This is a genomic window from Streptomyces sp. NPDC057617 (assembly GCF_042800555.1).
GTDB lineage: Bacteria > Actinomycetota > Actinomycetes > Streptomycetales > Streptomycetaceae > Streptomyces.
The window spans coordinates 5454-91751 of the sequence record NZ_JBHVGV010000011.1; the positions used below are offsets into that span (position 1 = coordinate 5454).

68 protein-coding genes and 2 pseudogenes are annotated in these 86298 nt (G+C 71.5%); 34 read left to right on the forward strand and 36 right to left on the reverse strand.

Annotation, left to right across the window (positions count from 1 at the left end; all coding sequences use genetic code 11):
• Window positions 1-176: 176 nt before the first annotated feature.
• A complete protein-coding gene (locus ACFU9P_RS25460; RefSeq protein ID WP_376377507.1) occupies window positions 177-725 on the reverse strand; it encodes a hypothetical protein in 549 nt (182 codons plus the stop codon).
• Between the two features lie 157 nt (window positions 726-882).
• Here ACFU9P_RS25460 and ACFU9P_RS25465 point away from each other — a divergent pair, with 157 nt between their 5' ends.
• Window positions 883-1611 carry a hypothetical protein gene (locus ACFU9P_RS25465; protein ID WP_384084846.1) on the forward strand — a complete coding sequence of 243 codons (729 nt, stop codon included), beginning with the start codon at window positions 883-885 and terminating at the stop codon, window positions 1609-1611.
• 37 nt (window positions 1612-1648) lie between these two features.
• Here ACFU9P_RS25465 and ACFU9P_RS25470 read toward each other — a convergent pair whose 3' ends face one another.
• Together ACFU9P_RS25470 and ACFU9P_RS25475 are read right to left on the reverse strand one after the other, a co-directional pair.
• Entirely contained in the window at window positions 1649-4228 is a 2580-nt protein-coding gene (locus tag ACFU9P_RS25470) for a PQQ-binding-like beta-propeller repeat protein (protein ID WP_384084849.1), read from the reverse strand.
• 387 nt (window positions 4229-4615) lie between these two features.
• Window positions 4616-5401: pseudogene (locus ACFU9P_RS25475) on the reverse strand (VOC family protein); the annotation flags it as partial.
• A gap of 327 nt (window positions 5402-5728) precedes the next feature.
• Here ACFU9P_RS25475 and ACFU9P_RS25480 point away from each other — a divergent pair.
• The 3 genes from ACFU9P_RS25480 to ACFU9P_RS25490 all read left to right on the forward strand — a co-directional run bounded on the left by ACFU9P_RS25480 (window position 5729) and on the right by ACFU9P_RS25490 (window position 8635).
• Window positions 5729-6376, forward strand: a complete 648-nt coding sequence (locus ACFU9P_RS25480; RefSeq protein WP_376377501.1) for a TetR family transcriptional regulator — start codon at window positions 5729-5731, stop codon at window positions 6374-6376.
• Window positions 6377-6619: 243 nt separating this feature from the next.
• The gene (locus tag ACFU9P_RS25485; protein WP_384084852.1) at window positions 6620-7336 is read left to right on the forward strand and encodes a pyridoxal 5'-phosphate synthase; all 717 of its coding nucleotides are present in this window, start codon (window positions 6620-6622) and stop codon (window positions 7334-7336) included.
• Between the two features lie 150 nt (window positions 7337-7486).
• Window positions 7487-8635 (forward strand): flavin-containing monooxygenase, encoded by a 1149-nt coding sequence (locus ACFU9P_RS25490; protein WP_384084855.1) that lies wholly within the window; start codon window positions 7487-7489, stop codon window positions 8633-8635.
• A gap of 105 nt (window positions 8636-8740) precedes the next feature.
• On the opposite strand, the gene ACFU9P_RS25495 is transcribed toward ACFU9P_RS25490, so the two are convergent.
• Together ACFU9P_RS25495 and ACFU9P_RS25500 are read right to left on the reverse strand one after the other, a co-directional pair.
• Window positions 8741-10090 (reverse strand): MFS transporter, encoded by a 1350-nt coding sequence (locus tag ACFU9P_RS25495; protein ID WP_376377495.1) that lies wholly within the window; start codon window positions 10088-10090, stop codon window positions 8741-8743.
• Window positions 10091-10202: 112 nt separating this feature from the next.
• A complete protein-coding gene (locus tag ACFU9P_RS25500) occupies window positions 10203-11462 on the reverse strand; it encodes an MFS transporter (RefSeq protein ID WP_376377494.1) in 1260 nt (419 codons plus the stop codon).
• Window positions 11463-11564: 102 nt separating this feature from the next.
• Here ACFU9P_RS25500 and ACFU9P_RS25505 point away from each other — a divergent pair, with 102 nt between their 5' ends.
• A complete protein-coding gene (locus ACFU9P_RS25505) occupies window positions 11565-12752 on the forward strand; it encodes a GlxA family transcriptional regulator (RefSeq protein WP_384084859.1) in 1188 nt (395 codons plus the stop codon).
• Here ACFU9P_RS25505 and ACFU9P_RS25510 read toward each other — a convergent pair.
• Both ACFU9P_RS25510 and ACFU9P_RS25515 read right to left on the reverse strand, forming a co-directional pair.
• Complete coding sequence (locus ACFU9P_RS25510; protein ID WP_376377489.1) at window positions 12713-13273, reverse strand: ATP-binding protein; 561 nt, start codon at window positions 13271-13273, stop codon at window positions 12713-12715. The genes ACFU9P_RS25505 and ACFU9P_RS25510 overlap by 40 nt on opposite strands.
• A gap of 596 nt (window positions 13274-13869) precedes the next feature.
• Complete coding sequence (locus ACFU9P_RS25515) at window positions 13870-14382, reverse strand: EF-hand domain-containing protein (RefSeq protein ID WP_376377487.1); 513 nt, start codon at window positions 14380-14382, stop codon at window positions 13870-13872.
• Window positions 14383-14685: 303 nt separating this feature from the next.
• Between ACFU9P_RS25515 and ACFU9P_RS25520 the strand changes: the two genes are divergently transcribed.
• Window positions 14686-15276, forward strand: a complete 591-nt coding sequence (locus ACFU9P_RS25520; RefSeq protein WP_376377485.1) for an RNA polymerase sigma factor — start codon at window positions 14686-14688, stop codon at window positions 15274-15276.
• Window positions 15273-16718, forward strand: a complete 1446-nt coding sequence (locus tag ACFU9P_RS25525) for a zf-HC2 domain-containing protein (protein WP_384084864.1) — start codon at window positions 15273-15275, stop codon at window positions 16716-16718. Before ACFU9P_RS25520 ends, ACFU9P_RS25525 begins: the two co-directional genes overlap by 4 nt.
• 39 nt (window positions 16719-16757) lie before the next feature.
• Here the strand turns inward: ACFU9P_RS25525 and purU are convergent, their stop codons facing one another.
• Together purU and ACFU9P_RS25535 are read right to left on the reverse strand one after the other, a co-directional pair.
• The gene (purU, locus tag ACFU9P_RS25530; RefSeq protein ID WP_384084867.1) at window positions 16758-17687 is read right to left on the reverse strand and encodes a formyltetrahydrofolate deformylase; all 930 of its coding nucleotides are present in this window, start codon (window positions 17685-17687) and stop codon (window positions 16758-16760) included.
• 41 nt (window positions 17688-17728) lie between these two features.
• Entirely contained in the window at window positions 17729-18175 is a 447-nt protein-coding gene (locus ACFU9P_RS25535; protein ID WP_046500344.1) for a hypothetical protein, read from the reverse strand.
• 173 nt (window positions 18176-18348) lie between these two features.
• On the opposite strand from ACFU9P_RS25535, the gene ACFU9P_RS25540 reads away from it, so the two are divergent.
• The gene (locus ACFU9P_RS25540; protein WP_376377479.1) at window positions 18349-19617 is read left to right on the forward strand and encodes an ABC transporter substrate-binding protein; all 1269 of its coding nucleotides are present in this window, start codon (window positions 18349-18351) and stop codon (window positions 19615-19617) included.
• Window positions 19618-19838: 221 nt separating this feature from the next.
• Here the strand turns inward: ACFU9P_RS25540 and ACFU9P_RS25545 are convergent, their stop codons facing one another.
• Complete coding sequence (locus tag ACFU9P_RS25545; protein ID WP_384084871.1) at window positions 19839-21581, reverse strand: hypothetical protein; 1743 nt, start codon at window positions 21579-21581, stop codon at window positions 19839-19841.
• A gap of 436 nt (window positions 21582-22017) precedes the next feature.
• Window positions 22018-23400: a transcriptional regulator gene (locus ACFU9P_RS25550; RefSeq protein ID WP_376377475.1), complete on the reverse strand. Its 1383-nt coding sequence runs from the start codon at window positions 23398-23400 to the stop codon at window positions 22018-22020.
• A 315-nt stretch (window positions 23401-23715) separates the two neighbouring features.
• Here ACFU9P_RS25550 and ACFU9P_RS25555 point away from each other — a divergent pair, with 315 nt between their 5' ends.
• The 3 genes from ACFU9P_RS25555 (at window position 23716) to ACFU9P_RS25565 (ending at window position 27012) form a co-directional block, all read left to right on the forward strand.
• Entirely contained in the window at window positions 23716-24414 is a 699-nt protein-coding gene (locus tag ACFU9P_RS25555) for a bifunctional DNA primase/polymerase (protein ID WP_376377473.1), read from the forward strand.
• A 91-nt stretch (window positions 24415-24505) separates the two neighbouring features.
• Window positions 24506-25360: an ABC transporter ATP-binding protein gene (locus ACFU9P_RS25560; RefSeq protein WP_376377471.1), complete on the forward strand. Its 855-nt coding sequence runs from the start codon at window positions 24506-24508 to the stop codon at window positions 25358-25360.
• Entirely contained in the window at window positions 25357-27012 is a 1656-nt protein-coding gene (locus ACFU9P_RS25565; RefSeq protein WP_384084875.1) for a transporter, read from the forward strand. The genes ACFU9P_RS25560 and ACFU9P_RS25565 overlap by 4 nt, the downstream gene beginning before the upstream one ends.
• A gap of 225 nt (window positions 27013-27237) precedes the next feature.
• On the opposite strand, the gene ACFU9P_RS25570 is transcribed toward ACFU9P_RS25565, so the two are convergent.
• Together ACFU9P_RS25570 and ACFU9P_RS25575 are read right to left on the reverse strand one after the other, a co-directional pair.
• On the reverse strand, window positions 27238-28215 hold the full coding sequence (locus ACFU9P_RS25570; RefSeq protein WP_384084878.1) for an alpha/beta fold hydrolase: 978 nt from the start codon (window positions 28213-28215) through the stop codon (window positions 27238-27240).
• A 745-nt stretch (window positions 28216-28960) separates the two neighbouring features.
• Window positions 28961-29653, reverse strand: a complete 693-nt coding sequence (locus ACFU9P_RS25575) for a metal-dependent transcriptional regulator (protein ID WP_376377465.1) — start codon at window positions 29651-29653, stop codon at window positions 28961-28963.
• Between the two features lie 334 nt (window positions 29654-29987).
• Here ACFU9P_RS25575 and ACFU9P_RS25580 point away from each other — a divergent pair, with 334 nt between their 5' ends.
• The 3 genes from ACFU9P_RS25580 to ACFU9P_RS25590 all read left to right on the forward strand — a co-directional run bounded on the left by ACFU9P_RS25580 (window position 29988) and on the right by ACFU9P_RS25590 (window position 33362).
• Window positions 29988-30743 carry an SIS domain-containing protein gene (locus ACFU9P_RS25580; RefSeq protein ID WP_376377463.1) on the forward strand — a complete coding sequence of 252 codons (756 nt, stop codon included), beginning with the start codon at window positions 29988-29990 and terminating at the stop codon, window positions 30741-30743.
• A 460-nt stretch (window positions 30744-31203) separates the two neighbouring features.
• Window positions 31204-31788, forward strand: coding sequence for a carbonic anhydrase (locus ACFU9P_RS25585; RefSeq protein ID WP_376377461.1), 585 nt, complete (start codon window positions 31204-31206; stop codon window positions 31786-31788).
• Window positions 31789-31877: 89 nt separating this feature from the next.
• Window positions 31878-33362, forward strand: a complete 1485-nt coding sequence (locus ACFU9P_RS25590; protein ID WP_384084883.1) for a SulP family inorganic anion transporter — start codon at window positions 31878-31880, stop codon at window positions 33360-33362.
• A gap of 253 nt (window positions 33363-33615) precedes the next feature.
• Here the strand turns inward: ACFU9P_RS25590 and ACFU9P_RS25595 are convergent, their stop codons facing one another.
• Window positions 33616-35067, reverse strand: coding sequence for a PAS domain-containing protein (locus ACFU9P_RS25595; protein WP_376377457.1), 1452 nt, complete (start codon window positions 35065-35067; stop codon window positions 33616-33618).
• Between the two features lie 641 nt (window positions 35068-35708).
• Between ACFU9P_RS25595 and ACFU9P_RS25600 the strand changes: the two genes are divergently transcribed.
• Window positions 35709-36797 (forward strand): hypothetical protein, encoded by a 1089-nt coding sequence (locus ACFU9P_RS25600; RefSeq protein WP_384084886.1) that lies wholly within the window; start codon window positions 35709-35711, stop codon window positions 36795-36797.
• Here ACFU9P_RS25600 and pdxH read toward each other — a convergent pair.
• Complete coding sequence (gene pdxH, locus ACFU9P_RS25605; RefSeq protein ID WP_376377453.1) at window positions 36794-37429, reverse strand: pyridoxamine 5'-phosphate oxidase; 636 nt, start codon at window positions 37427-37429, stop codon at window positions 36794-36796. The genes ACFU9P_RS25600 and pdxH overlap by 4 nt on opposite strands.
• A gap of 364 nt (window positions 37430-37793) precedes the next feature.
• Between pdxH and ACFU9P_RS25610 the strand changes: the two genes are divergently transcribed.
• The gene (locus ACFU9P_RS25610; protein WP_376377451.1) at window positions 37794-38906 is read left to right on the forward strand and encodes a citrate synthase 2; all 1113 of its coding nucleotides are present in this window, start codon (window positions 37794-37796) and stop codon (window positions 38904-38906) included.
• An 83-nt stretch (window positions 38907-38989) separates the two neighbouring features.
• Here ACFU9P_RS25610 and ACFU9P_RS25615 read toward each other — a convergent pair whose 3' ends face one another.
• The 3 genes from ACFU9P_RS25615 to ACFU9P_RS25625 all read right to left on the reverse strand — a co-directional run bounded on the left by ACFU9P_RS25615 (window position 38990) and on the right by ACFU9P_RS25625 (window position 42371).
• Window positions 38990-39628 carry a TetR/AcrR family transcriptional regulator gene (locus ACFU9P_RS25615; protein WP_384084890.1) on the reverse strand — a complete coding sequence of 213 codons (639 nt, stop codon included), beginning with the start codon at window positions 39626-39628 and terminating at the stop codon, window positions 38990-38992.
• A 134-nt stretch (window positions 39629-39762) separates the two neighbouring features.
• On the reverse strand, window positions 39763-40521 hold the full coding sequence (locus ACFU9P_RS25620) for an enoyl-CoA hydratase family protein (RefSeq protein ID WP_384084893.1): 759 nt from the start codon (window positions 40519-40521) through the stop codon (window positions 39763-39765).
• Window positions 40518-42371: a 4-coumarate--CoA ligase family protein gene (locus ACFU9P_RS25625; RefSeq protein ID WP_384084896.1), complete on the reverse strand. Its 1854-nt coding sequence runs from the start codon at window positions 42369-42371 to the stop codon at window positions 40518-40520. Before ACFU9P_RS25625 ends, ACFU9P_RS25620 begins: the two co-directional genes overlap by 4 nt.
• Window positions 42372-42546: 175 nt before the next feature.
• Between ACFU9P_RS25625 and ACFU9P_RS25630 the strand changes: the two genes are divergently transcribed.
• Together ACFU9P_RS25630 and ACFU9P_RS25635 are read left to right on the forward strand one after the other, a co-directional pair.
• Window positions 42547-43038 carry a DUF2975 domain-containing protein gene (locus tag ACFU9P_RS25630; protein WP_384084899.1) on the forward strand — a complete coding sequence of 164 codons (492 nt, stop codon included), beginning with the start codon at window positions 42547-42549 and terminating at the stop codon, window positions 43036-43038.
• On the forward strand, window positions 43038-43259 hold the full coding sequence (locus ACFU9P_RS25635) for a helix-turn-helix domain-containing protein (RefSeq protein ID WP_376377441.1): 222 nt from the start codon (window positions 43038-43040) through the stop codon (window positions 43257-43259). The genes ACFU9P_RS25630 and ACFU9P_RS25635 overlap by 1 nt, the downstream gene beginning before the upstream one ends.
• Before the next feature lie 106 nt (window positions 43260-43365).
• Here the strand turns inward: ACFU9P_RS25635 and ACFU9P_RS25640 are convergent, their stop codons facing one another.
• Both ACFU9P_RS25640 and ACFU9P_RS25645 read right to left on the reverse strand, forming a co-directional pair.
• Entirely contained in the window at window positions 43366-44043 is a 678-nt protein-coding gene (locus ACFU9P_RS25640; RefSeq protein WP_384084902.1) for a hypothetical protein, read from the reverse strand.
• Complete coding sequence (locus tag ACFU9P_RS25645) at window positions 44040-44513, reverse strand: ATP-binding protein (protein WP_376377437.1); 474 nt, start codon at window positions 44511-44513, stop codon at window positions 44040-44042. The genes ACFU9P_RS25640 and ACFU9P_RS25645 overlap by 4 nt, the downstream gene beginning before the upstream one ends.
• A gap of 191 nt (window positions 44514-44704) precedes the next feature.
• On the opposite strand from ACFU9P_RS25645, the gene ACFU9P_RS25650 reads away from it, so the two are divergent.
• The 4 genes from ACFU9P_RS25650 (at window position 44705) to ACFU9P_RS25665 (ending at window position 46430) form a co-directional block, all read left to right on the forward strand.
• Window positions 44705-45535, forward strand: coding sequence for a Scr1 family TA system antitoxin-like transcriptional regulator (locus ACFU9P_RS25650; protein WP_384084905.1), 831 nt, complete (start codon window positions 44705-44707; stop codon window positions 45533-45535).
• Window positions 45532-45750 (forward strand): DUF397 domain-containing protein, encoded by a 219-nt coding sequence (locus tag ACFU9P_RS25655; protein WP_384084908.1) that lies wholly within the window; start codon window positions 45532-45534, stop codon window positions 45748-45750. Before ACFU9P_RS25650 ends, ACFU9P_RS25655 begins: the two co-directional genes overlap by 4 nt.
• A gap of 11 nt (window positions 45751-45761) precedes the next feature.
• On the forward strand, window positions 45762-45971 hold the full coding sequence (locus ACFU9P_RS25660) for a DUF397 domain-containing protein (protein ID WP_384084911.1): 210 nt from the start codon (window positions 45762-45764) through the stop codon (window positions 45969-45971).
• 135 nt (window positions 45972-46106) lie between these two features.
• Window positions 46107-46430 carry a hypothetical protein gene (locus tag ACFU9P_RS25665; RefSeq protein ID WP_384084914.1) on the forward strand — a complete coding sequence of 108 codons (324 nt, stop codon included), beginning with the start codon at window positions 46107-46109 and terminating at the stop codon, window positions 46428-46430.
• A gap of 149 nt (window positions 46431-46579) precedes the next feature.
• Here the strand turns inward: ACFU9P_RS25665 and ACFU9P_RS25670 are convergent, their stop codons facing one another.
• Both ACFU9P_RS25670 and ACFU9P_RS25675 read right to left on the reverse strand, forming a co-directional pair.
• Window positions 46580-47659, reverse strand: a complete 1080-nt coding sequence (locus ACFU9P_RS25670; RefSeq protein WP_384084917.1) for a trypsin-like serine peptidase — start codon at window positions 47657-47659, stop codon at window positions 46580-46582.
• 373 nt (window positions 47660-48032) lie between these two features.
• Window positions 48033-48653 carry a hypothetical protein gene (locus ACFU9P_RS25675; RefSeq protein ID WP_384084920.1) on the reverse strand — a complete coding sequence of 207 codons (621 nt, stop codon included), beginning with the start codon at window positions 48651-48653 and terminating at the stop codon, window positions 48033-48035.
• 917 nt (window positions 48654-49570) lie between these two features.
• On the opposite strand from ACFU9P_RS25675, the pseudogene ACFU9P_RS25680 reads away from it, so the two are divergent.
• Window positions 49571-50001, forward strand: a pseudogene (locus ACFU9P_RS25680) (hypothetical protein).
• 1970 nt (window positions 50002-51971) lie between these two features.
• Here the strand turns inward: ACFU9P_RS25680 and ACFU9P_RS25685 are convergent.
• The 6 genes from ACFU9P_RS25685 to ACFU9P_RS25710 all read right to left on the reverse strand — a co-directional run bounded on the left by ACFU9P_RS25685 (window position 51972) and on the right by ACFU9P_RS25710 (window position 60724).
• Window positions 51972-53129 carry an acyl-CoA dehydrogenase family protein gene (locus tag ACFU9P_RS25685; protein WP_384084923.1) on the reverse strand — a complete coding sequence of 386 codons (1158 nt, stop codon included), beginning with the start codon at window positions 53127-53129 and terminating at the stop codon, window positions 51972-51974.
• Window positions 53126-55147 carry an acetyl/propionyl/methylcrotonyl-CoA carboxylase subunit alpha gene (locus ACFU9P_RS25690; RefSeq protein WP_384085407.1) on the reverse strand — a complete coding sequence of 674 codons (2022 nt, stop codon included), beginning with the start codon at window positions 55145-55147 and terminating at the stop codon, window positions 53126-53128. The genes ACFU9P_RS25685 and ACFU9P_RS25690 overlap by 4 nt, the downstream gene beginning before the upstream one ends.
• A gap of 24 nt (window positions 55148-55171) precedes the next feature.
• A complete protein-coding gene (locus tag ACFU9P_RS25695; RefSeq protein WP_384084925.1) occupies window positions 55172-56770 on the reverse strand; it encodes an acyl-CoA carboxylase subunit beta in 1599 nt (532 codons plus the stop codon).
• Window positions 56767-58725 (reverse strand): acyclic terpene utilization AtuA family protein, encoded by a 1959-nt coding sequence (locus ACFU9P_RS25700; protein WP_384085410.1) that lies wholly within the window; start codon window positions 58723-58725, stop codon window positions 56767-56769. Before ACFU9P_RS25700 ends, ACFU9P_RS25695 begins: the two co-directional genes overlap by 4 nt.
• A gap of 89 nt (window positions 58726-58814) precedes the next feature.
• Entirely contained in the window at window positions 58815-59618 is an 804-nt protein-coding gene (locus ACFU9P_RS25705) for a TIGR03084 family metal-binding protein (protein WP_384084928.1), read from the reverse strand.
• 80 nt (window positions 59619-59698) lie between these two features.
• Entirely contained in the window at window positions 59699-60724 is a 1026-nt protein-coding gene (locus tag ACFU9P_RS25710) for a DMT family transporter (protein WP_384085413.1), read from the reverse strand.
• Window positions 60725-60901: 177 nt separating this feature from the next.
• Here ACFU9P_RS25710 and ACFU9P_RS25715 point away from each other — a divergent pair, with 177 nt between their 5' ends.
• On the forward strand, window positions 60902-62029 hold the full coding sequence (locus ACFU9P_RS25715) for an alpha/beta fold hydrolase (RefSeq protein WP_384084931.1): 1128 nt from the start codon (window positions 60902-60904) through the stop codon (window positions 62027-62029).
• 109 nt (window positions 62030-62138) lie between these two features.
• Here the strand turns inward: ACFU9P_RS25715 and ACFU9P_RS25720 are convergent, their stop codons facing one another.
• Window positions 62139-65099: an FAD-binding and (Fe-S)-binding domain-containing protein gene (locus tag ACFU9P_RS25720; protein ID WP_384084934.1), complete on the reverse strand. Its 2961-nt coding sequence runs from the start codon at window positions 65097-65099 to the stop codon at window positions 62139-62141.
• Between the two features lie 301 nt (window positions 65100-65400).
• Here ACFU9P_RS25720 and ACFU9P_RS25725 point away from each other — a divergent pair, with 301 nt between their 5' ends.
• Together ACFU9P_RS25725 and serC are read left to right on the forward strand one after the other, a co-directional pair.
• Window positions 65401-66069, forward strand: coding sequence for an ATP/GTP-binding protein (locus tag ACFU9P_RS25725; protein ID WP_376377414.1), 669 nt, complete (start codon window positions 65401-65403; stop codon window positions 66067-66069).
• Window positions 66070-66297: 228 nt separating this feature from the next.
• A complete protein-coding gene (gene serC / locus ACFU9P_RS25730) occupies window positions 66298-67416 on the forward strand; it encodes a phosphoserine transaminase (protein ID WP_384084937.1) in 1119 nt (372 codons plus the stop codon).
• A gap of 78 nt (window positions 67417-67494) precedes the next feature.
• Here the strand turns inward: serC and ACFU9P_RS25735 are convergent, their stop codons facing one another.
• Entirely contained in the window at window positions 67495-68571 is a 1077-nt protein-coding gene (locus tag ACFU9P_RS25735; protein ID WP_384084940.1) for a WD40 repeat domain-containing protein, read from the reverse strand.
• A 120-nt stretch (window positions 68572-68691) separates the two neighbouring features.
• Here ACFU9P_RS25735 and ACFU9P_RS25740 point away from each other — a divergent pair, with 120 nt between their 5' ends.
• The 4 genes from ACFU9P_RS25740 to ACFU9P_RS25755 all read left to right on the forward strand — a co-directional run bounded on the left by ACFU9P_RS25740 (window position 68692) and on the right by ACFU9P_RS25755 (window position 73090).
• Entirely contained in the window at window positions 68692-69378 is a 687-nt protein-coding gene (locus ACFU9P_RS25740; RefSeq protein WP_384085415.1) for a GDSL-type esterase/lipase family protein, read from the forward strand.
• Between the two features lie 97 nt (window positions 69379-69475).
• A complete protein-coding gene (locus ACFU9P_RS25745; protein ID WP_384084943.1) occupies window positions 69476-70843 on the forward strand; it encodes a carotenoid oxygenase family protein in 1368 nt (455 codons plus the stop codon).
• Between the two features lie 93 nt (window positions 70844-70936).
• Window positions 70937-71983, forward strand: coding sequence for a prolyl aminopeptidase (gene pip, locus ACFU9P_RS25750; RefSeq protein WP_384084946.1), 1047 nt, complete (start codon window positions 70937-70939; stop codon window positions 71981-71983).
• A 123-nt stretch (window positions 71984-72106) separates the two neighbouring features.
• Entirely contained in the window at window positions 72107-73090 is a 984-nt protein-coding gene (locus tag ACFU9P_RS25755) for an aldo/keto reductase (RefSeq protein ID WP_384084949.1), read from the forward strand.
• 162 nt (window positions 73091-73252) lie between these two features.
• On the opposite strand, the gene thpR is transcribed toward ACFU9P_RS25755, so the two are convergent.
• The 3 genes from thpR to ACFU9P_RS25770 form a co-directional block, all read right to left on the reverse strand.
• Entirely contained in the window at window positions 73253-73903 is a 651-nt protein-coding gene (thpR, locus tag ACFU9P_RS25760; RefSeq protein WP_384084951.1) for an RNA 2',3'-cyclic phosphodiesterase, read from the reverse strand.
• A gap of 113 nt (window positions 73904-74016) precedes the next feature.
• On the reverse strand, window positions 74017-75375 hold the full coding sequence (locus ACFU9P_RS25765) for an MFS transporter (protein ID WP_384084954.1): 1359 nt from the start codon (window positions 75373-75375) through the stop codon (window positions 74017-74019).
• A 29-nt stretch (window positions 75376-75404) separates the two neighbouring features.
• A complete protein-coding gene (locus ACFU9P_RS25770; protein ID WP_376381501.1) occupies window positions 75405-75860 on the reverse strand; it encodes a MarR family winged helix-turn-helix transcriptional regulator in 456 nt (151 codons plus the stop codon).
• A 163-nt stretch (window positions 75861-76023) separates the two neighbouring features.
• On the opposite strand from ACFU9P_RS25770, the gene ACFU9P_RS25775 reads away from it, so the two are divergent.
• The 3 genes from ACFU9P_RS25775 (at window position 76024) to ACFU9P_RS25785 (ending at window position 79374) form a co-directional block, all read left to right on the forward strand.
• Window positions 76024-76314, forward strand: coding sequence for a hypothetical protein (locus tag ACFU9P_RS25775; RefSeq protein WP_384084957.1), 291 nt, complete (start codon window positions 76024-76026; stop codon window positions 76312-76314).
• Window positions 76315-76324: 10 nt separating this feature from the next.
• A complete protein-coding gene (locus ACFU9P_RS25780) occupies window positions 76325-76636 on the forward strand; it encodes a DUF2530 domain-containing protein (protein ID WP_384084960.1) in 312 nt (103 codons plus the stop codon).
• 227 nt (window positions 76637-76863) lie between these two features.
• Entirely contained in the window at window positions 76864-79374 is a 2511-nt protein-coding gene (locus tag ACFU9P_RS25785; RefSeq protein ID WP_384084963.1) for a cation-translocating P-type ATPase, read from the forward strand.
• Window positions 79375-79484: 110 nt separating this feature from the next.
• Here ACFU9P_RS25785 and ACFU9P_RS25790 read toward each other — a convergent pair whose 3' ends face one another.
• On the reverse strand, window positions 79485-80357 hold the full coding sequence (locus ACFU9P_RS25790) for a DUF5707 domain-containing protein (RefSeq protein WP_384084966.1): 873 nt from the start codon (window positions 80355-80357) through the stop codon (window positions 79485-79487).
• A 255-nt stretch (window positions 80358-80612) separates the two neighbouring features.
• Window positions 80613-83846 carry a sacsin N-terminal ATP-binding-like domain-containing protein gene (locus tag ACFU9P_RS25795; RefSeq protein ID WP_384084969.1) on the reverse strand — a complete coding sequence of 1078 codons (3234 nt, stop codon included), beginning with the start codon at window positions 83844-83846 and terminating at the stop codon, window positions 80613-80615.
• A gap of 460 nt (window positions 83847-84306) precedes the next feature.
• Here ACFU9P_RS25795 and ACFU9P_RS25800 point away from each other — a divergent pair, with 460 nt between their 5' ends.
• Window positions 84307-84717 carry a hypothetical protein gene (locus ACFU9P_RS25800; RefSeq protein ID WP_384084972.1) on the forward strand — a complete coding sequence of 137 codons (411 nt, stop codon included), beginning with the start codon at window positions 84307-84309 and terminating at the stop codon, window positions 84715-84717.
• 168 nt (window positions 84718-84885) lie between these two features.
• Here the strand turns inward: ACFU9P_RS25800 and ACFU9P_RS25805 are convergent, their stop codons facing one another.
• Window positions 84886-85893 (reverse strand): DUF3027 domain-containing protein, encoded by a 1008-nt coding sequence (locus ACFU9P_RS25805; protein WP_384084975.1) that lies wholly within the window; start codon window positions 85891-85893, stop codon window positions 84886-84888.
• Window positions 85894-86298 lie beyond the last annotated feature (405 nt).

The following is an 86298-nucleotide window of genomic DNA, read 5'->3' on the forward strand; positions in this document are numbered from 1 at the left end:
CAGTCCCGGGGGGGGAGTGACTGCGGGGATGTGGAGGGGGACCCGCCGCGACCGCGATACATCCGGGGGAAAGCCGCAGCACGGGGGAAAGCCGCAGGGGGCCAAGCGCGTCGCTTGGCCCCCTGCGGGTGTTCGCGGGCCGGGTGGGCCCGGTGGGCCGGGCCGGCCGGGAAGGGTCAGATCGCCGGGGTTGCCCGGGGTTCGCAGGTGCGGACTTTGGACACCTCGTTCGGGAAGTCCATCGGGACGCGGAGCGTCTGCGTGTCGCCGCTCGTCAGGGTCACTTCCGTGTCGGCGTTGTCGACGACCCGGCCCGACGCGTCCTTGAAGTCGACGTCGACCTCGTAGGTGCCCGAGACGCCCGGGTCCGTCGTCACCATGACGCTCGCGTACGTGACGGCCCTCCGTTTGCCGCTCGCCTTGCGGGCGCACGTGATCATCGTGACCCGGACGCCGTCCGAGGACGACGCCGTGGAGCCGGACGTGGACGAGCCGCCGGACGAGGTGGAGTAGTCGTCGTCGTAGTCGTAGTCCGACCCCGCGCCCGCGCCCACGTACCCGTTGTTCTTCTTCTTGGAGCTGGAGCAGCCACCGCCGCTACTGCTAGAACCCTTGCTCTTCCCCGACCTCGACCCGGACCCCTTGCCCGACCCCGACGAGAAACCCGTCAGGGCCAGCACCACCACGACCAGCACGGCCGTCAATTTCGCATGTCGACGCAGCAAGACCGAAGTCCTTCCCCCGTTGTCCCCATGGCCCCCACAGCCTCCATGGACCTGTCAATCGCGACACCCTAACAGCGCCCGCCGTCGCGTGGCGCGCCCCGGGGACCCGGCGTAGCGTCGTGCACCGGAGCGGGATGTCCGGGGTCAGGAGGCGGCGATGGTCCGTAACGCCATCGGTTCGATCCTCGCCCTGGCCGGAGCGGCGGCCGCCGTACTGAGCGTCTTCCTCGACTGGTTCGACGGGCGCCAGGGCCAGGACTACCGCGTCGCCGACCTGTTCAACGGCATCACCGCCACCGGCTCCGCCCTCGCGACCTCCCTGCTGCTGCCCTTCGCCTTCGCCGCCCTGCTCACCCTGATCGCCCTGGCACTGCGCCCGCGGCTGCTGACGGCGCTGGCCGGGCTGGTCGTCCTCGGCTTCACCGTGCTGTGGATGGTGCGCCAGGGCCAGGCGTCGGGCGGGCTCAGCGTCGGCGGGAACGGTTCCGGGCTGGACATCGGCCTCGCGTACGCACTCGGCGGCGGCGTGCTGCTCCTGCTCGCCTCGCTGGTGATGAGCGGCCGCCACGCACGGTCCCCGGAGCCGCACACCCCGTACTCGGCCCTCGCCCCGCCGGAGCCCGGGCCGCCCGTCGCGCAGGAGGACGACTGGGGACCGTACGGCTCGCATCCGTACGGCTCGCAACCGTACGACCCGGACCCGAGGCAGCAGTACGGACAGTACGAGCAGCAGTACGGAGAGCAGTACCACCCCCCGGGGTACAGGCATCCCTGGGAGGGACCCCACAAGTACGGACCTCCGCAGCCGCCCGAGCCCTCGCAGGACGGCGACACCCAGTCACTGCCCGTGCAGGAACCCCGGAACGACGACCCCCCGCACCGCTGAGCCGCGCTACCGCTGAGCCGCCGTACCCGAAGCCGCGCTACCGCGCCCCTCGCCCCGTCGCCGTCCCCTTCACCGCGTCCAGCGCGTACACACACCGGTCCTTGCTGCACGCGTACACCACACCCCGCCGCGCCACCGGCGACCCCGTGATCTCGCCGCCCGTCGCCAGCTTCCAGCGCAACTGCCCGCCGCTCGCGTCCAGCGTGTACAGCACATGGTCCGCCGAGCCGAAGTGCAGCCTGCCGTCCGCGACCACCGGAGCGCCGATGACCTCGCCGCCCGCCGCGAAGCGCCACTTCGGCGTGCCCGTCACCGCGTCCAGCGTGTAGAGCGCGCTGCCGCTGCCGACATGCACATTCCCGTCGGCGACCAGCACCGGTTCGATCGACTGCCGCGACTCCGTCGCGATACGCCAGCGGTCCTTGCCCGTCGTGGCGTCGAGGGCGTACACCGTACCGAGGTAGTCGGCCAGATAGACCCCGCCGCCCGTGACCGCGGGCCCCGGCGCGAAGGCCGGCGGGGAGAGGAAGACCGCGGGCGCCTCGAAGTGCCAGCGCACCCGCCCGGTGGAGATGTCGACCGACAGCACGCGCGTACCGGCCGAGACATAGAGCTGCCCGTCCTGCGCGGGCCTCACCCGTACGGGAACGCCCCCGCAGGAGGCCGCGTCGCCGATGGGATACGACCAGACCTCGGCGCCCGAGCGCGCGTCCAGCGCCTGGAGCCGGGCGTCCTTCCACACATAGACCATGCCGTCCGAGATCGCGGGCCCGGCCTCCGGGGTCTCGAAGTCGGTCTGCGCCCCGCCGGTCTCCCACAGCTTCTCGCCGCTGGACGCCTCCCAGGCCTGGACGCCGCCGCCGCGGGTCCCGGTGACGACCGTGCCGCGGTCGACCTTGAGCGAGTACACCCACGCGTCGGTCCTGAGCCGCCACCGCTCACTGCCGTCCTTGCCGTCCAGCGCGTACAGCGTCGGGCCGTCGGAGGCGTGGATCCGGCCCCCGGCGACGGCCATCGCCCAGGCCACGTCCCGGGTCTTGAACTGGCGGCGGCCGGAGCCCACGTCCAGCGCGTGCACCTCGAAGGAGGTGACATAGAGCAGATCGCCGTCGACGACCGGGGTCCCCCAGACGTCGTTGGACATCCGGAACCGCCAGGGCCGCCAGCGGGCCGAAGCCGCCGCCGTGTCGGGCGGCTGCGTGGGCGGCGGTACGGCGGGAGGCCCGGGGGGCGGTACTGGGCCGGCGAGCGCCTCCGTACCGTTCAGCCCGGCCGGCGGGCGGATCCAGCCGGTGGCCGGGCCCGCTCCGGCGTCCATACCCCCCGCCATACCGCCGCCGGCGGCGCGGGTGTCCGCGACCCGGGGTCCAGGACCGATCGGCACCGGCGAGCCGGACAGCTGTACCGGACCGGCGGCCCCGGGCGGCCGGTCCGGAGCGGCGGGCGGGGCAGCAGCGGAGGCCGCCGCGGCAAGCGCCTCGGGCCGCCCGCCGTGCCGGCCACCGCCCGCATGCGCGCCGTCCCGGTGGCCCGCCCCCTGATGCCCGCCCTCGCGCTCGGCGCCCCGCGGCCCGCCGTGCCGGCCGCCGCCCCCTTCCGGGCGCCACGCGGAGTCCCAGTCCGGGGCCTGCGCGGGCGGCGCGGGCCGGTGCGCGGGCGGCGGCGGTACGGGAGCCGGTACGGCCGCGGGCTCGGCGGGCCGTACCGCCCCCGCGGGCACCCGTCCCCCGGCCCTGCGCCGCTCGATCATCGCGGTGGCGAGATCCGGCAGCCACGCCGAGGCCGTACCGCTGTCGTCACTGCCCGACGCGAAGAGATGCGGGGCGAGCTGGGCCTGGAGATCGGCGGGCGAGGGCCGGCGCGTGGCGTCCATCTGCATGCACGACTCGATCAGGGGCCGCAGCTCCTCCGGCAGCCCCTCCAGATCGGGCCCCTCACGCAGCAGCATGAAGACCGTCTCGACCGGGTTCGCACCGTGGAACGGCGCGTGCCCGGTGGCGGCGAAGACCAGGGTCGAACCGAGCGAGAAGACATCGCTCGCGCCCGTCACACTGCGCGAGTCCCGCGCCTGCTCCGGCGACATGTACGCGGGCGTGCCGACGGCCACATTGGTCATCGTCAGCCGGGTGTTTGAGACCCCGGAGGCGATCCCGAAGTCGATGACCCGCGGCCCGTCCTCCACCACCAGCACATTGGACGGCTTCAGATCGCGGTGGACGAGATTGGCGCCATGGATCGACTGGAGCGCCTCGGCGATCCCCGCCGCCAGCCAGCGCACGCCCTGGGCGGGCATCGGGCCGCACTCGTTGACCATCTCTTCGAGCGAGGGGGCGGGTACGTACGCCGTCGCCAGCCAGGGCACCGCGGCCCGCGGGTCGGCGTCCACGACCGCCGCGGTGTAGAACCCGCTGACGGCCCGCGCGGCCTCCACTTCCCGGGTGAAGCGGACCCGGAACAACTGGTCCTCGGCCAGCTCGGTCCGTACGGTCTTGATCGCCACCCGGCGCCCCGACGCCGAGCGCGCGAGATAGACCAGCCCCATGCCGCCGGCCCCGAGCCGCCCCAGCACCTCGAAAGGGCCGATGCGTCTCGGATCGTGCTGCGTAAGCTGCTCCACTTGCCTGCCACCTCCCCGTACGGGCCACCAAGGTACGGCCCCGTGCCCCCTGATTCTTCCTGTCTGAGGCACCGGTTGCGAACCCGGGGGCGGATCGGGGTGTCTCACCTCGATCCGGACACCACATGTGTCACACCTTTGCCGCTGATCGCCCGTTTACCGCCGTTCTCCCGCTCTTCCGCGGCCGATCCAAGCCCGGCCGCGGGTCCGCCCGGCGTCCTGTCCGGGCTCCGTTTCCGGCTCCTGACGCCCCGGCTCCTGACGTTCTGCTTCCTGACGCTCCGGCTCCTGACGTTCCGGCTCCTGACGCCCTGTGGAACCGGCCTCGGGCGCGCTCTGCTGTCCGTACCGTTGTCCGTACTGCCGTCCGTACGGATCAGACTCTGCCAGTACGGCGAACGCGGCGCCCTGGTTGTCCATCAGCGCGGCCATCCGGCCCGACTCGATGTCGAACGGCGGTGTGGTGACCCGGCCGCCGAGCCGGACGACCGCCTCCGCGGTCTCGTCGCAGTCCGCCACGGCGAAGTAGATGAGGAAATGGCCCGGCATCTCCGCGGGAAAAGCGTCCGTGATGACACTGCGTCCGCCGATCGCGCCGGCGGCCCCGACCGCGCCCGGCTCCGTACCCGTACCGGCCGGGAACCACAGACGGAAGTCGACGGCCCCGTCGGGCACATCCGCGCCCAGGAAGCCGAAGACTCTTTCGTAGAAGGGATCGACGCGCTCCTTGTCCCGTGTGTAGACCTCGGTCCAGCAGAACGATCCGGGGAGGCCGCGCTTCTCGAAGCCCGCTTCGTCCCCGGCCTGCCAGAGGCCGAAGACCGCGCCGGCCGGGTCGGCGGCCTGGGCGAGCACGCCGAGGTGCCCGACGGGGGTCGGGGGCCGTACGAGCCGGCCGCCCGCGCGGATGATCCGGTCGGTGAGCGCGGCGGCGTCGGCGGCGGCGAAGTAGACACCCCAGACAGTGGGCATCCGGCCGTCCCGCTTGGCGACGAGACCGGCGACCCGCTTGCCGTCGCTGAAGGCGGTCACGCAGTGGCCGTGCCCGGGGGCTCCGGGGTCCCCCGCTTCGAAGGTCCAGCCGAACAGCTCCCCGTAGAATCGCTTGCCCGCCGCGAGATCGGGAAGCGCCGCATCCACCCAGCAGGGTGTGCCCTCCGCGAACTCGGCCATGGCCGGATCCGTCCTTCCCTGTGCGTGCCCTGTGCGTGCCCTGTGCATGCCGGTGCGTGCCCTGTGGCGCCCGTCACAGCCAAGCTAATGGGCCTGGGCCGGGAGCGCACAGGAGAAATTAGAACAATTGCTCAAGTATCGCAGCGTGAGCCCCTCGCCACCGCGAGTTGTCCACCGAAGTTATCCACAGGCTGTTGATAACACTATTCACTCGTGAGTGGTGCCTGGGGATAACCGACCGCACGCACAGCCGGTGCGCGGAGTGGCCGGTTCCCCATTTGCACTCGGCCAAATCGCGCTGGGATCACCCCTCGGTAAGCTGACGGCATGACAGGACAAGTGCGCACCGTCGACGGCCGGGTGGCTGGTCGGCGCGGGCAGGCGACGCGGCAGAAGCTGCTCGACTGCCTCGGCGAGATGCTCAGCTCCTCGCCGTACCGGGACGTCAAGGTCATCGACGTCGCCCGCCGGGCGGGCACGTCACCCGCGACCTTCTACCAGTACTTTCCGGACGTCGAGGGCGCCGTCCTGGAGATCGCCGAGGAAATGGCCAAGGAAGGCGCCGGGTTGACGGCGCTGGTTTCCGGCCGCTCCTGGGCGGGCAAGGCGGGCTGGCAGACCTCTGAGGAACTGGTCGAGGGGTTCCTCGACTTCTGGCGTAGACACGACGCGATCCTCCGTGTGGTCGATCTGGGCGCGGCGGAGGGCGACAAGCGGTTCAACCGCATCCGGCTGCGGATCCTCAACTCGGTCACCAACTCCCTCACGGAGTCCGTGAAGGAGCTTCAGGCCAAGGGCCGGGTCGACAAGGACGTGAACCCGGCGGCGCTGGCGGGCTCGCTGGTCGTGATGCTCTCGTCGGTGGCCTCGCACCAGAAGAACTTCCAGAGCTGGGGCGTCAAGCAGGCCGAGCTGAAGCCGAATCTCGCGCTGCTGGTCCATCTCGGCATCACCGGAAGGAAGCCCACGAAGTAGCGTCCGAACGCGCCGGCGCACCGGCCGGCGGGCACGGTACGGGCGTGCCCCTCACTGTCCTGTCACGCACTGCCCTGTCATGCACTGCCCTGTCACGCCGACGGTGGATCACACAGACGATCCCTGTCGGCGCTCCCGTGTCCGGACCACGTTTCACACCACGTCCCACAAGGAACCGGCCGCGCCTCCCCACGGACAGCAGCACCTCCCCATGAACCTCCCCATGAACAGCAGCGCCTTCCTATGAACAACAGCGACGAGAACGGCACCGAAGCCTCCGAAGCAGCCTCCGAAGCCAGCCGGCAGGACGCCTTCCGGACCCTGCTGCGCGCCCAGCCCGTCTGGGACACCGGCGAGCTGCCCGTATTCGACCCGGCCACCGCGCCCGCCGGGCCGCTGCCGCTGTTCCGGCGCTGGTTCGCCGAGGCCGTGGCGGCCGGCCAGCCCGAGCCGCACACCATGACGCTGGCGACCGCCGACGAGCGGGGGCGGCCGGACGTACGGACCCTGATGCTGCACGACGCGGACGCCCGCGGCTGGCACTTCGCCTCGCACGCGACCAGCCGCAAGGGCCGGCAGCTCGCCGCACACCCCGAAGCCGCGCTCGGCTTCTACTGGCCGGCGCAGGGGCGTGCCGTACGGATCCGGGGAGCCGTCCGTACCGCCGGGCCCGAGGAGAGCAGCGCCGATCTGCACGCCCGCTCGACGGGCGCGCTGGCCGCGGCGCTGGTGGGGCGGCAGAGCGAAGTGCTGGGCTCGGCCCGGGAGTTGGCGGAGGCGAGCGAGGCGGCCTGGCAGCGGGCACGGCGCGAGCCGGACGCGGAGGCGGCGTCGTGGACGGCGTACGTACTGGTGCCGGACGAGGTGGAGTTCTTCCAGGGCGAAGCCCAACGGCGGCATGTACGGCTGCGCTACCGGCGCGAAGGGGACGCGTGGGTACGGGAGTTGCTCTGGCCGTAGCGGCTGGTGCACTATTCACCGGCTCGCCGGGATGATGTTCACCGGCTCCGCACCACATGCTCACCGTACGGCCGGGGCGTGATCGATTTGCAACCGTATTCCGGTCCGACCGAGACCCATCACGTGATGGTTCGATTACGCTCAGCTCTCATGCCCGACGATTTCGACCGCACCGACGACCGCCCCGTATATGTCATCGGCGGTGGCCCAGGCGGGCTCGCCGTCGCCGTCATGCTGCGCCGGCGGGGCGCGCGGGCCGTCGTCCTGGAGAAGTCCGGCGCGGTCGGGGCCTCCTGGCGCGGCCACTACGACCGGCTGCGGCTGCACACCACCCGCCGCGGTTCGGCGCTGCCGGGGCTGAAGATGCCGCGGTCGTTCGGACGGTGGGTGTCGCGCGCGGACATGGTCCGCTATCTGGAGAAGTACGCGGAGCTCCACAAGCTGGAGATCGTCACCGGGGTGGAGGTCAGCCGGATCGAGCCCGCCCCCGACGGCACGGGCTGGCTGCTGCACGCCACGGGCGGGCGGGAGCTGACCGGCCGGGCGGTCGTGGTGGCCACCGGCTACAACCACACGCCGCGGATACCGTCCTGGCCGGGCGTCGAGTCGTACGACGGCGAGCTGCTGCACGCGAGCGCGTACCGCAATGCCGGGCCGTACGCGGGCAAGGACGTGCTGGTCGTCGGCGTCGGCAATACGGGCGCGGAGATCGCGGTCGATCTGGCCGAGGGCGGCGCGGCGCGGGTACGGCTGGCGGTCCGTACCGCCCCGCACATCGTGCGCCGCTCCACGGCGGGCTGGCCGGCCCAGCGGACGGGGATCCTGGTACGGCGGCTGCCGGCCTGGTTCGTGAACATCGCGGCGGCGGGCATGGCGCGGCTCTCCGTCCCCGACCTGTCGTCGTACGGCCTGCCGCGCCCGGACACGGGCCTGTACACCCGCGTCCGCCAGGGCGCGATCCCAGTGCAGGACGTGGGCCTGATCGACGCGGTACGGACGGGCCGGGTCGAGCCGGTGGCGGCGGTCGAGTCCTTCGACCAGAACAAGGTGGTCCTGGCGGACGGCACCCGCATCACCCCCGAGGCGGTCATAGCCGCGACGGGCTACGACCGGGCCCTGGAACCCCTGCTCGGCCCCCTCGACGTCCTCACCCCCGCCGGCCGCCCCCGATCCCACGGCCCGCACACCTCGCCCGATGCCCCGGGCCTCTACTTCACCGGCTTCACCAACCCCATCAGCGGCATGCTCCGAGAACTGGCAAGGGACGCCCACCGCATAGCCAAGGCCCTGACCCGCTGAGACCGGAAATGAGCCCGTCCGGCCTGAGACCGGAAACAAGCCCGTCCGGCGATTGAGGACACGGCCCTCAGCCGGGACTCGCGCCCTCAGGCCCGACGCGCGCCCTCAGGCCGGAACCGGCAGCGCCTTCGGTACCCCCGGCCGCCGGATGACCAGCGCCATCAGCGCCGCCGCCGCGCACAGCGCGCCCGAGGCGTACCAGACCATGTCGTACGAGCCGAAGACGTCCCGGGCCAGCCCGCCCGCGAAGGCGATCACCGCCGCGCCCACCTGGTGGGACGCGAGGACCCAGCCGAAGACGATCGCGCTGTCCTCGCCGTAGTGCTCGCGGCACAGGGCGATCGTCGGCGGCACCGTCGCCACCCAGTCCAGGCCGTAGAAGACGATGAAGAAGAGCATCGGCGGGTGCACCGAGGGGGCCAGCAGCATCGGCAGGAACAGCAGCGAGATCCCGCGCAGCGCGTAGTACACCGCCAGCAGCCGCCGCGCCTCGAAGCGGTCCGTGAACCAGCCCGACGCGACCGTCCCCACCACATCGAACACACCGATCACCGCCAGCAGCGAAGCCGCCGCCGTAATCGGCATGCCATGGTCATGCGCGGCCGGTACGAAATGGGTCTTGACCAGGCCGTTCGTGGACGCGCCGCAGATCGCGAACGTACCGGCCAGCAGCCAGAACGGCCCCGTACGCGCCGCCGACAGCAGCACCGAGACCGCCCGCCGTGCCGCGCCCGGCACCGGCGCCGGCTTGGGTACGAACTCTTCCGCCCCGTACGCCGGCAGCCCCACGTCCGCCGGGTGGTCCCGCAGCAGCAGCCAGACGAACGGGACCACCGCCAGCGCCGCCAGCGCGACCGTCACCGCGGCTGGCCGCCAGCCGTGGTGCTCCACCAGCCAGGACAGCAGCGGCAGGAACACCAACTGCCCGGACGCGCCCGCCGCCGTGAGGATCCCCGTGACCAGCCCGCGCCGCGCCACGAACCAGCGGTTGGTCACCGTCGCCGCGAAGGCCAGCGCCATCGAGCCGCTGCCCAGGCCGACCAGAACCCCCCAGTACAGCACCAGTTGCCAGGCCGCGGTCATCCACACCGTCAGCACCGACCCGACCGCGATGACCGTCAGCGCGACGGCCACCACCCGGCGGATGCCGAACCGGTCCATCAGCGCCGCGGCGAACGGTGCCGTCAGCCCGTACAGCGCCAGATTGACCGAGACCGCGAAGCCGATCGTGCCGCGCGACCACTCGAACTCCTGGTGCAGCGGGTCGATCAGCAGACCGGGGAGCGAGGCGAAGGCCGCGGCGCCGATGATCGTCACAAAGGTGACGACGGCGACGAACCACGCCCGGTGGATACGTCCGGGGGTACGAGGTGCCCCAGGCGTACGGGAAGTGCCGGAGGCGGCCGGGGTACGGCCCGCGTCGTCCTGAGCGGGAAGTTCGGTTGACTGTGTCACGTCAGACAGGATCGATGGACGGAACAGTCCTTACGAGTGGCCCGAAGGACAGCATTCGCTAGGATCGGGCCATGCGCCGCCCCAGGCCCGCCGGCCCCGCCGCAGACCGCCCCTACTCCGCCCGCCGCAGACACCGGATCGCCGGCACCGCGAGCAGCACCCCGCACACCCCCACATTGATCACCGCCCCCGCCACCAGCACCTCGCGCACCCCCACCGCCTCCGCCACCGGGCCCGCCAGCGCCCGCCCCACCGCGAGCATGATCAGCGAGCCCGCCACGTCATACGCGTGCAGCCGGTTCAGCGCCTCCGCCGGGACCTGCGTCTGGACCGTCGTGGACCACATCACCAGCCAGAACGCCAGCGCCACACCCCCCAGGAAGAACCCCGCCGCCAGCACCGGCACCGGCACGTCGTACGCCAGCACCAGTACGTTCGCGACCACCGCGAACAGCGCGAACGTCCCCGCGAACAGCGGTCTGCGCGGTCTTACCCGCATCGCCAGCAGCCCGCCCGCCGCGTTGCCCGCGCCGGTGACCGCCATCATCAGGCCGAACATCGCCGAGCCGTGCCGCTCGGTGACGACCACCGCCTCCAGCGGAGTGATCGGGCCGAGCACGGTGATCCCGTACACCGACCAGACCGCGATCACCCCCCACAGCCAGGACCGCGCCCTGAACTCCCGCCAGCCGCCCAGCAGTTCGGCGAGCATCGACTCCCCGACGACCGGCGCCACGGACGGCATCCGGATCAGGAACAGACACACCGCGGAGACCGCGAAGGTCGCCGCGTTGACCCCGAAGATCAGCCCGGGACCGCCGAACCCGACCAGTCCGCCCGCGACCGCCGGCCCCGCCATCGTGGTCAGCGACTCGGCGACCCGCAGGACCGCGTTCCCGCGCTGTACGTCGGGCGCCATCAGCGGCAGCATGCTGGCCACGCCCGGCTGGAAGATCGCCGCGCCGAGCCCGCTGAGCGCGCTCAGCGCGTACACCAGCCACAGCGAGGGCGGCCCCAGGACGAACGCGCAGGCCAGCACCACGGTGCCCACCACCCGTACCACGTCGGCCAGCACCATCATCCGGCGCGGGGTGAACCGGTCGGCCAGTACCCCGCCCATGATCACAAAGCCCGCGAAGCACGCCATCCACGCGCCGAGCGCGAAGCTCACGGAGGAGGCGCCGTACCCCGCGTCGAGCAGCCCGGCGGCGAGCGCGACCGGCACCATCCCGTCACCGAAGCGCGCGACGGTACGGGCGAGGAAGAAGAGCCGGAAGTTACGGTTCCAGAGGGTGAGCCCCACCGTCTCCAGTGGGTCACCGGGAATGTCCGGCTCGGGAATGGTCTGGGCCGCCGCGCGATTCTGAGTCACAGAGGTGACTGATATCAAGCGCCGGTCCGGCCCTCCAACACGCATCCACGGAGCGGACCGCCGGCAAGCCCCCGCGCCCAACACAGCAGACTGGAGGACCCCATGCAGGACCAGGACCGGGACCCGCCCGGCACCAGCCCTGGCACCGGCACCGGCCGCGACTTCGGCATCGGCACCGGCACCGGCGCCCGCACTCGCCCCCACCGGGTCGTCGTCCTCGCCCTCGAAGGCCTGCTCCCCTTCGAACTGGGCATCCCCCAGCGGATCTTCGGCCGCGCCCGCGACTCCGCGGACCGGCCGCTGTACGAGATCGTCACCTGCTCCGTCCGCCCGCCGGGCCCCGTCCGTACCGAAGCGGACTTCTCCATCCTCGTCGAGAACGGCCCCGAGGCCCTCGCCACCGCCGACACCGTGATCGTCCCCGCCTCGTACAGACTCGGTCCGGTCTACAAGGAGGGCATCCTCTCCGAGGAGCTGAAGGCAGCCTTCGCGCATCTGCGCCCGGGCACCCGCATGGTCTCCATCTGCACCGGCAGCTATGTCCTGGCCGCCGCGGGGTTCCTGGACGGCCGGCCCGCGACCACCCACTGGTTCCACGCCGCCCATTTCCAGAGCCTGTTCCCGCGCATCAGGGTCGACGCGGACGTCCTGTTCATCGACGACGGCGATGTGCTGACCTCGGCCGGTGTCGCCGCCGGGATAGACCTCTGTCTGCATATCGTGCGCCGCGACCACGGCGCGGCGGTCGCCAACGACGTGGCGCGCCGTACGGTCGTACCGCCCCACCGGGACGGCGGCCAGGCCCAGTACATACAGCGACCGCTCCCCGAACCCCAGCTCGCGACCACCGCCGCCGCCAGGACCTGGGCGCTCACGCGCCTCCATGAGCCGATCCAGTTGCGCGACATGGCGGAGCAGGAGGCCATGTCCGTACGGACGTTCACGCGCAGGTTCCGTGAGGAGGCGGGGATCAGCCCCGGGCAGTGGCTGGTGCGGCAGCGGGTCGAACGGGCCCGGCATCTCCTGGAGTCGACGGACCTGTCGGTCGATCAGGTGGCGCGGGACTCGGGGTTCGGTACGGCGCAGTCGATGCGCCAGCACCTCCAGTCGGCACTGGGTGTCGCACCGACGGTCTACCGGCGTACGTTCCGCGCGGGGACACAAGCGGGAACACAACCAGGGGTACGGCCGGACAACGCGCAGGACCATCGGACGCAGGACGGTCAAGCACCGGGTCAAGTACCGGGACGTCAGGCGGGACGCGGCACCACGCAGGAGGACCGCTTGTAGGCAGGACGCGCCCCGCCGCCACCGCCGCCCGCGGGCGGCCGGGTCTCATAGGCGGTCCCGTTCGTGGCGGGCCGGGGCTCATACGCGGCCGGTTCGTACGCGCCCGGCGCGCGCTCCGGCGCCAGCCGGTCGACCTCGCACCAGATCCGCTTGCCCGCGCCCTCGGGCTGCCAGCCCCACCGGTCGGCCAGTCCGTCGACCAGCTCCAGACCGCGGCCGTTGGTGTCGTCGCCCTCCGCGTGGCGCGGCCGCGGCGGACACGCGCTCGCGTCGGCGACCTCGACCCGTACAGTGCCGGCCTCGGCCCCGCCGGGTCCGAACCGCATCCGCAGCACGGCCGGACAGCCGGTGTGCACCACGGCATTGGTGACCAGCTCGGAGATGAGCAGGATCAGCGTCTCCGCGACCGGTTCGTCATCCCCTATCCCCGAGCCGACGAGCCGGGACCTGGCCCACCGGCGCGCACGCCCCACCTCCGCCGGGTCGGGCCCGACCTCCAACTGAACCTGAAGCACCTGCACCGCTCACACCATCCGAACCGGCGGACACATCGCCTCGCGCCTCGACAAGGTCCTCGACAGGATCACTGAACGTGATGCCCTTGCGAGACAGCATGGTTGACGTACAGTCACCGCAACAAGCGCTTCGGGCATATTCCAGCGCGAAGGAGTACGCGTGCTGCATACTGTGCGACGCACGCTGCGGGGAGTCGAACATGGGGGCGTACGGCGCCTCCGTACCGCGCGAGCGGCGCACATCCCCGGTCCCGGAGCCGCCCTCCTGGCAGCACCGCGATCCTCGCGCCTCACAAGCTCTCGCACCCCATGGAGCGTACCGGAGCCCGGGGCGACTCCGGCCTGTGACGGCCCGCCGTAAGGACACAACCCGGTATCGACCGTGAAACGGCCGTGTCGGCACACACGGTGACGCAGCAGAACGCTGAGGCCAGAACTTTTCGCCGACGCGAGAACTTTCCCGGCGAGGCGGGCGCATGAAAGAACGCATAAAAGAACGCATGAAAACGGACAAGCCACGACGGACCAGTCGCAGCCGGCAAGCCACGGCCGACCAGCCGCGACGGACGAGCGGGGCCGGATCAGTCACCGGCCCCGGCCGGTCAGGGTTCCGGTGTGACGTAGTACGCGGCGAAGCCGGCCAGGATCTCCTCCTCGTGGATCCTGCCGTCGCCGTCCGCGTCGAGCCGCTCGGCCACCATCGCCGCCGCCTCCGCGCCGACCCCCAGCACCAGCAGCGCACGTTCGGCCGCCGCGCGGGTCACCCCGGTGCCGTCCTCGTCGGCCACGGCGATCGCCGCGCGCAGGAACGGCCGGGCGATCTCGGCGAACCGCTCGGGGTTGTCCCGCAGCCGCTTCACCGCGCCCGTCACGAACTCCTGCCTGCTGACCCGCTGGTCGCCGTCCACATCCGCGATCCCGGCCATGCCCTGCCAGAACGCCTCGGCCCCGTTGTAGAGGGCCTGGCCCTTGTCGGAGCGTGCGGTCGTGCCGAACTCGGCCAGCAGTGCCGCCGCCGCACCGCTGAAGTCCTCGCGGTCGATATAACCGCTGCCGTCCTGGTCGAAGGCTGCGAACCGGGAGGCGATCTTGCCCTCGTACTCTGCGCTGTCCATCCCCGGAGGGTACGACGACGGACGGCCCCCGCGCGCCTCTGTGGCGTGGAGGGGCCGGGGCCCGGTGTTCCGAAGCTGCCCGAAGCCGTCCGAAACTGTCCGGCCCGCTGTCCGGACACATGCCGCGCCTGCCCCGTTGAGCCCGTCCGAAACGTGATGAGTGCCGTGGGGGCGCACTTGCCACAAAGGGGCGTGTGTCCTGGGCGCCGCCCACTACATTCGAAGGGACGGCGGGCTTCGACAGGTACGGCATGTTGGTGGCAGGGGCGGACGGACGGGCGCAGGAACAGGGCTGGGGGTCGTATGGCGAAGGACACTCCGCCCCGGTGGGACCGCAGGATGCAGCAGCGGCTCGCGCGGGGTGAGGCAGCCGCGCTCGGTGAGCTGTACGACCGGTTCGCGCCGCTGGTGCACAGCCTGGCGAACCGTGTCCTCGACGACAGCGAGGCGGCGGACCGCGTGACCCGGGAAGTCTTCGCCCATGTCTGGGACAACCCGGGAACGTACGACCCGAAGCAGGGCTCGATGCGGTCCTGGGTGGCCGGAATCACCCGCGAGACCGCCGTACGCCGGTTCCGGCAGACCGAGGCGGCGGCGTACGAGGCGAACGGCGAGGGCACGGCCGAGGAACTGGCCGAGCTGGAGGAGAAGATACGCAGGGCCTCGGCGGCGGCCCGCGCCGACTACATCGTCAGGTCGATGCCGGCGCCGCTGTGGGCCGCGCTGGAGCTGGCGTACTTCCGCCGCAGGAACTACCGGCAGGCCGCGGCCGATCTCGGGGTCACGGAGGACGAGGCCCGGCGCAGGCTCCGGCTCGGACTCCAGCTCCTCTCGACCGCCAACACCCAGGCGGTGGACGGCACTTCGCCACCGGGAAACGGACGCTCCCTGTGACCGGCCCACTGGACGGCGGCCCGGGAGGCCGCGACCGGAAAGGCCAGCCCGCCTCCCCGCGCATCCCGGGCCCGAGGCAGGCCGCGGACGACATGGCCCCGAGCCGGCATGAACGGACCCCGCCACCAGAGCCTCAGGACGAGTCCGGGCCTCAGGACCGGCCCAAGACTCAAGCTCAGGACCAGTCCGAGACCCAAGCCCGGGACCAGTCCGAAGCTCAGGCCCGGGACCGGAACCAGTCCGAGATCCAGGACCGAGGCCAAGACCTGAGCCGAGCCCAAGACCAGGACCAGGACCAGGACCGCAGCCAAGACCGGGACGAGCCGAATGCGTCCACCGGCAAGCTTCCCCACACCCTGCTCGCCTCGCTGCTCGGTGCCTGGGCCCTCGCCGCCTGCTCCGCCGAGGAGACCGCGCTGGTCGAGGAGCATCTCACCGAGTGCGCCCCCTGCGCCGACGAGGCGCTCCGCCTCCGCGACGCCGTGGGGCTGCTGCACACCGACCGCGGCCTCGACCTCGATCCGCTGCTGCGCTCCCGGGTGCTGGAGAGCTGCCTCGGCCGCAGGCCCGCCCGGATACCCGTGCCCGACTGGTCGGCTCCGTACGACGCCGAGACCGCGCGGCTCGACGCGCTGCTGCGGGACATCGGGGACGGCGAGTGGCACGCGCCCGTACGGCTCAGATGGTTCGAGGAGGAGCGGCCCGTCTCGCGCAGGACCACCGTCGCCGGGGTCATCGGCCATCTCATGACCGTGGACGGCCTGGTCGCGAGCGCCCTCGGTCTGGACGACCCGCTGGGCGCCGACGCCCCGGACGACCCCACCGACCGTACGGAGATCTACTGGCGGACCGCCGTGCCGCCACCCACCCGCGCCGTCCACGAGCCCTGGCGCGAGCAGAGCCACACCCTGATCCGCACGGTGTCCTTCGCCGGCCGCGGGGTGGCCGAACTCTCCGTGTCGTACGGCGACTTCTTCGCCCTGCCGCTGCGCGACGCGCTGCTGGACCGCGCCTTCGAGTGCTGGGTGCACGGTACGGACATCGCGGAGGCGGTGGACTACCCGTACGAGCCGCCCAGCGGCGCGCATCTGCACCGGATGATCGATCTGGCAGCCCGGGTGCTGCCGTCGGCCATCGCGACCCGCCGCCGCAACGGTCTCGCCGGGCCCGCCCGGGATCTGGTGACCGCGGGCTCGCCCGGCCGGTCGCTGCGGCTGGAGGTGGAGGGCGCGGGCGGCGGAAGCTGGTACATCGCCCTGGACTCCCCCGCCGCGCTGGGCTGCCCCGAGCGCTCGGTGGGACAGGTCGCCCTGGACGCGGTCGAGTTCTGCCAGCTCGTGGCGGGGCATGTCACACCGGAGGAAGCGGCGGCGGGGCAGGACGGCGACCGCGAGGCGATCCGGGACGTGCTGTCGGCGGCGGCCTCGATGAGCCGCCTCTGAGATATTCGTCACACCCCCGGCGACAGCACCGCGGGCGGGTCAGGCGAAGACGACCGTACGGTGCCCGTTCAGCAGGATCCGGTGCTCCGCGTGCCACTTCACCGCGCGCGCCAGCGCCTGGCACTCCACATCCCGGCCGATCGCCACCAACTGCCCGGGCGTGACCTGGTGGCCGACCCGCTCGATCTCCTGCTCGATGATCGGGCCCTCGTCGAGATCGGCCGTCACATAGTGCGCGGTGGCGCCGATCAGCTTCACCCCGCGCGCGTGCGCCTGGTGGTACGGCTTCGCGCCCTTGAAGCTCGGCAGGAAGGAGTGGTGGATATTGATGATCCGGCCGTTGAGCTGCTTGCAGAGATCGTCGGAGATCACCTGCATGTAGCGCGCCAGCACCACCAGCTCCACCCGCTCCGCCCGGACCAGCTCCAGCAGCTCCGCCTCGGCGGCCGGCTTGGTGTCCCTGGTCACCGGGATGTGGTGGAACGGAATGCCGTACGAGGCGGCCAGCTCGGCGAAGTCGGTGTGGTTCGAGACGACCGCCGCGATCTCCACCGGCAGCGCGCCGGTCCCGGCCCGGAAGAGCAGATCGTTCAGGCAGTGGCCGAATTTGCTGACCATCAGGACGATCCGCATCCGCTCCTCCGCGCGGTGGATCTCCCACTCCATCCGGAAGGCGTCCCCGATGGCGGCGAAGCTGGCCCGCAGCTTCTCCAGGGTCACCGGCGCGCCGGCCGAGAAGTGCACCCGCATGAAGAACAGGCCGGTGTCGTGGTCCCCGAACTGCTGGCTGTCCTCGATATTGCAGCCGGTCATGAACAGATAGCTGGACACGGCGTGCACGATGCCCTGCTTGTCCGGGCAGGACAGCGTCAGAACGTACTGCTCGGACTTCGCGTACGGCTCGGGCTTCGCGGGCGCGTTCGCGGCGGGTGCGGTCGCGGCGGGCTGCTGCTGCGGGGCGGTGCTCATGACCTCAGAGGATCCCACACCGCCGCGGAACCCCGCCGTACTCACACCGACCGCGTCATGATCCGCAGCACGTCCAGCGACTTCGGCACGGTGTCCGGATCGTCCCCGTCACTGGTCGCCAGCCGTACGTGCGCCTCGCGGGCCGCCCGTACCGCCTCCGGCCAGCCGTGGTGCTCCAGATAGGCCGACACGGGCGCGTCCGCGCCGACCTGGTGCATGATGCGCAGCACCCGCAGCACGGCGAGATCGACGAGGGCGGCCTCGGCCGAGTCGCGGAAGATCGTGCCGACGTACTTCTCGGCGGACCAGTTGTCCAGCCAGGTGTCCTCGACCAGCCGGTAGACGGCGTCGGTGACATCGCCGTACCCCTCGCGGCCGGCCAGCCAGTACTCCTGGTGGAACACGGGATCGGAAAGCATGTGCAGCGCCGAGCGCACATTGCTGCGCCAGCGCCACCATGGCATGTCATTCAGCGGCATGCCGCCCATGGTGGGGGAGTGACGGGTACGACGGGAAGAGTTCTCGGAACCTTGCTGCACAGTCCTTGACTCTACGGTCCGGGCGGACGCGGGACCGTCGGCCCCCGTAATTCACCCCTAAGTCATCAAACGTTGAACTTTAACCATTCCTCCGTTACCTGGAGGCGGCAGCCTGCATGACTATGACCGGCAGGCGTCGCTCTTCTTCCTCCCGTCCCTTCCAGTCCGGTGTGTTTCGTACTGTCTGTACCGCGATGGTGGGAGCGTCGCTCCTGGCCGGCTGCGGTGTGCTCCCTGGCGGCTCGGGGGGCTCCAGGGAGCCCGTGACGGTCATGACCTGGGCGCCGATCGGCACCAACGCCACCAATCAGCCGGGCATGCCGGCCATGGCCAAGGCGTTCGCCCGCTGGGTCAACGCGAACGGCGGGATCGACGGTCATACGCTGCGCGTCCTCACCTGTGACGAGAACAACGACACCGCGGGGGCGGCGGACTGCGCGCGCCGCGCGGTGAACGAGAACGCGGTCGCGGTCGTCGGCTCGTACAGCCAGCACGGCCGGGAGTTCATGGCACCGCTGGAGGCCGCGTCCATCCCGTACCTGGGCGGGTACGGGCTCACCGAGGAGGAGTTCAACAGCTTCCTCTCCTATCCCGTCAACGGCGGCCAGGCGACGCTTCTCGCCGGCAACGGCAGGCAGTTGGCCCGCGAGTGCGAGCGTACGGCGCTGGTACGGCCCGACACCATCACCGGCGACGATCTGCCCGAACTGCTCAACTCCGGTCTGGCACAGGGCGGCAGGGGGACCGCGGGCGACATCCGCGCGGCGGAGGACGCCACCGACTACACCCGCCAGGCCGAGCAGGCCCGCTCGCGGGCGGGGGACGGCGGCTGCGTCACCGCGATCCTCGGCGACCGTACGGAGACCTTCTTCGACTCGTACCGCCGGGTGCCGGAGGACGGCCGGGACATCAAGGTCTCCTCGGTCCTCGGCAGTGTGAGCCAGCCGCTCATCGACAGCACGGGCGGCAAGACGGGCCCCTTCGAGGGCGCGTATCTGACCGGCTGGTACCCGGTGGCGACCGACCGGGCATGGAAGCCGATGCTGGACGTGATCGACAAATACGCCTTCGGCGACAACGACATCGACCCGGCGGACCCGGGCCCGCAGACGACCTGGATCGCCTACACCGCGCTCAAGAAGGTCATCGAGTCGATCAACGCCGACGTGATCACCCCAGGCAAGATCGCGGACGCCCTGGACCGAGGCGTACAGATAGACACCGGCGGCCTCACCCCACCCCTCCGCTGGCGCTACGAAGACATGCTCGGCGCCCCGGGCTTCCCCCGCATCGTCAACCGCGACGTGACCTTCCAGGTAGTACGAGACGGCCGCCTGGTAGCCCAGAAAAAGGGCTTCATCGACGTCGGCCAAACGGTGGGCGGCAACTAACCAGCAGGTCCGGCGGCAACCAACAGCCCGTCCGGCGCTTGAGGACAGAACGCTGGCCCGTCGGACGCTTGAGGACAAACCCAGCCCGTCCGGCGCTTGAGGACAAGGCCAGCCCGTCCGGCGCTTGAGGACGAAAACTTCAGCCCGTCCGGCGATTGAGGACACGTATCAGCCCGTCCGGCGATTGAGGACACCGGGCGGGCGCGTCGGGCCCGGGACGGCTAGAGCTGGGTCGGGGGGCGTTGCGAGAGGCCGTACTTCGTCGCGATGCCGTTCCACAGCTTCGACGCCTTCTGCTTCGCCGCCGTCGCGTCACCGCTCGCGCGGTTCCCCTCCGCCGCCTGCTGCGTCACCCGCGCCTGGCCGTCCTTGCAGTTCTTCTTGCCCTTGACCTGCTTGGCCCAGTTCGCGTAGTGGTCGTCCGCCGAGGCCGACGCCTCCCACGCCTCGGTCAGCGACGAGGTCAGCTCGCCGTTGTCGGGGAGCTTGTCGAGGGTCAGGTCCTTGAGGCGGGTCACCAGATCGCGGCGCTGCTCGGCGGCGCCGTGGAGATCGGTGGCCGCCTGGTCCAGGTTGTCGCAGGACTTGATGGACTCGACCGCCTTGATGACCGTGGCCCGGCTGCTGCCGCTGTCCGCGAGCAGCTTGTCGAGCGCTTCCGCCTGCGGCTTGGCCGGGTCGTCGGCCGCCTCGCTCGGGGAGGGTTCGGCGGGGGCCGAACTCACCGCGCCCGCGGCCGCGCTGTTGTCCGGTGTCGTGTCGTCGCCGCCACCGCTCATCAGCGCGCCCGCGCCCAGGCCGAGGACGGCGCAGCCGATCACCACGGCCGCGATCACGGGGACGGGCGAGGACTTGCGGCGCCCGGCGGAGCGGCCCTGCGGCTGGCGCGGCTCCTGCGCCCGGCCCTGGCCCTGGTCGTACGAGGCGTGCTGCGGCGGTTCGTAGGGCGCGGCGGCGGGCCTTTGGCCCACCTGCTGGGGTCCGCGGCCGACGCCGAACTGGGGCAGCGGCTGCGTCGAGTCCGCGCCCTGCCCGCCGCCGGGCGGCGCGTCGCTGCGGAAGAGGCTGTCGAACTCGGCGGGCGGCTGGCGCTCGCCGGGAGCGCCGGGAGCGCCGGGCCGGATGCCGTACGGAGCGCCGGGAGGCGCGGCCGGGACATTCTGCCCGGGTCCCTGCTGGGCCGGTACGGGCGCGATGTACTGCGTGGCGTCCGCGTCCGGGCCGCCCTGTCCGGGACCTTGGCCGAGGCCCTGACCGCCCTGGCCGGGCCCCTGGCCCTGGATGGGTGACGGCAGGAACTGCGTGGCCTCGGCGGCGCTCTCGGGCGGCAGCATGCCGGGGCCGGGGCCCGCCGCTATCGGGGCGATGAACTGGGTGGCGTCCGCGTCCCCCGCGCCGGGTATCCCGGGCGCCGCGCTCACCGGCGGCAGATACTGCGTGGCGTCCGCGCTGCCCGCCGCGGGCGCCTGCGGCGGCAACGGCTGTGCGTGCTGCGGCGGTTGGGGCTGATGGTACGGCTGGCTCTGCTGCTGGTACGGCTGTTCCTGCTGCGGGTAGGTCTGGCCCGGCCCCTGCGCCGGCGGAAGCGGCTGGCTCGGCGGGAGCTGACCGCCGTACGGGGCGCCCTCCTGCGGTCCGTACGACTGGCCGCCGGACTGCTGCCCGTACCCCTGCTGCCCGCCGTGCTGCTGGCCTCCGTACGAGGGCTGCCCGCCCTCCGGCCGGCCGCCGCCGTACCCGGGCTGGGCCCCGCCGCCGTACCCCGGCTGGTCCTGCTGCCCGTCGCCCGGCCCCCAGGGCTGTCCCCACGGCTGCCCGCCCGCGGGCCCCTGTGCGGGCGCGGGCTCCTCCGCGGACTGGCCCGGGATCCAGGGCGCACTGCCGTCGCCGGGCAGCACAACGCCTTCGTGCGCGGGCCGAGCTGCGGGGTGCCGCTGCTCATCCCCTTGTCCGCTGTGCGTCACCGGGACTCCTACGTGTGGAACGTGTGGACCTACCGAACGTCGGTTCACGCTACCCGGTGAATCCCGGCCTCTGCCACGCGCCCGGATCCAGTAACGTCCGGTCCACGGGAGACGCTGATACAGAGGCCGAAAACGCCGGTACCGTCCGGGAATTGGGCCTGATCAGGCCCCTGGACCCGTCCCGGACACGGCATGGGCACCACGCTCCTACGGCACTCTCACGCACGACACCTCCAGGACACCCCCGCGCAAGACTCGTCACAGAACTTTCACCCGTCCCGTGACATCCCTCACGAGGGTGCCCCACAAGGCCCTGTCCACCGGACAGGATGCAGGCCCTCCGCGGCCCGGCGCCGCGGAACCCGGTCCCGGGCCTCACCCCGATCTCGAACCCGCTCCCGCTCCCGCTCCCGGTCCCGCCGAGCCGGCTCCCCTCTCACGCCGCCTGGATCTCCAGCCGCGCCCCGAACTCCCGTACCACCGGCTCGTTCCCGTACGGCTCAAGCCGCTGCTGGAGATCGTCCAGATACTCCGCGCCCCGGCTGGACCGCAGCGTGCCCAGCAGCTCGACCGCGCGCGTGCCCGTGTGGCACGCCTCCTCCACCTCGCGCCGCTGGACCTGGGCCGTCGCCAGCAGCACCAGCCCGATCGCCCGCCGCCGCGCCCGGGACTCGGGGTGGCCCTCCAGCGCGTCCGCGGCATGCCGCCCCGCCGCCTCCGGCTGCCCCAGATCCCGGTAGCAGTGCGCCAGTTCATCGGCGAGATAGGCGTGGTCGAAGTGCGCGATCCACTCGGGGTCGTCACCGGACGCCGCGTCCGCCTGCTCCAGCGACTCGATCGCCCGGCCCGCCACCGCCTCGCAGGTCCTGCTGTCGCCCATCAGCGCGTGGCCGCGCGCCTCGGCCGCGTAGAACATGGCCTGCGCCCGCGGCGTCACCTGCCCGCGCGCCCCCTCCTGCGCCGCCCGCGCCAACTGCGCGATCTCCCGCGGATTCCCGAGCTGCGCCGCGAGATGGCTCATGGACGCGGCCAGCACATAGCCTCCGTACCCGCGGTCCCCCGCCGCCTGGGCCATCCGCAGCGCCTGGATGTAATAGCGCTGCGCGAGCCCCGGCTGTCCGGTGTCCACCGCCATGTACCCGGCCAGTTCGGTCAGCCGGGAGACGGCCGCGAAGAGCCTGCGGCCGACCGATTCGCGGTACGAGCCCGAGAGCAGGCCCGCCACCACGCTGTTCAGATAGTGGACGACGACCGGCCGTACATGACCGCTGCCGAAGCGGTGGTCCAGATCGATGAGCGCGTGCGTCATCGCCCGTACCGCGTCGACATCCGAATCGCCCACCCGCGCGCCGGTGTTGCGCGCGACGGCCGGGTCGGCGGCCGTGATCAGCCAGTCCCTGCTGGGCTCGACGAGCGCGGAGGACGCGACGGCGGAGCCGGAGAGGAAGTCCCGCCGCCCCACATCGCTCCGCCACAGCTCACAGACCTGCTCGATCGCGCCGAGGACGGTCGGCGAGAACTGGAGGCCGACGCCCGAGGCGAGATTCTTGCCGTTCGCCATCCCGATCTCGTCGATCGTGACCGTACGGCCCAGCTTCCGGCCCAGCGCCTCGGCGATGATGCCCGGCGCCCGGCCGCGTGGCTGCTGTCCGCGTAACCAGCGGGCCACCGATGTCTTGTCGTACCGCAGGTCGAGCGCGCGCTCGGCACCCACCATGTTGACGCGCCGGGCGAGCCCGGCGTTGGAGCACCCGGCTTCCTGGATGAGCGCCTGGAGCCGTTCGTTCGGCTGTCGCGCTACGAGAGGCCTGGCTGCCAATTTGGATACCCCCTGTGGCCGCAGTGATCAGCTAAGTGACCAATGCCCGGCAGATCTGCGGAGAATGCGCATGTTCGGCGATAAGCGAAATTTTCGACGGTTCTTCGGGAACGTCGGTAAACACGGCCTGGCCGGCCCGCTGTTCGCCCTCGCTGCCCGCTGTTGCTCACTGCTCGCCCCCATGGTGTCTGAGCCCCGGGGGTGGCTACCCGGATACCGCCGCACACCTGCACGCGCGCCCCCGCCCATGCATCGATGCGCCCCATGAGCGGATTCGGCGCACGGCGCGGCGGCGTGCGCCCGTAACCCGTGGTGATGGCGGTAGTTGTGCTGTGCGTGGAAGAGACGATCGGAGTCAGGGACGCCGCGCGGATCCCGGGGCAGCGGGGCGAACTGCCGCTGGACTGCGCGGTGCGGTATGCGGAAGAGAGGCACTGGGACGTGTTCCCCGGCACATGGCTGGAGGCGGTCGAGGGCGCGGAGCGGTGCTCGTGCCGCCGGGCGGGCTGCCCCCTGCCGGGGGCGCACGCGACGGGACCGGAGTGGGCGGCGCAGGCGACGGGCAGCGCGGCGACGGCGCGCAGACTGTGGGCGACGAGGCCCAAGGCGTCGGTCCTGCTGCCGACGGGACGCGCCTTCGACGCCCTCGACGTACCGGAGGCAGCCGGCTTTCTGGCGCTGGCCCGGATGGAGCGGCTGAATCTCGCGCTGGGTCCGGTGACCTGCACACCGGACCGGCGGATGGTGTTCTTCGTCCTGCCGGGCGCGGCGGCGAAGGCGGAGGAGCTGGTACGGAGGCAGGGCTGGGCGCCCGAGGCGGTCGATCTGGTGGCGCGGGGCGAGGGGCAGTACGTGGCGGCGCCGCCGACCAGGGTCGGCGGCAGGGGCGCGGTGCAGTGGGCCCGCAAGCCGACGCTCGCGAACCGCTGGCTGCCGGACGCGGAGGAGCTGATGAGCCCGCTGGCCTACGCGTGCGGGCAGGAGGCAGCCGCACGGCGAACCCGTCGTCCCTAGGTCCGTCCCGTCGCCCATAGGTCCATCGGGATCCGGCGTACGTAGGGTGTGCCGTGGATATACGGGATACGGGACACCGAAAGGCAGCACCATGCCGGACCAGGCACGGGACGAAGCACCAGGTACGGACGCAGCAGCCGGGGCAGCGGGGGCGGACGGTGCGGGCGGGGCGGGTACGCCGCCGCCCGCCGTCCGGGTCGAAGGGCTGTGGAAACGATTCGGCGAGCAGATCGCCGTCGCCGGTATCGATCTGGAGCTGCCCGCGGGCCAGTTCATCGGCCTGGTCGGCCCGAACGGCGCGGGCAAGACCACCACCCTGTCCATGATCACGGGCCTGCTCAGACCCGATCAGGGGCGGGTGACGGTGGCCGGACACGATGTGTGGCGCGACCCCGCCGAGGTCAAGGCGCGGATCGGGGTCCTGCCGGAGGGGCTGCGGCTCTTCGAGCGGCTCTCCGGCCGCGAACTCCTCGGCTACACCGGGCGGCTGCGGGGGCTGCCCGGCACCGAGACCGACAAGCGCGCCACCCAGCTCCTTGACGTACTGGACCTGGCCGGCGCCCAGCACAAGCTCGTCGTCGACTACTCGACCGGCATGCGGAAGAAGATAGGCCTGGCGGCGGCGCTGCTGCACAACCCCCAAGTCCTGTTCCTGGACGAGCCGTTCGAGGGCGTCGACCCGGTGTCGGCCGAGACGATCCGGGGCGTGCTGGAGCGCTATACGGACTCGGGCGCGACGGTCGTCTTCTCCAGCCATGTGATGGAGCTGGTCGAGTCGCTGTGCGACTGGGTCGCGGTGATGGCGGCGGGCCGGATCCGCGCACAGGGCACCCTCGCGGAGGTACGGGGCAGCGCGCCGTCCCTCCAGAGCGCCTTCCTGGAGCTGGTGGGCGCCGGCTCCCGTGACACCGGCGAGTCCCTGGACTGGCTGGGCGGCACCCGATGAGCCGGACCCTGCCGACCGGGACCGCTCCCGCTCCCGGCGCCGCCCCGCTTGCCCCCGCTGCCTCGCTCATCCCTGTTTTCGTACGGCTGAAGCTGTCCCTGCTGCGCAATGGTCTGCGGCAGTCGTCCGGCCGTACCGCCGCGTATGTGGCCTCCGCGGTCTTCGCGCTGCTCATCGCGGCGGGGCAGCTCCTCGGCCTGGTGCTGCTGCGCGGAAACGATCACGCGGGCACGCTGGTCGTACTGCTCGCCGGCGTCCTGGGGCTGGGCTGGGCCGTGATGCCGCTGTTCTTTCCCAGCGGGGACGAGACCCTGGACCCGACCCGTCTGGTGATGCTGCCGCTGCGGCCCCGGCCGCTGGTCAGGGCGCTGCTGATGGCGTCGCTGGTGGGGATCGGGCCGCTGTTCTCCCTCTGTCTGCTGCTCGGTTCGGCGATCGCGGTGGCGCACGGCGCGGCGGCGGTGGCCGTGGCGGTCGTCGCCGTACCGCTGGCGCTGCTGACCTGTGTGGTGCTGGCGCGTGCCGTCGCGACCGCCAATATCCGGCTGCTGACCTCGCGCAAGGGCCGTGATCTGGCCGTTCTGAGCGGTCTGCTGATCGCGGTGGGCATCCAGGTCGTCAACTTCGCCGCGCAGCGGCTCGGCGAGGCGGGCGGCCTGTCGGAACTCGACCCGGCGGCCGGGCTCGTACGGTGGCTGCCGCCCGCGGCGGCGATCGGCGCGGTGGACTCGGCGAGCGCGGGCTCGTACGGAACGGCCGCGGCGCAGCTGCTGCTCTCGGCCGCCGCCCCGGTGGCGCTGCTCCAGCTGTGGCAGCGGTCGCTGGTGAAGCTGATGACGACCCCGGACGGCTCGACGCTGGCCGCCGCGGAACCGTCCCGTACGGAGTCGGCCTCGGCGGCGGGACGGCTGGGGCGGCTGCTGCCCGAGGGGCGTACGGGCACGGTGATGCTGCGCAGTCTGCGCTACGTGTGGCGCGATCCGAAGACCAAGGCGGCTTGGGTGACCTCGCTGGCCATCGGGCTGATCGTGCCGCTGTTCAACGCGATCCAGGGCCAGGGCACGATCTACTTCGCGTGCTTCGCGGCCGGGATGCTGGGCATCCAGATGTACAACCAGTTCGGCCAGGACACCTCCGCCTTCTGGATGGTGGCGCTGACGATCTCCTCGACGCGGGACGCCTATCTGGAGCTGCGGGCCCGGGCCCTGACGCTGCTGTTGATCACCCTGCCGTACGCGACGCTGGTGACCGTGGCGACGGCCGCCCTGCTGGGCGACTGGCACGCGCTGCCCGAGGCGCTCGGCCTGTCCTTCGCGCTGCTCGGCGCGATGCTGGCGACGGGCGCGGTGGCCTCGGCCCGCTTCCCGTACTCGATCCCGCAGGACAGCGCGTACAAGAACGTCGCCCCGGGTCAGGCCGGGCTCGCCTGGATCTCCATCGTCGGCGGCATGCTCGCGGCGGCGCTGATCTGCGCGCCGGTGATCGCGGTGAACCTCTGGCTCCACATGGCGGGCGCCGACGGCTGGACCTGGCTGCTGCTCCCCATCGGCACGGCCTACGGCGCACTGGCCACCACCTGCGGCCTCCGCCTGGCAGCCCCCCACACAGCGACCCGCCTCCCAGAAATCCTGACAGCAGTCAGCAAGGGCTAAGCCTGCCGACCCAGGCCGACATCTCCAGCCCGTCCGGCGATTGAGGACAAACCGGCCCCCGGACGGACCCGGCAAAGCACCACGACCCCAGCCCACCACCGGCCCAATCAGCCCGCCCGGCCCGCCGACCCAACCAGCCCAGGCCGACATATCCAGCCCGTCCGGCGATTGAGGACAAACCGGCAGCCGGCCGGCCCCGGCGCACCGGCACCGCCCCCGCCCCCGTCACCCCGTAAGCACCCCGTCCAGGAACGGCTCAATCGCCTCCCGATACGCCTCCGGCCGGTCGTAGTGGATCAAATGCCCCGCATCCGTCACCTCCGCGTACCGCCCACGCGGCAGCACCCGCACCATCTCCTGCGCCTCCGCCCGGCCCAGATCGCCGTCCAGACCGCGGACCACCAGGGCCGGGCACTGGACCTGGGCCAGCTCCTCCCAGTGGGCGTCAAGGACCCAGGTCGCCCGGGAGGTCAGCATCTGGTCCCGCGAGAAGACCGGATGCCAGCCGTCCGCCCGCTCCGTCATCACCTCCGCGAAGAACTCCCCGCGCGACGGAGCGGGCCGGTCCGCCCAGGGGTCGTCCTCGGCGAACCACTTCCGCGCGTCGTCAAGCGTCGCGAACGGAACGGGCCAGGCATCGAACCACCGGGCCCACTGCTGCTGCGACTTCGCACCCAGCGCGGAGGCCCGCATGTCGGAGATGACCAGGGCCCGCACCAGATCGGGCCGCCTCGCGGCGAGCTGCCATCCGGTGAGCGCGCCCATCGCGTGCCCGATGAGCGTCACGGGACCGAGCCCGAGCTGTTCGATCACCGTCTCCGCGTCGGCGACATACGCCTCCCTGGTGTACGGCCCGTCCGCCGGCTTCTCGCTGAAGCCGTGCCCCCGCTGGTCGAGCGCGACCGTACGGTGCCGCTCGGCGAGCCAGCGTCCGGTGGGGGCCCAGTGCGAGGCGCGGCCCATGAGGCCGTGGAGCAGCAGAACACCCGGGGTCGGCTCCGGCACACCGGCTGTCCGCTCCGGCACGCCGGGGATCCGCCCCCGCTCCCCCGCCTGCTCCCCGTTGTCCCGCCCGTCCCGGCCGTCCCGCGCGCCCCCGCCCCGTTCCGCTTCCGGCTCCGCGCGCCGCCCGGGCGGATCGGTGAACTCCCAGGCAGCGAGACGTACGCCGTCCGCTCCGGTCACATCGATGCGCCGCACCATGCGTCCCGGCACCCCCTTCGGTCCTGAATGGTCGTACCCGTGGTCGTCCTGAGTGGTTGTCGGCCGTCGGATTCCACTTACGGCCCGGTGCGCGCCCGTCCAGCCCCGCCAGACTATCGAACTCTCGTTCGAGAACGCGCTTCCCCTGAGCAACACCGCTCGTTCGAGTGACAGCGATCAAGGATTGCCCGACGCGGCCCGGGGGAGATCTTCTCCGGGAGGCGGGCCGCTCGGGGATGACGGTCCGAGGGGAATGACCCTGAGAGCTCGGGGCTCCGGGTCAGCGCGGGGGAGGACAGGCTCCGGTGCCACACGGCACCGGAGCCACCTCCCCAGACGCAACCTCCGCGGACATACGTCATCGCATACGAAATCTCCGCGCGGCCATGCACATCCCCCAGGTCCTGCCCCCGCAGGACATACGGGCCGTGCCACGGCCGCGACGCACCGTGCCCACCCCCACACAGGCGCACAACCCTGCTCCCTCCCCGGGCATGGCCGGGGCCCCCGGCCGCCTTCAGGTCAGCCTGGCACGCGATGCGTCCCACCGCTGCCGTTCCGGTCGGAAAGCGCGCGCCCCCCGGCCGCGAATGCTCCCCGCGCGCCCCCCAACGCCCGCACCCGTACTACGTACTTACCGCCGTCGCCCCCGCGCGGCCACCCCCCGCTCAGCACTCAGCACAGACCGAGCACCGGCCCCGCGCCCGGCTCGACACCCGACCGCGCGCCCGGCCCCGCGCCCGGCTCAGCGCTTCGCGACGAAGACGTGCGACGCCACCTCGGTCTGTAGCTCCGCCGCCTCGCCACTGCTGCCCACCAGCACCCCGCCGGGCGACTCCGTGACACTCACCACCGACCCCGGCTGCACCCCCGCGCGCCGCAGTGTGTACATGAGCTGCGCGTCCGTCTGGATCGGCTCGCCGATCCGCCGCACCACCACCGTCTTGCCCTCGGCGCCCGGGTCCAGCTCCGCCAGGCTCACCATCCCCGCGTCCAGGAACGGATCCGCCTCGGTCTTCTCGCCCAGCTCCTCCAGGCCCGGGATCGGATTCCCGTACGGCGACTCCGTCGGGTGCCGGAGCAGCTCCAGCACACGGCGCTCCACCGCCTCGCTCATCACATGCTCCCAGCGGCACGCCTCCGCGTGCACCTGCTCCCACTCCAGGCCGATCACATCGACCAGAAGACACTCGGCGAGCCTGTGCTTGCGCATCACGCGGGTCGCCAGCCGGCGCCCTTCCCCGGTCAGCTCCAGATGCCGGTCGCCCGCGACCTGCACCAGCCCGTCCCGCTCCATCCGGGCCACGGTCTGGCTGACCGTCGGCCCGCTCTGGTCGAGCCGCTCGGCGATCCGGGCGCGCATTGGGACCACACCTTCCTCTTCCAGCTCAAGGATGGTGCGGAGGTACATCTCCGTCGTGTCGATCAGTCCGGACATACGTGCCCCTCGATAAATCGTGCGCTGGCCCTGAATGCAATTCTGACGCATACCACCGACAACCGTGCCGCGCGGAAGAAAGCCGAAGCGGTGCGGCCCGCGCGAAGGGCGGGCGGCGGCCGCGGACGGCCGGGCAGCCGTATTGACAGAGTAATGGTCCAGACCTCAACGTGATCCGCGACACAGACATCACCCGCCTCCGCGAACACCACCATCACCCGCCTCCGGGAACACCGCCCGTAACCCTCCGGGAACACCTCCGGAACTCCGGGCGCCCCCGGAAACCGAACTCCGGGCACCCCCGGAAACCCCCACGCCTGGGAGGGCCTCCTCGATGAGCGAGAGCAAGCTGTCCGGTCAGTTCTTCGATGCCGCGATCGGGCTGCTCCGCCGCGTACGGGACGAGGAGTCCGCCGCCATCGCCGCGGCCGGCACCGCGATCGCCGACACCGTCGCCGCCGGCGGCCGGATCTTCGCCTTCGGCGCCGGGCACTCCTCGCTCGCCGCGCAGGACATCGTCTACCGGGCCGGCGGTTTCGCGCTGGCCAATCTGCTCGCCGTACCCGGCGCGGTCGGTGTCGATGTCATGCCCGCCACGCTCGGCTCCGCACTGGAGCGGGTCGACGGCCTGGCCAGCGCCGTACTCGACTCCGGTCCCGCCGAGGCCGGGGACGTACTGGTGATCATCTCCCTCTCCGGGCGCAACTCCCTGCCCGTCGAGATGGCGGCGCACGCCCGGTCCCTGGGGCTGAAGGTGATCGGTGTGACGTCCGTGGCCTATGCGACGGAGACGACCGCCCGCAATCCCCTGGGGAGCTTCCTCAAGGACCACTGCGACATCGTCCTCGACAACAAGATCGCGGTCGGTGACGCCGAGTTGACCGCCCCCGGCATCGAGGCCCCCTTCGCCCCCGCCTCCACCGTCGTCACCAGCGCGCTGATGCAGGCGATGATGGCCGCGGCCGCGGAGGAACTCGCCCACAGGGGCATCGAGCCCCCGCTGCTGCGGTCCGCCAATGTGGACGGTGGGGCCGACTGGAATCGCCGCGTAATGACGGAGTACTCCGACCGTATCTTCTACCGTCACTAGGCAGACGCACCGTTCGAACGGCGACCGTACCGAAGTAGCCAAAGCAACGACAGGGTACCGGAGCGGCTGATCAGTCGAACGACTAGAACTAACGGCCGAGGCCTGCGGGAACTTCCTCCGCGGGCCTCGGCCGTTCCCGTACCCCCGACCCTCGAATTTGCGTCACCAAAGGCCCGGTTGGCGGATTTCTGATCTTTCACGAGAAGGTAATGTTCGTGCAAAGTAGGAGAAGCTGCGGTGTTGCATCATCGGAGCTGACGAGGTGTCGGCACATACATCGCGCCCGATACCGCGTAAAACCAGGCCGACCCACACAGGCCGCCCGACGGCCACCCCCGACTGCCGCGACCCGGCAGGGGTGACGCCCACCCGGCGGCCCGTACCGCACCCCCTTTTTCACCCCCCACTGACCCGACCACACCGCGCCCCGGTACGTCCGTCGCGCAGGAGGCAGGCCATCATGAAGTCACTCATCGACCACGCCCGAACCTTCTCCGTCCAGGTGGCGGAGCGCCACGAGGAGTTCCGCGAACTCGCGGCCGGACAGCAGCCGCAAGCGCTCTTCATCACCTGCTCGGACTCCCGAGTCATCCCGTCCCTCATCACCGGCGCACGCCCCGGTGAACTGTTCGAGCTGCGTACGGCGGGCAATATCGTCCCGCGGTACGACGCCGAGCGGCCCAGCGGCGAGGCCGCCACCATCGAGTACGCGCTGCGCGTGCTCGGCGTCCGCGACATCGTCGTCTGCGGCCACTCCCACTGCGGAGCCGTGGGCGCGCTCGTCCGCGGCGAGGACCTGTCCGCCGTTCCCACCGTCCGCGGCTGGCTCGACCAAGGTGTCCCGTCGCTGCCCGCCGCCCAGGGCCTCGCGCACGCGGTGCGCCACCACGCCGCGGCCCAGCTCGCCACCCTCCGCGGCTATCCCGCCGTACGGGAGCGCAACGCCGAGGGCAGGCTCTCCCTGCACGCCTGGTACTACGAAGTGGACACCGGCGCGATCAGCGTCCACCGGCCCGACCTGGGCGGGGAGTTCAGACCGCTGTGACACAGCGGCCCAGGCCTGGGCATCAGCACGACCTCACTCCCCACTCGTCCGCTCGTGCACGCGGACCGCACCCTCTAGGAACGCCCCTCATGTTCTCCCAGTTGTCCCAATTGAAGGACCAACGTGTCCTGAGGCGCGACATACTCGCGTCCCTCGTCGTCTTTCTCGTCGCGCTGCCCCTCTGTGTGGGGGTGGCGGTCGCCTCCGGTGTCCCGGCCGAACTCGGCCTGGTCACCGGCATAGTCGGCGGTCTCGTCGTGGGCTTCCTGCCCGGCAGCTCGCTCCAGGTCAGCGGCCCGGCGGCCGGTCTGACCGTCCTCGTGTACGAAGCGGTCACGGACTTCGGCCTAGGTGCCCTCGGCGCCATCGTCATGGTGTCCGGACTGCTGCAACTCGCCCTCGGGGCCCTCGGTTTCGGCCGCTGGTTCCGGGCCATCTCGGTCGCGGTGGTCCAGGGGATGCTGGCCGGCATCGGTCTCGTACTGGTCCTGGGCCAGGTGTACGCGATGGCCGACACCGCGCAGCCCTCCGGCGGGCTCGGCAAGCTCGCCGGACTGCCCGGGCTGGCCCTGGACATCATCACGGACGGTACGGCGCTGGCCGCGTTCCTCGTCGGGGCCATGACCGTCGCCGTACTGATCGTGTGGCCCAGACTGCCCGCCCGGTTCCGGGTCGTCCCCGGCCCGCTCGCCGCGGTCGCCCTGGCCACCGGGGTGACCCTGCTGCTGGACCTTCCCCTCGCCAAGGTGGAGGTCCAGGGCCTGCTGGAGTCCATATCACCGCCCGGCGCGGGCGACTTCGGGCAGCTCGCGGGTGTGGCCGCGATCGGCACCGTCCTCGCCTTCACCCTGATCGCGTCGGCGGAGAGCCTGTTCAGCGCCGCCGCGGTCGACCGTATGCACGACGGCCCGCGCACCGACTACAACAAGGAGCTGATGGCGCAGGGCGTGGGCAACACGGTCTGCGGGGCGCTCGGCGCGCTGCCGATGACCGCGGTCATCGTACGGAGCGCCGCCAACGTCCAGGCGGGGGCGCGCACTCCGCTCTCCCGGATCCTGCACGGCCTGTGGCTGCTGCTGTTCGCGGCGCTGCTGCCCGCGGCGATCGGCGTGATCCCGCTGGCGGCGCTCGCGGCCGTCCTCGTGCACGCCGGCTGCAAGCTGGTGCCGGTGAAGGACATGGCGCCGCTGTGGCGCGAGCACCGCGGCGAGGCGGTGATCCTCGTGATCACGGCGGTGGCGATCCTGGTCACGAACCTCTTCGAGGGCGTGATCCTGGGGCTGCTGCTCGCGGTGATCAAAACGGCGTGGGAGATCTCGCATCTCCATCTCGATGTACGTGAACTGACCGGCGGGCGCATGGTGGTGTCGATCACCGGCAACGCGACGTTCCTGCGGCTGCCCAGGACGATGGAGCAGTTGGAGGCGCTGCCGAAGGACCGCCCGATCGAACTGGACCTGTCCGGGCTCCACCATGTCGACCACGCGTGCCGGATCGCCCTGGAGAACTGGGCGCTGCGGCACAACGACGCGGAGACGGAACCGGTGAGGATGCACCCGCCGACCGTGTCCTGACACCGGCGGGTACGGAGCTTGCACCAGGGCTGTACGAGTACGGAGCAGCCTGTACGAGGCGCCGGGCGGCGCGTCCCAGCCGCCCGGCGCGTCCGGGGCACGCGCTCAGTTGTCGTACGACACGACAGAGCCCGGCGGCCCGCCCGCCCCCGGCGCCCGGGTCAGTCGTCGTCCGGCAGCGCTCGTCCGGCGCGTCCGGCGCGCGTCCGGCACGGCCAGGGCGCCCGGCATCCACGGCGCCCACGCGACCCGCTCAGTCGTCGTCCGGCAGCGCCCGGGAGAGGTCCAGGGACGCCGCCACCCGGACCGTCACATCCTCCGCGTACACCGCGTCCGGACGCTCGAAAGCGGCCCGGCTCGCGCCCCGCAGGAACGTCACCACACCCAGCGACCGCCCACGGCTGCGCAGCACCGTGCACAGCGCGTGCACCGCGTCCGCCGGCCACTGCCGCGAGGTCGCCCACGTCGGCGAGGGAGCGGCACCCGCGGGGGCGCTCGCGCGGACCGAGCCCGTACGGTCCATCGCCTGCAACGCCGGATGCCCGACCGCGTACCGCACCGGTATCCCGCCCGCCGCCACCTGCGTACTCGGCCCCGAACCGCCGCCCGCGGGGGTCGCCACCGCCCGTACCAGCCGTACGGGCACGTCCGGCGCCGACGAGAACGAACCGGCGTACGGCTCCCCCACCACCAGATCGATCAGCGCGTGATCCGCGAAGCCCGCCAGCGCGAAGTCCAGATAGACCGTCGCCGCCTCCATCGGGTCCTCGCACTCCACCGCGGCCCGCCCCGCCCGGTGGAGCTGGCTGGACCGGAACCGCAGCCGGTCCGCCTCCTGCGCGGCCCGCTTGGCGTCCGTCGAGTCCTGGAACATCCAGCCCACGCCCAGCGGCACCGGCTCCTCCGCCAGCGGCGACGCCAGCCGCAGAAAACCGCTCCGCCAGCAGCGCCGCCGGTCGCCCTCGGGCGTACGGACCGTCACCCACAGCTCGGTCGGCGACTTCGGCGCGCCCTCGGCCAGCACATGGTGCAGCGCGGCCTCCAGCTCCTCGACGCCCTGGATGACCAGCTCGCCCAGGGGCCGCCCCAGCACCGCCGTACGCCCGGAACCGAGCGCGCGGGCCGCGTAGCTGTTGACGACGGTGGGCCGCAGATCGACATCGACGAGGACGACACCCCACGACGCGTCGTCGAAGAGCGCCTCACTGAGCGCGATGGACCGTTCGAGATCGATCTGCTCATGGACCTCGCTGAACGCGCTGTACACCCCGACGGGCTTGCCGTCCGCCCCGCGCATCCCGGCCGACTGCGTACGGATCAGCACCCGCCCGCCGTCCTTGCGCAGCAGCGCGAACTCGTCGACCTGGCGCCCCGGCGTGTCCATCACGGCCATCAGCCGCGCCTGCACGTCGTCCGCGTCGGCGCTCCGCACGGCCCACCCGGCGAACCCCTGCCGCCCCACGGCCTCCTCGGCCGACCAGCCCAGTATCCGCTCGGCCTCGCGGTTCCAGTGGGTGATCACACCATGCGCGTCGAACGCGCACAGCGCAGCGTCCATCCCGTCCAGCAGCGCGGCAAGCAGATCCGACCCCGCCGCATCCCGCTCCGCCTCGTCCGCCGCCACCGCCCCGGCCTTCGCCTCGGGATCGGGCTCCGGCCCTTCGGGCCCTCGCGCGTCGGTGGTCTCACTCCGAGAAGCACTCATCCTGGCACCCCCTGCAGGGCGTCTCCGCCTGTGCTGACGCACGCCTCGTCATTCAACCCGAACGTGACCCAGCACACACAAGGTTCCCCGAAATCGTTGCTTCGCACAATTCTCCGCCCGGTACGCGATCCCCGCACCACCGGGCGCGTGCGGGCGCATGCCGGGCGCATGCCGGGGCGCGTCAAGATCTCCGTAATTCACTTGTCGCACGCCGAACGGGTTCCTAGTGTGTGGTGCACACGAGAAGGGAGGTGGTTCGGCAGATGTATGCAATCCGGACGCGTGAGGTGACTGCGGGCTAGCGCCCGTTCGTCGCACTCTGTGCGGTGCCGGCTCCGCCGGCCGAAATCCCAAGCAGTCACCGACCCGCGGGCTCGCCGGTACGTCCGGCCGGCTCCTCTTCGGAGGAACCCGAGCCCGCGGGTTTCTGCGTTTTCCGGTGCTGGGGAAGCAGGTGCTGGAGAAGCAGGTGCTGGTTGTACCGGGGCGAGGCGCTCTTCGGGAACGATCCCGTACCGCTCCGGTCTCATCGGTGGATGCCCCCCGAATCGGGCTGTTCCGCACCTCGGACCCCTCAGTAGCGTGCGTCGTGACGGGACTCCCCGACGTACACCCCTGAGCCGAGAAGCGGTGGTTCTGCCATGTCCGTCGAGCACGACGACCAGTCCGGAGCAGCGGTGAGCGCTCGGCGGCCGCGGTGGTGGTGGGTCGCCCTGGTGGCCGGCATGGTCGGCGTGGCCGGCGTCGCGTTCGTCGCCGGGGTGGCCGTCTCGCTGCCCAGGAGCGACACCGCCGCTCCATGGTCGCCCCCCGACCCCGTCTTCCCGGCCGAGGTGGCCGCCACACTCAGAAGTCTGCTGCCGGAAGGTACGGTCGCCCAGGCGAATGAACACGACCCTGGGCCGGACATCGTGCCGAACGGCGCGCAGATCATCTACGACGACGGCAAGGGCCCGGCTGCCATCAGTATTTCCTTCGCCTGGCTTGAGAGTGGCGCGCAGTCCGAGCTGACCCTCGGTTGTCAGCCGGTGAAGCCGACGGAGTACGGCAATTGCCTCGCCCCCGTCAGGCTCCCCGACGGGTCGCGCGTGTCGCTGTCCAAGGGGTACGCGGACATCGACCAGAGAGTCGACACCAAGGAATGGGAGGCCCGGATGATCACCGCGAGCGGGTACTACATTTCCGTCGCCGAGTGGAACTCCGTCGCCCCCCGCGGCGCTCCGATCAGCCGGGACGATCCTCCACTGTCTCAGGAGCAGTTGAAGAAGCTGATCATGGCCGATGTGTGGCGGCGGGTCGTCCACCGTTTCGCCAAGAGCCCGCCGCCTCCTGATCCGCCTGTGCGGGATGTGCTGGACACCGCCGCCCGGCTCCTCCCCAAGGGCCTCGAAGTGGTCGGGCAAGGCGACGGCGACCCGTACCTCTCCGTCGACGACGGCAAGGGCATCACCACGGTCCAGATCAATGTTCACTTCGACGCACACGAGGTCGGCGAGAACGCCTACGAGAAGGTCCCGAGGATTGTCACCCGGCAGGGGCTCGGTGACAAAGGTGTCGAGGGGAGCGTGATGTGGACCGCCGAGGCCAAGCTCGACAATGCTCTCCATGTCGTGATCAGTGCGTTCAACCCCGGCAGCCACGGCGTCCCGACGCGCCCGGCCCCGGCTCTGACGATGAAGCAGTTGCGGGAGATGGCGCTCAGCTCGGAGTGGCACGAACTCGTGGCCTAAGGGCAGAGGCGTTCTATACGCCAGGCCGTGCCCTCGCGGACCTCCTCGCGGATGTAGCGCAGGCGGTCGTGGAGGCGGTTCTCGTGACCCTGCCAGAATTCGACGGTCTCCGGGGTGACGCGGTAGCCGCCCCACTGCGGGGGCACCGGGACCTGTTCGTCGTCCGGGTAGCGGGCCGCCAGGGCTTCGTAGCGGTCGAGCAGGGCCTCGCGGGAGCCGATCGGGGACGACTGGTCGCTGGCCCAGGCGCCGAGCTGGGAGCCGTGGGGGCGGGTGCGGAAGTACGCGGCCGTCTCGTCGCGGCCGGTACGGGCCGCCGTGCCCGTCACGATGATCTGGCGGGCCACCGGGTGCCAGGGGAAGAGCAGCGAGACCTGCGGGTTCGCGTCGATCTCGTGGCCCTTGCGCGAGGTGTAGTTGGTGAAGAAGACAAAGCCGCGCTCGTCGTACCGCTTCAGCAGCACCAGACGCGAGGACGGGCGGCCGTCGGGGGTCGCGGTGGACACCACCATCGCGTTCGGCTCGTGGAGGTCCGAGGCCGCGGCGGCGGTGAACCAGCGGTCGAACTGTTCCATGGGCGCGGCGGCCAGGTCCGCTTCCAGCAGCGGCGTGGTGCGGTACTGCTCGCGCATGACGGCGGGGTCCGTGACAGGGCCCTCAGCCGGGCCCGTGGCAGGACCCGTGGCGGGATCCGGATTCTCGTGAAGCACGGGCCCATCCTGCCGTAGCACCCCTGCCGCCGTGGCACCGCTGCCGTGGCACCGCGGCTGTAGGGCCGAGTTTTCCCGGCACTGAGTGCCGCCAATCCTTCCACCGCGAAGTCTGGCAGTGTGCCGGTTATCACGCTTCCCCGCATCGGAGGAACTCGCCAAAATCTTCGAGTGAGGCACTGTGGCCTTCGAACACCGGAGGCTGTCGTTCCTGCTTCCGGACCGCCGCAGTACGGAGGCATCCACCCGGGGTGACCATCCGTCGCACTCTCATGAGGAGCCGCTCATGTCCGACCTCGCCACCTCCTTCGTACCTGGTCTCGAAGGAGTCGTCGCGTTCGAGACGGAGATCGCCGAACCGGACAAGGAAGGCGGTTCGCTCCGCTACCGGGGCGTCGACATCGAGGACCTGGTCGGGCAGGTCTCCTTCGGCAATGTGTGGGGGCTGCTGGTCGACGGGGCGTTCGATCCCGGTCTGCCGCCCGCCGAGCCCTTCCCCATCCCGGTGCACTCCGGGGACATCAGGGTCGATGTGCAGTCCGCGCTGGCGATGCTCGCGCCGGTCTGGGGCCTGAAGCCGCTGCTCGACATCGATGAGCGGACGGCCCGCGACGATCTGGCGCGCGCCGCCGTCATGGCGCTCTCGTACGTCGCGCAGTCCGCGCGCGGACAGGGCCTGCCGATGGTGCCGCAGCGGGAGATCGACAAGGCGCGCACGGTCGTGGAGCGCTTCATGATCCGCTGGCGCGGCGAGCCCGACCCCCGCCATGTGAAGGCCGTCGACGCGTACTGGACCTCGGCCGCCGAGCACGGCATGAACGCGTCCACGTTCACCGCCCGCGTCATCGCCTCCACCGGCGCGGACGTGGCGGCGGCGCTGTCCGGCGCGGTCGGCGCGATGTCGGGCCCGCTGCACGGTGGGGCGCCCTCGCGGGTGCTCGGGATGATCGAGGAGATCGAGCGTACGGGCGACGCCACCGCGTATGTGAAGCGCGCCCTGGACAACGGCGAGCGGCTGATGGGCTTCGGCCACCGCGTCTACCGGGCCGAGGACCCGCGGGCGCGGGTGCTGCGGCGTACGGCGCGGGACCTGGCGGCGCCGCGGTTCGAGGTGGCGGAGGCGCTGGAGAAGGCCGCGCTGGAGGAGTTGCACGCGCGCAGGCCCGACCGGGTGCTGGCGACGAATGTGGAGTTCTGGGCGGCGATCGTGCTGGACTTCGCGGAGGTGCCGGCGCACATGTTCACGTCCATGTTCACCTGCGCGCGTACGGCGGGCTGGTCGGCGCACATCCTGGAACAGAAGCGCACGGGCCGCCTGGTCCGCCCCTCGGCCCGCTACATCGGCCCGGGCACGCGCGACCCGCGCGAGATCGAGGGCTTCGGCGAAACGGCGGGCTGATCCCTGGCCCGCCCGACCACCCAGCCCGTCCGGCGATTGAGGACAAACCGGCAGCCGGCCGGGCCCGGCAAACCGTCACCGCCTCACGGCGGCAGCACCCCGTCCAGGATCCGCGCCCACTGCGCCACCACCCGCCCCCTCCGCCCACTGTCATCCGTCAGCAGCGTCGCCAGCCCCAGCCCCCGCGCCATGTCCAGCAGCCCCTGGACCGTTTCCCGTACACCCGGAACGGATTCGTCGGCCGCGAGCAGTTCCACCGCGATGCGGTGGGCCTCGCGGCCGACCCGCGCCTCCAGTTCGGTAACCCTGGGACGCAACTGCTCCTCGTCGCCGGCCGCGACCCACAGGTGCAGGGCCGCGCGGAACAGCGGTCCCGTATAGAGCGCCACGATCCCCTCGACCGCCTCGCGCCGGTGTCCTGGCCCGGCAGGGACCAGGGCGCGCAGCGCGGAGGACCGTTCCTCCGCCACGTACTCGACCGCCGCGGTGAACAGGTCCTCGCGGGTCGGGAAGTGGTGCTGGGCCGCGCCCCGCGACACCCCGGCGCGCTCGGCGACGACCGAGACCGTGGAGCCGCCCCACCCGTACTCGGCGAGACAGGCCACCGCGGCCTCCAGCAGCCGCCGCCGGGTGGCACGGCTACGGTCCTGCTTGGGCCCGGTCGAAGCGACGGACGCGGCGGACCCGGTGGACGAGGCAGACCCGACGGACCCGACGGGCACGGCGGACGCGGCGCGCCCAGCGGGCCCAGCGGACTCGATAGACCCGGCGGGCACAGCTCGTACCGGCCCCGCCACATGCGCGGGCCCCGCCGCGCCCGCCGAACCCGCGGGCGCCGGCCCTACCGCACCCACGCCTACCGCACCCACGCAGCGTCCCGCCGTTCCATGAACGCCGTGATGCCCTCGCGCGCCTCCGCCGTCACGAAGAGCGAGGCGGACCGCCGTACGAGATCCTCCGCGTACCGGTCGAAGGCCTCCAGCACCCCCACCGTCAGCAGCTTCTTGGACTCGGCGAGCCCCTGCGGGGACGCCCTGCGCAACCCGTCCAGTACGGGCGCGAGCGCCGCGTCCGCGTCCTCGGCCGCCTCGGTGATCAGCCCGGCCTCCGCCGCGCGCCCGGCGTCGAAGCGCTCGCCGGTGAGGCAGTAGCGGGCCGCCGCGCGCGGTTCGATACGCGGCAGCAGCGGCAGCGAGATCACCGCGGGCGCGACCCCGATCCGTACCTCGGTGAACGCGAAGTCGGACGTACGGTCCGCGATCGCGATGTCGCACGCGCCGAGCAACCCGAGCCCGCCGGCCCGTACATGGCCGCTGACGCGCGCCACGACCGGCTTGGGCAGTTCGATGATCTGCCGCATCAGGGCGACGAAGGCGTACGGGCTCGCCGGTTCCTTGAGGTCGGCGCCCGAACTGAAGGTGGTGCCGGTGTGCGTGAGCACCACGGCCCGTACGGAGGGGTCGGCGCCGCAGGCGGTGAGGGCGTCCCCGAGAGCGGCGACGAGCCTCGCCGACAGGGCGTTGCGGTTCGTCGGCGAGTCCAGGGTCAGGGTGGTGATGCCCCGCTCGTGCGCGGCGGTTACCGGATTCGCCTGATGGTCCGTCACGTCCGTCACATGTTCTCCCTGTCCCGGGACCACGAGTCGCGCCCGTGCGGGCCAGGCGCCTCGGGCCCGTACGAAGGCTGGTCGTACGCCACCGGCCCCTGCGGCTCGTACGGCACAGCCCTCTGCGGCACAGCCCCCTGCGACCCGACCTCGCGCACCTCACCCACCTCGCGCGCCTCACCCACCTCGGGGTTCCTCTCCTCGCGGTCCCTCAGTTCGCGTCTGAGGATCTTGCCGGACGCGGCACGTGGCACGCTTCCGGTGAACTCGACCCGGCGGACCTTCTTGTACGGCGCGACCCGCTCGGCAACATAGGCCATCACATCACCCTCGGTGAGCGCCCCCGCACCGGGCCGCCGCACGACATACGCCTTGGGCACCTCGTTGCCATCGCTGTCGTACACACCGATCACCGCCGCGTCCGCGATCGACTCGTGTGTCAGCAGTACGGCTTCCAGATCGGCCGGGGCGACCTGGAAGCCCTTGTACTTGATGAGTTCCTTGACCCGGTCGACGACGAAGAGCCAGCCGTCCGCGTCGACCGTCCCCACATCGCCGGTGTGCACCCACCCGTCCGCGTCGATCATCTCGGCGGTCGCCTCCGGCCGCCCGAGATAGCCCTTCATGACCTGCGGGCCACGCAACAGGATCTCGCCCTCGGTGCCCGGGCCGGTGTCGAGATCCGGGTCGTCGAGGGAGACGATGCGCATCTCGGTGCTGGGCAGCAGCTTGCCGACCGTACCGGCCGGCGAGCCAACGGCGGAGAGCGGTACGACATGGGTGCCGGGCGACAGTTCCGTCATCCCGTACGCCTGCCGTACGGGCGGCAGATTCAGCCGGGCCGAACAGGCGGCGGCCAGCCGGGCGTCCAGCGGGGCGGCGGCGCTGAGGATGTAGTCGAGCGAGGACAGGTCGTACCGCGCGACCGCCGGGTGCTTGGCCAGCGCGAGCACGATGGGCGGGGCGACGTACAGCCCGTTGATACGGTGCCGCTCGATGGCCGCCAGGAACTGGTCGAGGTCGAAGCGCGGCAGCACGACGACGGTCGCGCCATGGCGCAGCGGCGCGTTCATCAAAGCGGTAAGCCCGTAGATATGAAAAAACGGCAGAACGGCCAGAATACGATCGCCTGGCCCCATCGGCATGACCGGTTCGAGCTGCGCCAGATTGGTCGCGATGGAACGGTGCGTGAGCATCACCCCCTTCGGGAGGCCGGTCGTACCGGAGGAGTACGGGAGGGCCGCGATGTCCTCGCCGGGGTCGATGGCGACGTCGGGGCTGGCGTCCGGAGCGGCTGCTTCACCGGCCGACGCGGCCATGGCCATGTCGAGGACCGAACGGTGCCCGTCCGCCGCCCGGTCGCTGACGAAGATCTCCTGTATCCCGCCCACGAGTTCGGCCGAACGCCGCACCACATCGAGCAGCGGCGACACGGTCACGATCCACCGCGCGGAGGAGTCGCGGAGCTGAGTGGCGAGTTCCTCCGGCGTGGCGAGCGGATGGGTGGTGGTGACGGAGGCGCCGGCGCGGGTGGCGGCGTAGAAGACGGCCGGGTAGGCGATGGTGTTGGGGCTGTGCAGGGCCAGGACATCGCCCTTGCGCACACCCGCGTCGGCAAAGGCGGCGGCGATCTGCCGGTGCAGACCGTCGAGTTGGGCGTACGTGAGGCTGGTCGGCGGCAGCCCGTCCCCACCGGCACCGGGCGTACCGAGCAGCCCATCCCCACCGGCCCCGGGCGCGCCACTCGTACCGTCGACGAGCGCGACCGTACCCCCGAACTCGGCCGCCCGGCCCAACACGGCCTCGTGGATGGGCAGATCGACGGCCGGGACATCCTCGTACTCACTGCGGAACACCATGGGACAACCCCTTCGACGCGGCATCGGGCGAGCAGGCGTTGGGACAGCAAGAATCGCCTGTATCACCACGCCTTGGGGAGACCCAGGACCCAACGGACCCCGCAAGACAGTCAACCCTTGCTGCATCTATCGATATTCGATAGATTTCCATCGTAACTCGATGGAGGGATGCGTCATGGGAAAGCTGACCGTGGGTGCGCTGCGCGCCGTGCTCGTGGTGGTGCTCGCCGGCACCGTGTTCGTACAGGCAGGGATGGTGTGGGCGCTGGCCAGCGGGAACGACCCGGAGGACGGGGCACTCCCGCTGACCCCGCTGCGCGTGATCACGGTCATCGGCATGGTGTCGGTCCAGGCCGCCCTGGTCTGCGTATGGCGACTGGTGGCGATGGTGCGACGCGGCACCGTGTTCTCCCACGCCGCCTTCCGCTACGTGAACGGCATGATCGGCGCGATCGTGGCGGCCGCCCTCGTGTGGTTCGCGGTCACGGCCGTCAACGCCCCCGGCCAGCGGGACGACCCGGGCGTCACCGTCATCATGGCCGGGATCGGCGTGGCCATCCTGGGGGTCGCGCTCATCGTGCTCGTACTGCGGATGCTGCTCACCCAGGCCGTCACACGCAACGCCGAAGCAGCCCAGATGCAGGCCGAACTGGACGAGGTGATCTGATGCCGATCACCGTCGACATCGACGTGATGCTGGCCAAGCGGAAAATGTCCGTGGGAGACCTCGCGGACCGCGTAGGGATCACACCCGCCAACCTGGCCGTACTCAAGAACGGCCGCGCCAAAGCCGTACGCTTCACGACCCTCGCCGCGCTCTGCGAGGCGCTCGACTGCCAGCCCGGCGACCTGCTGCGCTGGCAGCCCGAGAACACCGAGAGCCAATGAACCGTGCCCGCCGACGCGTCACCGCCGATCCCGCTCCGGCCGGGCCTGACGGTCCGGCGGGCCTAACGGTCCGGCCGGAAGGCTTTTCCGTATCGGCCCGCAATGTCTATGCGTCGGCCCGCACTTCCGCCCGCTTCACGTACGCCGCGTGTTCCGCGTCCAGGTCCACGACCGTGAATTCCTGGAGTTCCATGATGAGTTGGCCCGCCAGCACCCACCTGATCCGCCGGCTCTCGAAGGCCACCCCGCCCGCTTCGTACATCACCGGAAAGGCCCCGCCCGGCTGGTACACGACCCCGTGCACCCCCGCCACGACGAATGTCTTGACGCGCAACGCCACATGGCGTTTGCGTAAGTGCGGACAGGCCCCGACCGACGCGACCGCGCAGGGCACGCACAGCGGCGGATGCGTGGTGACAAAGCCCGGCTTGTGCAACTCCGGGTAATCCGCGTCCTCGCCGACCACCCACAACGTCCCTTTGGGGGTACGGTCCGACGGCCCGCCACAGATCTGGCACAGCAGCTTCCGCATCGCGCGGCGCTGCCGCAGAAAATGCACATTCCCGAACTCCGGCCGCCCTTTGCCCGGGCTGATGCCGACCCGTTTCCAGAGGATGCCGAAGTCGTCGCGTTCGTACGGCCCTTCGTCGGCGTACGCGATACCGCCGCCCCGGACGACCAACGTCCCCTGGGGCCGGTGCTCCGAGGACCAGCACGCGATGTACGGAACGACCGGAGGCTTACCCGTCGGCTTACCTGCCGGCTTACCCACCGGCGCGGTCATGAGCAGTCCCGCTCGACGGGCCGTACGAGCGGTACCGACAGTGACGCCCACACCACTTTCCCCGGCCCGCCCCGGTCGGCCACCCCCCACTCGTCCGCCAGTGCCTCGACCAGCAGCAGCCCCCGCCCGTCCGGAGCCTCCGGACCGGCCGGCCGAGGCCGCGGCCGGTCCGGCGAACCGTCGTGCACCTCAATGCGCAGCGCACCCGAACTGCGGAAGTAACGCGTCTCGATGACCTGTTCCGGCGTCACCTTCGCGTGCAGCCCGGCATTGCTCAGCAGTTCCGACAGAATCAGAACGGCCGAGTCCTCCAGGACGGACAGCCCCCAATCCGCGAGCGCCTTCCGCAGTTCCTGCCGCGCGAATGCGACGCATCGCGGATCCGGGCTCCAGCGCAGCACAACGCGGCTGCCGGTTGGGTTCGTTGGGTTCGGCGGGTTCGTCGGGTTCGGCGTGGGTTTCCCGTACATGTCACACGGCCTCCATCTGCCCTTTTTCACTCTCGACCAAGTCGACCGAATCGCTGCGGAACATGGGCAGAATGCGCTTCCATGACAAGGTCCGCTCCTCTCCGTAGCGAAACGGCTACCGGGAGCACTCAGCGTGGCGTAGGGTCCGGAATCGTTCAACGTGTCATAGACGGCAAGAGAGTTGGTGCCAGATGGTCAACCGGAAGGAACTCAACCCCGACAGCAGCCCGCAAGCCGCCTACGGAGCACAACTGCGCGGCTTCAGGGAGGGGAAGGGCTGGAAGCAGGAAGATCTGTCCGACCGGATGGAATATTCCAGCACGCATATTTCGGCAGTTGAAACTGGTCGGAAGATGCCAACCTTGCGGTTTGCGCGCGGTGCTGACCGCGCGTTGGGCACCGGCGATCTGTTCGAGCGCAAGTGCCGCGAGATCAAGCATGGCGCCCTGCTGGAAGGCTTCTCGGAGTACGTGGGGTACGAGGGCCGGGCGGTCGAGATCCGGCTGTTCGAGATCGGGATCATCCCTGGTCTGTTGCAGACTCCGGAGTACGCACGGGTGCTCGCCGACACTGCCGTACAGCGGGGCGCCATCACGCCCGAGCAGGCCGACGAACGAATCTCGGTTCTGACGGAACGGCAGCAAGCGTTGGAGCGGGTCCGCCCGCCGATGGTGTTTGTCGTCCTGGACGAGAGCTGCATCCGGCGATCCGTCGGGGGCCGTGCGGTCATGGAGCCGCAGCTTGAGCGGCTGGTCGAGTTTGCTGCCGCCCCCAACACAGTGCTACAGGTAGCCCCGTTCGATATGGGCGAGCGCCGTTCGTTCAACCTCCCGGTCCACTTGCTGACGCAGTCCGACCGGTCCGTTGCCGCCTACACCGAGTCTCAAACTCAAGGACACCTAGACCGTGAGACGTCTTCCGTAGTGCCCCTGCTGACGGCCTACCATCAGCTACAGGCCGAAGCGCTCTCTCAGGCGGCTTCCGTGGCCATGATCGAGCAGGTACGAAAGGGCACCCCGTGACGACCGAGTCCCCCCGTTGGTTCACATCTTCCTACAGCGACAACGGCGGCGCCTGTGTTGAGGTCGCCGCCAACCTCGCCGCTTCCCACGGCGTGGTCCCCGTCCGCGACTCCAAGAACCCGAACGGCCCGGCCCTGCACATCCCGACCGCCGCGTTCACCGCATTCGTGACGGCCGTCAAGGCGGCCGAGTCCCCCGGCGGCTTCGACGAGTGAAAGGACACCCCGTGACGACCGAGCCCCCGCGCTGGCGCAAGTCCTCGTACAGCAACAACGGCGGCCAGTGCATCGAGGTGGCCACCAACCTCGCCACCTCACACGGCGCAGTCCCCATCCGCGACTCCAAGAACATGAGCGGCCCGACCCTGACCATCCCGGCCACCGCGTTCACCGCATTCGTGACGGCCGTCAAGACGGCAGAGTCCCCCCGCCCGTAAGGCGCTTGAGCCCCGCCGCTCCGTCCTCCGGAGCGCCGGGGCTCTTCGCTATCCCGGCGAGGGCTACGGCCTGGCGGCTGCGGGACGGTAGGACCGGCGTGACACGCGAGGGAGAGGGAGAGGGAAACGGAGACCATGGTGACGGGCAAGAAGGTATGGGCGTTGGTCGTGGCGGCGTTCCTCGTCGGCGCCGGGGCGACGTTCGCGGTGACAGTCGTGGTGGACGGCGATCCGAAGGTGACGGTCCAGCCGGAGTCCGCGGCGAACGCGGACGTGCCGCGGACCCGTGAGGGGCTCATTGCCGCGTGGACGGCCGAGCTGAAGAAGGCGGGCAAGGAGAAGCCGGACGGCTGGGAGACGCTGACCACGGAAGAGATCCGCGACCGGTACCTGTCGCAGTACTTCATCAACGCGCCCGACGCCGAGGACATCGACCCGGGCATGGCCAGGCGGGACTGACCGACCCGGGCAATGACGAAGAGGCCCCGCAGCCGCAGGGACTGTGAGGCCTTTTCGTGCATGTGCCGGTCTACGTGCTTGGGTGCTGATCTACGCGTTCGGGTGCCGGTCTACGCGTTTGCGTGCCGATCTACGCGTTGCGCGCCCGTCTACGCGTTGATCTCGTTGATCACGGCTACGGCTTGGTCGCCGTGCTCGGAGCCGAACAGGTCGTCGTTCCTGCGGGTGTCGTTCTCGGACTCGTAGTGGGAGTTCGCGCTGATGATCTGAGCCTCGGTCGTGAAGATCGGACCGCCGGAAGCCCCCCGGCCCATGTCGCAGTCGATCTTGACCCGGTTGTCGAGCGGGTTCCAGTCGAACGCGTCCTCGGCGTTTCCGGTGCAGTAGAAGTGTATGAAGCCGTCCATGTCGGTGCGGTTGTAGCCCTCTCCGGGGTACCCGGAGGAGATGACGTCGGAGAAGTCCGACCCGGCGCCGAACCGGTAGCCCAGCGCGCCGACAGCGGCCGTCAGGGACGTGTAGCCCGGCGGCACGGCCACGTTGAACGCGGCCAGATCGGCGTCGTCGTAGTCGCCGTCAGCGGTCCACTGCTCCGGTGCGACCTTCTTCGTCGCGACCCACTTGCCCCACGGTGCGTCGTAGCCGTCGGGGTTCTGGTCGTTCTTCTTGAACCCGGGCATGAACGTGATGTTGTTGTAGAACCCTTCCGCGCCGGTGCCGTCGCCGGGGTGGACGCAATGCCCGGCGGTCCACACCGTGTTCCCGGTGTCGGAGACGATGGAGGCGCCGCTGCACCCGAACTCTTCGCCGTCCTTGTTCGTGTACAGGATCTTCCCCGCGACGACGAACGGCTGATTCTGGGGGAACGGCACCCTCTGTGCCACCGGCATCTCCGGCACGGCCGCGGCGAGAGCCATCGGCTTGTCGTCGGCGGGAAGGACCGGATCGGCTTCCGCCTTCAGGCCCAGGCTGTCGGTCTTGGCGATGTCCGCGGCCCGGCCGGTCAGCTCCTCGCCCTTGCGGACGGGGGCGCCACTGCCGGCTTCCTCGTTGGCGAGCGCCCGCTTGACACGGGCCGGCGTCCAGAAGTCCCGAACCTTCTGCGCATCGGCGGTCTGCACGCCGACCGTCACCGCCGGGGCCTGGGCCGGGGCCGGGGGCTGGGCGTCGGCCGCCGTGGCAGTCGTCAGGGTCGCCGGGATCAGCGTGATCGCGAATAAAGCGGCCACAGCCGCTTTGCGGGTTCGGGTCCGGGTCCGGGTCCGGGTCCGGGTCCGAGATATGCGCACGGTGTGATGCCCCTTCATCATTTGTTCCCCCTCTGGTTACCGGCGCGTTCGGCCGGCCCGCCGGAAGTACAACACCGGACACCAGGGGAGCAGAAGATGGCATGTTCACGACGGCTTGGAGTGGCCACACGATTGGCCGGAGGATGCGACTGAGGTGACGCGTCGCCGCGGCCCAGCGGGAGGCAGCGCGCCTCGACCGCGTACGTATCTGGACATCCCAGCCGGCGCGCTCACCTCGTCCGCGGCGGGCGCCGTACCCTCGGCGGGTGGGGGGCGGCCATCTGATCGCCCCCCCACCCCCCAACCCACGGTTTCAGGAGCAGAAGCCGATGACACCGATGCCAGGTCGTTTCACCGCGTACCGCATCCAGCTCACGCACTGCATCGCGGCCTCCTCGACCTCCGGCTCCAGCGACGGCGCCTGCCCCGACTCCTCGACCGCGCGCTTGGCCGTCTCGAACTCCTCCAGCGCCCGGACTATCTGTTCGTGTGTCCACTCGCCGCAGCCCGGTACGGAGGCGTACGGCAGCGGAGCGGGCAGCCCGCCATAGCTGAAGGCTTCCACGGACACGGCGGTGATGCCGAGGGCTTTCAGCCCCTGGTCGACGTCGGAAAGCCAGTCGCCTCTGTGCGGGGTAAAGCAGTCATTGGGCAGAAACGCGCCGGTGAGCGAGCACAGCCGGTCGTAGGCATAGCCGTACTGAAAGGCGTGCTCCCGGTCCTCACTGAAGGGCCCGCCATAAACGACCGCGCGCAGTGCCTCGTACGCCGTGGGGGCGCCCTGCTCGATCGCATGGCTGTGGTAGTCGTCGTCGCGGGCCAGATCATCCCCGAAGTCCTCGCGTATCGTCTCCAGCAACTGGTCGTCACGGGATCCGACGAAGGCGCGCGTGGCGGCGACGTCGAGCAAGTAGACGCTGAGAGAAGAACTCATCCCCCAAACCTAGGCCAGCCCGCGAACCCCCCGAAAACCGGGCCGAAGAGCCCCCCCCCGGGAGGCGGCACGGCCCCGCCGGGCCTCGGGCCTTGCCCGCGCGGCCCGACGCAAGGGGGGCACCTCCTCCGGGAGACGACGCGGCCCCGCTGAGTACGTACCGGTCGCCGGAACGAGCCCGTCGGCCACAAGGTTGCGTGCGTACGAAGGGACGCGATCGCGGGACGTCGGGCCCTGGGTGAACGAGAATGCCCCCAGAGGCAAGCGGAACGGCCACCCCAATTGCCCACAAGGGCAAGGAAAAGGAGCTACACCGGTTCCCCCAAAAGCAAGCAAAACCAGCCCACCCCCGAACAAAACCCCAGCTCAGCAACTCTGCTCCCCGCACACGCGGGGTTGATCCCGACGGGAGCGACGGGGCGTCGTCGTCCGCAAGCTGCTCCCCGCGCGTGCGGGGGTGATCCCACTGCGGATGGCCAGCGCCGCGTGGTGCGGGTCTGCTCCCCGCGCACGCGGGGATGTTCCCTGGGGCGACGGTCTGTCCCTCGCCGGAGGCGCCTGCTCCCCGCACACGCGGGGGTGGTCTCGCGCGCACCCCGACCGCGCACGCTGCCAGCCAGTGCGGAGACGAAGGTGTGGTCCCCGCACACGCGGGGTTGAGCTTGGCACCACCCGCCGCGCAGGGGCCTCCGCGCCGCGGTCCCCGCGCATGCGGGGTTGATCCCAACGACGACGTGCCGGGCATGGGCACGCCCCTGTGGTCTCCGCACGCGGGGGTGTTCCGTGGTCTACGACGTACCGCAGTCGGCCATCAGAACGTTCCTCGCGCGGGCGGGGGTGGCCGGGTACGCGGCGGCGGGTACGGTCCTTCGAGTTGGGCAGGTGGGCGTGCGGCAACGCTGGCAGTGACCGGGCACATGGACCTGACCGAGGCGAGCCTGCCGCTCGTACGGGCCGTGCTGCGCGAGGCATTGGCGTCCTATCGCGGGGACCTCACCGGGTCTCGTGCATCGCGGCCGGGGCAAGCAGCCTGTTCGCACAGGAAATCACCGCGCTCGGAGGACGGCTGATCGTAGTGATCCCCTCACGCGACTACCGGGACAAGAAGGTGAAGCCGGACCACGCACCGGTCTTCGACCTCCTGCCACGGGAGGCAGCCGAGCCCCCGGTAATGGCTCATAAGGCGGCAAACCGGCCAGCACGCGAAACCGCCAACACCGAACTGCTGAAGCAGACCGATCGCCTCGTCGCGATATGGAACGCCGAGCCCCCCTCGGGCGAGAGCGGCGGCACCGCGGACGTGGTGACCGAAGTCCGCGAAGCCGGCCTTCCAGTGGACGTGGCATAGCCGAACGGCGCCACGCGCCAACCCATGCGAGCAGTCATGCGGGCGGCCTGAACTGCGCGGCGTGTCCCGGCCGTACAGGCGACGAGCACGGCGGCGCCGGCGGCCGGAACGAGGGCGTCCGGACACAAGGTTGCGCACGAAGGGGCGCGATCGCGGGACGTCCGGCCCTGGGTGAACGAGAATGCCCCCAGGGGCAAGCGGAACGGCTACCCCAATTGCCCACAAGGGCAAGGAAAAGGAGCGATGCCGGTTCCCCCGAAAGCAAGCAAAACCAGCCCACCACCCGAACAAAACCCCAGCTCAGCAACTCTGCTCCCCGCACACGCGGGGCTGGTCCCGTCGTCCAGGGCCTTTGGTCCGGAATCCAGTCGTGCTCCCCGCACACGCGGGGCTGGTCCCAACGGCGGCGAGTGGATCGGCACGGTGATCCGGTGCTCCCCGCACACGCGGGGTTGTTCCCATGTGGCGGGCCTGGTACTCGGGCAACACTGACTGCTCCCCGCACACGCGGGGTTGTTCCCGACGTGGCCCAGTCGACCTGCTTGGTCTGGATCTGCTCCCCGCACACGCGGAGTTGATCCCCCGGCGATCGGGTACCGGCTGACGCTGGAGCAGTGCTCCCCGCACACGCGGGGTTGATCCCATGTACGCCATGCCCGCGGTGGACTCGCCATCGCGCTCCCCGCACACGCGGGGTTGGTCCCGCCTGGAACACGGCCTCGGCCGCCGTGTCGAGCCGCTCCCCGCACACGCGGGGTTGGTCCCTCGGGCTGGCACGTCTCCGACCGGGCCACAGTCTGCTCCCCGCACACGCGGGGGTGTTCCCCTGGCCGACCTCCCATGCCCGCAGTGCGGGAGGTACTCCCCGCACACGCGGGGTTGATCCCGGGTACGGCCTGGAGTGGTGCACTGCCCTGACGCGGCCCCCGCGTATGCGGGGTTGATCCCGGGCGCCCGTGGGCCTCCCAACGTTCGTCCGGGTGGTCCCCGCGCACGCGGGGTTGATCCGCCGCCGACGCGTCCGTGCTGAACCCGTTGCGCCGGGCGCAGCGCGTGGAGCCGGGCACCCGGGCCCGGGCCGGGCCGGCACCGGAGCCGTTGCGGCCGGGCCGGGGCGTCGTCGGCTTACCCAGGGTCAGGACAGCGCGTCGACCGCCCGCACGATCAGCGTCCGCGCCGCCGCCCCGTATCAAATGCCCGTACGCACAGCTCGATCTCACCCGGAGCCGCAACCGTCACCAACGCCGAAAGCAGCTCCACTTGGACCTGACGGCCACATGACCTGCTCGCCGGCCGCAGCGGAAGGGACGACAACGCCCAGCCCATCTGGCCGGCCATGACATCCGTGTCCCCAATGCGGTACCGGAGTACGGACTCCTCGATGAGCAGCGCGAAGCACACGTGTGCGTGCCGAGCATCGCCGTGGCGTAGCCGGGCGTCTGAAGGATTCCGGGCACCACGTGGGAGCAGTAGGCGCGGAACAGGCAATTTCGTACGCAGAGCCGGCCTGCCGGTTCACCGCCACCAGATCGGGTGCCCGCGCATCCGCGTCGGACGATGCGGGAGGACTGGCGACGCGTGCCGCCCGCTCCTTGCCCGTGATCCCCGCGTCCAGACGCAGTTCCCGGAAGGGACGCCACCACGCTCGGTCCGTCGGTCCAGGTGGTCGGCCACGGTGCGGGCCCGGGCAGGCCGCATGTGGCGCGGGAGCCGGGAATGGTACGTCCTGGCCTCGCGCCTGAACGGCACTTCCACCGACGCCGAACGCCCCCTCGCCCCGAGCACCGCGTGACCCCGGTGCGGCACGGACCACCGATCGCAGAGGACGCCCCCTGGGCAACGACGCGCCGTCCGTACCGCCCGACGCTCGACCCGGCGCCCCCACAGCGCCCCCATTGACCGCCGCCCCGGCCAGGGCAACCGCCACGGCCTGGCCCCGCTCCAGCACCATCGCGGCGAAGCGTGCATTGTCAGTACGACTTGGGGAGGCCCAGGGACTGGTGGGACACGTAGTTCAGGATCATCTCCCGGCTGACCGGTGCGATCCGGGCCACGCGGGCGGCCGTGATCAGGGACGCGAGGCCGTACTCGCGGGTGAGGCCGTTGCCGCCGAGGGTGTGTACGGCCTGGTCGACGGCGCGTACGCAGGCTTCCGCGGCGGCGTACTTGGCCATGTTCGCCGCCTCGCCCGCGCCGGTGTCGTCGCCCGCGTCGTACAGGGCCGCGGCCTTACGGGTCATCAGCCCGGCGAGTTCCAGCTCGATATGGGCCTGGGCGAGGGGGTGGGCGATGGCCTGGTGGGCGCCGATGGGGTCGTTCCACACCTGGCGGGTCTTCGCGTACTCGACGGCGCGGGACAGCGCGTACCGGCCCATGCCGAGGGCGAAGGCGGCGGTCATGACACGTTCGGGGTTGAGCCCGGCGAAGAGTTGGAGCAGTCCTGCGTCCTCGTCGCCGACGAGCGCGTCGGCCGGCAGCCGTACGTCCTCGATGACCAGCTCGAACTGCTTCTCCGCCGCGTCCAGTTCCATCTCGATCGGCGTACGCCGGAAGCCCTCCGTCTCGCGGGGGACGATGAAGAGGCACGGCTTGAGACGGCCGGTCCTGGCGTCCTCCGTGCGGCCGACGATGAGCGTGGCATCGGCGATGTCGACGCCCGAGATGAAGACCTTGCGGCCGTTGAGCACCCAGTCGGTGCCGTCCTTGCGGGCGGTGGTGGTGATGCGGTGGGAGTTGGAGCCCGCGTCCGGTTCGGTGATGCCGAAGGCCATGGTGAGGGAACCGTCGGCGAGGCCGGGCAGCCAGCGCCGCTTCTGCTCGTCCGTACCGAAGCGGGCGATGACCGTGCCGCAGATGGCGGGCGAGACGATCAGCATCAGGAGCGGGCAGCCTGCGGCGCCCAACTCTTCCAGTACGAGGGAAAGTTCGGCGATTCCGGCGCCCCCGCCGCCGTACTCCTCGGGCAGGTTCACCCCGAGATAGCCGAGCTTGCCGGCCTCGCGCCAGAGGGTCTCGCGGTCGTGGCCGCGGCCATGGCGGCGGCCGAGGGCGGCGACGGCGGCGCGGAGGGCGGTCTGTTCCTCGGTCTCGATGAGGGGGGTGCGGGGGATGTGGGGGCTGCCGCTCATGTTGTGTCCTCCCGGATGTCCTCAGTGTTCCCGATGTCCTCTTGTGTTGTGTCCGTGACGACAGCGAGCAGAGCGCCGACCTCGACCTGGCGGCCGACAACGGCGTGGAGCGCGGTGAGCGTGCCCGATGCCGGGGCGGTGATGCGGTGCTCCATCTTCATCGCCTCCAGCCAGACGAGCGGCTGCCCGGCGATGACCCGCGCACCCTCGGCCAGCCCGTCCGCGATCCGTACGACGGTGCCCGGCATGGGCGCGAGCAGCGAACCGGGTTCGGTACGGCGGCTCGGGTCGGTGAAGCGGGGCTGCGCAGTCAGACGGTACGAGCCGTCCGCGCCGTCCACATGGACCTCGTCGCCGTACGCGGTGACCTCGAAGTGCCGTACGACACCCTCGACTTCGAGGCTGACCCGGCGTGGCGCGACGCCGACGACCCGTACATCCGCGCCTCCGACACCCGACTCACCCGACACGCCCTCCGCGCCCTCCACGGCGTACCCGTCCCGGGTGCCCCGGTAGCGGATCTCGTGCTCGCCGTACGTCTTCGTCTGCCACGCGGCCCCCACATTCCGCCAGCCGCCGACCCGCGCGGGCAGACCGGCCCCGGCCCCGCTCCCCCGAGCCGCCGCGTCGGCCAGCGCCGCGGCGACCGCGGCGTACCGCTCCCCGGGCACTGGCTCTGTCAGCACATCGAGGTGGCGCTCGTAGAACCCGGTGTCGAACCGTCCGCCCGCGAAGTCGGGGTGTTCCAGCGACCGTACGAGCAGCTCCCGGTTGGTCCCCGGCCCGTGCACCCGCGCCCGCCGCACCGCATACCTCAACGCGCGCAAGGCCTCCCCCCGCGTAGGCGCCCACACAACGACCTTGGCGAGCAGCGAGTCGTAGTGCACACCGATGGTGTCCCCGGCGGAGTAGCCGGTGTCGACACGGAGGCGCGGCGCGTCCGGCGCCCGCCCCGCAGCGGTGGATCCGGCGAAATCCAGCGCCCGCAGCGTCCCCGTCTGCGGCGCCCACCCCCTCGCCGGATCCTCCGCATACAGCCGCGCCTCCATCGCATGGCCGTGCGCACGCGGCGGCTCCGGCGGCAGCAACCCGCCCTCCGCCACCGACAGTTGCAGCGCCACCAGGTCCAGGCCGAAGACCTCCTCCGTCACCGGGTGTTCGACCTGGAGGCGGGTGTTCATCTCCAGGAAGTACGGGCGGCCCTCCGCTGAGACCAGGAACTCGACCGTACCCGCGCCCACATACCCCACCGCCCGCGCCGCCAGGACCGCCGACTCGTGCAGGGCGGTACGGAGTGCCGGCGGCAGGCCCGGCGCCGGGGACTCCTCGATGACCTTCTGGTGGCGGCGCTGGAGCGAGCAGTCGCGCGTGCCCAGCGCCCACACCGTGCCCCGCGCGTCCGCGAGGACCTGTACCTCGATATGCCGGCCGCCCTCCACGTACGGCTCCGCGAACACCTCCCCGTCCCCGAACGCCGACCGCGCCTCTGCCGCCGCGGCCGTCAACTCGGCGTCGAGCGAGGGGAGTTCGCGTACGATCCGCATCCCGCGGCCGCCACCCCCCGCCGCCGCCTTCAGCAGCAGCGGCAGGTCCGCCTCCGTGACCGCGGCCGGATCGACGGGCGCCAGCAGCGGTACGCCCGCCGCCCCCATCAGCTCCTTCGCCCGGGTCTTCGACGCCATCGCCTCGATCGCGTCGGGCGGCGGCCCGATCCACACGAGCCCCGCGTCCAGCACCGCCCGCGCGAACCCGGCGTTCTCGGAGAGGAATCCGTACCCGGGGTGTACGGCGTCCGCGCCCGCCGCCAGCGCCGCCTTCACGATCAGGTCGCCGCGCAGATACGTGTCGGCGGGCGCGGCCCCCGGCAGCCGTACGGCCGTGTCGGCCTCCCGTACGTGCAGCGCGTCCGCGTCCGGATCCGCGTACACCGCGACCGTCCCGATCCCCCGCTCCCGGCAGGTCCGGAAGACACGGCAGGCGATCTCGCCCCGGTTCGCGACCAGTACAGAAGTGATCACCACAGCGTCCACGTCCACAACCCCTCACATCCGGAAGACACCGAAGCCGCCCCGCACACCCTCGACCGGCCCCGTATGGATCGCGGACAGGCACAGACCGAGCACGGTCCGGGTGTCGCGCGGGTCGATGACCCCGTCGTCGTACAGCCGCCCCGACAGGAACACCGGCAGCGACTCCGCCTCGATCTGCCCCTCCACCATCGCCCGTACGGCCGCGTCGCCGGCCTCGTCGTACGGTTGCCCCTTCGCCGCCGCCGACGCCCGCGCGACGATCGACATGACCCCGGCGAGCTGTTGCGGCCCCATCACCGCGGACTTGGCGCTCGGCCAGGCGAAGAGGAAGCGCGGATCGTAGGCGCGGCCGCACATGCCGTAGTGCCCCGCCCCGTACGACGCGCCCATCAGCACGGACAGATGCGGCACCCGGGAATTCGCCACCGCGTTGATCATCATCGCGCCGTGCTTGATGATGCCGCCCTGCTCATATTCTTTACCGACCATGTAACCGGTGGTGTTGTGCAGAAAGACCAGCGGAATGTCGCGCTGGTTCGCGAGCTGGATGAACTGCGCGGCCTTCTGCGACTCGGCCGAGAACAGCACCCCCTGTGCGTTCGCCAGCACCCCCACCGGATAGCCGTGCAGCCGCGCCCACCCGGTCACCAGGCTCGGCCCGTACAGCGGCTTGAACTCGTCGAAGTCCGAACCGTCCACCACCCGCGCGATCACCTCGCGGGGATCGAAGGGGATCTTCAGATCGCCGGGCACGATCCCGAGCAGCTCGTCCTCGTCGTACTTCGGCGGCTCGGCCGGGCCCGGATCGGCGTGCGCCTTGCGCCAGTTGAGGCGGGCGACGATCCGCCGGGCCTGGTGGATCGCGTCCTGTTCGTCGAGCGCGAAGTGGTCGGCGAGGCCGGACGTACGGGCGTGCATCCCGGCGCCGCCGAGCGACTCGTCGTCGCTCTCCTCGCCCGTGGCCATCTTGACCAGCGGCGGCCCGCCGAGGAAGACCTTCGACCGCTCCTTGATCATCACGGTGTGGTCGGACATCCCGGGTACGTACGCCCCGCCCGCCGTGGAGTTGCCGAACACGACCGCGACGGTGGGGATACCGGCGGCCGAGAGCCGCGTGAGGTCGCGGAAGAGAGCGCCGCCGGGGATGAAGATCTCCTTCTGGGAGGGGAGATCGGCGCCGCCGGACTCGACGAGGCTGATGAGGGGGAGGCGGTTGGCGAAGGCGATCTCGTTGGCGCGCAGGGCCTTCTTCAGCGTCCAGGGGTTGGAGGCGCCGCCGCGTACGGTCGGGTCGTTGGCGGTGATCACACACTCGACGCCCTCGACCGTGCCGATACCGGTGACCATGGACGCGCCGACCGGGTAGTCGCTGCCCCAGGCGGCGAGCGGCGACAGCTCCAGGAACGGGGTGTCGGGGTCGAGGAGCAGCTCGATCCGCTCGCGGGCGAGGAGCTTGCCGCGGGCGCGGTGGCGCGCGATGTACTTCTCGCCGCCGCCGGCCAGGGCCTTGGCGTGCTCGACGTCCAGCTCGGCGAGCTTGGTGAGCATGGCTTCGCGGTGAGCGGCGTATTCGGGCGAGGCGGGGTTGAGGGCGGAAGGGAGGAGGGTCACAGCAGTACCTCCGGGATGTCCAGGTGGCGGGCGCGCAGCCACTCGCCGAGGGCCTTGGCCTGGGGGTCGAACCGGGCCTGCGCGGCGACGCCTTCGCCGAGCAGCCCCTCCACGGTGAAGTTGAGGGCACGGAGACCGGGCAGTACATGGCGGACGACGGTCAGCTCCCGGCTCTCCGGGATGAGCTGCCGGAACCGCTCGACGGTCAGCGCGTGGGCCAGCCACCGCCAGCCGTCCTCGTCCCGCGCCCACACCCCGACATTGGCGTCCCCGCCCTTGTCCCCGCTGCGCGCACCCGCGACGAGGCCGAGGGGGGCGCGGCGGGTGGGCAGTCCGGAGGGCAGGGGGTCGGGAAGGTCAGGGGCGGGTACGGGGGCGGGGTCAAGTGCCTTGGTACATACGGGACTTGGGGCCAGGCTTGGCGCGAGGCGGGGCACCGGGCCCGGCGCCGGGCCTGGTACGGGACCCGGCACCGCCAGCCGCCGTCCTTCCGGCAGTACGGCCGTGTGCGGGACCTCCGCCGGGTCGACGTACACCGCTTCGAAGACCCCGTACGGCGCGCCCTTGCCCGGCGGCGCGGTCACATGGAATCCGGGGTAACTGCCGAGCGCCAGCTCGACCGCCGCACCGGTGACCGCACGGCCCACCGCCTCGGGATCGCTGTCACGGACGACAAGACGCAACAGGGCACTCGCCGTCTCCTCGGTGTCCGCGTCGGGCCGGTCCGTACGGGCCAGCTCCCAGCGCACCTCCGCCGGGCGCCGGCCGCCGAACGCGTCCTCCACCTGTTCGCGCACCAGCCGCGCCTTGGCCTCGATGTCGAGCCCGGTGAGAACGAAGACGATCTCGTTGCGCCAGCCGCCGATCCGGGTCAGCCCGACCTTGAGGGTGGCGGGCGGCGGTTCGCCCCGCACACCCGAGATCCTGACCCGGTCCGGCCCCTCCTGTGCCAGTCGTACGGTGTCGAGCCGCGCGGTCACGTCGGGCCCCGGATACCGGGCGCCCCCGGTCTCGTACAGCAACTGCGCGGTGACGGTCCCGATGTCGACGACCCCGCCCGTACCGGGGTGCTTGGTGATGACTGCGGACCCGTCGGCGTGGATCTCGGCGAGGGGGAAGCCGGGGCGGCGGATGTCGTGCGCGGTGAAGAAGGAGTAGTTCCCCCCGGTGGCCTGGGTCCCGCACTCCAGGACATGTCCGACGACGACGGCGCCGGCGAGGGCGTGAAGGTGGGCGAGGTCGAGCGGATCGGCGGGGTCAGTGGGGGCGTGCGGGCGGCCGACGGCGTACGAGCCGACCGGACCATCCGGACGATCCGAACTGCCCGGGCGGTCCGGGCCGGTGGGACCACCGACGTCCTCGACGTCCCCAAGGTCACCGAGATCCGGGAGGTTCGGGAGGTTCGGGAGGTCCCAGCCGAAGTGGGCGGCAACCGGGCCCGTGACGAGCGCCGCGTCGGTGACCCGGCCGGTGACCACAACATCGGCCCCGGCGCGCAGGCACGCGGCGATCCCGGCGCCGCCGAGGTAGGCGTTGGCGGTGAGAACGCCGTCGCCCCACTCCTTCCGGCCGCGCAGATCGTCGCCCTCGACATGCGCGACCCGCACCGGTACGCCCACCCGCCCGGCCAACTCCCTGATGGCGTCGGCGAGTCCGGCCGGATTCAGACCACCGGCATTGGTGACGATCCTGACGCCCCGCTCATGCGCGAGCCCAAGCCCCTCCTCCAGCTGCCGCAGAAACGTCTTGGCATAACCGGCGCCCGGGTCCTTCATCCGGTCCCGCCCAAGGATGAGCATGGTCAGCTCGGCGAGATAGTCCCCGGTGAGCACATCCAGCGGTCCTCCGGTCAGCATCTCCCGCAGCGCGTCGAACCGGTCGCCGTAGAACCCGGAAGCGTTCCCGACCCGCAGCACTTCCGGGCTGGCGCCAATGAGTGTGGTCCGGGCCGACATGGCGTCAGGAGACATATGGCCGGACCACATGTGGTCGGCCGACATGTGCCCTGCCCATATGGTGTCGGCGCCCATGTGTTCCGCCACCATCACGCCCCCTTGGGCGCGCGGCCCTCGCCCGCCGGGCCCGCGAAGGCTTGCGCGATGTCCAGCCAGTGATCCGCGTCCGGGCCCTCCGCTCGTACGGCCAGATCCGCGCGGTGCGCCCGTTGCGTGGCCAGCAGGCAGAAGTCCAGCGCCGGGCCGGTCACCCGCTGGGGCGCGTCTTCCGGGCCGTACGTCCAGAACTCCCCGGCCGGGCCGGTCAGTTCGACGCGGAAGGGGTCGGCGGGCGGCTGCTCGCCGCGTACGAGGTAGGCGTAGTCCCGGGCCCGTACGCCGATCCACGCCACATGCCGCAGCCGTGCCGTCGGCTCGCGCCGTACGTTCAGCGCGTCCGCGATGTCCTGGCCGTGCGCCCACGTTTCCATCAGCCGCGCGGTGACCATCGACGCGGCGCTCATCGGCGGCCCGAACCACGGAAAACGCGCACCCGGCGCCGCCCCCAGCAAGGCATCGCGCAGCCGTGCACGGCCGTCACGCCACCGGTACAGCAGCTCGGTCGGCGGAAGCTCCGCGCCCGCCGCCGCTGCCTCGTCGACGCCGGACCCGGAACCCGCGAGAGCCTTGCCCGGCTCCCCCGCGAACGCCTCCGGATCGGTGGCTGCCAGCAGCGCCGCCCGGTCCGTCCACGCGAGATGCGCGATCTGATGGGCGATGGACCAGCCGGGTGACGGGGTCGCGAGCCGCCAGCCCTCGGGCCCCAAAGGGGCGACCAGCCGGTCGAGTTCCTCGCTCTCGTCGCGCAGATCGCCCAGCAACTCGACCACTGCGGCAGAGCCGGGTGCGGACACGGATGCGCTCCCCTCGGGACACGGCGGTGTGCGTGCCCGGAGCATGGCAGCGCCCGGAGAAACAAGCAAGCGTGCTTGGTTTACCCCCGCCCGCTCCCCCCGCTCCCCCCGCCCCGCGCGGACCGCTCGCGCTGCGCACGCTTCCCCCCGCCCCGCACGCCCTTCCCAGCACCCTTGCCACCGACCTGTGTCCGTACCGCGCCCATGCTCGCCGCGATGACCAGCGCGATCGCCAGCGCGTCGGTGGCGGAGAGCGCCTGGCTCAGCAGGAGGAACCCCGCGGTCGCCGCGATGGCCGGTTCCAGGCTCATCAGGACGGCGAAGGTGGGCGCGGGCAGCCGCCGCAGGGCGAGCAGTTCGAGGGTGTACGGCAGGACGGAGGACATCACCGCGACCGCGAGGGCAAGACCCAGCGTCGAAGGCACCAGCAGCTTGGAACCCGACTCGACGACCCCCATCGGCAGCGCGAGCAGTGCGGCCACCGTCATCGCCAGCGCCAGCCCGTCGGCCTGCGGAAAGCGTCGGCCGGTCCGCGCGCTGAAAACTATGTAGGCCGCCCACATGGCGCCCGCCAACACCGCGAAGGCCGCGCCTATGGGGTCCAGCCGGTCGAACCCGCCACCGCTCAGCAGCAGCACACCACCGAGCGCCAGACCGGCCCAGAGCACATTGACCAGCCGCCGGGAGACGAACACCGAGAGCGCGAGCGGGCCGAGGACTTCGAGGGTGACGGCCGCGCCCAGCGGGATACGGTCGGCCGCCTGGTAGAAGAGCGCGTTCATGGCGGCCATCACGGCGCCGAAGGCGATGACCGTACCCCAGTCGGCGCGCGAGTGCCCGCGCACCGCGGGCCTGCACACCACCAGCAGGACGGCCGCGGCGAGCGCGAGCCGCAGCGAGACGACCCCGAGGGCCCCGGTGCGGGGCATGAGGAGTACGGCGATGGCGGCCCCGAACTGTACGGAGAGCCCGCCCGCCACCACCAGCGCAACGGGCCCGACGGCGAGCCCGCCACCCCCCGCATCCGGCACGCCCGTGACAGCCGACACGGTCGGCGCGCTCGGAGTGGCGGCAGCCGTAGTCGTACGCGGCTCTTCCACCGGAATCCTCCCCTGGTGCACACCCGGTTCAGAAGAATCAGCTGGTGCACTTCAATAGACTTCAGGTCTAACACACTGTACTCCACTCGGCCCCGTCACCCACATGCCGCTCACCGCGCGCCCCGCCCCCGCTGACCTGGCAACACTGATGCCGACCCCATCCGCCTCCCAGAGGAGACCGACATGGCCATGCCGTCCGCTCCCGGCCCGTGGATACCTCCGGGTTCCGGCCCTCGGAAAGGTGCGCGGCCTGCGCGGCCCGCGTGTCCCGCGCGTCCTGGTCCTCGGATACGTTCGCGCCGCGGGTACGCGCTGGCCGCGGCGCTCACCGCGACAGCACTCGCGGGCACCGCCCCCGCCGCCGGCGCCCTGCCCGCCGCGGCCCACCGCGGCAGTACCGACAAGCCGACCATCGTGCTCGTGCACGGCGCCTTCGCCGACGCGTCGAGCTGGCGCGAGGTCGTACCGCGCCTCCAGAACGACGGTTACCGCGTCATGGCCCCCGCCAATCCGCTGCGCGGCCTGCACGGCGACGCCGCGTACATCGCCAGCGTCCTCAGGAGCATCAAAGGCCCGATCGTCCTGGTCGGCCACTCGTACGCGGGCGCGGTCATCAGCGGCGCCGCGGTCGGCAATCCGCAGGTCAAGGCGCTCGTGTACATCAACGCGCTGATGCCCGACAAGGGCGAGGTCCTCTCGGTGCTGTCCGCGAAGTTCCCGGGCAGCGAACTCACCCCGGCCCTCAAGTCCGTACCGTTCACGCTGCCCGACGGGTCCACCGCCACCGACCTCTACATCAAGGCCGACCGTTTCCGGCCGGTGTTCGCGGCGTCCCTCCCGGCGGCCACGACGGCGGTACTGGCGGCCAGTCAGCGCCCCATCGCCGCCCAGGCGTTCGCCGACACAGCGGGGCCCGCCGCCTGGCGGACCATCCCCTCCTGGGCCATGGTCTCCACCGCGGACAAGACCATCTCGCCCGAACTGGAACGCTTCGAAGCCGAACGGGCCCACTCGCACACCGTCGAGATCGACGCCCCGCACCTCGCGATGCTCACCCACCCCAAGGCCGTCACGGACCTCATCCTGGCCGCGGCCCGCCTCCAGCCGTCCCTCCGGCCCGCCACCAAGGATCCGGCCAGAACCCTCGCCGCCACCGGCTCCACGGGCGCCACCGGACCCGGCGGCCCCGCCGGCCCCACGGGCTCCGCCGACTCCCCGCGCCCGGGCACGGCGGGCCTCGCGGGTGCGGCTCTCATGGCAGGTGCGGCCCTGGTGGCGGCAACCCGCAAACACCGCCCCACCGCCGGCTGACCGGCCGTCCGCGCCCCGCCCGTCTGTCCCGCCCGCCATGGGGAAGGGACAGCCGGGCGGGGCCGTATGTGTACCGGCGCATACCGGCCCCCGGCATCAGCCCCCGCCATCAGCTCGGAGAGGCGTCCGGAAGCCCCTCCGGCAGCCTCTCCGGAAGTCCCTCCGCCAGCACCTCCGCCAAATGCCTCGCCCGATAACCTCCCAGCTCCGCCAGTTGCGTACGGCACGAGTAGCCGTCCGCCAGGACGGCCGTCCCCGGCTCCGCCGCCCGTACCGCCGGCAGCAACTGGTCCTCCGCGCAGGCCGTCGACACCTCGTAATGGCCGTTCTCGAAGCCGAAGTTGCCCGCCAGGCCGCAGCAGCCGCCCTGCAACTCGCCAACCAGGCCCGCCCGTTCGCGCAGCCGTCGCTCCGCCGTGTCGCCCAGGACCGCGTGCTGGTGGCAGTGGGTCTGGCCGGTGACCGGGCGGTCGATCCTCGGGGGCGCCCAGCCCGGGGCGCACTCCTCCAGCGCCTGGGCGAAGGTCCGTACGGAAGCGGCCAGCCGCGCCGCGCGCGGGTCGTCCGCGAGCAGCTCCGGCAGGTCGGTCGTGAGGGTGGCGGCACAGCTCGGTTCCAGGACGACGACCGGAAGGTCCAGGTCGAGCAGGGGTTCCATCCGGTCCAGGGTGCGGCGCATCACCGTACGGGCCCGGTCGAGCTGGCCCGTCGAGACGTACGTCAGCCCGCAGCACACCCGCCTGCCCTGCGGCGGCAGCACCACCCCGACCCCGGCCGCCTCCATGACCCGTACCGCCGCCCGCCCCACCGTCGGCGACAGATGCTCGGTGAAGGTGTCGGGCCACAGGATCGCCGCCCGGCCGTGCGCGAGGACCTCCGTCCTGTCCTTGGTGTGCTGCCGCAGCCAGCGCCCGAAGGTCTCGGGCGCCAGGCGCGGAATCGTACGTTCCGGAGCGATGCCGCCGAGCCGCTTGGCAAGGCCCGCCAGCGGCGGCACCCGCGCCGCCGCGTTCAGGACCCGCGCGAAGGGCGCCGCCGCGCGCAGCCACTGCGGCAGCCGCCCCATCGTGTAGTGCGCGGCGGGCCGCCGCCGTCCCTTGTAGTGGTGGTGCAGGAACTCCGCCTTGTACGTGGCCATGTCCACGCCCACCGGGCAGTCGCTGCGGCACCCCTTGCAGGACAGGCACAGGTCGAGCGCCTCCCGTACCTCCTCCGAGCGCCAGCCGTCCGTGACGACCTCGCCCGCGAGCATCTCGTGCAGCAGCCGCGCGCGCCCGCGCGTGGAGTGCTGCTCCTCGCCCGTCGCACGGTACGAGGGGCACATCACCCCGGGCCCCGAACCCGGCCCCGCCACCCGGCACTTGGCCACCCCGACGCACCTGCGCACGGCCGCCGAGAAGTCCCCGCCCCGCGGCCCGTCGTGCGGATAGCCGAAGGCGACCTCGACCCGTTCGCGCGGCAGCACGGAGAAGCGCAGATTCTCGTCGAGCGCGGCGGGCCGGGCGATGACGCCCGGGTTCATCCCGCCCGCCGGGTCCCACACGTCCTTGAACTGCCGGAAGAGCCCGGTCAGTTCGTCCCCGTACATCGTCGTCAGCAGCTCCGAGCGCGCCAGTCCGTCGCCGTGCTCCCCGGACAGCGAGCCGCCGTGCGCGACCACCAGCGCGGCGGCCTCCCGCGAGAACTCCCGGAAGCGCCGGACGCCGTCCCGGCTGATCAGGTCGAAGTCGATACGGACATGGATGCAGCCGTCGCCGAAGTGCCCGTACGGCGTGCCGCGCAGGCCGTGCTCGGACAGCAGTGTGCGGAAGTCGCGGAGGTACGGTCCGAGCCGGGCGGGCGGCACCGCGCAGTCCTCCCAGCCCGGCCATGCCTCGCTGCCGTCGGACATCCGGGTGGCGGTGCCGGCCGCGTCCTCCCGTACCCGCCAGAGGGCCCGCTGCCCGGCTTGGTCGTCCACGACCGTGCCGTCGAACGGGTCGGCCGCGCCCAGGACGGTCATGGCGGCGGCCCGTGCCTCGGCGGGGGTCGCGCCGCCGGTCTCCACGAAGAGCCAGGCCCCGCCGCGCGGCAGATCGTTCCCGCCCCGGCCCGCTCCCCCGCCCGCTCCCCGCACCCGTACGAGGTCCTCGGCCATGCCCTCAACGGTCAGCGGACCGTACGGCAGCAGCCCGGACGCGGCCTCGGCGGCGGCGCTCTCGTCCGGGTAGCCGAGGACGGCGAGGGCGCGCGCGGCGGGCGCCTCGACCAGCCGTACGGACGCCTCGGTGACCACCCCGAGCGTGCCCTCGCTGCCGCAGAAGGCGCGGGCCAGGTCGGTGCCGGCCTCGGGGAGCAGCGCGTTCAGGGCGTAACCGGAGATCAGCCGGGGCAGCCCGGCGGGAAAGCCGGTGCGCAGCGGCGCGAGACTGCCCTCGACCAGCTCGCGCAGTCCGGCGGGGGCGCCGGCCCAGCCGCGGCCGAGGCGCAGGGTGTCCCCGCCGTACGTCATGACGGACAGCTGGCGCACATTGTCGGCGGTCGTCCCCCAGGCCACGGAGTGCGAGCCGCAGGCGTTGTTGCCGATCATCCCGCCGAGGGTGCAACGGCTGTGCGTGGACGGATCGGGGCCGAAGGTCAGTCCGTACGGGCGTGCCGCGGCCCGCAGATCGTCGAGGACGATGCCGGGCTGGACGACGGCGGTACGGGTCTCCGCGTCCAGGGACACGAGGGAGCCGAGGTGGCGGGTGAGGTCGAGGACCACCCCGACGCCCGTGGCGTTCCCGGCGATCGAGGTGCCCGCGCCGCGCGGTACGACCGGTACGCCGTGCTCCCGGCAGACCGCCAGCGCCGCCGCCACATCCGCCGCATCGCGCGGGGCGACGACCCCGACCGGGACCCGGCGGTAGTTGGACGCGTCCATGGTGGTCAGGGCGCGGGCCGCCGCGCCGAACTCCACCTCGCCGCGTACGGCCGCTCTCAGCGCCCGGGCCAGTGCCGTGGCCGCCGAGGCCGCCGCCCTCGTGGTCGGTGTGGTCGCCGCGGTCGGTGTGGTCGGTGTGGTCGCTGGGTGCGTTTCCGGCTCAGCCATATGTCCAGGATGCCCCGCACTTTGTCCCGACCCAGGCTTTTCTGTGCCCGTCGCGCGCAGACCGTGGAAGAAAACCGAACAGGAAGCTCCCAAACTGATCGTCAAATCTCATATAGTGGCCACCGTTTGAGCAATATTCAACAGATTCCGAGTCCGTCACCACGGGATCGCCGCTGCTTCACCCAAGCTCGTCCCAGCTCTCCCCCGTCCGTTCCAGCTCGCTCCAGCTCTTCCCCGCCGCTCGTCGCAGCCCCCCACAATCAGCGACTTCCCGGTCCCGACATCCCGAAGCAGGTGCGCGTTGGACTCCGCAACCTCTGAACGGTCCACAGGTCATCCCCCGGCCGTCCCGGCGCTGGCCAGGACCGTCGACAACGCCCTGAAGATCGTCATCGTGGGCGGCTTCGGGGTCGGCAAGACGACCATGGTCCGCTCCGTCAGCGAGATCCGTCCCCTCAACACCGAGGAGACGATGTCGATGACCCGCGCGGGCGAGGGCGTCGACGTACTCCCCGATCTCGAAGGGCTCCGCAGGAAGAACTCGACCACCGTCGCCTTCGACTTCGGCCGGATCTCCCTGGACGAGCGGTCGGTGCTGTATCTGTTCGGCGCCCCGGGCCAGGAGCGCTTCTGGTTCCTGTGGGAGCGGCTCTTCTCCGGGACCCTGGGCGCGGTCGTGCTGGTCGACACCCGCCGGCTCCCCGACGCCTGGTACGCCCTCGACCGGCTGGAGCACCACGGCACGCCCTTCATCGTGGCGTGCAACGACTTCGGCGGGCCCTTCCACGCGGTGGACCAGATCCGCGCGGCGCTGGCACTGGCTCCGGACGTACCGCTCGTGGAGTGCGACGCGCGGGACCGCTCGTCCAGCAAGTACGTCCTGATCACGCTGGTGCAGTACCTGTACGAGCTGGCCTCCAAGCGGGCGGCGGAGAAGGAGAAGGAAGCCGGCGAGCTGAGCGCGGGGTGACGCCGTGCTCCTTGAGCACGGGTGACGCCGTCCCCCCTGCGCGCGGGTGACGCCGTCCTCCCTGAGGGTGAAGATCGGCCACGCGCCGGCTGGCCCTGGCAGGCCCCGCTGCCCCCTTGAGAGGCCCTCGAAAGGCTCTTGAGAACCCCCGGCCGGCCTCCTGACCGGCGTCTCATCCGACGGACACCGTTCCCCTCCGCCCGGGCGGAGGGACTAGGCTCCGGGGCCGTGGCCGATATCCAGATTCCCGCTGACATCAAGCCCGCCGACGGCCGTTTCGGCGCAGGCCCCTCCAAAGTGCGGACGGAGGCGGTGGACGCGCTGGCCGCCACCGGTACCTCCCTCCTCGGTACGTCCCACCGCCAGGCCCCGGTGAAGAACCTGGTGGGCTCGGTGCGCGAGGGTGTACGGAACCTCTTCGCGCTGCCCGAGGGGTACGAGGTGATCCTGGGCAACGGCGGCTCCACCGCCTTCTGGGACATCGCGACGCACGGTCTGATCGAGAACAAGTCGCAGCACCTGTCCTTCGGCGAGTTCTCCTCCAAGTTCGCCAAGGCGTCGAAGCTCGCCCCCTGGCTGGCCGAGCCGACCATCATCAGCAGCGACGCCGGTACGCACCCGGACCCGGTGGCGGAGCCGGGCGTCGATGTCTACGCCCTCACCCACAACGAGACCTCCACGGGCGTCGCGGCCCCGGTCGAGCGGGTCGCGGGCGCGGACGAGGGCGCGCTGGTGCTGGTCGACGCGACCTCGGGCGCGGGCGGCCTGCCCGTCGACATCACCGAGTCGGACGTCTACTACTTCGCCCCGCAGAAGTCCTTCGCCTCCGACGGCGGCCTGTGGATCGGCGTCTTCTCCCCGGCCGCGCTGGAGCGCGCCGCGCGGGTCCACGGTTCGGGTCGGCATGTGCCCGAGTTCTTCTCGCTGCCGACCGCTATCGACAACTCGCTGAAGAACCAGACGTACAACACCCCCGCGCTGGCCACGCTCTTCCTGCTCAACGAGCAGCTCATCTGGCTCAACTCGCAGGGCGGTCTGGACTGGTCGGTCCGGCGTACGGCCACCTCGGCGCGGACGCTGTACGGGTGGGCCGAGGCGTCCAAGTACGCGACGCCGTTCGTGGTCGACCCGTCGAAGCGCTCGCAGGTCATCGGCACCATCGACTTCGCGGACGAGATCGACGCGGCGGCGGTCGCCAAGGCGCTGCGCGCCAACGGCATCGTCGACACCGAGCCGTACCGCAAGCTGGGGCGCAACCAGCTCCGGGTGGCGATGTTCCCGGCGGTCGACCCGGCGGATGTGGCGGCGCTGACGGAGTGCATCGACTATGTGATCGAACGCCTCTGAGCTGCTGTTTCCGGGCCCCGACGCACCTCGCGCCGGGGCCCTTCGCGTTGTCGGCCCGGGGTCAGCCCTTCTTGCGCTTCAGCCCTTCTTGCGCAGCCGCCGGAAGCCGAAGAACAGCGCCGCGCCGCCCGCGAGGATGAACGCCCCCAGGGTGGCGCTGCCCTTGGATCCGCCGCTGCCGGACGCGCCGGCGTCGCTGCCCGAGCTGGTGCCCGAGGTGCTGGAACCGCCTTCCCGGGAAGGGGAGTCGGCGGAGTCGTCACCCTTGCCGTTGCCGTTGTTCAAGTCTTCCCGTACGACCTCGCTGTTCTTGCCCTCCGAGCCGAACATCAGCGCCTTGCCGTCCGCCGTGTACGTCACCGACTCGGCCTGGGCCTGGAAGGGCGCGCGCACCGCGTGGTCCGCGCCGAGCGCGCCGTTCTTCCACTCATAGGCACGGGCGCTGAAGTACGAGCGGAGCACCAGCTCCTTGCCGTCCGGCGAGAACGCCCCGTCCGTCACCCATGGCACCTCGCCGATCCGCCGGAACACGTTCTTGCCGGACGAGGACAGCCGGGCCGGGCCCTCGTACAGCCCGCCGCCGTTGTCGTTCTTCGAGGCGATATAGACGCGGCCGGTGGTGGGGTGGACCATCAGCGCCTCGGCGTTGCGCGGGCCGTCCGCGTAGGTGACGGTGAACTGCGTCGCCCGCACCGTGGTGTCCTTCAACTGCCTGGGCTCGGGGAAGCGGTAGATCCACACATGGTCCCAGCTCCCGTCGAGGTTGTCGCCTATGTCGCCGACATACACATTTCCATCGGAACCAATAGAGATCGCCTCTACATCCCTTGGTTCACCCACGCCCTGCATGGTGATCGTCGCCACCGTCTCACCGGTCCGTGAGTCCACCGCGAACACATAGGGCCCGTCGTCGCTGTCGTTGTGCGTCCAGTAGATGCCGGGGTGGAGCCGGCTGGCGGCCAGCCCGCTGGACTCGACGATCCGCGGATCCTTGATGGTGAAGGTCCGGTCGGGCGTCTGCTCGGGCTGCCCGTCGGCGGCGGAGGCGGAGGCGGCGGGCATGCCCAGCGGTACGACGGTGGCGGCGGCCGCGAGGAGGGCGGCGGCGACGGCACCGGAAAGACGCAGGCCGGAAGGGCGCGGAAGCGAAGGCATGCCACCAGCCTGCCACCCCGCCGCCGCGCACCGGGCGTCCGTACGGATATCCAGGGCATGTCCCGGGATGTCCCGGCCCGCACCGGCCACCAGGACCGGCGGTTCGGCCATGATGTCCGGATGCGTTTCCTGTTCGTCGGTGACTCCATGACCATCGGCCGCGCCGGTGACATCACCTGGCGCTACCGGATGTGGCAGCACCTCGAAGCGGCCTTCGGCGGCCCGTACCGGATCGTCGGCCCCCGTACGGAGCTGTACGACCCCGAGGCCGGCGCGCCCGTCTCGTACGCGTACGGCGCCCCGGACTTCCCGGCCGACGCGCGCCACCACCTTGCCGGCTGGGGTGTGGGGTTTCACCACATGTGGCCGCTGATCGGCGAGGCGGTACGGTCCTGGCGGGCCGGCGTCCTGCTGGTCTCGCTGGGGCTGATCGACCTCGGTTTCTATACGGACAGCGCGCGGACCGAGCGCAACGCCCGCGCGTTCATCGCCGAGGCCCGCGCGGCGAATCCGCGTATCCGGGCCGTGTTCCTGCCGGTCATCCCGAATATCAGGGCGGAGTCCGACCCGGCCTTCGCCGCCGAGGTCGGCCGCTTCAACGAACTGCTCGGCAAGGCGGTCGCCGACCTGGACCGGCCCGGCTCCCCGCTGCTGCTGGCCTCGCGCCCGGCGGCGTACGACATCCACACGGACACCTACGACGGCACGCACCCGGCACCCTCGGGCGAACACAAACTCGCGGGCGCCTTCGCCGACGCGATGCACCAGGCGTGGGGGCTGGGCGCGCCGTACGAGAGGCACGACTGAGCGCGCCGGCCAGGGGGGGGAGGCGCGGATCGGTGACGGCCGTCACCCCGTCGGCACGGGGGCCGGCACCACCCTCCTGGAAGGCGCGTTCGCGCCGGTGACCGAGGAACTCACCGCGTTCGGCCTGCCCGTCACCGGCCGGATACCGCGCGAGCTGAACGGGCGCTATCTCCGCAACGGCCCCAATGTCCTCGGCCTTGAGGACCCCCGCGCGCACCACTGGATGCTCGGCGACGGCATGGTCCACGGCGTCCGCCTGCGCAACGGCCGCGCCGAGTGGTACCGCAACCGCTGGGTACGGTCCGCCGCCGTCGCCGGCAAGCTGGGCGAACCGTACGAAGGCCCGGTCCCGCCGGACGACTTCGCCGCGAACACCCATGTCATCCCGTACCACGGCCGCGTCCTGGCGGTGCAGGAGAGCGGGCCGACGCCGTACGAACTCGACGAGGAGCTGAACACGGTCCGTCCGTACGACTTCCGTGGCACCCTCGACGGCGCGTTCACCGCGCACACCAAGTTCGACGCCGAGGCCGACGAGCTGCACGCCATCACGTACTACCCGGTCTGGGACCATGTCCGGCACCTCGTCGTGGACCGTACGGGCCGGGTCGCGCGGACGACCAGGATCCCCGTCGCCGACAGCCCGATGATGCATGACTTCGCGCTGACCAGGAAGTACGTCGTCGTCTTCGACATGCCGGTGACCTTCGACCCGGCCGCCGCCGAGGCTGGCGCGCTCGTACCGTACGTCTGGAACGACCGGCACCCGGCGCGGGTCGGGGTGATGCCGCGCGAGGGCGGCCGGATCCGCTGGTTCGAGGTGCCCCCGGCCTTCTACTCGCACACGCTCAACGCCTACGACGAGGGCACGTCGGTGGTCGTCGACCTCACCACCATGCCCGCGCCCTTCTACACGGCGGGCCGGGGCACCGGCGGTCCCTCCGCCCTGGGCACGCCCGAACTGGAGCGCTGGACCGTCGATCTGGCGGCCGGCCGGGTCCGCAGGCGCACGCTCGACGACCGGCCGCAGGAGTTCCCGCGGGTGCACGAGGGGCTGGTGTCGCGGCGGCACCGGTACGCCTATGCGGCGTCGGCGGCGGAGATGTGGCAGGCGTATCTGACGGCCGACGGGGTGCCGCAGGACCGGGCGTTCAGCAATGCGCTGATCAAGCACGACCTGCTCCGGGGCACCACCGAGGTGCACCGCTTCGAGCGGGGCGCGGCGGCGGGCGAGGCGGTGTTCGTGCCGTCTCTTGAGAGCGCGTCCCGGGACAGGGGCAGCGGCGTCGGCAAGGGCGCCGAGGACGACGGTTACACGCTCGCCTATGTGCACAACCCCGAGCGGGGCGCGGCCGACCTGGTGATCCTCGCCGCGCAGGACTTCACGGGCGAGCCGGTGGCCCGGATCCATCTGCCGGGACGGGTGCCGCTGGGCTTCCACGGGAGCTGGATACCGGACGCGTAGAACTCGCGCGCGTCGCGGGCGGCGGAGCCGGTACGGTGCGGGGGGCCGTACCGGCTCCGCAGATCCGCGCCGCGTACGAGGAGAGCGCTCCCCATGGATGAGGCCCAGGCCCCGCCCGCCCAGCAGCCGCCCGCCGATCACCGGCCCAGCGCCGAGCCGCTGCCGCTCTACCCGCCCGTCGAACCGTACGAGCAGGGCATGCTCGATGTCGGCGACGGCAATCTCGTCCACTGGGAGGTGTGCGGCAGTCCCGGCGGCAAGCCCGCGCTGGTCGTGCACGGCGGCCCCGGCTCGGGCCGTTCCCCGTACAGCAGGCGGTTCTTCGACCCCGAGCGCTACCGCGTCGTCCTCTTCGACCAGCGCAACTGCGGCCGCAGCACCCCGCACGCGAGCGACCCCGCCACCGACATGCGCCACAACACCACCGACCATCTGATAGCCGACATGGAGCGGCTGCGGGTCCAACTCGGCATCGAGCGCTGGCTGTTGTACGGCGGGTCCTGGGGCTCGACGCTGATCCTGGCGTACGCCGAGCGGCATCCGGAGCGGGTCTCGGAGATCGTCATCGCGGGGGTGACGACGACCCGGCGCTCCGAGATCGACTGGCTGTACAAGGGCGCCGGGCGGATCTTCCCCGAGGCCTGGGAGCGCTTTCAGGCGGGCGCGGGCCTCCCGGAGAGCGAGCGCGACGGCGATCTCGTCGCATCCGGCGGCGATCTCGTCGCGGCCTACGCCCGGCTGACGGAGAGCCCGGATCCGGCCGTACGGGAACGGGCGACGGCCGACTGGTGCGCCTGGGAGGACGCCGTACTGTCCCAGGAGCCGAACGGCTCGCCCGCCCCGTACACCGGCAGGCCCCCGGCCGACCGGCTGGCCCTCGTCCGCATCTGCGCGCGCTACTTCGCGCACGGCGCCTGGCTGGAGGAGGGCGTGCTGCTGCGGGAGGCGGGGCGGCTGGCGGGGATCCCGGGGGTGCTGGTGCACGGCCGGTTCGATCTGGCCGGGCCGCTCGGCACGGCATGGGAGCTGGCGAAGGCCTGGCCGGACGCGCGGCTGGTGGTGGTCGAGGACGCGGGGCACATGGGGAGCGACGCCGGGCGCGGTGAAGTACGGGCGGCGCTGGACGCGTTCGCGCGCTGAGCCGGGGGCCCGGGCCTGAGAGCGCGACCAGGGCGAGCGGCCACGGGCCTGCGGCGGCCGAATCGGCCACAGGGCGGATCCGGGCTTGCCTTGAGTGCGCTCGAACGCGTTGGCTGTGGAGTCATGAAGTACACGCAGCTCGGACGCACCGGACTCAAGGTCAGCCGACTCGTCCTCGGGACGATGAACTTCGGTCCTCTCACCAATGAGGCCGACAGCCACACCATCATGGACGCCGCGCTCGACGCGGGCATCAATTTCTTCGACACCGCCAATGTCTACGGCTGGGGCGAGAACAAGGGCCGTACGGAGGAGATCCTCGGCACCTGGTTCGCCAAGGGCGGCGACCGCCGGGACAAGGTCGTCCTCGCCACGAAGGTCTACGGGAACATGGCCGCGGACGGCGACGCCTGGCCCAACCACGACAAGCTCTCGGCCTTCAACATCCGCCGTGCGGTCGACGCGAGCCTGAAGCGGCTCCAGACCGACCACATCGATCTGTACCAGTTCCACCACATCGACCGTGCCACCCCGGTCGAGGAGATCTGGCAGGCCATCGACACCCTGATCCAGCAGGGCAAGATCCTTTACGCGGGGTCGTCCAACTTCCCGGGCTGGAAGATCGCGCAGACCAATGAGACGGCCCGCAGGCTGGGCTCGTACGGCCTGGTCAGCGAGCAGTGCCTGTACAACCTGGCCGAGCGCCGCGCCGAGATGGAGGTCATCCCGGCCGCGCAGGAGTACGGCCTCGGGGTCATCCCGTGGTCGCCGCTCCAGAGCGGTCTGCTGGGCGGCGCGCTGCGCAAGGAGCGCGAGGGCAGCGCCGGCAGCCGCACGACCCGCCGGCTCACCGACTCGGCGATCCGGACGCAGATCCAGTCGTACGAGGACCTCCTGGACAAGCACGCCATCGACCCGGGCGATGCGGCGCTGGCCTGGCTGCTGACCCGGCCGGGAGTGACGGGCCCGATCGTCGGCCCGCGCACGGCCGAGCAGCTCGAATCCGCCCTGCGCGCGGTGGAGCTGGAGCTGTCGGACGAGGTCCTGTCCTCGCTCGACGAGATCTTCCCGGGTCCTGGGCCTTCGCCGGAGGCGTTCGCCTGGTAGCAGGCGGTACGGGACGGGCGGCCGGGGCGGGTTGTCGCGCCACTGCGTGACTAGGTGACTGCGTGACTAGCCGACCGCGGCCGCCACGGCGATGATCGCGAACATCAGCACCAGCACGCCGGCCATGATCTGGTTTCGGGTCTTGGGGTCCACGTGTCGAGGTTAACGGCCGGGCGCGGCGCGCTTCTCGCCCGGGTCGCGGTTGCCGGTGCGGGCCGCGCCGGCCGCCGCCGCCCGGCCGAGCGGGTAGCGGGCGACCGTCTCGTACCGCGGCTGCTCGCCGGGCACCCCGCTCACCGGCAGACTGCTCTGTACGAGCGCCAGCTCGGTGACGTCCCAGGGGGTGCCCTCGAAGCCGCCGGTGCCTTCGGTGCCGCTGAGGGCTTCGACGTACGGCCCCAGGTCCATGGGCGTACGGCTGCGGGCGACGGTCAGATGCGGCCGGTAGCGGCGGTGCCGGTCCATCGGCACCCCGGCCCGGTGGGCGGCGGCCTCGGCGCGCTCGGCGAGGAGGTGCAGCGCGTCGATGCCCCCGGCGGCCCCGGCCCAGAGCACCTGCCCGCCGAACTGCCCGCCGCCGTGCAGCCGCAGCGGAAACGGCTCGGTCCTGCGCGCGGCGCGCTCCAGCCGTACGGTCAGCTCGGGCAGCACCCGGTCCTCGACCTCCCCCATGAACGCGAGCGTGAAGTGCCACCCGTCCCGCCCGGCCCACCGCAACGCGTCACCCCCGGCCATCCCCCTGACCCGCCCCAGCGCCCGCGCCAGCTCCTGGGCCGCCTCAGCGGGCGGCAGCACGGCGGTGAAAAGTCTCATACGCACAAGTCTTCCCACGGCACGAGTCCGTACGTAACCCGATTACCGTGCGTATCGTTGTACCGGGTGCTGCCGCACCCCGCGGCGGCGGGGAGGAGCGCCACGATGACCGTCTACGCCACCGGTGCCAGCTCCCGGTCCTTCGTTATGAGTTCCACTCGGGGGCGGCCCGCGTGGAGGGCTATTTTGATGCGGACCCCCGCCACCCTGGTCAGGACCACCGCGATCGTCGCCGCCGCCAGCAGTGAGACCGCACCGCCCGTCGCGAAGCCGATGCGCGCGCCGTACGTGTCGGTGATCCAGCCGAGGAGCGGGCCGCCGACCGGGGTGCCGCCGACGAAGACCATCATGTAGAGGCTCATCACCCGGCCCCGCATCTCCGGGTCCGAGGCCATCTGGACACTCGTATTGGCGCTTATGTTGGTCGTCATGCCGATCATGCCGATCGGTACGAGCAGCAGCGAGAACAGCCAGACCGTCGGCGACACGGACACCGCGATCTCCAGCAGCCCGAAGCCCATCGCCGCGAGAAGCATCAGCCGCACCTTGGTGGAGCGGCGGCGGGCGGCGAGCAGGGCGCCGGCCAGGGAGCCGGCCGCCAGCAGGATGTTGAAGAAGGCGTACATCCCGGCGCCGCCGTCGAAGATCTCATGCGCGAAGGCCGTCAGCCAGATCGGGAAGTTGAAGCCGAACGTGCCGACGAAGCCGATGAGGACGATCGGCCAGATCAGCTCCGGGCGTCCGCGCACATAGCGCAGCCCCTCTCTGAGCTGCCCCTTTCCGCGCGGGACGAGGTCGGTCTTGTGTAGTTCCTGCGGTCTCATCAGCAGCAGGCCGGCCAGCGGGGCCAGGAACGACAGGCCATTCAGCATGAAGGCCCAGCCGCTGCCGACCGTCGTGATCAGCGCGCCCGCCACCGCGGGCCCGATCAGCCGCGCGGACTGGAAGTTCGCGGAGTTCAGGCTGACCGCGTTGCGGAGCTGGTCCGGCCCGACCATCTCGGAGACGAACGACTGCCGGGCCGGATTGTCGACGACCGTCACCATTCCGAGCAGGAACGCGATCAGATACACATGCCAGACATGCACCTGCCCGGACAGGGTCAGGACCGCCAGCGAAACACCCAGCAGCCCCATCGCGGCCTGGGTGAAGAGCAGCAGCAGCCGCTTCGGGTAGCGGTCGGCGACGACCCCGCCGTACAGACCGAAGAGCAGCATGGGCAGAAACTGGAGGGCCGTCGTGATACCGACGGCGGCCGAGGAACCCGTGAGGCTGAGGACCAGCCAGTCCTGGGTCACCCGGGACATCCACGTACCGGTGTTGGAGACGACGGCACCCGTCGCGAACAAGCGGTAGTTGCGGATCTTCAGCGACGAGAACGTCCCGCCGCCGGTCGCCCGGGGGTCCCGGGCCGTGCTGTCGTGGGTGGGTATCGGTGCGGGGGCGGATTCTGCTCCGGGTCCCGTACTCAAAGTGGGTTCGCCTCCTTACGGCGCGCGGATCACAGGTGGGCGAGCTTCTCCAGTACGGGGGCGGCAGCGCGCAGCTTCGCCCACTCGTCCTCGTCCAGGCCCTCGGCGAGGGACGCCAGCCAGACATTGCGCCTGCGGCGGCTCTCTTCGAGCATCGCCTCGGCCTCCTCGGTCTGGCTGACCACCTTCTGCCGACGGTCGTCGGGATGCGGCTCCAGTCTGACCAGCCCCTTCGCCTCCAGCAGCGCCACGATGCGGGTCATCGAGGGCGGCTGGACATGCTCCTTGCGGGCCAGCTCGCCCGGCGTGGCGGAGCCGCAGCGGGCGAGCGTGCCCAGCACCGACATCTCGGTCGGACTGAGCGACTCGTCCACCCGCTGATGCTTGAGTCGCCGACCCAGCCGCATGACGGCGGAGCGCAGGGCGTTCACGGCGGCGTCGTTCTCGTTCTTGTCACCGTCGTCACCGTGGGACAGGTCAGGCATGTTTGTTAGCGTAACTCATTACCCTACCTAAATACCAGTCGGTCGCTCCACGCGCCCCAGGGATCCACGAACCGGCCCGCGAATCCCCACACATCACTCATACGAGTGAGCCTGCTCCGGAAAGTGACACGACCGGGCGCGGGCGCGCCCGACGCTGGTCCGTATGGGATCGACAGTGCTCAGCCTGCGGATAGACGGTGAGCTGCTCGACCGCCTCAGGCGGCGGGCCGCCAGACGCGGAATGAGCGTCCAGGACTATGTGGTCGGCACACTCGTCCGCGACGACTTCGACGAACGGTTCATGGCGGCGGTGGAGGAGACGGAGCGGTTCTACGCGACGGGTGCGACGGACGTGACGGGCGTGACCGCGAGGGCGTCCGGGGCCGGGGAGCTGGCCCCCGCGAGCGGGCGGGCGGCCGTCGCCGCGCACAGACCCCCGGAGGGGTCCGCCTAGACTGAGGGCCATGACCGGTTCTTCGACGAGAGCGCCCCGGCGCGCCGCGCCCGAGCCTCTGGAGGGGCCGGTCGTCGGCACCATCACGGGCGGCACGATCATCTGGTTCGTCCTCTTCCTGGTGCAGCTCCCGTTCTACGGGTGGTTCAGCGACCACGGGCACGCCTGGTGGATCTGGACCTGTCTGGCCGGCGGCGGTCTCGGGCTGATCGGCATCTGGTACGTACGGGGCAGGGACGCGGCGCTGAAGCGGGCAGCCGCGGCGAAGGAGGCGGAGGAGAAGGGCGAGGCGGGCCCGCCCCCGCACGACCCGGCGGCCTGACCGAACCCCCGGCGCCCTGCACTCCCGGCCGCCGCTCCGGCGCGCGCCCCGCGTACCCGACCGCCGCGTCCTGCACGTCCGGTCGCCCGTCCCGCGCCCCCCTACCCGCTCGTACTCGCCCTCGCGTACTGCCGCAGGACCATTCCCTCTCGTGCCGGGTAGTCCCAGGGTCGGATCTCCGGGCCCCCGGCGGGTGATCGCTGTCCCGGCACCGTACCGTCGGAACCATGACGCAACGGGCGAAGATCGACACCGACGGCCCCGAGCCGCACGGCCGCGGATCTCATGGCCCCACCATCGACGCGGGCGCCGAACTCGACCCCGTACACCCCATCAAGCTTCCGCGGCCCTCCGGCCGCCACACCGGCCTGACCGCCGCCGAGGTCGCGCGGCACGTCGCCCGCGGCGAGGTCAACGACGTACCCGTCCGAAGCAGCCGCTCCACGGCCGAGATCATCCGCGCCAACGTCTTCACCCGCTTCAACGCGGTCATCGGCGTGCTCTGGGTGATCATGGCGTTCGTCGCGCCGATCCAGGACACCCTTTTCGGCTATGTGATCCTCGCCAACACCGGCATCGGCGTCATCCAGGAACTGCGCTCCAAGAGAAAGCTCGACGGACTCGCGGTGATCGGCGAGGCCAGGCCGACCGTACGGCGTGACGGCGTCGCCACCGCGATCTCCACCTCGCAGATCGTCCTCGGGGACCTCATCGAACTGGGCCCCGGCGACAAGGTCGTCGTCGACGGCGAGGTCATCGAGGGCGAAAGCCTCGAAGTCGACGAGTCGCTGCTCACCGGCGAGGCCGACCCGGTGCTCAAGCGCCCCGGCGACTCCGTGATGTCCGGCAGCTTCGTGGTCGTCGGCACCGGGGCGTTCCGGGCCACCAAGGTCGGCCGCGACGCGTACGCCGCGCAGCTCGCCGAGGAGGCGTCCCGCTTCACACTCGTCAACTCCGAGCTGCGCAACGGCGTCAGCACCATCCTCAAGTACGTCACCTGGATGATGATTCCGGCGGCCCTCGGGCTCATCCTCAGCCAGCTCTTCGTCAAGCAGACCGATGTCAAGGACACCATCGCCAGAACCGTCGGCGGTACCGTCCCGATGATCCCCGAGGGCCTGGTACTGCTGACCTCCGTGGCCTTCGCGATCGGGGTCCTCCGGCTCGCCCGCAAACAGTGCCTCGTCCAGGAGCTGCCCGCCATCGAGGGGCTGGCGCGCGTCGATGTCGTCTGTCTCGACAAGACGGGCACGCTCACCGAGGGCGGGATGGACATCCGTGAGCTGCGGCCCCTGGGCAGTGCGGACGAGGCGTACGTACGGAAGGTGCTCGGCGCGATCGGGGCGACCGACCCGCGTCCCAACGCCAGCCTCCAGGCGATCGTCGACGCGTACGGAGATGAGCGCGGCGAGTGGCCCGTGACGGCGGCGCTGCCCTTCTCCTCCGCGCGCAAGTACAGCGGCGCCGCCTTCGCCGAGGCGGAGTCCGGGTCCTGGGCCGGGGTCAGCGGGACGAGGCACTTGTCGGGATGGCTGCTCGGCGCGCCCGATGTGCTGCTGCCGCCCGGCGATCCCACTCTCGCCGGGGTCGACCGCCTCAACGAGCAGGGCCTGCGGGTCCTGCTGCTGGCCCGTGCCGTCGGCGCGCCCGACAAGCTGGACGCCCCGGACGCGGCGGCCGGCGCCGAGGCGACCGCACTCGTCGTACTGGAGCAGCGGCTGCGGCCGGACGCCGCCGACACCCTCGCGTACTTCGCCCAGCAGGACGTCGACGCGAAGGTCATCTCCGGCGACAACGCCGTCTCGGTCGGCGCGGTGGCCGGGAAGCTGGGCCTCCCGGGCGCGGAGCGTACGGTCGACGCCCGGCACCTGCCCGCCGTACGGGAGGAGATGGCCGAGGCCGTCGAGTCCGCGACGGTCTTCGGGCGGGTCACCCCACGGCAGAAGCGGGACATGGTGGGCGCGCTCCAGTCACGCGGACACACGGTCGCGATGACCGGGGACGGCGTCAACGACGTCCTGGCGCTGAAGGACGCGGACATCGGCGTCTCGATGGGCTCGGGCTCGGAGGCGACCCGGGCCGTGGCCCAGATCGTGCTCCTCAACAACAGCTTCTCGACCCTGCCGTCGGTGGTGGCGGAGGGCCGCCGCGTCATCGGCAACATCACCCGGGTCGCGACGCTCTTCCTGGCGAAGACGGTCTATTCGGTGCTGCTGGCGGTCCTGGTGGCGTGCTTCCAGGTGGAGTACCCGTTCCTGCCCCGGCATCTGACACTGCTGTCGACGCTGACGATCGGCGTACCGGCGTTCTTCCTGGCGCTGGCCCCGAACAAGGAGCGGGCGCGGCCCAACTTCGTACGCCGGGTGATGCGTTACTCGATCCCCTCGGGGGTCATCGCAGGGCTCGCCACCTTCGTCACGTATATGGTCGCCCGGCACTACTACACCGGCCCCGGCTCCCTCAACGCGGAGACCAGCGCCGCGACTCTCACGCTCTTCCTGGTCGCGATGTGGGTCCTGGCGATCGTGGCGCGCCCGTACACCTGGTGGCGCGTCGGCCTGGTGGCGGCGATGGGGGCGGCGTTCCTGGTGGTCCTGGGCGTGCCCGCGCTCCAGCACTTCTTCGCGCTGAAACTGGTGGGTACGACGATGCCGTGGGCGGCGGTGGGGATCGCGGTGGCGGCGTCGGGGGCGCTGGAGCTGTGCTGGCGGTGGGTGGAACGCAGATTCCCGGCGTAGCGGGAAGCTGCTCGTACGGGGCCTTCGGTACGGCGCTTCGGTACGGCGCTTCGGTACGGTGAAGGGGCCCGGCGGTCGTCCGCCGGGCCCCTCCTTCGTACCGCTGCGGCCTACTTCACATCCACGAAGTCGCCCGTGGCGTTGACCGGGGCGGTCGTGGCCGTACCGGCGAAGCTCCACCGGTAGTAGCCGTCGACCGACGCCTTGACGGTGGTCTTCAGCGCGCCGGTGGAGGAGGTCTTCACACCCTTGACGTTGGTGTAGGCGGTGCTGGTCTTCTTGCGGAACTGGAGGTTGACGGACTGGGCGCCGTAACCCGCGTACTTGTTCTTGTCCCAGTCGGCACGGGTCAGGCTGCCCGTGACCGTGATGGTGCCGCCCTTCTTGACCGGCTCCGGCGCGGCATTGACCGTCAGCTTCGACTCACGCTGGACCTTGATCTTGGAGACGGACTCCTTCACGGTGATGTCCGTATCGTCATTGCCCGCCGCGATGACCAGGACGTTCCAGGTCGTGGCGTCAATGTTCCTCAGCTGCTTGGCCGTGAGGGTGAAGGTGCCCGTGCAGGTCGAGGTCGTGGCGTTCACGGCCTTGCACTTGGCCAGTTCCTCGTTCTGGAGGAATCCGTTGCTGTTCGGGTCGTCGATGTTCTTGCCCGTCCAGAGCACACCGACGGCGGCCGCGATGCCCGAGTTGTCGGAAGCGGTGATCGAAAGGGAAACCTTTTTGCTCCCTGTCGCGGAAACCACGATGGGCTTGCCGCCGTTCACCACCGCCTTGCTGATCACGGCGGGGGTGTTGGCCTTGGCGGCAAGCGCCTGGCGCTTGGCCGAGGGCCCGGCCGCGTGGTCCTTCACGACCTCTTCGAGCTGTCCGACCGTCGAGCGGAGATCGTCCTGCTGCGCGGCCTGCGAGGCCGGTACGGCGAGGGCGGACAGGGCCAGGGCGCCGGAGGCGACGGCAACGGTGGCACGAATACGCATATGGTCCCCAAGTCTGGTTCTTTGGGTCCGTTGACCCGGAAAGCCAGACGTGGGGAACCGGTGAATGGTTGTACGCAAACGCGGAGAAAGACGGAGCCTTTGCGAAGATCAAACGAACGGGCCGGGTCCGGCCGGCTGCCGGTTCGTCCTCAAGCGCCGGACGGGCTGATTTTGAGCCCGTCCGGCGCTTGAGGACACAACACAGCAGCCCGTCCGGCGATTGAGGACACGGCGCGGCGCGTGGCCGGGCGCGGGCTAGTCGAACCAGCGGTCGCGCGCCAGCTCCTCCGTCCGGGACGGGTCCTCCAGCAGCGCCGCCACCTCGAAGCGCCGCGGCCACTGGCCCGCCGCCCACGCCAGCCCCGCTGCCACGCCCTCCAGGGTCGACGCGTGGACCACGCCCTCTGGGGTGCGGCGCCAGTCCAGTTCGACGCCGCCCGCGCGGAGTTCCTCGTGCTCGACGTACACCTCGGGCGTACCCGCGCCGAGCAGCACATGGACCGACTCCGGGACGGTGTGCTCCTCGCCCTCCGTCGTCACCTCCGCCACGACCGCCTCGCTCAGCCGCCGTACCTGAAGCAGCTCCGCCAGTTCGGCGAAGCGCGTCGGGGACACCGGCAGCAGCGGCAGCCCGCCCGTCAGCGGCAGCAGGTCGGGCGCGTCCGCGACCACCGCGTCCGCCGCGTCGACCACCCGTACCTCCCCGTCCACCACCGCCCGCAGCTCGTCCGGGAGCGTCACCTGTTCCGGGTCGAGGTCGGCGAGGGCGGTGTAGAGGCCGTGGAGCTGCTGCGGGGTGACCTCGCGGTCCGGGTCGGCGAGCCGGCCCAGCAGTTCGGCCGCGCCGCCCGGCTCGTCGAGCAGCGCGGCGACGGAAGTCCGTACCCCCAGCGCCCGCAGCACCTGCGCGTCGTCAAAGCCGGTCGCGTCCACCGAGTCGTACAGCCCCGCCAGCAGCGGATCGCCGCCCGCCGCGCGCAGTCCGGCCGGGCGCCGCCCGTCCAGTACGGGATGGTCGCGCAGCCACCAGGCGGTGTACGACCGTACGGTCTCCGTCGTGCCGTCCGGCAGCAGGATCCGTACGGACTGGGTCACCGCGTCCCGGTACGGGGGCCGCGCCAGCAGCGCCAGCGCCCGCGGCCACGCGTCGTCGTCCACCAGGTCCAGGTCCCGTACGGCGATGATCTCCGTGGCGACCGGCGGTACGGGTGTCTCGGGCAGCCGGTCCAGCACGTCCTCGCACCAGACGTCGACCGCGTCCAGCAGGCCCGCGTCGTCGGGCTCGGCGAAGTCGCCGTCGCGGGGCTCCAGTTCGTCCGGGTCGAGGACGACATCGGTGGCGCGTACGAGCGCGAAGTCGGCCAGCACACCACAGGCGGCGAGCGGCTGTTCGCCCCAGCGCTCGGCCAACTCGGCATCGCAGAAGGCGAGTTCGTCCTCGCGGAGGATGCCGGCGAACGGGCTGCCCGGCAGCACGAGTTCACCGGCGGGCGCGAGTTCGCCGTCCTCGTCGGGCAGGGCGAGCGCGCCGAGCCAGGGTTCGTCGCCGGCCTCCAGACCGGCGTCCCGTACGAGACCGAGGACGGTCTCGGCCAGTTCCTCGGCGTCGGGCGTGTCGGCGTCCTCATCCCAGATCTCGCCCGCGTCCAGGGAGGCGGCGACGGCCGTACGTACCTGAGGAGTCGTCAGTACGGCGCGCGGCGTGGCGGGCAGGGCGCCCAGCTTCTCCAGCAGGGGGTGCGTGGCCTCGGGGTGCGCGACCTTCAGGCCCAGCCGGGCGAGATCGGTGGCGGGTTCTGAGTCGGGCAACGGCAGCAGGACCTGGCGGGGGCCGATGGCCGTACGCCCGTTGGCCAGCGGCACCGGCAGCCCGGAAAGCCGCTCGGGGTCGACGCCGGCGAGCGATTCGTACAGCCGGTGCCACCAGGCGGGCGGGCGCTCGGCACCGGCGATCCGCTCGATGGCCTCGCCGAGCGGGAGCCGGCCGACGCCGAGGGTACGCAGCTCGGTACGGCGCTCGAAGCCGGCGGGCAGGAGGGTAGGCAGCACTTCGGCGAGGACGCGTACGGTGTCGGCACCGGCGCCTTCGACGACTTCGGCCTCGAAGGGGCGGAGGGCATTGGGGAGTTCGCGCTGTTCTTCGCCCGGGGCCTCGCTCGTGGGTACGGCTTGCGCGGCCGGGGCCAGGAAGGCGACCCGGGGCAGCCGCTCCAGGATCGCGGCCCGCAGCCGCCCGTCCAGTTCGCCCTTGCCGAGCGGTCCGGGCACCAGATCGATGGTGCCGGTGGTGACGGGCTCCCAGTCCCCGAGCAGTTCGGCGTACGCGTCGGCCGCCCGCTCGACCAGGAAGTCGGTGAGCGGTCCGGGCGCGGGGTGGCGCCGCGTGGTGTCGAGCGGCAGCGAGGCGATGAGCAGGGCGGGTACGCCGAGGGGCTCGTCGGTGGGGGTCGGGGCGTGCACGACGGGCGCGGTACGGGGGCGCCGGGGCGCGCCCTCGGCGTCCACGGGGACGGCCCAGGTGACCGACCAGTGGGGGCGCAGCCGCTCTTCCAGGGGGCGCCCTTCGAGGAGCGCGGGGGCGGTGGGGCCGTGGTGGGCGACGACGCGCCAGCGGTTGCGGATGGCACCGGACTGGTCCCGGCCGCCCTCGGCCCCGCCGTCCTGGAGCCCGCTGTCCTGGAGCCCGCTGTCCCGGAGCCCGCTGTCCCGGAGCCCGCTGTCCTCGATGTCGACGTACGGTCCGTCCTGCGAGCGGCGCAGCACCCGCTCCCCGTCCGGGGTCTCGACGACGATCTCGCTGAGCCCGGCGAGGGTCAGCAGCAGGGCGTCGTCGATCCCGGCGAGCAGCCGCTCGACGAGGTCGGCCGCGGTGCCGTCGCGCAACGGCAGGATGACAACCGTGTCGTACCCCTCGGGGGCCGTGCCCTCGGCGGGCAGGGGCAGCCGCAGCAGCGGTACGTGCCCTTCGCGGCGGCGCAGTTCGTCCCCGAGTCCCGGGCTGGTCTCGGCGGCCTGCCCGGCCAGCTCGCGGGCCTCGGCGAGGGACCAGCGGACACCGCCGTGCCGCCCGATGACGGCGGGCTCGTCGCTGACGGCGAGCACGGCCGCGAAGCCGACGCCGAACCGCCCGATCGCGCTCTCATGCCCCTCACGCTTGGCCGAGGCGCGCAGAGTGCTGAGCGACTCGACACCGGCGGCGTCGAGCGGGGCGCCGGTGTTGGCCGCGACCAGTACGGCGGGGCCGTCGGCCGTCCCGGGCCGCAGCGTCAGCCGGAACCGCCCGGGCGCCCCGGCGCGCGCGGCGGCATCGGCGGCGTTCTGCGCCAGCTCCACCACCAGCCGGTCACGGTAACCCCCGAGCGCCAGGTCCTCCTCGGCGTTGGCGTCCTCCCGGAACCGCGCGGGACTGGCCCCCCACGCGTCAAGCACCCCACGCCGCAGCCGCGCCGTCCCGAACGGGTCGGCCCCCTCGGTCGTCCTGACGCTCACGCTGTGACTCCACTCTGCTCCGACGGCTCCGACTACGGCCCACCATCCCCGTGCGGCCCGAAGGTACCGCGTACACCCCAACGAGGGGGTGCGGGGTAGCCGTCCGCCGGGGATACGGACCGGATACAGCCGCCGGCCGGGGCCCCACCGCTGAGAGCGCTATCAGTGCTGGTTCCCTTCGTACCGATGCGCCGAATTCAGCGGCCGCTATTCCTCGGCAAAACCGCGATGACGAGAATTCGCCACTCATTTGGGTGAATCTGTCATTCGCGCGGGAAGGGAGGGGAAACGACTCTGCCCAGGAGCGGCAAGGATTCCACGGAAACGGGAATTCCGCGGCGATTACAGAACGTAATGCTTGCCCATCTTGATTGCGCTATCGCGGCGCCTGGATCCTCGTTCCGTCCCGGGCATAGGACCCGCGGGTGTGCCGGGGGAACCGGGGCGGAAAGGAAGCGAAATGAGGATTCACAAATCTCTGGGCGTGATCCTGGCGATGGTGATGCTGGCGCTGGGGGTCGGTGGAGGACTGGCTCCGGCGGCCTATTCGGCGGACGGGGCGGACGCACCGGGTGGGGCCGGGTATTCGGCGGCCGATCTGAACACCGGGCGGACCACCAGCGGCAGTGCCCCGGCGGCGTCCGGGGCCGACAGAGAGGTGCCGCCGCAGGAGGCCTCGCTGAGCTGCTGGGACCCGTATTTCTCCGGTTCCACGTTCGCCGTGTCCTGCGACGGCAGCCGGTACTACGTCTATGTCGACTGCTCGAACGGCTATCGGTACGTCGTCGGACCGCTCTCCGGGCCCAAGCGCGTCACGCTCACCTGCCCGGGCGGATACCGGGCACTGCGAGGTGGTGGATACGGCAGCTGATTCCGCTGGAACGTCGCTCATGGGTGTGTGACGCTTCGCCCTGGCGGATGGCCGTCCGTCAGGGCGGATCAATACACCGCAGCTCCGTCGCCGCGGCTCTGTAGGCCGCAGCTCCGTACGCCGCGGCTCCGTGCACCTCGGCTCCGTACGTCTGAAGCAGGGCCAGGATTACGAGTGGCCCAGGTCCTCCAACTCGTCCTCTGGTTCCGCCGCCGGCACCGAGCCGCTGTCCGCAGCCGGGCGCAGCGGGAAGGTGTCCGCGCCCATCGAGTCCAGTACCGGCGGGGCCGGGCGCGGCGGCTTGGGCATGATCGCCGCCTCCGAGTGCCCGCCGCAGCCGTACGCCAGCGATACGACATGCCCGTCGGCCGGCGAGAACTCGTTCGCGCACACCCCGAAGGCCTGCCTCAGCGAACCGGCCAGCGGCAGCAGGAAACCGCAGGAGACACAGGGCGCGGGCGCCGCCTGCGCCATGGGCGTCTTCGCGCCGTACGCCTCGTCCCAGCGGTCGGCCGCGACATGCAGTCCGTACCGCGAGAGCACCCGCGCCCGGCGCATGCCCAGTTCCTCCGCGACCGACGCGATCGTGCCCCGCGTCGGCACCGCGCCGGCCTCGACCGCACCGCTCCCGACACCGGAAGCGCCGGCCGCGCCGCGACCGGGCGCGCCGCCCTCCGGAGCCAGGTCCTCCTCGGGCCCCGCGTCCTCCGCCTCGACCAGTTCCGCGAGGTTCTGGGGGGTCACCGCGTCCGCGGCCAGCACCGAGTTCGGCGGCGGCGCGTCCTCGCCCGAGTAGCCGGGCTCCAGCCGCAGATCCTCCGCCTCCGTGGGCAGCAGATCGCCCGGCCCCATGTCGCCGGGCCTGAGCCGCTCGCTCCAGGGCACCCACTCCGGAGCCAGCAGGGCGTCCGGCCCCGGCAGCAGCACCGTTTCATCGAGCGTGACGACCTTGGCCCGGGAGGCCCGTGCGACGGTCACCGCCCAGCGCCAGCCCCGGTACCCCGGCTCCTTGCACTCGAAGAAATGGGTGACGACCCGGTCGCCGTCCGCCACCGCCGAGACATGCTCCCCGACGACCCCGGGCGCGGCCGCCTCCTCGGCGGCCGCCCTGGCGAGGTCTACCGCCTCGACGCACAGGCGGTCAGGGGTACGGCTTCGCGTCGTCGCAGCACTCACAGGTCTCGCTTCTCTCCTACGCCGTATCACGGGTGCGCCGGCCGATTCGTGATGTACGAGCCGCGGGCGGAGCGGACCAGAGGGCCGCATCGACGTCCGCGCCCGACCTCGCCTCGGGCACACCTATCGTCTTCCATTCTGCGGGATGACGAAGAGGCGCGCGGCCGAGAACAACCGCCGGTGGCGCGCTACGCACGCTACCCCCTCCATCGCCCCCCGCCCACCTGCACGCCGCCTTTCCCGTACTTCGGGCAACACCGCAACAAGCCCGTGACCCGGCGAACGGGCCGCGGGGGGCCCCACAGACTGTTCCTCCCAAGACCCCCCCAGGACTCCAAAAGGTCCACCCCACCGCCCCCTCCCCCCCCCTCGCAAACCACCACCCCCCCCCCCCACAAAACCCAC

What these genes read in the sequence shown, in the direction of transcription:
- ACFU9P_RS25785 (WP_384084963.1), top strand. Translation starts at nt 76,864, where the DNA reads ATGACGCAACGGGCGAAGATCGACACCGACGGCCCCGAGCCGCACGGC.
- ACFU9P_RS25625 (WP_384084896.1), bottom strand. Translation starts at nt 42,371, where the DNA reads ATGGTGTTCCGCAGTGAGTACGAGGATGTCCCGGCCGTCGATCTGCCC.
- ACFU9P_RS25720 (WP_384084934.1), bottom strand. Translation starts at nt 65,099, where the DNA reads ATGGCTGAGCCGGAAACGCACCCAGCGACCACACCGACCACACCGACC.
- ACFU9P_RS25665 (WP_384084914.1), top strand. Translation starts at nt 46,107, where the DNA reads ATGGTGACGGGCAAGAAGGTATGGGCGTTGGTCGTGGCGGCGTTCCTC.
- ACFU9P_RS25590 (WP_384084883.1), top strand. Translation starts at nt 31,878, where the DNA reads ATGTTCTCCCAGTTGTCCCAATTGAAGGACCAACGTGTCCTGAGGCGC.
- ACFU9P_RS25775 (WP_384084957.1), top strand. Translation starts at nt 76,024, where the DNA reads ATGGGATCGACAGTGCTCAGCCTGCGGATAGACGGTGAGCTGCTCGAC.
- ACFU9P_RS25585 (WP_376377461.1), top strand. Translation starts at nt 31,204, where the DNA reads ATGAAGTCACTCATCGACCACGCCCGAACCTTCTCCGTCCAGGTGGCG.
- ACFU9P_RS25635 (WP_376377441.1), top strand. Translation starts at nt 43,038, where the DNA reads ATGCCGATCACCGTCGACATCGACGTGATGCTGGCCAAGCGGAAAATG.
- ACFU9P_RS25685 (WP_384084923.1), bottom strand. Translation starts at nt 53,129, where the DNA reads ATGAGCGGCAGCCCCCACATCCCCCGCACCCCCCTCATCGAGACCGAG.
- ACFU9P_RS25790 (WP_384084966.1), bottom strand. Translation starts at nt 80,357, where the DNA reads ATGCGTATTCGTGCCACCGTTGCCGTCGCCTCCGGCGCCCTGGCCCTG.
- ACFU9P_RS25570 (WP_384084878.1), bottom strand. Translation starts at nt 28,215, where the DNA reads ATGGTGCGGCGCATCGATGTGACCGGAGCGGACGGCGTACGTCTCGCT.
- thpR (WP_384084951.1), bottom strand. Translation starts at nt 73,903, where the DNA reads ATGAGACTTTTCACCGCCGTGCTGCCGCCCGCTGAGGCGGCCCAGGAG.
- ACFU9P_RS25610 (WP_376377451.1), top strand. Translation starts at nt 37,794, where the DNA reads ATGTCCGACCTCGCCACCTCCTTCGTACCTGGTCTCGAAGGAGTCGTC.
- ACFU9P_RS25740 (WP_384085415.1), top strand. Translation starts at nt 68,692, where the DNA reads ATGCGTTTCCTGTTCGTCGGTGACTCCATGACCATCGGCCGCGCCGGT.
- ACFU9P_RS25560 (WP_376377471.1), top strand. Translation starts at nt 24,506, where the DNA reads ATGCCGGACCAGGCACGGGACGAAGCACCAGGTACGGACGCAGCAGCC.
- ACFU9P_RS25535 (WP_046500344.1), bottom strand. Translation starts at nt 18,175, where the DNA reads ATGGGCGGCATGCCGCTGAATGACATGCCATGGTGGCGCTGGCGCAGC.
- ACFU9P_RS25650 (WP_384084905.1), top strand. Translation starts at nt 44,705, where the DNA reads ATGGTCAACCGGAAGGAACTCAACCCCGACAGCAGCCCGCAAGCCGCC.
- pip (WP_384084946.1), top strand. Translation starts at nt 70,937, where the DNA reads ATGGATGAGGCCCAGGCCCCGCCCGCCCAGCAGCCGCCCGCCGATCAC.
- ACFU9P_RS25520 (WP_376377485.1), top strand. Translation starts at nt 14,686, where the DNA reads ATGGCGAAGGACACTCCGCCCCGGTGGGACCGCAGGATGCAGCAGCGG.
- ACFU9P_RS25700 (WP_384085410.1), bottom strand. Translation starts at nt 58,725, where the DNA reads ATGTCGGCCCGGACCACACTCATTGGCGCCAGCCCGGAAGTGCTGCGG.
- ACFU9P_RS25540 (WP_376377479.1), top strand. Translation starts at nt 18,349, where the DNA reads ATGACCGGCAGGCGTCGCTCTTCTTCCTCCCGTCCCTTCCAGTCCGGT.
- ACFU9P_RS25595 (WP_376377457.1), bottom strand. Translation starts at nt 35,067, where the DNA reads ATGAGTGCTTCTCGGAGTGAGACCACCGACGCGCGAGGGCCCGAAGGG.
- ACFU9P_RS25645 (WP_376377437.1), bottom strand. Translation starts at nt 44,513, where the DNA reads ATGTACGGGAAACCCACGCCGAACCCGACGAACCCGCCGAACCCAACG.
- ACFU9P_RS25480 (WP_376377501.1), top strand. Translation starts at nt 5,729, where the DNA reads ATGACAGGACAAGTGCGCACCGTCGACGGCCGGGTGGCTGGTCGGCGC.
- ACFU9P_RS25800 (WP_384084972.1), top strand. Translation starts at nt 84,307, where the DNA reads ATGAGGATTCACAAATCTCTGGGCGTGATCCTGGCGATGGTGATGCTG.
- ACFU9P_RS25780 (WP_384084960.1), top strand. Translation starts at nt 76,325, where the DNA reads ATGACCGGTTCTTCGACGAGAGCGCCCCGGCGCGCCGCGCCCGAGCCT.
- ACFU9P_RS25465 (WP_384084846.1), top strand. Translation starts at nt 883, where the DNA reads ATGGTCCGTAACGCCATCGGTTCGATCCTCGCCCTGGCCGGAGCGGCG.
- ACFU9P_RS25640 (WP_384084902.1), bottom strand. Translation starts at nt 44,043, where the DNA reads ATGACCGCGCCGGTGGGTAAGCCGGCAGGTAAGCCGACGGGTAAGCCT.
- ACFU9P_RS25735 (WP_384084940.1), bottom strand. Translation starts at nt 68,571, where the DNA reads ATGCCTTCGCTTCCGCGCCCTTCCGGCCTGCGTCTTTCCGGTGCCGTC.
- purU (WP_384084867.1), bottom strand. Translation starts at nt 17,687, where the DNA reads ATGAGCACCGCCCCGCAGCAGCAGCCCGCCGCGACCGCACCCGCCGCG.
- ACFU9P_RS25770 (WP_376381501.1), bottom strand. Translation starts at nt 75,860, where the DNA reads ATGCCTGACCTGTCCCACGGTGACGACGGTGACAAGAACGAGAACGAC.
- ACFU9P_RS25565 (WP_384084875.1), top strand. Translation starts at nt 25,357, where the DNA reads ATGAGCCGGACCCTGCCGACCGGGACCGCTCCCGCTCCCGGCGCCGCC.
- ACFU9P_RS25600 (WP_384084886.1), top strand. Translation starts at nt 35,709, where the DNA reads ATGTCCGTCGAGCACGACGACCAGTCCGGAGCAGCGGTGAGCGCTCGG.
- ACFU9P_RS25675 (WP_384084920.1), bottom strand. Translation starts at nt 48,653, where the DNA reads ATGAGTTCTTCTCTCAGCGTCTACTTGCTCGACGTCGCCGCCACGCGC.
- ACFU9P_RS25485 (WP_384084852.1), top strand. Translation starts at nt 6,620, where the DNA reads ATGAACAACAGCGACGAGAACGGCACCGAAGCCTCCGAAGCAGCCTCC.
- ACFU9P_RS25630 (WP_384084899.1), top strand. Translation starts at nt 42,547, where the DNA reads ATGGGAAAGCTGACCGTGGGTGCGCTGCGCGCCGTGCTCGTGGTGGTG.
- ACFU9P_RS25515 (WP_376377487.1), bottom strand. Translation starts at nt 14,382, where the DNA reads ATGGACAGCGCAGAGTACGAGGGCAAGATCGCCTCCCGGTTCGCAGCC.
- ACFU9P_RS25505 (WP_384084859.1), top strand. Translation starts at nt 11,565, where the DNA reads ATGCAGGACCAGGACCGGGACCCGCCCGGCACCAGCCCTGGCACCGGC.
- ACFU9P_RS25575 (WP_376377465.1), bottom strand. Translation starts at nt 29,653, where the DNA reads ATGTCCGGACTGATCGACACGACGGAGATGTACCTCCGCACCATCCTT.
- ACFU9P_RS25715 (WP_384084931.1), top strand. Translation starts at nt 60,902, where the DNA reads ATGGCCATGCCGTCCGCTCCCGGCCCGTGGATACCTCCGGGTTCCGGC.
- pdxH (WP_376377453.1), bottom strand. Translation starts at nt 37,429, where the DNA reads ATGCGCGAGCAGTACCGCACCACGCCGCTGCTGGAAGCGGACCTGGCC.
- ACFU9P_RS25755 (WP_384084949.1), top strand. Translation starts at nt 72,107, where the DNA reads ATGAAGTACACGCAGCTCGGACGCACCGGACTCAAGGTCAGCCGACTC.
- ACFU9P_RS25580 (WP_376377463.1), top strand. Translation starts at nt 29,988, where the DNA reads ATGAGCGAGAGCAAGCTGTCCGGTCAGTTCTTCGATGCCGCGATCGGG.
- ACFU9P_RS25555 (WP_376377473.1), top strand. Translation starts at nt 23,716, where the DNA reads ATGGCGGTAGTTGTGCTGTGCGTGGAAGAGACGATCGGAGTCAGGGAC.
- ACFU9P_RS25490 (WP_384084855.1), top strand. Translation starts at nt 7,487, where the DNA reads ATGCCCGACGATTTCGACCGCACCGACGACCGCCCCGTATATGTCATC.